The organism is Megalodesulfovibrio gigas DSM 1382 = ATCC 19364 (assembly GCF_000468495.1).
In the GTDB taxonomy this organism is placed as follows: Bacteria; Desulfobacterota; Desulfovibrionia; order Desulfovibrionales; family Desulfovibrionaceae; genus Megalodesulfovibrio; species Megalodesulfovibrio gigas.
Genome location: NC_022444.1, coordinates 2275271 through 2390613, shown reverse-complemented (window position 1 = coordinate 2390613; position 115343 = coordinate 2275271). Strand labels below are relative to the sequence as shown.

General features: G+C 63.4%; 102 protein-coding genes and 1 tRNA gene. 69 read left to right on the top strand and 34 right to left on the bottom strand.

Features of this window, described 5'->3' with window-relative positions; all coding sequences use genetic code 11:
- Window positions 1-489: 489 nt before the first annotated feature.
- A complete protein-coding gene (locus DGI_RS10480; RefSeq protein ID WP_021760986.1) occupies window positions 490-1470 on the top strand; it encodes a Tim44 domain-containing protein in 981 nt (326 codons plus the stop codon).
- 73 nt (window positions 1471-1543) lie between these two features.
- Here DGI_RS10480 and DGI_RS10475 read toward each other — a convergent pair whose 3' ends face one another.
- Both DGI_RS10475 and xerD read right to left on the bottom strand, forming a co-directional pair.
- Complete coding sequence (locus tag DGI_RS10475) at window positions 1544-4273, bottom strand: CBS domain-containing protein (RefSeq protein ID WP_021760984.1); 2730 nt, start codon at window positions 4271-4273, stop codon at window positions 1544-1546.
- A complete protein-coding gene (xerD, locus tag DGI_RS10470) occupies window positions 4270-5193 on the bottom strand; it encodes a site-specific tyrosine recombinase XerD (RefSeq protein ID WP_021760982.1) in 924 nt (307 codons plus the stop codon). The genes DGI_RS10475 and xerD overlap by 4 nt, the downstream gene beginning before the upstream one ends.
- 162 nt (window positions 5194-5355) lie before the next feature.
- Between xerD and DGI_RS10465 the strand changes: the two genes are divergently transcribed.
- The 8 genes from DGI_RS10465 to yedF all read left to right on the top strand — a co-directional run bounded on the left by DGI_RS10465 (window position 5356) and on the right by yedF (window position 10723).
- Window positions 5356-5772 carry a hypothetical protein gene (locus tag DGI_RS10465; RefSeq protein ID WP_021760981.1) on the top strand — a complete coding sequence of 139 codons (417 nt, stop codon included), beginning with the start codon at window positions 5356-5358 and terminating at the stop codon, window positions 5770-5772.
- A gap of 145 nt (window positions 5773-5917) precedes the next feature.
- Window positions 5918-7090: an LL-diaminopimelate aminotransferase gene (locus DGI_RS10460; RefSeq protein ID WP_021760980.1), complete on the top strand. Its 1173-nt coding sequence runs from the start codon at window positions 5918-5920 to the stop codon at window positions 7088-7090.
- An 80-nt stretch (window positions 7091-7170) separates the two neighbouring features.
- Window positions 7171-7737: a 2-amino-4-hydroxy-6-hydroxymethyldihydropteridine diphosphokinase gene (gene folK, locus DGI_RS10455; RefSeq protein WP_021760979.1), complete on the top strand. Its 567-nt coding sequence runs from the start codon at window positions 7171-7173 to the stop codon at window positions 7735-7737.
- Between the two features lie 20 nt (window positions 7738-7757).
- Window positions 7758-8069 (top strand): eL24 family ribosomal protein, encoded by a 312-nt coding sequence (locus DGI_RS10450; RefSeq protein ID WP_021760978.1) that lies wholly within the window; start codon window positions 7758-7760, stop codon window positions 8067-8069.
- 86 nt (window positions 8070-8155) lie between these two features.
- Complete coding sequence (gene fsa / locus DGI_RS10445; protein ID WP_021760977.1) at window positions 8156-8818, top strand: fructose-6-phosphate aldolase; 663 nt, start codon at window positions 8156-8158, stop codon at window positions 8816-8818.
- On the top strand, window positions 8818-9390 hold the full coding sequence (locus tag DGI_RS10440; protein ID WP_021760976.1) for an RNA methyltransferase: 573 nt from the start codon (window positions 8818-8820) through the stop codon (window positions 9388-9390). Before fsa ends, DGI_RS10440 begins: the two co-directional genes overlap by 1 nt.
- Window positions 9380-9865 (top strand): GNAT family N-acetyltransferase, encoded by a 486-nt coding sequence (locus DGI_RS17260; RefSeq protein WP_021760975.1) that lies wholly within the window; start codon window positions 9380-9382, stop codon window positions 9863-9865. The genes DGI_RS10440 and DGI_RS17260 overlap by 11 nt, the downstream gene beginning before the upstream one ends.
- Before the next feature lie 210 nt (window positions 9866-10075).
- On the top strand, window positions 10076-10723 hold the full coding sequence (gene yedF / locus DGI_RS10430; RefSeq protein WP_021760974.1) for a sulfurtransferase-like selenium metabolism protein YedF: 648 nt from the start codon (window positions 10076-10078) through the stop codon (window positions 10721-10723).
- On the opposite strand, the gene DGI_RS10425 is transcribed toward yedF, so the two are convergent.
- Window positions 10713-11282: a D-glycero-alpha-D-manno-heptose-1,7-bisphosphate 7-phosphatase gene (locus tag DGI_RS10425; protein WP_021760973.1), complete on the bottom strand. Its 570-nt coding sequence runs from the start codon at window positions 11280-11282 to the stop codon at window positions 10713-10715. The genes yedF and DGI_RS10425 overlap by 11 nt on opposite strands.
- A 260-nt stretch (window positions 11283-11542) precedes the next feature.
- Here DGI_RS10425 and DGI_RS10420 point away from each other — a divergent pair, with 260 nt between their 5' ends.
- The 4 genes from DGI_RS10420 (at window position 11543) to DGI_RS17255 (ending at window position 16616) form a co-directional block, all read left to right on the top strand.
- Window positions 11543-12406, top strand: a complete 864-nt coding sequence (locus DGI_RS10420; protein ID WP_021760972.1) for a substrate-binding domain-containing protein — start codon at window positions 11543-11545, stop codon at window positions 12404-12406.
- 91 nt (window positions 12407-12497) lie between these two features.
- Complete coding sequence (locus DGI_RS10415) at window positions 12498-13193, top strand: 4Fe-4S binding protein (RefSeq protein WP_235619928.1); 696 nt, start codon at window positions 12498-12500, stop codon at window positions 13191-13193.
- 199 nt (window positions 13194-13392) lie between these two features.
- The gene (locus DGI_RS10410) at window positions 13393-14412 is read left to right on the top strand and encodes an ABC transporter substrate-binding protein (RefSeq protein ID WP_027193028.1); all 1020 of its coding nucleotides are present in this window, start codon (window positions 13393-13395) and stop codon (window positions 14410-14412) included.
- A 56-nt stretch (window positions 14413-14468) separates the two neighbouring features.
- Entirely contained in the window at window positions 14469-16616 is a 2148-nt protein-coding gene (locus tag DGI_RS17255) for a cache domain-containing sensor histidine kinase (protein WP_051349741.1), read from the top strand.
- Between the two features lie 130 nt (window positions 16617-16746).
- Here the strand turns inward: DGI_RS17255 and DGI_RS10400 are convergent.
- Window positions 16747-16822: transfer RNA gene (locus DGI_RS10400), tRNA-Lys, on the bottom strand.
- 135 nt (window positions 16823-16957) lie between these two features.
- Here DGI_RS10400 and DGI_RS10395 point away from each other — a divergent pair.
- From DGI_RS10395 to DGI_RS10365, 7 genes are all read left to right on the top strand, one after another.
- A complete protein-coding gene (locus DGI_RS10395; RefSeq protein ID WP_158407320.1) occupies window positions 16958-18766 on the top strand; it encodes a protein-disulfide reductase DsbD family protein in 1809 nt (602 codons plus the stop codon).
- A gap of 15 nt (window positions 18767-18781) precedes the next feature.
- Window positions 18782-19996, top strand: coding sequence for a bifunctional nucleoside/nucleotide kinase/histidine phosphatase family protein (locus tag DGI_RS10390; RefSeq protein ID WP_021760967.1), 1215 nt, complete (start codon window positions 18782-18784; stop codon window positions 19994-19996).
- A gap of 256 nt (window positions 19997-20252) precedes the next feature.
- Complete coding sequence (locus tag DGI_RS19535) at window positions 20253-21971, top strand: methyl-accepting chemotaxis protein (protein ID WP_021760966.1); 1719 nt, start codon at window positions 20253-20255, stop codon at window positions 21969-21971.
- A gap of 460 nt (window positions 21972-22431) precedes the next feature.
- Window positions 22432-23376: a hydrogenase small subunit gene (locus DGI_RS10380; protein ID WP_027193030.1), complete on the top strand. Its 945-nt coding sequence runs from the start codon at window positions 22432-22434 to the stop codon at window positions 23374-23376.
- 64 nt (window positions 23377-23440) lie between these two features.
- Window positions 23441-25096 (top strand): nickel-dependent hydrogenase large subunit, encoded by a 1656-nt coding sequence (locus DGI_RS10375; protein ID WP_021760964.1) that lies wholly within the window; start codon window positions 23441-23443, stop codon window positions 25094-25096.
- A gap of 77 nt (window positions 25097-25173) precedes the next feature.
- The gene (locus tag DGI_RS10370; RefSeq protein ID WP_021760963.1) at window positions 25174-25671 is read left to right on the top strand and encodes a HyaD/HybD family hydrogenase maturation endopeptidase; all 498 of its coding nucleotides are present in this window, start codon (window positions 25174-25176) and stop codon (window positions 25669-25671) included.
- Window positions 25672-25686: 15 nt separating this feature from the next.
- Window positions 25687-25935 carry a HypC/HybG/HupF family hydrogenase formation chaperone gene (locus DGI_RS10365; protein WP_021760962.1) on the top strand — a complete coding sequence of 83 codons (249 nt, stop codon included), beginning with the start codon at window positions 25687-25689 and terminating at the stop codon, window positions 25933-25935.
- A 69-nt stretch (window positions 25936-26004) separates the two neighbouring features.
- Here the strand turns inward: DGI_RS10365 and DGI_RS10360 are convergent, their stop codons facing one another.
- The 3 genes from DGI_RS10360 to DGI_RS10350 form a co-directional block, all read right to left on the bottom strand.
- The gene (locus DGI_RS10360) at window positions 26005-26670 is read right to left on the bottom strand and encodes a response regulator (protein ID WP_021760961.1); all 666 of its coding nucleotides are present in this window, start codon (window positions 26668-26670) and stop codon (window positions 26005-26007) included.
- 10 nt (window positions 26671-26680) lie between these two features.
- Window positions 26681-27796 carry a sensor histidine kinase gene (locus tag DGI_RS10355; RefSeq protein WP_021760960.1) on the bottom strand — a complete coding sequence of 372 codons (1116 nt, stop codon included), beginning with the start codon at window positions 27794-27796 and terminating at the stop codon, window positions 26681-26683.
- A gap of 166 nt (window positions 27797-27962) precedes the next feature.
- Window positions 27963-29606 carry a glutamate synthase-related protein gene (locus DGI_RS10350; RefSeq protein WP_021760959.1) on the bottom strand — a complete coding sequence of 548 codons (1644 nt, stop codon included), beginning with the start codon at window positions 29604-29606 and terminating at the stop codon, window positions 27963-27965.
- A gap of 286 nt (window positions 29607-29892) precedes the next feature.
- Here DGI_RS10350 and DGI_RS10345 point away from each other — a divergent pair, with 286 nt between their 5' ends.
- Both DGI_RS10345 and DGI_RS10340 read left to right on the top strand, forming a co-directional pair.
- Window positions 29893-30378, top strand: a complete 486-nt coding sequence (locus tag DGI_RS10345; RefSeq protein WP_144284170.1) for an STAS domain-containing protein — start codon at window positions 29893-29895, stop codon at window positions 30376-30378.
- On the top strand, window positions 30369-31379 hold the full coding sequence (locus DGI_RS10340) for a rod shape-determining protein (protein WP_021760957.1): 1011 nt from the start codon (window positions 30369-30371) through the stop codon (window positions 31377-31379). The genes DGI_RS10345 and DGI_RS10340 overlap by 10 nt, the downstream gene beginning before the upstream one ends.
- A gap of 152 nt (window positions 31380-31531) precedes the next feature.
- Here the strand turns inward: DGI_RS10340 and nadA are convergent, their stop codons facing one another.
- Together nadA and nadC are read right to left on the bottom strand one after the other, a co-directional pair.
- On the bottom strand, window positions 31532-32584 hold the full coding sequence (gene nadA / locus DGI_RS10335) for a quinolinate synthase NadA (RefSeq protein WP_021760956.1): 1053 nt from the start codon (window positions 32582-32584) through the stop codon (window positions 31532-31534).
- Window positions 32585-32593: 9 nt separating this feature from the next.
- Window positions 32594-33466: a carboxylating nicotinate-nucleotide diphosphorylase gene (nadC, locus tag DGI_RS10330; RefSeq protein ID WP_021760955.1), complete on the bottom strand. Its 873-nt coding sequence runs from the start codon at window positions 33464-33466 to the stop codon at window positions 32594-32596.
- A gap of 146 nt (window positions 33467-33612) precedes the next feature.
- On the opposite strand from nadC, the gene mgtE reads away from it, so the two are divergent.
- The 3 genes from mgtE (at window position 33613) to DGI_RS10315 (ending at window position 39641) form a co-directional block, all read left to right on the top strand.
- Entirely contained in the window at window positions 33613-34977 is a 1365-nt protein-coding gene (gene mgtE / locus DGI_RS10325; protein ID WP_021760954.1) for a magnesium transporter, read from the top strand.
- A 218-nt stretch (window positions 34978-35195) separates the two neighbouring features.
- Window positions 35196-38822 carry a PEP/pyruvate-binding domain-containing protein gene (locus tag DGI_RS10320; protein ID WP_021760953.1) on the top strand — a complete coding sequence of 1209 codons (3627 nt, stop codon included), beginning with the start codon at window positions 35196-35198 and terminating at the stop codon, window positions 38820-38822.
- A 123-nt stretch (window positions 38823-38945) separates the two neighbouring features.
- Window positions 38946-39641 carry a PHP domain-containing protein gene (locus DGI_RS10315; protein ID WP_021760952.1) on the top strand — a complete coding sequence of 232 codons (696 nt, stop codon included), beginning with the start codon at window positions 38946-38948 and terminating at the stop codon, window positions 39639-39641.
- Between the two features lie 65 nt (window positions 39642-39706).
- On the opposite strand, the gene DGI_RS17250 is transcribed toward DGI_RS10315, so the two are convergent.
- From DGI_RS17250 to DGI_RS10270, 9 genes are all read right to left on the bottom strand, one after another.
- On the bottom strand, window positions 39707-40183 hold the full coding sequence (locus DGI_RS17250) for a hypothetical protein (RefSeq protein ID WP_021760951.1): 477 nt from the start codon (window positions 40181-40183) through the stop codon (window positions 39707-39709).
- 15 nt (window positions 40184-40198) lie between these two features.
- A complete protein-coding gene (locus DGI_RS17245) occupies window positions 40199-41083 on the bottom strand; it encodes a tetratricopeptide repeat protein (protein WP_021760950.1) in 885 nt (294 codons plus the stop codon).
- A 252-nt stretch (window positions 41084-41335) separates the two neighbouring features.
- Window positions 41336-42127, bottom strand: coding sequence for an ABC transporter ATP-binding protein (locus DGI_RS10300; protein ID WP_027193140.1), 792 nt, complete (start codon window positions 42125-42127; stop codon window positions 41336-41338).
- Between the two features lie 41 nt (window positions 42128-42168).
- Window positions 42169-43332 carry an ABC transporter substrate-binding protein gene (locus tag DGI_RS10295; protein ID WP_021760948.1) on the bottom strand — a complete coding sequence of 388 codons (1164 nt, stop codon included), beginning with the start codon at window positions 43330-43332 and terminating at the stop codon, window positions 42169-42171.
- 17 nt (window positions 43333-43349) lie between these two features.
- A complete protein-coding gene (locus DGI_RS10290) occupies window positions 43350-44396 on the bottom strand; it encodes a branched-chain amino acid ABC transporter permease (protein ID WP_021760947.1) in 1047 nt (348 codons plus the stop codon).
- Window positions 44397-44399: 3 nt separating this feature from the next.
- Window positions 44400-45287: a branched-chain amino acid ABC transporter permease gene (locus DGI_RS10285; protein ID WP_021760946.1), complete on the bottom strand. Its 888-nt coding sequence runs from the start codon at window positions 45285-45287 to the stop codon at window positions 44400-44402.
- Window positions 45288-45302: 15 nt separating this feature from the next.
- Window positions 45303-47186, bottom strand: coding sequence for an AMP-binding protein (locus DGI_RS10280; protein ID WP_021760945.1), 1884 nt, complete (start codon window positions 47184-47186; stop codon window positions 45303-45305).
- Between the two features lie 12 nt (window positions 47187-47198).
- Window positions 47199-47981: an ABC transporter ATP-binding protein gene (locus DGI_RS10275; protein WP_021760944.1), complete on the bottom strand. Its 783-nt coding sequence runs from the start codon at window positions 47979-47981 to the stop codon at window positions 47199-47201.
- Between the two features lie 32 nt (window positions 47982-48013).
- The gene (locus DGI_RS10270; RefSeq protein ID WP_021760942.1) at window positions 48014-48679 is read right to left on the bottom strand and encodes a CBS domain-containing protein; all 666 of its coding nucleotides are present in this window, start codon (window positions 48677-48679) and stop codon (window positions 48014-48016) included.
- 316 nt (window positions 48680-48995) lie between these two features.
- Here DGI_RS10270 and DGI_RS10265 point away from each other — a divergent pair, with 316 nt between their 5' ends.
- The 3 genes from DGI_RS10265 to DGI_RS10255 are packed head-to-tail and all read left to right on the top strand — an operon-like array spanning window position 48996 to window position 50915.
- The gene (locus DGI_RS10265) at window positions 48996-49352 is read left to right on the top strand and encodes a hydrogenase maturation nickel metallochaperone HypA (protein WP_235619943.1); all 357 of its coding nucleotides are present in this window, start codon (window positions 48996-48998) and stop codon (window positions 49350-49352) included.
- A 24-nt stretch (window positions 49353-49376) separates the two neighbouring features.
- The gene (hypB, locus tag DGI_RS10260; protein ID WP_021760939.1) at window positions 49377-50036 is read left to right on the top strand and encodes a hydrogenase nickel incorporation protein HypB; all 660 of its coding nucleotides are present in this window, start codon (window positions 49377-49379) and stop codon (window positions 50034-50036) included.
- A gap of 6 nt (window positions 50037-50042) precedes the next feature.
- Window positions 50043-50915, top strand: a complete 873-nt coding sequence (locus DGI_RS10255; protein ID WP_021760938.1) for an Mrp/NBP35 family ATP-binding protein — start codon at window positions 50043-50045, stop codon at window positions 50913-50915.
- A 146-nt stretch (window positions 50916-51061) separates the two neighbouring features.
- Here DGI_RS10255 and DGI_RS19620 read toward each other — a convergent pair whose 3' ends face one another.
- From DGI_RS19620 to DGI_RS10240, 3 genes are all read right to left on the bottom strand, one after another.
- Complete coding sequence (locus DGI_RS19620; protein ID WP_456152275.1) at window positions 51062-51628, bottom strand: glycosyltransferase family protein; 567 nt, start codon at window positions 51626-51628, stop codon at window positions 51062-51064.
- Window positions 51629-52044: 416 nt separating this feature from the next.
- A complete protein-coding gene (locus DGI_RS10245) occupies window positions 52045-52608 on the bottom strand; it encodes a CatB-related O-acetyltransferase (protein WP_021760936.1) in 564 nt (187 codons plus the stop codon).
- Between the two features lie 48 nt (window positions 52609-52656).
- Window positions 52657-53433 (bottom strand): methyltransferase domain-containing protein, encoded by a 777-nt coding sequence (locus DGI_RS10240; protein ID WP_158407319.1) that lies wholly within the window; start codon window positions 53431-53433, stop codon window positions 52657-52659.
- Between the two features lie 127 nt (window positions 53434-53560).
- Between DGI_RS10240 and DGI_RS10235 the strand changes: the two genes are divergently transcribed.
- The 13 genes from DGI_RS10235 to DGI_RS10175 all read left to right on the top strand — a co-directional run bounded on the left by DGI_RS10235 (window position 53561) and on the right by DGI_RS10175 (window position 71421).
- A complete protein-coding gene (locus DGI_RS10235; protein WP_021760934.1) occupies window positions 53561-54754 on the top strand; it encodes a glycosyltransferase family protein in 1194 nt (397 codons plus the stop codon).
- Window positions 54751-56109 (top strand): glycosyltransferase family 4 protein, encoded by a 1359-nt coding sequence (locus tag DGI_RS10230; RefSeq protein ID WP_021760933.1) that lies wholly within the window; start codon window positions 54751-54753, stop codon window positions 56107-56109. The genes DGI_RS10235 and DGI_RS10230 overlap by 4 nt, the downstream gene beginning before the upstream one ends.
- Before the next feature lie 12 nt (window positions 56110-56121).
- Entirely contained in the window at window positions 56122-57246 is a 1125-nt protein-coding gene (locus DGI_RS10225; RefSeq protein ID WP_021760932.1) for a glycosyltransferase family 4 protein, read from the top strand.
- Window positions 57243-57863 (top strand): histidine phosphatase family protein, encoded by a 621-nt coding sequence (locus DGI_RS10220; protein WP_021760931.1) that lies wholly within the window; start codon window positions 57243-57245, stop codon window positions 57861-57863. Before DGI_RS10225 ends, DGI_RS10220 begins: the two co-directional genes overlap by 4 nt.
- Window positions 57860-59053: a glycosyltransferase family protein gene (locus tag DGI_RS10215; RefSeq protein WP_021760930.1), complete on the top strand. Its 1194-nt coding sequence runs from the start codon at window positions 57860-57862 to the stop codon at window positions 59051-59053. Before DGI_RS10220 ends, DGI_RS10215 begins: the two co-directional genes overlap by 4 nt.
- Entirely contained in the window at window positions 59053-59892 is an 840-nt protein-coding gene (locus DGI_RS10210) for a polysaccharide deacetylase family protein (protein ID WP_021760929.1), read from the top strand. Before DGI_RS10215 ends, DGI_RS10210 begins: the two co-directional genes overlap by 1 nt.
- Window positions 59893-59978: 86 nt before the next feature.
- Entirely contained in the window at window positions 59979-60656 is a 678-nt protein-coding gene (locus DGI_RS10205; protein WP_021760928.1) for an ABC transporter permease, read from the top strand.
- Window positions 60657-60669: 13 nt separating this feature from the next.
- Window positions 60670-61521 (top strand): ABC transporter ATP-binding protein, encoded by an 852-nt coding sequence (locus DGI_RS10200; RefSeq protein WP_021760927.1) that lies wholly within the window; start codon window positions 60670-60672, stop codon window positions 61519-61521.
- 13 nt (window positions 61522-61534) lie between these two features.
- The gene (locus tag DGI_RS10195; protein ID WP_021760926.1) at window positions 61535-66571 is read left to right on the top strand and encodes an FtsX-like permease family protein; all 5037 of its coding nucleotides are present in this window, start codon (window positions 61535-61537) and stop codon (window positions 66569-66571) included.
- Complete coding sequence (locus DGI_RS10190) at window positions 66568-68634, top strand: DUF6785 family protein (RefSeq protein ID WP_021760925.1); 2067 nt, start codon at window positions 66568-66570, stop codon at window positions 68632-68634. The genes DGI_RS10195 and DGI_RS10190 overlap by 4 nt, the downstream gene beginning before the upstream one ends.
- Window positions 68635-68659: 25 nt before the next feature.
- Window positions 68660-70615: an OPT family oligopeptide transporter gene (locus tag DGI_RS10185; RefSeq protein WP_021760924.1), complete on the top strand. Its 1956-nt coding sequence runs from the start codon at window positions 68660-68662 to the stop codon at window positions 70613-70615.
- A 10-nt stretch (window positions 70616-70625) separates the two neighbouring features.
- On the top strand, window positions 70626-71108 hold the full coding sequence (locus tag DGI_RS10180) for an ATP-binding protein (protein WP_021760923.1): 483 nt from the start codon (window positions 70626-70628) through the stop codon (window positions 71106-71108).
- Window positions 71080-71421 (top strand): STAS domain-containing protein, encoded by a 342-nt coding sequence (locus DGI_RS10175; RefSeq protein ID WP_021760922.1) that lies wholly within the window; start codon window positions 71080-71082, stop codon window positions 71419-71421. Before DGI_RS10180 ends, DGI_RS10175 begins: the two co-directional genes overlap by 29 nt.
- 170 nt (window positions 71422-71591) lie before the next feature.
- Here DGI_RS10175 and DGI_RS10170 read toward each other — a convergent pair whose 3' ends face one another.
- From DGI_RS10170 to DGI_RS10160, 3 genes are all read right to left on the bottom strand, one after another.
- Entirely contained in the window at window positions 71592-73757 is a 2166-nt protein-coding gene (locus tag DGI_RS10170) for a bacteriohemerythrin (protein ID WP_021760921.1), read from the bottom strand.
- Window positions 73758-73932: 175 nt separating this feature from the next.
- Window positions 73933-74547, bottom strand: coding sequence for a MarC family protein (locus DGI_RS10165; protein WP_021760920.1), 615 nt, complete (start codon window positions 74545-74547; stop codon window positions 73933-73935).
- Between the two features lie 81 nt (window positions 74548-74628).
- Window positions 74629-75966: a UDP-glucose dehydrogenase family protein gene (locus tag DGI_RS10160; RefSeq protein ID WP_021760919.1), complete on the bottom strand. Its 1338-nt coding sequence runs from the start codon at window positions 75964-75966 to the stop codon at window positions 74629-74631.
- A gap of 229 nt (window positions 75967-76195) precedes the next feature.
- Between DGI_RS10160 and DGI_RS10155 the strand changes: the two genes are divergently transcribed.
- The 20 genes from DGI_RS10155 to DGI_RS10065 all read left to right on the top strand — a co-directional run bounded on the left by DGI_RS10155 (window position 76196) and on the right by DGI_RS10065 (window position 96793).
- Window positions 76196-77278, top strand: coding sequence for a hemolysin family protein (locus tag DGI_RS10155; RefSeq protein ID WP_021760918.1), 1083 nt, complete (start codon window positions 76196-76198; stop codon window positions 77276-77278).
- Window positions 77279-77297: 19 nt separating this feature from the next.
- Window positions 77298-77720 carry a cytochrome c maturation protein CcmE gene (locus DGI_RS10150; protein ID WP_021760917.1) on the top strand — a complete coding sequence of 141 codons (423 nt, stop codon included), beginning with the start codon at window positions 77298-77300 and terminating at the stop codon, window positions 77718-77720.
- 258 nt (window positions 77721-77978) lie between these two features.
- Window positions 77979-79355, top strand: a complete 1377-nt coding sequence (locus DGI_RS10145; protein WP_021760915.1) for an SPFH domain-containing protein — start codon at window positions 77979-77981, stop codon at window positions 79353-79355.
- A 213-nt stretch (window positions 79356-79568) separates the two neighbouring features.
- The gene (locus DGI_RS10140; RefSeq protein WP_021760914.1) at window positions 79569-81476 is read left to right on the top strand and encodes a heme lyase CcmF/NrfE family subunit; all 1908 of its coding nucleotides are present in this window, start codon (window positions 79569-79571) and stop codon (window positions 81474-81476) included.
- Complete coding sequence (locus DGI_RS10135) at window positions 81473-82153, top strand: ABC transporter ATP-binding protein (protein ID WP_021760913.1); 681 nt, start codon at window positions 81473-81475, stop codon at window positions 82151-82153. Before DGI_RS10140 ends, DGI_RS10135 begins: the two co-directional genes overlap by 4 nt.
- Window positions 82147-82821 carry a heme exporter protein CcmB gene (locus DGI_RS10130; RefSeq protein WP_021760912.1) on the top strand — a complete coding sequence of 225 codons (675 nt, stop codon included), beginning with the start codon at window positions 82147-82149 and terminating at the stop codon, window positions 82819-82821. Before DGI_RS10135 ends, DGI_RS10130 begins: the two co-directional genes overlap by 7 nt.
- Window positions 82818-83495 (top strand): cytochrome c biogenesis protein, encoded by a 678-nt coding sequence (locus DGI_RS10125; protein WP_021760911.1) that lies wholly within the window; start codon window positions 82818-82820, stop codon window positions 83493-83495. The genes DGI_RS10130 and DGI_RS10125 overlap by 4 nt, the downstream gene beginning before the upstream one ends.
- A gap of 12 nt (window positions 83496-83507) precedes the next feature.
- Window positions 83508-83651 (top strand): CcmD family protein, encoded by a 144-nt coding sequence (locus DGI_RS18425; protein ID WP_021760910.1) that lies wholly within the window; start codon window positions 83508-83510, stop codon window positions 83649-83651.
- Window positions 83635-84495, top strand: coding sequence for a tetratricopeptide repeat protein (locus tag DGI_RS18790; protein ID WP_158407318.1), 861 nt, complete (start codon window positions 83635-83637; stop codon window positions 84493-84495). Before DGI_RS18425 ends, DGI_RS18790 begins: the two co-directional genes overlap by 17 nt.
- 160 nt (window positions 84496-84655) lie before the next feature.
- Entirely contained in the window at window positions 84656-85816 is a 1161-nt protein-coding gene (locus DGI_RS10115; protein ID WP_021760908.1) for an ABC transporter substrate-binding protein, read from the top strand.
- A 125-nt stretch (window positions 85817-85941) separates the two neighbouring features.
- Window positions 85942-86829: a branched-chain amino acid ABC transporter permease gene (locus DGI_RS10110; protein ID WP_021760907.1), complete on the top strand. Its 888-nt coding sequence runs from the start codon at window positions 85942-85944 to the stop codon at window positions 86827-86829.
- A 4-nt stretch (window positions 86830-86833) separates the two neighbouring features.
- Window positions 86834-87862 (top strand): branched-chain amino acid ABC transporter permease, encoded by a 1029-nt coding sequence (locus DGI_RS10105; RefSeq protein WP_021760906.1) that lies wholly within the window; start codon window positions 86834-86836, stop codon window positions 87860-87862.
- Entirely contained in the window at window positions 87859-88671 is an 813-nt protein-coding gene (locus DGI_RS10100; protein WP_021760905.1) for an ABC transporter ATP-binding protein, read from the top strand. Before DGI_RS10105 ends, DGI_RS10100 begins: the two co-directional genes overlap by 4 nt.
- 10 nt (window positions 88672-88681) lie before the next feature.
- A complete protein-coding gene (locus tag DGI_RS10095) occupies window positions 88682-89389 on the top strand; it encodes an ABC transporter ATP-binding protein (RefSeq protein ID WP_021760904.1) in 708 nt (235 codons plus the stop codon).
- A 25-nt stretch (window positions 89390-89414) separates the two neighbouring features.
- Window positions 89415-90878, top strand: a complete 1464-nt coding sequence (gene guaB / locus DGI_RS10090; protein WP_021760903.1) for an IMP dehydrogenase — start codon at window positions 89415-89417, stop codon at window positions 90876-90878.
- A gap of 157 nt (window positions 90879-91035) precedes the next feature.
- On the top strand, window positions 91036-92586 hold the full coding sequence (gene guaA, locus DGI_RS10085) for a glutamine-hydrolyzing GMP synthase (protein ID WP_021760902.1): 1551 nt from the start codon (window positions 91036-91038) through the stop codon (window positions 92584-92586).
- A 32-nt stretch (window positions 92587-92618) separates the two neighbouring features.
- Window positions 92619-92984 carry a TatA/E family twin arginine-targeting protein translocase gene (locus DGI_RS10080; protein WP_021760901.1) on the top strand — a complete coding sequence of 122 codons (366 nt, stop codon included), beginning with the start codon at window positions 92619-92621 and terminating at the stop codon, window positions 92982-92984.
- Between the two features lie 338 nt (window positions 92985-93322).
- Window positions 93323-94132 (top strand): twin-arginine translocase subunit TatC, encoded by an 810-nt coding sequence (tatC, locus tag DGI_RS10075; RefSeq protein ID WP_021760900.1) that lies wholly within the window; start codon window positions 93323-93325, stop codon window positions 94130-94132.
- Between the two features lie 242 nt (window positions 94133-94374).
- Window positions 94375-95745 carry an ATP-dependent 6-phosphofructokinase gene (locus DGI_RS10070; RefSeq protein WP_021760899.1) on the top strand — a complete coding sequence of 457 codons (1371 nt, stop codon included), beginning with the start codon at window positions 94375-94377 and terminating at the stop codon, window positions 95743-95745.
- A 46-nt stretch (window positions 95746-95791) separates the two neighbouring features.
- Entirely contained in the window at window positions 95792-96793 is a 1002-nt protein-coding gene (locus DGI_RS10065; RefSeq protein WP_021760898.1) for a C1 family peptidase, read from the top strand.
- Between the two features lie 24 nt (window positions 96794-96817).
- On the opposite strand, the gene DGI_RS10060 is transcribed toward DGI_RS10065, so the two are convergent.
- From DGI_RS10060 to DGI_RS10045, 4 genes are read right to left on the bottom strand one after another with little or no spacing between them, the layout of a single operon-like run.
- Window positions 96818-98005, bottom strand: a complete 1188-nt coding sequence (locus DGI_RS10060) for a BaiN/RdsA family NAD(P)/FAD-dependent oxidoreductase (protein WP_021760896.1) — start codon at window positions 98003-98005, stop codon at window positions 96818-96820.
- The gene (locus DGI_RS10055) at window positions 98005-98685 is read right to left on the bottom strand and encodes a putative glycosyl transferase, group 2 family protein (protein ID WP_021760894.1); all 681 of its coding nucleotides are present in this window, start codon (window positions 98683-98685) and stop codon (window positions 98005-98007) included. The genes DGI_RS10060 and DGI_RS10055 overlap by 1 nt, the downstream gene beginning before the upstream one ends.
- Before the next feature lie 42 nt (window positions 98686-98727).
- Entirely contained in the window at window positions 98728-99366 is a 639-nt protein-coding gene (gene tmk / locus DGI_RS10050) for a dTMP kinase (protein WP_021760892.1), read from the bottom strand.
- Window positions 99342-100484, bottom strand: a complete 1143-nt coding sequence (locus DGI_RS10045) for a 3'-5' exoribonuclease YhaM family protein (RefSeq protein WP_051286537.1) — start codon at window positions 100482-100484, stop codon at window positions 99342-99344. Before DGI_RS10045 ends, tmk begins: the two co-directional genes overlap by 25 nt.
- A 90-nt stretch (window positions 100485-100574) precedes the next feature.
- Between DGI_RS10045 and surE the strand changes: the two genes are divergently transcribed.
- From surE to DGI_RS17240, 4 genes are all read left to right on the top strand, one after another.
- Window positions 100575-101360 (top strand): 5'/3'-nucleotidase SurE, encoded by a 786-nt coding sequence (surE, locus tag DGI_RS10040; RefSeq protein ID WP_021760888.1) that lies wholly within the window; start codon window positions 100575-100577, stop codon window positions 101358-101360.
- Window positions 101361-101451: 91 nt separating this feature from the next.
- The gene (gene gap / locus DGI_RS10035; protein WP_021760886.1) at window positions 101452-102453 is read left to right on the top strand and encodes a type I glyceraldehyde-3-phosphate dehydrogenase; all 1002 of its coding nucleotides are present in this window, start codon (window positions 101452-101454) and stop codon (window positions 102451-102453) included.
- 79 nt (window positions 102454-102532) lie between these two features.
- Window positions 102533-103447, top strand: coding sequence for a restriction endonuclease (locus DGI_RS10030; RefSeq protein WP_021760884.1), 915 nt, complete (start codon window positions 102533-102535; stop codon window positions 103445-103447).
- Window positions 103448-103566: 119 nt separating this feature from the next.
- Window positions 103567-105180: a sensor histidine kinase gene (locus tag DGI_RS17240; protein ID WP_021760882.1), complete on the top strand. Its 1614-nt coding sequence runs from the start codon at window positions 103567-103569 to the stop codon at window positions 105178-105180.
- On the opposite strand, the gene DGI_RS10020 is transcribed toward DGI_RS17240, so the two are convergent.
- The 5 genes from DGI_RS10020 to DGI_RS10000 form a co-directional block, all read right to left on the bottom strand.
- Window positions 105143-105991, bottom strand: a complete 849-nt coding sequence (locus DGI_RS10020) for a J domain-containing protein (RefSeq protein ID WP_021760880.1) — start codon at window positions 105989-105991, stop codon at window positions 105143-105145. The two genes, DGI_RS17240 and DGI_RS10020, sit on opposite strands and share 38 nt — an antisense overlap.
- Window positions 105992-105996: 5 nt before the next feature.
- Window positions 105997-106467: a YkgJ family cysteine cluster protein gene (locus DGI_RS10015; protein ID WP_021760879.1), complete on the bottom strand. Its 471-nt coding sequence runs from the start codon at window positions 106465-106467 to the stop codon at window positions 105997-105999.
- Complete coding sequence (locus DGI_RS10010; protein ID WP_021760877.1) at window positions 106464-106895, bottom strand: CoA-binding protein; 432 nt, start codon at window positions 106893-106895, stop codon at window positions 106464-106466. Before DGI_RS10010 ends, DGI_RS10015 begins: the two co-directional genes overlap by 4 nt.
- 376 nt (window positions 106896-107271) lie before the next feature.
- Entirely contained in the window at window positions 107272-108417 is a 1146-nt protein-coding gene (locus tag DGI_RS10005; protein WP_144284168.1) for a hypothetical protein, read from the bottom strand.
- A 239-nt stretch (window positions 108418-108656) separates the two neighbouring features.
- Window positions 108657-109064 carry a hypothetical protein gene (locus tag DGI_RS10000; RefSeq protein ID WP_027193125.1) on the bottom strand — a complete coding sequence of 136 codons (408 nt, stop codon included), beginning with the start codon at window positions 109062-109064 and terminating at the stop codon, window positions 108657-108659.
- Window positions 109065-109508: 444 nt separating this feature from the next.
- Between DGI_RS10000 and DGI_RS09995 the strand changes: the two genes are divergently transcribed.
- Window positions 109509-111416, top strand: coding sequence for a sensor domain-containing diguanylate cyclase (locus DGI_RS09995; RefSeq protein ID WP_021760871.1), 1908 nt, complete (start codon window positions 109509-109511; stop codon window positions 111414-111416).
- A gap of 37 nt (window positions 111417-111453) precedes the next feature.
- A complete protein-coding gene (locus tag DGI_RS09990; RefSeq protein WP_021760869.1) occupies window positions 111454-111930 on the top strand; it encodes a DinB family protein in 477 nt (158 codons plus the stop codon).
- A gap of 123 nt (window positions 111931-112053) precedes the next feature.
- Here DGI_RS09990 and DGI_RS09985 read toward each other — a convergent pair whose 3' ends face one another.
- Window positions 112054-112608, bottom strand: a complete 555-nt coding sequence (locus DGI_RS09985; RefSeq protein WP_021760868.1) for an outer membrane beta-barrel protein — start codon at window positions 112606-112608, stop codon at window positions 112054-112056.
- A gap of 411 nt (window positions 112609-113019) precedes the next feature.
- Between DGI_RS09985 and DGI_RS09980 the strand changes: the two genes are divergently transcribed.
- A complete protein-coding gene (locus DGI_RS09980) occupies window positions 113020-113619 on the top strand; it encodes a hypothetical protein (protein ID WP_144284166.1) in 600 nt (199 codons plus the stop codon).
- Between the two features lie 136 nt (window positions 113620-113755).
- On the top strand, window positions 113756-115129 hold the full coding sequence (locus tag DGI_RS09975; RefSeq protein ID WP_051286531.1) for a hybrid sensor histidine kinase/response regulator: 1374 nt from the start codon (window positions 113756-113758) through the stop codon (window positions 115127-115129).
- Window positions 115130-115343 lie beyond the last annotated feature (214 nt).

Genomic DNA, 115343 nt, shown 5'->3' with positions numbered 1-115343 from the left:
AGTCCGTTGCGGTCATGATTTGTTTCACGTGAAATAAGACGCTAGAATTATTATAGAAAAAAATGTCAGCAAGATTGAGTCTGGTTGTGCTGGGTGTGGTGCAGTGGAGCAGGGTTGCCTTTGGTGGACGATGGCGAGGTGTCCAGCCGGAGATGATTACATAACTGTAATGGGACATTGAAAAGGCGCAAAATCTCAATGCTGACGGTGTTACAACGGTCAGGACAGGCGGGCTGAAGGAATGCAAGACGCTTGACAAGCATGGAATGTAGACATAATTAATCCGAAACTGAAGGGGAGTAGCTCGTTCAGCCAGGGTCAACAATACTGGCGCTGCATTGTGGCGCTTGGTCCTGGCGTCGGGAGATCCCGATGAGCCAGACCTTCAGCATGATGATTCATCATGCTGGAGGTGCGCCCCGCAAGCCTCCAGCCCACCCGGGACTCCGGCCTTGCCGATCCGGAACCCCCGATTGCACTGGAGGTCCAATGCTTCGCTCTGTTTTCGTTCCCCTCTCCCGCAGCGCCGCCACTCTGGCGCGTATTCCCTTGATGGCCCTCTGTCTGATGCTGACCACAGCGGAGTTCTCCGACGCCAAGCGCATGGGCGGCGGCAAATCCTTTGGCAGCAAGCCCTCGTACAGCAACAGCCAGCCGGCGGCTCCGCAATCGCCGTCTGCCCAGCGCCAGGCAGCCGGCACCCAGGGGCAGCAGCAGAACCAGCCCGGTCAGGCGGCGCAGCCGGCGGCCAAGCCCGGTCTGCTTTCCGGTGGCCTTGGCGGCATGCTGGGCGGGCTGCTCATGGGCGGGCTGCTGGGCAGCATGCTCTTTGGCGGCGGCCTTGGGGGCGGGTTCGGCGGCATACTGGAACTGCTGCTGCTGGGGCTGGTCGCGTTCATGGCCTTCCGCTTCTTCCGCAACCGTCGGGCCGCCCAGGCCAACAACATGGAACCGGCCATGGCCACGGCCGGGACCTCGGCCCGCAGTACGGCGCACGAGCCTGCCGGCCAGCAGTCCCATCATCAGAACAGCGGCTGGGGCAACCTGCGCGAGCAGGAGGAGCAGCCCCAGACTCCGGCCGGCCCGACCATGCCTCCTGGCCTGGACGAAGCCTCCTTCCTGGAAGGCGCCCGCCTGCTCTATGGTCGGCTGCAGGCCTCCTGGGACAAGCGCGATCTGGCCGACATTCGCAGCTTCACCAGCGATGAAGTCTATGCCGAGATTGCCCGTCAGGCCCAGGACGATCCCACCCCCGGCACCACCGAGATCCTGTACCTGGACGCCAAGGTGCTGGAAGTGCGTCGCAATGGCGCGGAAACCGTCATCGCCGTGCTGTACGACGCCATGCTGCGCGAGGAGCGCGAGGCCGACCGTCCTTCCCAGGTGCGCGAAGTCTGGCACTTCAGCCGGGACGAATCCCAGACCAACCCGGAATGGACGCTGGAGGGCATCCAGCAGATGCAGGGCTGATTCCTGCCACCGCATGCCACATTGCAACGGGACGCCAGGACGGCGTCCCGTTTTTTTTGCGATTGAAAACCGGTCAGGAGCCGGGCTGCTGCTGCGCATCCCAATACTGGCGCACCAGGATTTCGGCCAGGGCCAGTTCTGCGGCCAGGGTGGAGGCGCGGCCGTCCAGCTTGGCGGCGCGGATGGAATCCAGGATGCGGGTGTAGATGGGGCCGGGGGGCAGGCCCATGTCCATCAGGTGCTCGCCGCTCATCTGCAGCTGGATGCCGCGCAGGGTGGTCAGGTACAGGGAAAGGTGCTTCTTGATGCAGTCGTCATCAAATTTGGCCATGAGCAGCAGGGCGCCTTCCAGGGGCGTCTGGTGCATGATGCCGTAAAGCTCGGAGAGGCTCTTGTCCCCGGCGCACCAGCGTTTGAGCAGATCCATGGCCTTGTGCACGCTGCGGCGCAGGGTCACCAGTTCCCGTTCCTCCTTTTTGGAAAGACCCAGGCGGACGGTGAGCGCCAGCAGTTCTTCTTCCTTCCAGGTGGCGGCCATGGCCAGCAGGCAGAGCAGCCAGCGCCGCGGGGTGGGGCTCTGATACAACAGGCCGTACCAGGTGAGAATTTTGTCCAGCTCTTCCAGCAGCGCCTTGCGGTGGGGCGTCATCTCCAGTTTGGGATGGATGGCCTTGAGAATGCCGAGGTCCTGCATCATTTCGAGATCCTGCAGGAATTCTTCCTCATTAAGAATTAATTTCAATTCATTGAAAATGCGGTGCCCGCTCAGACGGTCCAGCAGGTTGAGCTGCAGGGCGTTCTTGATGAGCCGCAGGGTCTGCTTGCCGATGCGGAAGTCGTAGCGCTGGGAGAAGCGCACAGCCCGCAGCATGCGTGTGGGGTCTTCCACGAAGCTCAGGGAGTGCAGCACGCGGATGACGCGATCCTTGATGTCGCGCTGGCTGCCGAAGAAGTCCACCAGCCGGCCGAAGCTGGCCGGGTTCAGCTCCACGGCCAGGGCATTGATGGTGAAATCGCGGCGGTAGAGGTCCATCTTGATGGAGGAAAGCTCGACCGTGGGCAGGGCGGCAGGGTATTCGTAGTATTCAAGGCGGGCGGTGGCCACATCCACCTTCTGCTCGCGGGGGGGCTGGTTGGCGTTGATGGTGAAATGCGGCAGCACCACCACGGCGGTCTTGAATTTGGAATGCTCGCGCACGCGGCCCTGGTGCCGGGCAGCAAAGGCGCGGGCAAAGGCCTGGCCGTCGCCTTCCACCACCAGATCCAGATCCAGCGTGGGGCTTTTCAGGAGCAGATCCCGCACAAAGCCGCCCACGGCATACACGGGCACGCCCAGTTCATCGCCCAGGCGGCCGGCGTCTTCCAAAAGCGCCAGCACGGGCCTGGGCAACTGGTCGTGGAACAGGGCGGAGACGTTGCGCTCCCGGGACTTTTCCGGCAGCAGCATTTCCGGGATGCGGGCCGGCTCCTCGATGAGGGTGTTGATCAGGTCCGTGCGGGTGATCACGCCCACCATTTCGCCGTCTTCCACCACCGGGGCCAGCCGCTGCCGCTGGCCGACGATGATCTCCATCACCGGGTACAAATCCGCATGAGGCGTGACCACGGCGCAATCCCGCTGCATGTACTCCGAAACCGGGATGTGCCCCAGCCCGTGGGACTGGGCCTTGTCTGCCGTGGAGTGGTCCAGCACGCCTTCGCACATCAGGGTTCCCGGCGCGGCCACGGGCAGGGCCTTGAAGCCGTAGCGGGTCATGATTTCCACGGCGTCGTTGATGGGCTGCGTGGCTTCCACGGTCACGGGCGGCTTGGACATGATGCGCATGGCCAGGATGTGCGGATTGATGTGCGAGAAGAGCAGGGCGAAAAGTTCATCCTTCACTTGAACTATGGTCTTGTCCTTCACCGTGGCGGAGGCGGCGTAGGCGTGCCCGCCGCCGCCCAGGGAACTGCAGATGAGCCCCACATCCACATCCGGCGTGCGGCTGCGGGCCACCACGTGCACGCGATCCTGCATGCGGCCCAGGGCGAAGAGGACGCGGATGTTTTCCATGTCCAGGAGCTTGTGGGCCAGGATGGCGAAGTCGCCCAGGTAGCTTTCCAGGCTCACCTCGGCCATGACCACAGGCACGCCGTTGATTTCGTGCGTCACCGCGCTTTCCAGCAGGGTGCCCAGCACCTTCACCTGCTCCACGGTCAGTTCGCGCTGCAGCAGTTCGCCCACCACGGAAAGGTCCATGCCCTGACGCTTGAGCCAGGCCGCAATCTCCAGATCCTCGGGCGTGGTGGACGGGAAGGTGAAGGAGCCCGTGTCTTCATAGATGCCCAGCCCCAGCAGCGTGGCTTCGTCCTGGTTCAGGCTGATGCCGCGGTCCTGCAGGATGCGGCAGATGATGGTGGTGGTGGCCCCCATGGCTTCCACGTGGCCGGTGGAGAAGGAGAGATCGTCGTCCGGGTCCATGGCGTCGGGATGATGGTCGTAGATGTGGATATCCACGGCCTCGCCGGCGTCGCGGCGATCCAGCACCGCCTTCACATGGGGAAAGCGGCTGCGCTGGCGCGAATCCACCAGGACCAGCGTCTGCACCGAAACCGGGTCGATATCCTTTGGATTCTTGAAGTTGAAGAGATACACCGCGCTTTGGATGAAAAAGTTGCGCAGGGTGCGTTCCTGGCTGCCGGGAAAGACGAGCACAGCGCCGGGGTACAGTTTGCTGGCGGCCACCATGGCGGCCAGGGCGTCGAAGTCGGCGTTGGTGTGGCCGGTGATCACCAGCGGGGCGTGAAGTTTGGTCTGGGTCATGCGTGAAACAGCCTGGAGCGGGGGTGATGGGTGCGGTGCAGCTCGGCCAGACGGCGCGTCTGCACATGGGTGTAAATTTCCGTGGCCGTGATGTCCGCATGGCCCAGGAGCAACTGCACGCTGCGCAGGTCGGCTCCGCCTTCCAGCAGATGCGTGGCGAAGCTGTGTCGGAAGGTGTGGGGCGAGACGGTCTTGACGATGCCGGCCGCCAGGGCGTGACGTTGCACCAGCTTCCACACTGCCACCCGCGTGAGGCCCGTGCCCGAGCGATTCAGGAACAGGTGCCTGGTTTTGGGGGCAAACAGGGGCCGCCAGGCCTGCAGGTAGGCATCCAGCACCTGCTGGGCCAGGTCGTGCACGGGGATCAGCCGCTCTTTGGAGCCCTTGCCGAACACCGTGAGCAGGCCGGCCTGGGCATCGTAATCCAGCAGGGTCAGGCCCACCAGCTCGGAGACGCGCAATCCTGCGGCATACAGCAGCTCCAGCATGGCTCGGTCCCGTGCGCCCAGTCTGGTGTCGGCGGCGGGCTGCTCCAGCAGCAAGGCCACTTCCTCGGGCTCCAGCACATCGGGCAGCCGCCGGGGCACGGCGGGCTGCTCCAGCAGGGCGGCCGGATTGTCCGGCAGCAGGCGCTCCTCTGCCAGATGCCCGTACAGGCTGCGCAGGTAGGCGCAGCGACGGGCCACGGTCTTGTCGTCCAGTTCCCGGCCGCGGCAGTGGGCCAGGTACAGCAGCAGGTCCACCTCCTCCACGGTCTCCACACGCTTGCCCAGGGCCAGGAGAAAGGCCTGGAAGTCCCGGGCGTCGTGGGCGTAACTGGCAATGGTGTTCTCGGCCAGGCCCCGGACCACCAGCAGGTATTCCAGATGGCGATCCATGAGCGGATGCAGGGAGACGGCGGCAAGGGGTGGGGCAGACATGCCTGCAACCTATCGGGAGGCCTGCTGCGAAGCAAGGACCGTGTGGGAACTTTCGACGATTGGTCATGGATTGCTTGTCCCGGTCGCAGGACAGGCGTATGCTCGGCAGCAATTCCCGACGCGGCATGTTCGCGCAATCAACCATCATCTGGAGGGGGATTCATGATCAGAGCATTGTTCACGGCCGTGGTGTTGTCCTGCCTGCTTGCCACTGCCGCCATGGCCCAGGATGCGCCGGCACTTCCGAATCTTGTTGGTACCTGGGAAGGAGACGCTGCCATGCACTTCCGGAACCACGGGTACATCACGGCCGGGCACAAATCGTCCAGCCTGGTGGTGGAACGGCAGGAAGGCCCCGTGTTTCACGGGCATGTGGCCTGGAACCATCAGTCGAGCGGCAAGGACGCCTTTTCCGGCGTCATCGAGCAGGACGGCCGCACCTTCTATCTGGTGGGTCACACCGAGGGCATACGCATTGGCAAGATAAACGGATCGGATACCTTTGTCCTGTACGTGCTGCAGCCGGGCGGCACCAATCCCCGGGCCGGCATGGCCACCTTCACCCGGGCAAAACAATAGGGCGGCCGGACGACTCGTCCGGGTCGTCCGGGCCAGATGCCCAGGGCGGGCAGGGCGGCCATGCATTGACAACCCCTGCCCGCGCCAGTACATCGCAATTTTCCGTCATCATTCTGCAACAACACCTCTCAGGAGTCTTGCGCGCATGCCTTCCTTCCAGCTTGCCGACCGCATCAAAGCCCTGCCGCCGTACCTCTTCGCCCAGATCGACAAGGTCAAGGAAGAGGTGAGATCCCGTGGAGTGGACATCATCAGCCTGGGTATCGGCGACCCCGACATGCCCACCCCGGACTTCATCATCGACGCCCTGGCCCAAAGCGCCCGCAACCCGGCCAACCACCAGTATCCTTCTTACATCGGCATGCTGGCGTTCCGGCAGGCCGTGGCGGACTGGTACAAGACCCGGTTCGGCGTGGAGCTGGATCCCAAGTCCGAGGTCATCACCCTTATCGGCTCCAAGGAAGGCATTGCCCATTTCCCCCTGGCCTTCACCAACCCCGGGGATCTGGCCATCGTCTGCACGCCCAATTATCCCGTGTACACCGTCACCACGGAGTTCCTGGGCGGCGTGGTCAAGTACCTGCCTTTGACCGATGACAACGACTACCTGCCCGATCTGGACAGCGTGACGTCCGACGAATGGCGTCGCGCCAAGATGATCTACGTCAACTACCCCAACAACCCCACCGCGGCCACGGCGCCTGATGCGTTCTATGAAAAGCTCATCGCCATCGCCAAGGAATTTGACGTCATCGTTGTCCACGATGCGGCCTATACCGAAATCTACTTCGATCCGGCCAACAAGCCGCGCTCCATCCTGGAGTTCCCCGGCGGCAAGGATGTGGCCATCGAGTTCCATTCCCTGTCCAAGACCTACAACATGACCGGCTGGCGCATCGGCATGGCCGTGGGCAATCCCACCCTGGTGGCTGGCCTGGGCAAGGTGAAGGAAAACATGGACTCCGGGGCCTTCCAGGCCGTGCAGGAAGCCAGCATCGCCGCCCTGCAGCAGGGCGAGCCGTATGCCGAGCAGTTCCGGGCCATCTACAAGGAACGGCGCGATGTGGTGGTGAAGGCCCTGCGGGAAGCTGGCGTGCAGTGCCGCAACCCTGAGGCATCCTTCTACATCTGGTCCAAGACGCCGGCCGGCTTTGCCTCCTCGGCGGAATTCGTCACCAAAATCATTCAGGAAACCGGGGTGGTGCTCACCCCTGGCAACGGGTTCGGCGCGCCCGGCGAGGGGTATTTCCGCATCTCCCTCACCGTGGACAGCGAACGCCTGAAGGAAGCCGTGGCCCGCATCAGCAGCAAGCTGTAATCTTGCGTTCCGGCGCGGGAGCCTGGAGTACGGGCTCCCGCGTTGGGCGTGTGTGTTCATCGTCAACCTTGGCGCAGTGCATGGATGCGATCACGGCATATGTGGGCCTGGGGGCCAATCTGGCCGGCCCGGCCGGGGCGCCGTTGGCCCAGCTGGCCGCCGCCCGTGCGCATGTGCTGGCCCTGCCCATGGTGCAGGGCGGCACTTTTTCCGCCGTGTACTGGACAGAACCCTTCGGCGTGCCGGATCCGGAAACCCAGCCCTGGTATGCCAATCAGGTGGCCCGGCTGGAAGTGGCGGCAGACACCACACCTCAAGTGCTGCTTGAAGTTTTGCTGCAGATCGAACTGACCCTGGGCCGCGAGCGCGGGGCAGGGCGGCCGGCCCTGAGCGCCAGACCCCTGGACCTGGATCTGCTGCTGTTTGGAAAAACCTTCCTGGACGATCCTGCCTGCACCGTGCCGCACCCCCGCATGCAGGATCGCGCCTTTGTGCTTGTGCCCCTGGCGGAGCTGGCCCCGGACCTGATCCTGCCCATCCGTGGCCGGACAGGCGAGCCGGGCGGGCTCCCTCTGCGCGATGCGCTTGCCCGGCTCGCCTTCGAGTTGCAGGGCGACCGCATCCGGCAGGTGTCCCCAGAATCCTGAACCGTCAGGAGTGTTGCATCATGTGGAAACTTCTCATCCTCGCCCTTGCGGGCTATCTTCTTTTCAAAATGTTCACCGGGGACAAGCGCCAGAGCGCAAAACGCAAAAAGCAGGAACTCAAGGAACGCGTGGCCGCAGGTGAGCTGGTCAAGGATCCCGTCTGTGGCACCTACGTGGATGTGGATACCGATATCCGTGTCCGCCAGGGCGACACCGTGCACCGGTTCTGCAGCTATGAATGCCGCGATACCTTTGTCCGTCGCCTGGAAGCCAGGGAAGTGACACCCGAATCGGTGGTGCAGGACAAGGACAAGGAAGAAGAAGAGGCCTAAGGGAGCAGGATTGTTTTCGGGGGGAACCGAGCCGCTCGGGCCTCCGCTGGTTTTCATCACCTCCGGTCATCCCAAGGGAGCGTGCCATGGAATTTTTTCTGGATACGGCCAGCCTGGACGAAATCAGAAAGTGTAAGGCCTACGGGCTCATCGACGGCGTCACCACCAATCCGACCCTGCTGCGCAAGGAAGGTCAGGACTGGCGCAGGCAGATGCAGGCCATCTGCAAGGAAGTGGACGGCCCCGTGAGCCTGGAAGTGGTGGGCACCACGGCCAAAGAGATGCTGGCCGAAGCCCGCGAGCTTATCAAGTTCGGTCCCAACGTGGTCATCAAGATTCCCATGCTCCTGGAAGGGCTCATCGCCGTGCGGGAGCTGCACGCCATGGACATTCCCACCAACGTCACGCTGGTGTTCTCGCCCATGCAAGCCCTGTTGGCGGCCAAGGCCGGGGCGACGTATGTTTCGCCCTTCATCGGCCGGCTGGATGCCCTGGGCCAGGAGGGCATGGAGTGCATCCGGCAGATCGTCACCATTTACGACAATTACGACATCGCCACCAAGGTGCTGGTGGCTTCCATCCGCCATCCCATGCATGTGGTGGAATCGGCCCTCACCGGGGCGGATGTGGCCACGCTGCCGTTCGCCGTCATCGAGCAACTGGCCAGGCATCCACTCACGGACAAAGGATTGCAAACCTTCCTGGACGACTGGAAGGCGCTGGCCGGCGATGGGGCAGGGCAGGGATAATGACGTTCCAGACGGAGTTGCTTGCTCCCACGCCCACACGCCAACTGCGCACGGGCAAGCCGTCCCGGCTGGAGTTCCCGAACCTGCCGCGCACGCCGCTGGCCCTGGTGTGCGACAGCCTGCGCCATGCCTCCAGCGCGGGCAACGTGTTGCGACTGGCCGATGCCTTCATGCTGGAAAAAGTCTGGCTCTGCGGGGATGCGGCCTTGCCGGGATCGCCCAAGATGCGCCGCAGCACCAAGGGCGTGGAACGCTGGGTGCCCTGGGAGCTGGCCGAAGATCCTTTGCCCGTGGTGCAGCAATACCGTGAGCGCGGCTATACGATCATCTGTCTGGAGCTGGCCGAAACCAGCGTGTCGCCGTATGACGCACGGCTGCCCATGCCGGCATGCCTGGTGCTGGGCAACGAGCGCCGCGGCGTGGATCCACGCATCCTTGCCCTGGCCCATGTGGTGCTCGAACTGCCCAGCCAGGGCATGGGCAACTCCATGAATGTGGGTTCGGCCGCGGCCATCAGCATTTTCGAGATTTGCCGTCAGGCGCGGCGGCAAGGCGGTGCCGATGCACGCTGACGCCGCCTTCGTCATTCGCCGGGCTGGCCCGGCGAATGACGCCGACATCCTTCCTTTGCTGCAAGAAGCCGTGACGGCCATCCCGGACGTTTGGTACACGGCCTGTCAGCGCGAGGCCTGGAAGGCCTTGTTCACGCCGGAGCTGCTGGCCGAATGCCTGCGCCCGGAAGCGCATGCCGTGGTGGCGCATGCTGGTGCGCATCTGGTGGGATTTGCCTGCCTGGCCGGGGCCGAAGTGAAGATGCTGTACGTGCATCCCACGGTCCAAGGCACAGGCCTGGGTGCTCGTTTGTTGGGGATGCTGGAGCTCGAGGCCCGACGGCGCGGCGTGAACAGATTGCACCTGCGGGCTTCGGCCAACGCCCGGGCGTTCTACGAGCGACGGGGATTCTTACAAGACACCACAGCACAGGCTCCGACGAGTTGCGACTGCGCCGGCAACGTGTTGTGCACGTGGCTGGCTAAATCGCTGTAGCGATCGACCGGTTGTCCTTCTCACACGACACCTTTGACCACACTGGTTATCATCACATAATGTAAATTATGTTAACTTTCATATTATCACCATAAGGGCCCTTCCTGAGCGCCGATCCGCAATCCTGATCCATCTTCCCTTGAGATCATGAATTTGTCGATTTGACACCCAGGCATCCCCCGCGGCATTCCGTCCTCTGGAGGATGTCCCATGAACCAACCCGATTTCGTCTCCGTGGACTGTCGCGGCCTGGCCTGCCCGCAACCCGTGCTGCAGTGCAAGACGCTGCTGAAGTCCCAGCAGCCGGCCAGGCTGGAGGTGCTCGTGGACAACGACGCCGCCCGGGAAAATGTCATCCGGTTTCTGCAGCACCAGGGGTATGCCGTGAAACAGACCCTTGCGGATGGCATCTGGACCTTGCACGGCGCGCGAGCGGACGCCCAGGCCGCTGCAGGCGACGCCACAACGGCCGACTGCCCCGAATGCAGGATCATGTCCGATCAGGAACTGGCCGCCCTCTCCCAGCGCATCCTGGTGTTCATCCCGGCGGCCACCATGGGGCACGGGGATGACGAACTCGGCGGCCGGCTGCTCCTGAATTTCCTCAAGACCCTGCCCGAGCTCGGCGGCGACCTGTGGCGCATCATCCTGGTGAATGCCGGTGTGCAACTGGCCACGGCCGAACATCCGGCCCTGGAGCCTCTGCAGGCCCTGGAACGCGCCGGCGTGAGCATCCTGGTGTGCGGCACCTGTCTGGAGCATTTCGGACTCATGGCGGCCAAGGCCGTGGGCCAGACCACGAACATGCTGGATGTGGTCACCAGCATGCAGCTTGCCACCAAGATCATCAGGACCTGATGCGGGCCTTCTCCCTGGCGACGATCCAGCGCGCTGCAGCGTCCAGATCCGCTGCCACATGATCCGGCGTCGGGCCCGGACGCTGCAGCTCCGTCGCGCCATGGCCGGTGGTCACCAGAATGGCCGGGATGCCCACGGCCCGGCCCAGGCCCACATCCGAGCGCTTGTCTCCAATCATATACGAGTCTGACAGGCAAATGCCCAACTCGGACACCGCGGCGAGGATCAGCCCTGGCGCCGGCTTGCGGCAGGCGCAGCCGGGCTCGTCCGGCGTTTTTGCAGGGGCATGGGGGCAATAATAGAAATGCGCCAGGGGGATGCCCCGGGCGGCCAGCAGGGCCTGCAGCCGGGCATGCACCGCGTCCACCTCCGCCTCTGTGAAATAGCCGCGCCCTACCCCGGACTGATTGCTGACCACCACAGGCAAAAATCCCGCCTGCAGCAGCCGCTCCAGCCCTGCCGGCACGCCGGGCAACAGCGCCACCTGATCCGGATGGCGCAGGTAGTGTTTGTCTTCGATAAGCACGCCATCGCGGTCCAGAAAGACGGCTCGCGGCATGGACCCTCCCGTCAGTTTGAGGTGGCTGCTGCAGCATCGGCGCAGCTTGGCGCTCGCACATTTTCCCCCGGCAGGCAAGGCGCTTGCCTGTTGAACCCATTGATTACTGCTGTCTTTTCATACATGAAAAATCAAGATTATCGATTGTACTCCCCGGGGCAGGATCCGTATGGTCCCTGTCGATGCCACCATGCAGGATCCTCCGGGCTCGCACGAATCCGGCTGCATGGCTTGGTTGCAACCCGGGAGGAGCTGCCCATATGTCCGAGACCACGCGCAGGGGCTTTCTGAAACTGGCCGCCACCGGCATGAGCGGCGCTGTGGCCAGCGCAGCCTTTGCCCTGCCTGCATCCGCGAGCGGATCTGCCACGGGACAAGGCAAGCATTTGCAGGTCTGGTCCTGCGGGGGCCTGGCCGAAGCCATGCTGCCGGCCCATCAGGAATTCACCGCATCCACCGGGGTGGACATCGCCTATACCGGCGCCTTTGCGGCGGCCTTGGGCAAGTCCCTGCTGGCCAGCGGCTCCACCGAGGTGTTTGCCGGGCGGGTGCTGGATCTGGCCAAAAAACTCCGTGCCGCCGGCAGGATGCAATATTTCGTCCCCCTCTGCTTCACCAGTTACGTGATGGTGACGCCCAAGGGCAACCCGGCGGGCATCACCACCGTGCAGGACATGGCCCGCCCCGGCGTGCGCGTGGCCATGGCCCCGGAGGCATCTCCCCCTGGTGGACAGGCCGTCACTGGATTGCTGAAGAAGGCGGCATTGCTGGAAGCAGTCATGGGCAATGTGGCGCATCCGGGCACGTGCGTGCAGACGGCTGTGACCGATGTGGTGGATGGCAAAGCAGATGTGATGATTGTGGAACTGCGCGTTGCACGGCTGCCCGAAACCGCCGGCAAGCTGGACGTGTTTTCCATCCCTGATTCCCTGTTTCCTCCCGGACCGCTCACGTTCACCCTGGGCCTGATGCAGGAAGCGAAGGATCGCGCCCTGGCCGAGACCTACATGGCCTTCATGACCTCCGATGCCGGTCAGGCTCACTTTGCCCGCAGTGGCTTCATACCGGCCAAGTCAGACAAGGGCCGGGAACTGGTGGAAAAACTGGGGGTCAAGGATGTCTGAGACGCTGGCTGCACCTTCATGCCCTTCAGCTTGCCGGGCGGGTTCCCGGGGACATCGCCTGACCCTGTGGCGCAGACTCTCGCAGGTGGTCATGCTGGGGATCATCGGGCAATGGTCGTTTTACGGCATTTTCCGCTGTCCCTTTGTGGTGCCGTATCTGTCCTGCCAAAGCTGCCCGGTGGTCACCTGCCACGGGCGCATCCTGAGCATGTTCTGGGGATTCTGGCTGCTGCTGCCGCTTTCCGCCGTCCTGTTCGGGCGGGCATTTTGCGGCTGGGCCTGCCCGGGAGGGCTGGTCAGCCAGCTGATGAGCCTGGCAGCGCCCTTCAGGCTGCAGCGCCGGTCCCTGGTGTCGCGTCTGGCGCCGTACGGCAAATATCTCGGCCTGGCCACGGCGCTGTACGTGTATTTTCTCCTGGGCCAGCCGCGCACCAACGTCCCCATCCGCGTGGGCGATTTTTTTGGAGCCGTGGCCCTCACCTTCGAGCATGCGTTCCCTTTGTGGTTGTGGCGTACCGGTGTGGTGCTGGGTCTCCTGGCCCTGGGGTTGGTACTGGGCAACGCATGGTGTCGCTTTGCCTGCCCCACGGGCAGCCTGCTGGATATTTTTCGTAAGCTTTCGATATTTCGAGTCTATAAAACGTCAGCGTGCAACGATTGCAACAAATGCCTGCGCCTGTGCCCCATGGGGACACGGCCCGAAGAGCCCAACTGCACCAACTGCGGCGATTGTCTGGATGCCTGCGCTGTCGGCGCTATCGGCATCGGGCGCAAACCGCAGGCCTGACATCACTCCCCCGGCTTCCGAGGTGAGGACTGCCCCCAGCCGCAGCCCTCACCTCGGCGCTCCATCGCCCTGATGGACCACGTCCCCCCGCCAACCCGTTGGACTTTGCGCCCCCTTCGGGTATACTGCGCGTCTATTCCGTCAACTTCGTCCGTCATGGACGACAAGGGCGACACGGATGCATGGGAACGGGGGGATCATGCAAAGACGCGCGTTCATGGGTTGGCTGCTGCATCTGGGCGTGGGATTGGGATTGGACGTGGCCACCGGGCACGCCATGCCCGAGACCGCGCGCCGGGTATTTGTGCTGCAGAGCTACAACCCGGAATACGTCTGGTGCCGGGCCGTCAATCTGGGCCTGGAAGAAGCCCTGCACGGCATTGCGCTGGAGATTGAGACCGTCTATCTGGACGCCAAGCGCATCCCGGATCCTGTTCTCCTGCAGCAGGCCGCGGACGAGGCCTTTGCCCGTATGGAAGCCTTTGAACCCCATGTGGTGGTGAGCGTGGACGACGCCGCCCAGGCCCTGCTGGTGGCGCCCCGACTCAAGGGACGGGACAGGCCGCAGGTGATCTTCTGCGGCGTCAACGCGCCGCTCTCCAAATACGGCTTTCCCATGGCCAACATCTCCGGCGTACGCGAGCGTTGGCATTATCGCGAAGGCTTCGCCCTGCTCAAGCGCATCGCTCCCCAGGCCAGCCGCGTGGCGTTTCTGCTGGAAGCCTCCGATGCCGGCGGCTATGTCGTCGATGAGCTGCTGCGGGACCTGGCTGAGCACGGCCCCTACGATCTGGAGCTTGCCGGCGTGGAACAGCTGCGCACCTTCCAGGACTGGAAGGAACGCATTCTGCACTACCAGACCCATGCCGACGCCCTGGCCCTGGGTCTGTACAACGCCCTGCTGGACGACGACGGCACTGTGGTGCACCCCGATGCAGTGATGGCCTGGACAAACAGCGTCAACACCCTGCCCACCCTTGGCTTTTCCGACGTGGCCATGGAGCACGACCTGCTGTGCGGGATTCTGGAGTCCGGACACGAGCAGGGCTATCTGGCCGGGCTCATGGTCCGGGAGGTGCTCACCGGCGTCATCGCCGGGCGACTGCCCCCGCGCATCAACGAACGGGGAGTGGTGATGGTCAATCTCAAGACAGCGGAAATACTGCAGTTGTCCATCCCGTACGAAATCATCGAGGCTGCCGGGGTGGTGCTGCGATGAGAGCAGGCCGGCTGCCACATGCCCTCCCGCCCGGGGGACGGGGCAAGCTCGCGCCGGTGCTCTCCCTTTTGCTGACCGGTTTTGTCCTCATCACCATTGTTTCCTACATCCACACCAAACGCGCCGCCGAGGAGCTGGCCATGGGCCACGCCGTGCAGGCCCTGCGCTTCCTCAATCTCGAACTGGACAACCAGTTTCAGGAACTGCGCCGAAATCTGGTCCAATGGAGCAAGGAGGACATCTTTTCCCTGGCCCTGGCCGATACCTATCTGGGGCGCTCTGCCCGGGCCGCGGCCAACACCCGGCTGGCGGACCGCATCCGGGACAGGGACATCGCCCGCATCATGCTGGCAAATGCCACCGGGGACATCATTGCCGCGTCCGATCCCGGCATCATCGGCGTCATTTCCATTGCAGACCGCGGCTTCTTCCAGCGCTCCCTGACTGGCGAGACCGTGGTGGAGAGCCTCTCGAAAGGCCGGTATGTGGAATATCCCATCACCATCATTTCCACCATGGTGGCGCCCAAGGAGATGGACAAGCCCGGGGTGCTCTATCTGGTGCTGGACACGTCACGCTTTGCCCAGCGCCTGCTGGACGAGTTGCGCGTGGGCCAAAGCGGCGGCGCCGTGGTGCTGGATCCGCAAACTGGCATCATTATCACACCGTCCTGGGCCACGCCGGGCCAGTTTAATCCAGGCCCGCACCTGGCCGCCCTGGACGCCATTGCCAACACCGGGGAGGTGCTGCGATACCGCACCGGCGCTGCAGGCATGGAAACCGAACGCATGGCCGTGGCGGGCCGCAATGCGCATACCGGCTGGCTGCTGGTGGTGGAGGCGGACGCCCACGAGATTCTGGCCCCGGCCGCCTGGCTGGCCACCATCAACGGGCTCATCTCCCTGTGCATTCTGGTGCTGGCGGCGTTCTCCCTGGCGGCGCTCAACCAGGCCCTGGGCGGCCTGCGGGCCTCGGAGGCGCGGTATCGCTCCCTCATCGAAACCAGCCCCCTGGGCATCGCCACCTTCGACGGGCACGGCCGGGCCACCTATCTCAACGAACGGGCCAAGCGCATACTGGGACTGGAGACGGCCGCGTCCCTGCCCGAGGACTGGCGTCTGGAGCTGGAAGACGAGTCCGGCACCCTGCTCCCTCCCGAAACCCTGCCCATGGCCCGCGCCCTGGCCGAGGCTGCCCCCATGCACGGCTGGACAGCCTGGCATCGCCGGCCGGACGGGCAGCGTCGTGTCCTTTCCCTCAATGCCGCGCCGCTAATGGTGTCGGGGCAAGGCTCGGATGTGGTGGCCGTGATGGAGGATGTGACGGACCTGTACAACGCCCGTCAGGTGTTGCAGCATTCCAAGAAAGAGCTGGAAACCCTGGTGGAACAACGAACCCTGGAACTCACCGAAGCCAACCGCCGCCTGCTGGAGCTGGACGAACTCAAAAGCGCCTTCCTCAGCACCGTGTCCCACGACCTGCGCACCCCCCTCACCTCGGTGCTGGGATTCGCCAAGCTCATTCATCGGGAGTTCGCCAAACGCTTTGCGCCACAGGCCACGGACCCCAGGCTGGCCAAGAGCGCAACCACCATCCTGGCCAATCTGGACATCATCGTGCAGGAAGGCGAACGGCTCACCCGGCTGATTACCGATCTGTTGGACTTCTCCCGCCTGGATTCAGGATATTATCATTGGAAGGATGGTCCTGTGGATCTGGCTGCCCTGGCCAGGGACGCCGCCCGCGCCCTGGCTGCTGCCTTTGGCGAAAACAAGGGCGTGCGCCTGCGACTGGATATTCCCGAACAGCTGCCCCCCATGCAGCTGGACCCGGACCGCATTATGCAGGTGCTCATCAACCTGCTCTCCAACGCCTTGAAGTTCACGGCACAGGGAGAGGTGCTGCTTTTCGTGCGCGAAATCCACGACACCGGCCAGACCGTGGTGCAGCTGGGGGTAACGGACACTGGCGCGGGCATTGCCGCCGGGGAGATCGGCCGCATCTTCGACCGATTTTATCAGGTCGGACAGGCCGGGGGCAGCATGGAGACGAACAAGCCCCTGGGTGCGGGGCTGGGGCTGGCCATCTGCAAGCAGATTGTGGAGCACTACCACGGCCGCATTCGCGTCCAGTCGGAACCAGGGCGGGGGAGCACGTTTGTGGTGGAATTGCCGCGGGAGCATTCGCAGGCTCTGCCGGCATGACGCCCCTGCGCAGCGCGCGGCATCCGCGCTGCAACAGCAGGCACAGTGAACTGCACAAGGCGTGCAAAAACACATCGGACACTGCAACGAAAGAAGGGGACCAGCTTTCGCCAGTCCCCGTTACTTTCAGTGGTGGGCCATCAAGGAGTCGAACCTTGAACCAATGGATTAAGAGTCCACTGCTCTGCCAATTGAGCTAATGGCCCGCGCCGTCCGTGAGAAAGAGCTTCTAGCCAAGGCGGCCGGAGAAGTCAATCCTTGTGCCCACATTTTTTTTCGGGCACACAAAAAAAATGATCGCACCACGCTGTACCCCCCCGTTGGCCAGGGTTGCCATGCTTGTGGCATGGCTCGTCCTTTTCCTTGCCGGCAGCCCCGGTACCGGCCCGGGGGCGGCGGCATTCGCCCAGGATTCCACCCATGTGCTGGAATGGGAACTCGCCGCCCATCCCGACGGCCGCCTGACGGCCGTGCTGTGGATCACCCCCGGGGCGGGCCTGTACACCTACAGCCATTCTCCGGGGCTGCTGGGGCAGCCCACCACCTTTACCCCGGCGGACGGCGCAGTGCAGGCCGTGCGGTACATGCCCGGCGTGGAAAAGCCCGACACCTTCGATCCCGGCACCATCATCCGGGCCTATCTGGATCGCACCCCCCTGTTTCTTGACCTGACCGGAAGCGCCTTCCCGTTGGAGATCCGCGGCGAATTGCAGATGCTTTTCTGCTCGGACACAAGCTGCTGGCCAGTGCGCGAGGCTGTGTCCCACCGCTGGGAGAGCCGCCCCCAGACGCTGGCCTCCATGGCGTCCCCGCCGTTGCAGGCGCTCTATACCGCCTCGGCCCCGGGCAAGGCGCCCTCCCCGCCCGTGCCCGAAACTGCGACGGCAGCGGATGCCATTGTCACGGACGACTACGCCTTTGCGCCACAATTCTTCCGGCCCGGCCTGGAGGTGGGCGGCCTGGGCAAGGCCCTGCTGCTGGCGTTTCTGGCCGGCATGCTGCTCAACGCCATGCCCTGCGTGCTGCCGGTGCTCAGCCTCAAGTGTTCCGCCATCCTCGCCGTGAGCGGGCAGGAGAGCCGGCGCGAGCAGGAGCGGCAGTTCCGGGAGCATTCCATCTGGTTCGCCGTGGGCATTCTGTGTTATTTCTTCATCCTGGGCGGGGTGCTGGGTCTGGCCGGCCTGGCCTGGGGGCAACTGTTCCAGCAGCCGGCCCTGCTGCTGGGTCTGGCGGTGGTGCTGTTCATGCTGGGGCTCTCCCTCTTCGGGGTCTTCGACCTGCCCATGATCGACCTCAAGGGCAACAGCGGCCCTTCGGACCGGCCGCGGCTGCAGGCCTTCAGCACCGGCGTGCTGGCCACCCTGCTGGCCACCCCCTGCAGCGGCCCGCTGCTGGGCGGCGTGCTGGGCTGGACCCTGAGCCGCTCCCCCTCCACCATCCTGCCGGTGTTCATGACCATTGGCGCAGGCATGACCGTGCCGTACCTGGGCATGGCCATCTGGCCGAGTCTGGTACGCGTGCTGCCGCGGCCAGGGGTCTGGAACATTCACCTGGAACGCGGCCTGGGTTTCCTGCTGGTGGGAACGACGATTTATCTTGTCCAGATTCTTCCCCAATCCCTCTTCACGCCTGCCCTGGTCTGCCTGTGGGCAGCGGGCTTCTCCGCCTGGATGTGGGGTCAGTGGACCACCCTTTCCCAACCCCGGATATTGCGCTGGGGCATTCGCGCCGCCGCCGCCTGCCTGATTGCCGTCGCCGTGGCCTGGGCCTTGACCCCCGGCACCCAGGGCGTGGTCTGGGAACCCTTCGACCCCGTCCGCTTCGGGCAACATCTTGGCAATCAGCCTGTGTTGATGGACTTTACCGCGGACTGGTGCCCCAACTGCAAGGTGCTGGAAAGCACCACCCTGCGCGACAGCGTCATCAAGCCCCTGCAGGAGCGCTACGGCCTGACGCTCATCAAGGTGGATATGACCCAGGAAGACGCCCGCAAGATGGCCCTGCTCAAGGCGCTGGGCAGCCAGTCCATCCCGGTGGTGGCCATATTCCCCACCGGTGATGCCGCCAGGAGCCCCATGATCCTGCGAGACCTCTTCACCTCCGGACAGTTGGCTGACATTCTTGAAGAAACCTTTACGAACTCGCCCTGAGCGCAGGGAGCATGGATGGCCACCGCAGGAAAACTGTACATCGTGCTCATGGGCTTGCCGGCCACCGGCAAATCCGTGCTGGCGCGCAAGCTGCAAGAGACCCTGGCCGGAGACGGCCGCGCCGTACGCACCTTCAATAATGGTGACGTGCGCCGCCGCCTGTTCCCTCGCAACACGTCCTTTGCGGAATTCTACAATCCGGACAACGCGCAGTATTCGGCCCTGCGGGATGAAATCGCCCTCATCAACCTGTATGAGGCCAAGAACTGGCTGCAGGATGGCGGGGAGATCGCCATCCTGGACGCCACCAACGTCAGCCGGGCGCGCCGTGCCAAGATCGAATCCCACCTCCACGAACATCCTATTCTCTACATCGAGACCGTCAACAACGATCCTGAGCTGTATGCCTATTCCATCGACCGCAAAACCCGGCTGCCGGAGTTCTCGCATCTTTCCTATGAAGAGGCCCGGCAAAGCTTCGAGGACCGCATCAACTTTTACCGCAAATTATACACGCCCCTCAACGACGAACGAAACCATCTGGTGCTGGATACGCTGAACAACCGTGTCCTCAAGGAACACATCCAGGACCGTTTTCCGCATTACTTCCAGATTCGTGACCTGCTGGTGGCGGACTGGGTGAAGGGGCTATACTTGGTGCGCCACGGCGAGACCACCTGGAACGCCGAGCAGCGCATCGGCGGCGATCCTCTGCTCAACGATCACGGCAACTGCCAAGCCCGGGCCATGGCCGAACACCTCAAATCGCTGCCGCTGGGCTTCATCTTCACCAGTTCCAAACAGCGCAGCCGGCAAATGGCCGAACCGCTGCTATGCGCACGCCCCGAGGCCCGGCACATGGTCATCAAGGAATTCGACGAGATTCACGCCGGAATCTGCGAAGGGATGACCTATGAGGAGATGCGCCGCACCCTGCCCCAGGAATTCGCCGCCCGCAGCGCCGACAAGTATCAATACACCTATCCTGGCGGCGAGAGCTACGCCACGTTGCAGTCGCGCGTGGATCGTGGCCTCAAAAAGGCGCTCTGGATTGCAGGCGTCTCGCAAAACATCTGCATCGTGGGGCATCAGGCGGTGAACCGGGCCATCCTGGCCCAGTTCTTGTTCCGCCGGCAGCAGGACGTGCCCTACATTAACATTCCGCAGGAAAAGTATTATCATATTGTCAGTGTACAGGAAAAAAAGGTGGTGGAGCTGCTGGGATACTAGAGCATTTTAATTTTGAAAAAGGACATTGCGAGAGGGGAAACCTTTTTGCAAAANAAAGTCTTTGGGGAGGGGGGTCTGGGGGAACTCTTCTCAAAGATAAAATGCCCTAAGCAGCGAAGTGGCTGTTTGACTTGACAATAACGTCACAGATCTCTGGGAGAGGCGCAATCCAGTTGACCTGACGGGCAGGAAAATTGCACGATGCCCACGCTCGGCGTGTCGAGGACAACCTCCTCATTTTTCTTGGGATGGAATAATGAAGCCTACGTTGCGAATTGTCGTCGCCTGTGTGGCAGTGGTCTGTCTGCTGGTTGTCGAGGGGGTGGTGCTGGCTGCCTTCTCCCTGGCACTGGAAGGCGTGGAGGGGGTGTCACCTGCCGCCGTGGCCAAGGCACGCACTGCCGCCCTGCTGGGCGGTCTGGTCGCCGTGGCCCTTGCCGCCGGTGCGCTGGATGTATTCGTCCGCCGCCACCTGCTCACCCCCTTGCGGGCCCTGGCTGCCTATGCCGATGCCGTGGCCCACGGCGAGCGTCCGCCCTGCGTCTCCGGTCCGTTCATCGGCCGGCTGGCCAGCCTGCGCACGTCCTTGTGCACCATGGTGGATGCCCTGCATGACGCCCTGGACAAGGCGGCCGCCCTGACCCGTGACGCCAATGAACACGCCCTGGAAGCCGACGCCTCCCGTCGCCAGGCCCAACGGCTGATCATCAAGGACGAGACCCGCCGCACCGGCATGCTCGCTGCCGGGGAAACCCTGGAAACCGTGGCAGATTCCATCGCCACCATGGCCAAGGAACTCAGACACGTGGCCGCCGAGGTAAGCGACGGCGCAGCAGGCCAGCAGGTGGAGGTGGACCGCACGGCCGAAGCCGTCTCCAGCATGACAGCCGCCTTTGATCACGCCGCCACCCGTGCCCGCCAGGCAGCAGACAGCGCCGACGCCGCCCGCAGGCAGGCCGCACAAGGCGCCAGCGTGGTGGATTTGTCCGTAGATGCCATCACGTCCGTGCGAGAACAGGCCGCCGCCCTCTCCCAGAACATGACCCACCTGGGCCACCAGGCCGAAAGCATCGGCGCGGTGATGACCGTGATTTCCGACATCGCCGATCAAACCAATCTCCTGGCCCTGAACGCCGCCATCGAGGCTGCCAGAGCAGGCGATGCCGGCCGGGGCTTTGCCGTGGTGGCGGACGAGGTACGCAAACTGGCGGAAAAAACCATGCAGGCCACCCGGGAAGTGGGTGCCGCCATTGAAGGCATCCAGCAAGGCACGCGCACCAGCCTCTCCCACGTGGAACACGCCTCCAGCGCAGTGGAAGACGCAGCCTCCCGGGCGGCCGAATCCCGCACGGCGCTGACGGAAATCGTCTCCCTGGCCCAGGGCACGGCCAGCGAGGTGCAGGAGCTGGCCATCGTCATCGAACAGCAGGCCGGCAGCAGCGCAGACATCAGCAAGGCCGTGACCCGCATCCATGAAATTTCCGCCCGCACCACCGACGGCATGCTCGCCGCCAGCCGGACCATCGCCGCCTTGAGCCGTCAGGCGGAAGAATTGGTGACCTGCAACGGCGTGCTGCAACTCATCGGCAAGGGCGAAGTGCAGGCCCAGTTGGAGCGCATGGCCGCCGGCATGCAGGCCATGGACCCCGCCCGCATGGAGACGGACATGCGCCAGGCCGCGGCGAAATCCCCCTACTTCGAACTGCTCTACGCCACGGACGCCAGGGGCGTGCAGACCACTGCCAACATCGGCGGCGCCGGCCTGCCGCACCTGAACGACCCCGCCGCCAAAGGCCGCAACTGGAGCAACAGGCCCTGGTTCGCCGGGCCGCTCAAGCTGCAGGATACGTACATCTCGCCGGTGTATGTCTCCACAGCCACCAACTCGCCGTGCCTCACCATCTCCACCCCCATCTGGCGCGAGGACATCGTGGTGGGCGTGCTGGCGGCAGACATCCGGGTCACCGTGTCATAGAAAAACCACACCGCCCCTCCTTGCTGTGAACGCGCCCGGCACCCGCCCGGCGCGTTTTTTATTTGAGCTGAGCCAGAATGCTTGCGGCCATGAATAGCATAAAAATTTAATACGTAGCACAAAAAAGGCATGACTATTGAAACAAAGCACAACACTCACTATGCGCAAGATTTCACAAGCAAAGTAGCAGATACAACCGGAAAAAGCATTGACACGGCATGCCTCCACGCGTAGATACGAATTCTAACATCTTACGAAGACATGCATTATCAATGCCTTCAATGCACTTCAAGCTGCCTGGACCTGCCCGATGACGACGCGCAGCGCTTGGTATAGAGTGTGGAACTCCAGCCGTTACTGTCGCATGTTCCAATGCGCGCAAGCAGGCCCTGTTTGATCCTAACACTGGGTGTGTGTGTCCGAACGGACCTTAGAACTAGAGAGGACGGAGGGTACGTAAATGAAGTGTTACATTGGACGTGGCAAGGACCAGGTCGAGGAACGCCTGGAGCGCCGGGGCGTCTCGCGCCGCGACTTCATGAAGTTCTGCACGGCCGTGGCCGTCGCCATGGGTATGGGTCCCGCCTTTGCCCCCAAGGTTGCCGAGGCGTTGACCGCCAAGAAGCGCCCCAGCGTGGTGTATCTGCACAATGCAGAATGCACCGGCTGCAGCGAATCTGTGCTGCGGACCGTTGACCCGTACGTTGACGAACTCATTCTTGATGTGATTTCCATGGATTATCACGAAACCCTCATGGCTGGCGCCGGTCATGCCGTGGAAGAAGCCCTGCACGAAGCCATCAAGGGCGATTTCGTCTGCGTCATTGAAGGCGGCATTCCCATGGGCGACGGCGGCTACTGGGGCAAGGTCGGCGGCCGCAACATGTACGACATCTGCGCCGAAGTGGCTCCCAAGGCCAAGGCTGTCATCGCCATCGGCACCTGCGCCACCTACGGTGGCGTGCAGGCTGCCAAGCCCAACCCCACGGGCACCGTGGGTGTGAACGAAGCCCTGGGCAAACTGGGCGTGAAGGCTATCAACATCGCCGGCTGCCCGCCGAACCCCATGAACTTTGTGGGCACCGTGGTGCATCTGCTCACCAAGGGCATGCCCGAGCTGGACAAGCAAGGCCGCCCGGTGATGTTCTTCGGCGAAACCGTGCACGACAACTGCCCCCGTCTGAAGCACTTCGAAGCGGGCGAGTTTGCCACCTCCTTCGGCTCCCCTGAAGCCAAGAAGGGCTACTGCCTCTATGAGCTGGGTTGCAAGGGTCCTGATACGTACAACAACTGCCCCAAGCAGCTCTTCAACCAGGTCAACTGGCCGGTCCAGGCCGGGCACCCCTGCATCGCCTGCAGCGAGCCCAATTTCTGGGATCTCTATTCGCCGTTCTACAGCGCCTAGACGACCTGCGGCCAAGCTCATCGAGCACTAGCCAGGAACTTCGTTTCGCACAGGAGAAGACCCGATGTCTGAAATGCAAGGCAACAAGATCGTCGTCGATCCCATCACCCGGATCGAGGGCCATCTTCGCATTGAAGTGGAAGTGGAAGGCGGCAAGATCAAGAACGCCTGGAGCATGTCCACGCTGTTCCGCGGCCTGGAAATGATCCTCAAGGGCCGCGACCCGCGCGACGCCCAGCACTTCACCCAGCGCGCCTGCGGCGTGTGCACCTATGTGCATGCCCTGGCCTCCGTCCGCGCCGTGGACAACTGCGTGGGCGTGAAGATTCCCGAAAACGCCACTCTCATGCGCAACCTCACCATGGGCGCGCAATACATGCACGACCACTTGGTGCACTTCTACCACCTGCATGCCCTTGACTGGGTGAACGTGGCCAACGCCCTGAACGCCGATCCGGCCAAGGCTGCCCGCCTGGCCAACGATCTCTCCCCCCGCAAAACCACCACGGAAAGCCTCAAGGCCGTGCAGGCCAAGGTCAAGGCCCTGGTGGAAAGCGGCCAGCTGGGCATCTTCACCAACGCCTACTTCCTGGGCGGCCACCCCGCCTATGTGCTGCCGGCGGAAGTGGACCTCATCGCCACCGCCCACTACCTGGAAGCCCTGCGCGTGCAGGTGAAGGCCGCCCGGGCCATGGCCATCTTCGGCGCCAAGAACCCCCACACCCAGTTCACCGTGGTGGGTGGTTGCACCAACTACGACTCCCTGCGTCCCGAACGCATCGCCGAATTCCGCAAGCTGTACAAGGAAGTCCGCGAGTTCATCGAGCAGGTGTACATCACGGACCTGCTGGCCGTGGCCGGGTTCTACAAGAACTGGGCCGGCATCGGCAAAACGTCCAACTTCCTCACCTGCGGCGAATTCCCCACCGACGAATACGATCTGAACTCCCGCTACACCCCGCAGGGCGTGATCTGGGGCAACGACCTCAGCAAGGTGGACGACTTCAACCCCGACCTCATCGAGGAGCACGTCAAGTACTCCTGGTACGAAGGCGCGGACGCCCACCATCCGTACAAGGGCGTCACCAAGCCCAAGTGGACCGAATTCCACGGCGAAGATCGCTACTCCTGGATGAAGGCCCCCCGGTACAAGGGCGAAGCCTTCGAAGTGGGGCCGTTGGCCTCCGTGCTCGTGGCTTACGCCAAGAAGCACGAACCCACCGTCAAGGCTGTGGATCTTGTCCTCAAGACCCTGGGCGTGGGCCCCGAAGCCCTGTTCTCCACCCTGGGCCGCACCGCCGCCCGCGGCATTCAGTGCCTCACCGCCGCTCAGGAAGTGGAAGTGTGGCTGGACAAGCTGGAAGCCAACGTCAAGGCTGGCAAGGACGATCTCTACACCGATTGGCAGTACCCCACCGAGTCCCAGGGCGTGGGCTTTGTTAACGCGCCCCGCGGCATGCTCTCCCACTGGATTGTCCAGCGTGGCGGCAAGATCGAGAACTTCCAGCTCGTGGTGCCCTCCACCTGGAACCTCGGCCCCCGCTGCGCCGAAGGCAAACTCTCCGCTGTGGAACAGGCCCTCATCGGTACGCCCATCGCCGATCCCAAGCGTCCTGTGGAAATCCTGCGCACCGTGCACTCCTACGACCCCTGCATCGCCTGCGGCGTGCACGTGATCGATCCGGAGTCCAACCAGGTGCACAAGTTCCGCATCCTGTAGTTCCGGACGCCAGACCCAACGCAACAACCAGGAGCCCGGCCTTGCCGCCGGGCTCCTGACGTCTTATCAAGGTGTTCATGTCCAACGACTCTCCCCGCATCCTCGTCATGGGCGTCGGCAACATCCTGTACACCGACGAAGGCCTGGGCGTGCGCCTGGTGGAGCACCTGGAAGCGCGCTACGACTTTTCGGAACAAGTCACCCTGTTTGATGGCGGTACCCTGGGCATGCGCCTCATGGGACCCATCATGGAATGCGATCTGCTCATCGTGCTGGATGCCGTGCTCGGCGGCGACGAACCCGGCGCCATTTACCGCCTCACAGGGGACGACCTGCGCAAGAGCCTGGCCTTCAAGAACTCCATGCATCAGACCGATCTGGTGGATACCCTCATCTTCTGCCAACTGGCCGGGCACTGCCCCGAGGCCGTGATCATCGGCATGGAGCCCTTCGATTACGAGACCATGCACCCGGAAATCTCCCCCCTGGCCCAGGAACGCCTGCCCCTCATGGCCGAGGTGGCCCTCAAGGAAATCGCCGCCCACGGCGGCAGCTTTACTCCCAAATCGGCGTAACCAAGGAGCGCGCGCATGTGCCTTGCCATTCCCGCCCGTATTGAAACCATTGAAAATGGCGTGGCCACCTGCCGCGTGGGAGCCAGCGACACCTTTGTCAAAGCCTCCCTGCTGCTGCTGGAAGGCCAGGCTGGCCCCGGGGACTACCTGGTGGTGCATGCCGGCTTTGCCCTGCGCAAGATGGACGTCAAGGAAGCCGAAGAATCTCTGCAAGTCATGCGGGACATGGCCGCGGTGATGAACGGCGGCGACGTGCGATTCTAGAGAGAATTATCTTTGCAAAGAGTACTCGGGGGAAGAACCTTTCTAAAGAAAGGTTCTTCCCCCGAACGCTCACGACTCCAGATCCACCACGCCCAACCGCGCGGCGTAGCGCACCAGCTCAATGGTGCTGGCCAACCCCAGCTTGCTCATGATGTTGGCGCGGTGGTTGTCCACGGTCTTGCGAGAGATGAACAGCGAGGCCGCGATATCTGCCGGGTGCACGCCCTCGGCCAGCAGGCGGAAAATCTGCTGTTCGCGTCTGGTGAGCTTGGCATAGGGCGAATCTGAGATCATCGCCCGGCGATTGGAGAACTCCATCAATTTTTGCAGCACCTTGGGCGAGACAGCGCTGTCCAGGTACTGCTCGTTGCGGCTCACGGCTTCCAGGGCCCGGGCCAGGCTCTCGGCACTGGACTCCTTGAGCACATATGCGCCGGCGCCGGCGCGGAAGCTCTCGGACACAAACTCGATCTTGCAATGCATGCTCACCACCACCACGCGCAGGCCCGGCACCTCCTGCTGCAGCTCCCGCAGCAGTTCGACGCCGCTGCCGTCGGGCAGGGAAAGGTCCACGATGGCGATATCCGGCCGCACCTGCCGGGCCAGGGCCAGGGCCTCGGCGCAGCTGCCGGCTTCGGCCGTCACCTCGTACTGCCCGGTCTGCTGCACCAGGGCCTTGAGCCCCTCGCGAAACAGAGGGTGATCGTCCACAAGCAGGACCCGCCGGCAGCTCATTCGGTATTCCTTATTCCTGAATTTCTGTTGTTTCCAAGGGGAGTTCCACCACAATCCCGGCACCCTTTCCCGGTGCGGCGCGGATGCGCAGCGTGCCGCCCAGCAGGCGGGCCCGCTCGCCCATGTTCCACAGGCCCATGTGCCGATCCCGCTGCTGCCCCCCGGGCACAAAGCCCCGGCCGTTGTCCTCCACCCGCAGCAGGATGGACGGGTGCGAAGCCACCAGCTTCACCGCCACCCGCGAGGCGCCGGCGTGCTGCAGCACGTTGGACAAGGCCTCCTGCACGATGCGGTAGATGTTGATCTGCCGATCGAAGTCCAGCTTCACCGCATCCATGCCATCGGCTCGAAACTCCACCGGCAGGCCGCAGCGGGCAGAGACATCCTCGCACAGTTTGAAAATGGTGCTCACCAGCCCCAGCTGCGCCAGGCCCGGGGGCTGCAGGTCATAGGCGATGTTGCGCACGGCGCCGATGATTGCCCCTGCTGCTGCCGCCAGTTCCTGCGCCTGCACCCGTGGCTGGTCGTGCGCCAGGGATTCCAGGCCGATTTTGAGCATGGACAGGGACTGGGCCACGTCGTCATGCAGTTCCCGGGCAATGCGCTGGCGCTCGGTCTCCTGGGCGCGGATGAGTTCGCGGGACAGGGCCTGCAACCGTTCCTCGGCCCGTCTGGATTCCAGGATGCGTCCCAGATTTTCGGCCACCGCCTGCAGCAGTTTGGCTTCTTCTTCCAAAAAGGGGGGGTCCGACGCCCCCTGCAACCCGGGCATGCCCGGAGAGGGTGGCGGCCAGTGCAGATAGCACAGTTCGATACGGCCGGCCGGGGCGGCCTCGGCCACAATGCGTCGCGTCTGCCGCCAGGGGGTGCGCACAAAGCCCGGCGTGGCGAAGGCCTGTCCTTCCAGCTCCACCCGGGCCGCGGCCAGCTCCGGATACCGCCACGCCTGGCAGAGCAGCCCGGCCACCTCCCGGGCCAGCACAGCCAGAGGCAGTTCCCGGCGCTGCGCCAGACGCGAGACAGCATACAGGCACTCCAGCTCCTTCACACGCTCCCGCAGTTCCAGTTCCGTGACGCGCACGGGTGCCGGAGTTTCGGTGCTCGGATGTTTGGATGTGCTGGACATGGCGTGCTCGCCGCGGTGCAGGGTTGAAGCGTTGCCGCCTATGCATCAAGTGTAGCACCGGCCACGATGGATCGCCACAAGGGCCTCGGGGGGGCCGGGGATTCGGGGGAAAGCCTTTCTTTCGAAAAGGGTTTCCCCCGAGAACTCCTTTCAATGATAACGTACCCTACCCCAGCAGAATGCGGCGGGCGAACTCGTCGCCGGCCTGGGAGAAGGTGGGAATGCCGGTTTCGCGGGCCGTCTCCTCGTTGGCCGAGAAGAGATCCTGCCGGCTGATGCCGCTGAGGCGGAACTTCCGGGCACCGGCCATGAGCTGCTGCAGGCCTGCGCCCAGCTTGTCCGCCAGACACCACATGGCCACTGCACCCAGGGGCAGTTCCTTCATGGCCTTGGGGCCCACCTTGGCCTGCACTTCGTGGAAGCAGGCAAAGAGCTTTTCCGGGGTCTCGCCCATGGCCTGGACGGTTTTGGGCAGGCTATCCCAATTGCCGTGCACGGCGGCCTTGCGATCGGGGTACAACGCGCCTTCGATGTTCGCGCCCAGGAATCCGGGAATCATCATCGCCCGGCCCATGCACACCAGCTTGGTGTAGGGTGCGCCCAGGGCCAGGGCCTTGAAGAGGTGGTCTTCACGGACCAGACCGCCGGCAAAGGCCATGTCTGCCGGACGCTGGCCCTGGGCGGCAACCAGGGCGGCATATTCCGCGGCCTTGGCATGCAGGGGCAGGGAGGGCACGCCCCAGGTTTCCATCATGTTCCAGGGGCTCATGCCGGTGCCGCCGCCGGCGCCGTCGATGGTCAGCAGATCAAGCCGGGCGTCCGCAGCCAGGCGGATGGCCATGGCCAGGGCTTCCAGGCCGTAGCAGCCGGTCTTGAGGGAAATGCGCTTGAAGCCGCAGCGGCGCAGTTCGGCCACGGCATCCATGAAGTTGGCGCGCACGCCATCCCAGCCGGGCTGCTCCGTGAAGCCCAGGCGGCTGTGCCGGGCAAAGCAGGTGACGGCGCCGTCGGCAAAGGCCTGCTGCACTTCGGGCAGATCGGGATCAGGATCCACCAGGTAGCCGCGTTCCTTGAGGAACTGGGCATAGGCCAGGCTGGAGACCTTGATTTCCCCGCCAATGCTCTTGGCCCCCTGGCCCCATTTGAGTTCAATCATCACGTCGTCGCCGTGGGTGTCCACGATGTACTGGGCCACGCCGTTGCGGGCGTCCTCCACATTGAGCTGGACAATGATGGCCCCGTAGCCGCCATCCATGTAGCGCCGGTACACGGCAATGCGGCGGTCCAGCTCCGGCGCTTCGGCAATGCGGCCGTTGTCCAGACGGGCTTCGCGGTCCACACCCACCACATTCTCCCCCACCACGATGGGCACGCCCACCAGGGCGCAGCCCGAGGCAAAGGCGTCCCAGTAACGGGCGGCGATGATGGTGGATCCCAGGGCGCCGGTCATGATAGGCAGGCGGGCCTTCATCTGACTGTCTGCGCCGAAGGTGGTTTCCAGGCTGACGTTGGTGAACAGACAATTGTCCGCATTGGCGGACACGCCGGGGGGCAGGCCCTGTGCGCCGAACAGATTGCCCTGAATGCGCAAGGAGTTGTAGGAAACACCCACATGGGTGGTATTGTCGCTGCCGGCGGTCACCATGCCGAAGTCCCTGGGGTACAGCACGGCCCTGCCGCGCAGGCTGGAAAGCCACGTCTCGCATTTGCCGGCGCAGTCCGCCCGACACAGGGTACACAGGCTGGATTCGCACGCTGCGCCGCGGTTGGCGCTTCCGATCACGTCGTTCTGTCTGGGCCGAGTCTGCATCCGCATCTTCCTTGCGTGAAGGGTTGAACAGGTATCTCTGGGCATGGGAGGCATGGGGGCCCTACCCGCCCCTTGCTGAAAAATTGCCTTGAAATACCGGCAGATGCAGGTATGGTCGATAGGTAATCCACTCGTTTGTGCGGGATACCATCCCGGATTCTCCCGGGAAAAACTCCCGGGAACTTGAGGGCCGGGGACTATTCACCCACTCTTGACACAGGTGTATGCAATGGTCATGCATCACCACCACCGCACAACATCCATATTCATACCCACGCCATTCATCATGCCCTATTGCCCTCCTCCCGCGGATGTCGTCCTCCTCGCCCTGGCCCGCCGTCTGGCGCAGGCCACGGACGACCGCGCCGTGCCGGGGGACTGGACCTGGCTGGACGGCTCGCGCATTCGGGCGCAGCTGCACGCCAACAAGGCTGCGGCGGCCCTGCCCTGGAATCTGGCGTATTTCGATCTCAAGGAAGGCAACCTGCTGCTGGCCTGGCTGGATGCCGACACCCTTGTCCTGCAGTTGTCCGGCGAGATGCGCGGCCTTGCAGCCTTGAATTTCGGGGATGCCCTGCTGGAAGGGCTGGAGCTCGGCTGCTCCCGGTTCGTGCTGGATTTTGCGCAGGTGGCGTATCTTGGCCAGGATGCCCTGCATCTGGTGGCCATGCTGTGGCGGGAGCTGGGGCAGGAAGGCCGCCAGCAGCAGCTGTTGTTGCAGCATGCAGCGGGCTTCCCCGAACTGCGCAGGGCGGCGCCCTCATGTTTCTGATCTCCGACGCCGCCCAGGCGCGCAAAGCCGCCCGCCAGGCCCCCGGGGCAGACGTGGGCGTGGATTTCGGCACCGGCCATGTGGTGATCTGGAAACGCGGCCAGGGCCTGGTGCTGCATGCGCCAAGCATCATTGCGCTGAACTGCAAGGCACAGCACCGGGTGCTGGCGGTAGGGGATCAGGCCAAGCGCTATGCGGGCAGAACGCCCAGGGGCATCCGTGTCATCAGCCCCATGCAGGGTGGCATGGTGGCGGATCTGGACATGGCCGAAACCCTGCTCAAGACCTTGCTGCAGTCCTGCCATGGCCCCGGCCGGCGACGGCGGCTGGCCATCGCCATTCCCCTGGACGCCACGGACGTGGAACGCAATGCCCTGCTGGGGCTGGCCGGCGAGCTGGGCTATGCCGCGGTGCAGGGGCTGCCCTCGCCCCTGGCGGCAGCCCTGGGGGCCGGCCTGCCCGTTCTGGAACCCCGGGCAAGCATGGTGCTGGATCTCGGCAGCGGCTGCTGCGAAGCTGCCATCGTGGCCATGGGCGGCATCGTGACCAGCCGCACCCTGCGCAGTGGCGGGAATGAGTTGGACGCCGCCGTGCAGCAGCAGATCCGCCTGCAGCATCACCTGCATGCCGGGCAGGAGGCCTGCGAAGCCCTGCGCCAGGATCTGGGCTCCCTGGATCCGGCACACGACACGCGGCGGCTGCCCATCAAAGGCCTGGATACCCGCAAGGGCCTGCCATGCGCCATGGAGATTGAGGCTGCAGAACTGCGGCCAATCCTGACACGCTTTGCCCTGGCCGTGGCAGACACGGCCCGCAGCGTGCTGGAACGCTGCCCGCCGGAACTGTCCGGCGATCTGCTGGAAAGCGGCATCACCCTGTGCGGCGGGCTGGCCCTACAACACGGGCTGGCGGCCTTCCTGCAACAGGAGCTGCGCCTGCCCGTGTTCCAGGATGCCGCCCCCCTGACCACCGTGGCCCGGGGGCTGGGCGCGGCGTTCTGATCGTGTCCTCTTGAAAAGAGTGCTCGGGGGAAAACCTTTCTGGAGAAAGGTTCTTCCCCCGAACCCCCTTTNTTTCCCCTCTCGCAATATCCTTTTTCAAGGTTAAAATACTCTAACGAAAGGTTCGTCCCCCGCATGGCGTTTTCATCCGGCTACGAACACGCCTCCAGCATGCGCGTGAGGCTCGCCCTGGCCGGGGCCGTGTCTGCCTCGTCCACGGTGGTGGCTGCGGTGCGCCCTTCCAGCATGGCTTCCAGGGCGTCGGCCAGGCGGGCTTCGGTGGTCTTGTTCATGTTGCTGCAGCCGGAACGCCACAGGGGCAGGATAGTCTTTTCCGCGGCATGACGTCTGGTCAACCGGTCCACCAGATTGCATTCCGTGCCGATATACACCCGGCTGCCGGCCGGGGCCTCGGCGGCATACTTGATGAGGAAGGACGTGGACCCGGCGCCGTCCACGGCGTTGACCACTTCCTGCGCGCATTCGGGATGCACGGCAATCTTCGCCTCGGGATACTGATCGCGGACCTGCTGAATCTGCGACAGCTTGAACCGGACGGCGTGCACCGGGCAGTTGCCCGGCCACAACAGCAGCCGGGCCTGCAGGGCAGCCTGCGCGTCAATGCGTTCGCCGCGGCCGCGAATATCCAGCCTGAGGCGCTTTTCTGCGGGAATGCCCAGCTTGTTCGCCGTGTTGTGGCCAAGGTGCTGGTCCGGCAAAAAGAGCACCCTGCCCTGTTGCCCGGCTTTGTCTGCCTGTGCCAGGGCCCATTGCAGCATGGTGGCGGCATTGGCCGAGGTGCACACCGCCCCGCCAAAGCGCCCCACCACGGCCTTGGTGGCCACGGAAGTATTGACGTAGGCCAACGGGATTACCGGACTTTCAGGATGCTGCAACCGCTGGAGCACGGCTTCCACATACGTTGCCGGAGACATTTCCGCCATCACGCAGGCGGCCTCGGGCACGGGGTTGAACACCTGCACCCCGGCCGGAGCCAGCAGCGCGGCGGATTCGGCCATGAAGGCCACGCCGCAGAACACCACGTATTTCGCGGCCGTGCCAGGGATGGCCCGGGCCAGCTCCAGGGAATCCCCGGTCTGGTCCGCGTGCTGCACCACGGCGTCTTCCTGATAATGATGCGCCAGGATGACGAGATCCCGGCCCAGCTTGGCCTTGATGGCAAGAATGCGTTCGGTGGGCGTCATGCGGCGTCCTTATTGGTCCGTTGGGGCGATGCACAGGCTGAGATCGGCCACGGGGGCGGAATGGGTCAGCCGCCCCACGCTGACGAAGTCCGGTCCCAGGCTGGCAATGGCGGCCAGAGTGTCGAGGGTGACGCCGCCGCTTACCTCGCTCTGCACCGTGGGAGGGATGCAGGCCAGGGCCGCGCGCAGCGTGTCCAGGTCCATGTTGTCCAGCAGGCACCGGTCCACCCCCAGGGCCACGGCCTCCTGCACGTCGGCCACGGTCCGGCATTCCACCACCATGGGCGGGCACGGATCGTAGGCGCGGCGCAGGGCCGTGACCGCGGCGGTGATGGAGCCTGCGCGGTCGATATGATTATCCTTGGCCATGAGCATGGAATGCAGATCCATACGATGATTGCAGGCCCCGCCCACGCGCACGGCGTATTTTTCCAGGGCCCGCAGGCCGGGCAGGGTCTTGCGAGTGTCCAGCAGGGTGGTGTTCGTCCCCTGCAGCTGGGCCACGTATGTCCGGGTCAGGGTGGCAATGCCGCTGGCGTGGCACATGCAGTTCAGAATCACCCGCTCCGCAGCCAGGATGGTCCAGGCGCTGCCACGCAACAGGGCCAGCCGCGTGCCGGGGAGCACATCCGCCCCCTCTTCCACCAGATATTCCGCCACCACGCCGCCGCCGGCCAGTTCCAGGACCAGGGGAATGAGCGGCAGCCCGGCCACGCGGCAGTCGTCCTTGGCCAGCAAGGTGGCCGTCAAGGATTCCTGGGCCGAAAAGATGCCGCGGGAGGTCAGGTCTGGCCCGTCCTCGTCCAGGGCGGTCTGGAGCATGCAACGGATCTGGCGCTGCTGGGTGGCGTCAGGGACTACAACATCCAGGGAGGGAACCATAGGCAGCCTTTTTCCAGGCGGGCGCAATGGGGAATGTGAAGGATTGTGCTCGCCGCAAGGTGTTGGTAGAAGGAGGCGCGCATCTTGTTAGGCCGTCGCCTTGGGTTTCGTCAAGGTGGCTTTCCGGTGGAGAGGATCAAAAAGGTATGGAAATGGACAAACAGGAAATGGACATCCGCCACCCTTCGCAAGCCCCCCGCGACGCCGAGTCCCTGGCCGGTCTGGTGCACGACCAGCAGGAATCCTTCGAGAACGTGCACCCTGCCGACGCCGCAGACCACCTGGAGGCCATGCCCCTTGAGGAACAGGTGGAAACCGTCGGCAATCTGGATCCCGAGGACGCAGCCAACGCCATCTCCGAGATGGACACCCACCGCCGCGCCCAGCTCATCGCCACGCTGGACCCGGACCAGGCCGCGCACATCTTCTCCCAAATGCCCTACGACGACGCTGCCGACGTGCTTGACGAGCTGCCCCGCCCCCTGCGCGAGACCATGCTCAAACGCATGCACAAGGAAGACGCCGCCCAGATAGCCCACCTGATGCGCTACGACCCCGACACCGCCGGCGGGGTCATGAACACGGAAAACGTCATCCTGGATCACGGCCTCACGGCAGACCAGGCCATCGCCATCCTGCGCCGGGACATCGAAGACAAGGAAATCCCGTACTACGCCTATATCGTGGACGAAGACGAACGGCTCAAGGGCGTGGCCTCCTTGCGGGAGCTGCTGGTGGCCCGGCCGGGCGTGCTGCTGCGCGATCTCATCAAGGATCAAACCCTCATCACCGTGCATTCACGCACGGACAAGGAAGAGGTGGCGCGCAGCCTTTCGCATTACAACTTCCTGGCCCTGCCCGTGGTGGACGACGCCGGCAAATTTCTGGGCGTGGTGACGCACGACGACGTCATTGACATCATTCACGAAGAAGCCAGCGAAGACATGCTGGGGATGGTGGGCGCCGGCGTGGATGAAACCGTGGACACGCCCTGGCGCCAGTCCGTGCTCAAACGGCTGCCCTGGCTGTGCGTGAACATGTTCACCTCCCTCATGGCGGCCATCGTGGTTGGTTTTTTTGAGGAATCCATCGAAAAAATGGCCATCCTGGCGGTGCTCATGGGCATTGTCTGCAACCAGGGGGGCAACACCGGGCAGCAATCCCTGGCGGTGGTCATCCGGCAGTTGGTGCTGGAAGCCATGGACCGTAAAAAATCTTCCCACGCCATCCGACGCGAATTGCGCATCGGCCTGCTCAATGGGCTGGTCATCGGCGTCTTGGTGTCTGCTGCAGTGACGCTCGTCACCAAAAATCTGGTACTGGGCATGGTCATGGGCGGGGCGCTACTGATGAACATGACACTGGGGGCCACAGTGGGAGCGTCCATCCCCCTGGTGTTGCGGCGTCTTGGGCGCGATCCTGCCCAGGCGTCCAGCATTTTCCTCACCGCCTGCACAGATACTGGCGGCTTTCTGATTTTCCTTGGATTGGCCACCCTGTTTCTGCTATAACCCCAATCGGCGGCGTGACAGACTGTCGCGCAACCGTGACATTGACGAACGCCTGCGCGCAGGCTATAAATTCGGATGCGCCGGCGCTGCGAGAAGGCTGCGCCGGACATTTATTCTGGATCATCCGCAAGCTGCCGCGTGCATCCGGTGCACCAGGCGCGTCCTTGCTGCACACACTCAGCTTCTTGAGCAGAAAGAGCCCCCAAGGAGGCGTGACGATGGCGAAAGCGAAGGCCGAAGCACAGATGGCCACCCAGACTTCTGCCGAACAGGGAACCGAGACCGCAAGCCCGGGGCAGGAGCAGGCGGGCGCGCCGGACCTGGCCAAGCTGAAGGAAAAACTGGTGCTCACCGGGGCGGACATTGTCGCCATCGGCGAAGAGGCCGAACTTTTGGTCGGCGGCAAGAACTACAACACCGCCATCATCAGCCAGGTATCGGGCATCCGCGCCCCGCAATTCCGCGCCATTTCCTCCATCGCCTTCCACAGAGTGCTCGACGAAACCAAGGTGAACGCCACCCTGGTGCGCCAGCTGGTGGACCGCGAGTACAACCGGACGGACTGGAACGATGCGGAAATCAACAAGGATCCCGAATACCTCAAACACTTTGTGCGCCGTTTGGCCAAGGACGTCAAAAGCGAGACCCGGGCCCATCCCGGCGCCAACCAGCTCAAGCTGCGCACCTTCATCAACAACGTGGTGGAAGGTTTCGCCACCTCGCCCGAAGGCATAGACCAGCTTCGCAAGCGTTCCATGCTGGTGCAGGTGGGCATCCTCTCCGTGGAAATGCCCAAGGACATCGAAAACGCCGTCCGCGAGGCCTACAACGAGATCTGCAAGGAAGCCGGCATCGAAGATGAACCCGTGGCCGTGCGTTCCTCCGCCGCAGGGGAAGACAGCCGCAAAAAAGCCTTTGCCGGCCTGCAGGATACCTACCTGAACATCGTGGGCGACACCCAGTGCGTGGAAGCCTACCAGTGGGACTGCGCCTCTGCCTACAACCTGCGCTCCATGACGTATCGCCGCGAGGCCATCCTGGACGCCCTCATCAAGGCGGAAGACTCGGGCGACGATGAAATCGCCACCAAAGCCAAGATCGAGTGGTCCATCGAGAACACCTCCCTCTCGGTCTGCATCATGCGCATGATCAACCCCGTCATCTCCGGCACGGCCTTCAGTGCAGATACGGCCACCGGCTGCCGCGGCACCATGCGCAAGGATCTCGTCTCCATCGACGCCAGCTACGGCCTGGGCGAAGCTGTGGTGGGCGGCATGGTCACCCCGGACAAGTTCTACGTCTTCAAGCGTGGCGACGGGTCCGAAGTGGTCATCCGCTTCATGGGCGCCAAAGACAAAAAAATTGTCTACGACGACGTCATGGGCGGCACCAAAATTGTGGATGTGCCCGAACACGAAGTCTACCGGTGGGCCCTCTCCCTGGCTCAGGCCGAGGAAGTGGCCAAGGGCGTGCGCGCCGTGAGCGCCGCCTATGACGGCATGATCATGGACACCGAGTTCTGCTTCGACGCCGCAGACCGCCTCTGGTTCGTCCAGGCCCGGCCGGAAACCCGCTGGAACGAAGAATTCGAGCACCACCCGCACACCATTTACATGCGCCGTCTGGAAGTGGAGCCCAAGGCCCGCCAGAACGCCGAGTTGGTGCTTGAAGGCAATGGCGCCTCCCGCGGCGCCGGACAGGGCACCGTAAAGTTCCTGCGCAGCGCCCTGGAGCTGAACAAGATCAACAAGGGCGACATCCTGGCCGCCGAACGCACCGACCCGGACATGGTGCCCGGCATGCGCATTGCTGCCGCCATTCTGGCCGATGTGGGCGGGGATACCTCCCACGCCGCCATCACCTCCCGGGAACTGGGCATCCCTGCCGTCATCGGCATCGGCCGGCTGGAAATGCTCAAGAGCCTGGAAGGCCAGGAAATCACCGTGGATGGCTCCACCGGCAAGGTGTACCGCGGCACCCTGCCCCTGGTGGAAGTGGGTGGGGAAATCGACGTCTCCTCCTTCCCTGCCACCAAAACCAAGGTGGGCCTCATCCTGGCGGATGTCGGCCAGGCCATGTTCCTTTCCCGCCTGCGCGAATCCTCTGATTTCGAAGTCGGTCTGCTGCGCGCCGAATTCATGCTCGGCAACATCGCCATCCATCCCCTGGCCCTGGAAGCCTACGACAACGGCGTGCTGGAACAGGTGGTGGAAAAACACATCGAAGAACTGGACAACGAACTCACCAAGATCATCCGCGACCAGATGGCCGCCGGCGTGGTCTCCGTGGACATGAAGCTGCGCCAGTACGTGGGCGTGGTGACGGGTATCGCCAAGGAGCTGGACGCCCTGACCGAACGCGAATCCACCCGCTCCACCGAAGAAGTGCTCTCCATCCATCGCCAGATTCGCGAACTGGACAAGAAGCTTGATGAATACGTGAACCTGGCCTCCCAGCGTATCGACGTGCTCAAAACCAGCACCGATCTGGAAGAGCATGTGGCCGTGATCATGGGCTACAAGGACAAGATCCTCGCCCACGCCGGCAAGGACCCCGACTCCCGCAAGCTGCGCCAGGAGTACGAGGCCGCCATCAAGGCCCAGGTCGAAATGGTGAAGGACGATCCCCAGATCAAGACCATGCTCGAAAAAATCGAGAACATGCGCCGCGATGTGGCCCTCAAGGTGGGCCTGCTGGGAGCCATGGAAAGCGTGACCGGCGTGCCCCGCCGCATCAAGGAAATCCTCAAGGCCCGCGGCTACCGCACCGGCCGCGAGCATTACGTGCAGACCCTGGCCCAGGGCCTGGCCCTGTTCGCCATGGCCTTCTCCGGCCGGCCCATCATCTACCGCACCACGGACTTCAAATCGAACGAATACCGCAACCTCATCGGCGGCATTCTCTTTGAAGAATTTGAAGACAACCCCATGCTGGGCTACCGCGGCGTATCCCGCAACATCCACGACTGGGAGCTGGAAGCCTTCAAGCTCGCACGCGGCATCTTCGGCGGCTCCAACCTCCAGCTCATGCTGCCCTTCGTGCGCACCCTGGAAGAAGCCCGCTCCATGAAGCGCTACCTCGAACAGGTGCACCACTTGCGCAGCGGCAAGGACGGCCTCAAGCTGCACCTGATGAGCGAAATCCCCTCCAACGCCATCCTGGCCAAGCAGTTCATCGAGGAGTTCGACGGCTTCTCCATCGGCTCCAACGACATGACCCAGATGGTGCTGGCCACGGACCGCGACAACGCCCGCCTGCGCCATATCTACGACGAAGAAGACCCTGCCGTCATCTGGGCCATTCTGGTCACCATCTTCACCGGCCAAAAGATGGGCAAGAAGGTGGGCTTCTGCGGCCAGGGCGTGTCCAACTCCCTCATCCTGCGCGGTCTGGTGAGCATTGCCGGCATTGTCTCGGCCTCCGTCGTGCCGGACACCTATGCCCAGACCAAGTTCGATGTGGCCGAAGTGGAAAAGGAAAACCTCAGCGCAGACAAACTGGGCGACTGGCTCTGCCAGCAGTTCCTGGAACGCCTCAAGAAGGCCATCAAGGTCAACAACTACGAACACATTCTCAAGAAGTACACCACCGCGGCGGACTTCATGGAATGGTACGAAGGCGAGTTGGCCCGCCTGCACGAACAGTTGCGCGACAACATGGACGCGGCCAAGGAAAGCTTCTACCGTCAGGAGATGGAGAACTTCCGCGCCACATTCCACAAGGCCGCCATCTATGCCAACTGGAACTGGAACGAAACCGTGACCGACGCCCTGCACCACGCCGGCTTCGCCACCTTCGGCGAGCAGGCCGCGGCCCTGGCCGAGCAGCGCAAGAAGCACTGGTAGTAGCTGCTCAGCGCACCGCCATCATCACGGCGCCCTCCTGCTCGGCAAGGGGGCGCCGTTTTTATTGCTGCAACAGACTGACCGCACACTTGCCCCGCGCGCGGATCGTGGTATGCTCCGGCAATGCGACTGGATTGCCACGCCCACACCCGGCGGTTTTCCGCCTGTTCGTCCCTGGCCCCGGAGGAACTCTGCCGCCTGGCCCTGGCCCGCGGGCTGGATGCAGTGGTGTTCACCGAACATCATCATCAATGGAGCCGGGAGGATCTGATCTTTCTGGAAGCGGCCCACCCGCCCCTGCGGCTGTATGCCGGCATGGAACTGACTCTGGCCGAGCACTATGACGTGGTGCTCATCGCCCCGCCGGCATTGCTGACGGAGCACTGCCCGGGCCGTCCGGGCCTGTCCCTGGCCGAGGTGGCCCGCGGGCTGGCCCCGGTGCGCAGCCAGGTATTCGCCTTTGTGGCGCACCCGTTCCGCTATTCGTGCGATATTCCGAACGAACTCATGGATATTCTGCACTGGGTGGACGGCGTGGAAGTGAATTCCGTCAACCTGCTCAAGTACAATCACACCCTGCACCAGGGGTTTGTGGCGCCCACAAACTGGGCTTGCTACACGCATGCCCTGCGGCTCGTGCCGCGGATAGCCTTGTATAATACCGATTGCCATCATCCACCCGGGGTGGGCGTGCTGGCCAACGAGCTGCCCGCTCCGCCTCCGGAAGACGAAGCCGCCCTGGTGCAACTGCTGCGCACCACCCCCATTGCCCAATGGCAACACGCCACGGCCCTGCGCGCCATGCTGGACCCGGACTAGAGCATTGTAATTTTGAAAAAGGACNAAGGTTTTCCCCCGAGAACTCCTTTCAAAGATAACTTGCTCTATTGAAACGCCGCGTCGGAAAGCATGGTTTTGCCGCGCAGAAATGCCGCCAGCATGGGACGGCTCTCGGGATGCACACGCATGGGAGAGATCGCAGGGCGTTTGTGCCCCTGCAGCAGCAGGGCCCGATCCATGGCATCGGCCTGGAACAGCTGCACCGGCACAAGCAGGCTCCGGGCCTGGCTGATGCCGCCGGACCACACCAGCCGGACCGGCAACACCGTCTTGCGGCCGGACGGCAGCTTTCTGGAAACCATCACCCCTGTGCGAAGCAGCACCTCTGCCGCCACGCCGGGACGCATGGCCCCCCAGACAGCCCAATGCGCCAGAAACTGCGGGGCCAGGGCCACGTAATACCAGGGGTCCACCTTCCAGGCCAGGGACCGGGGGGAGAGGTTCAACAGCTGCGGCCGCGCCTGCATCTGGCGGGCAAGGGCATGCTGCAGCCGGGTCAGCTCGCTGGAATAATCGAGCATGGCTGCCACTCCTGGCTACAGCGAAAACCTCGGGAACTTCTTTCTGTTTTTCTCGATGAAATCCAAAAACTTGCGGGACATTTCCAGACCCGGGTTGAGCTCCAGGCTCTTTTGCAGCAGCTCCGTGGCCTTGGCGACCTCGCCACGCTCGTAATGGATGCGGGCCATGTTGTGATAGATGTGGTCGTCGTTGGGTGAGAGTTCCAAGGTGCGGCGGTACATCTTCAAGGCCATGTCCGGCAGATTGTTTTTGCGCAGGCCAATGCCGAACTCGTTGAACATGTGCTTGTGTCGCGGGGCGAACTCGCCGTCCATGGTGGCGACTTTTTCAAACAACTGCAGGGCCTTGATTCTATCTCCCCGCTTGAGATGGGCCACCCCCAGCACAAATTCCGCCCTGGCGCGCTGTTCGGCCTGGTCTTCGGCTGCCTGACGTTTTTTGTCCTGAACATCCTTGCGCCGCTGCAGCAGGGCGGCCATTTCGTCTTCCCCGTCGCCAAGGGGGGTGCGGTCCAGGCTTACTTTGCCTGCCTGCCCTGGCGGGGACAGGTCGGGAATGTCTTTGAGCTGCAGCGGGAGCAGGGACGTGTCTGCCGGGTCTGCAGCGGGTGCGGAGGGCTGCCCTTCCGGGCCAGGACGCCACAGGGCTTTGGTGCCCTGCTCCACAAAATAATCCGGCTCGAACGTGAAGCGGGCGCTCAGCTCCGTCGTGGTGATCGGACGCTTTTGCCCGGTGGGAATGAGGTTCTGGTTCAACGGCTGGATGCTGAAGCTGCCGTCATCTTCCGTTTGCACGGCCCAGAACCGCTTGACCTTGGCGGCACGACGCGTCATCCCCGCAATGAGCGGGGTGCTGTGGGTGCTGGAGTAGATGCCTTTTTTGACAGACGAATCAGCCATACGATCTCCGCGCAAAAGTCGAGAATCCGACGCTGCGCCGCAGTGGCTGCCAGGACACGCCGGAAGACAACACGGTGATGCCAGCCTGCGGGCGCGCGGTCAAGTCGTTACGAAGGGGGTGCCATGACGATTCGGGAACTTGACGAGGAAAAGCCTAGAGCATGTTGTGTTTGAAAAGAACTCTCGGGGGAAACCCTTTCTGGAGAAAGGTTCTTCCCCTCTCGCAATGTCCTTTTCCAAAATTAAAATGCCCTAGCCCAGCCAGCGCTTGCGGCGGCGGTAATGCTTGACGTCCTTGTAGCGCTTCTTCTCGCCGCCATGGCTCATGCCCAGGTAAAATTCCTGCACGTCCGGATTTTGCAGCAGGGCCTGGGCCTCGCCTTCCAGCACGATGCGGCCATTTTCCATGATGTAGCCATGGGAGGCGATATTCAGGGCAGCGCGGGCATTTTGCTCCACAAGCAGAATGCTCACACCCTCGTCGGCGTTGAGTCGTTTAATGATGGTGAAGATGTCTTCCACCAGCAGCGGGGCCAGGCCCAGGGAGGGTTCATCCAGCAACAGCAGCTTGGGCCGGGCCATCATGGCGCGGCCGATGGCCAGCATCTGCTGTTCGCCGCCGCTCATGAAGCCGGCCAACTGCTTCTTGCGCTCGGCCAGGCGGGGAAAATAGTCATAGACCCGTTCCAGGGAGGGAGCCAGCTCCGCCCGCGGCCGGGTGAAGGCCCCGCAGCGCAGGTTCTCCTCCACGGTCAGGTCCTCGAACACCCGCCGTCCTTCCATGACCTGAAAAATGCCCGAACGGACGATCTTGTCCGGCGGCAGGCCATGCACGGGGCGATCCTCCAGCAGGACCGCCCCTTCCGTAATCTCGCCGTTTTCGCCGGCCAGCAGGCCGGAAATGGCCTTCAGGGTGGTGGACTTGCCGGCACCGTTGGCCCCCAGCAGGGCGGTGATCTTCCCGGCGGCAGCCGTGAGGGAGAGGCCCTTGAGCACGAGGACCACCTCGTTGTAGACCACCTCCAGGTTTTCCACGCGCAGCATGTCCACAATCCGACTCCTTCTGCAATCCTGCAAAGCAGTTACTACTTGCCCAGCCATTCGGCTTTGCGTTCCAGCACTTCGGTGCCCACCTTCACCAGCTTGCCGCCTTCGACCTTGTAGATGAAGGAGGTCATGGTGGGACGATGATCGTCCGGGAAGAAGGACACGGGCGGGGTCAGCCCCAGGGGATCAAAGTCGCGCAGGGCCTCGGTCTCGTTTTTCACGGCCTCCCCGGTCAGCGTCCCCTTTTCCAGGGCGCGGCGGATGGCCTCGGCCATGACGTAGGTGGAGGCGAAGCCACGGTAATAGTGCGTCATAGGGATCTGGCCGCCGGTGAGTTCCAGGATGATCTTGTTGCCGGCGGTGTCGTCATAGCCGGTGGACGCACCCTGCACGGTGTAGGCGCCTTCGGCGGCATCACCAGCGAGTTTGAAGAGGTCTTCGTCGATGCCCCAGATGTTGGTGAAGAAGATGGTGTCCATCTTCAGCTTCTGGGCGTCCTTGAGCACCACGGAGGTGGAGGGGGTGGTGCCGCCAATCCAGCAGAAGTCCGGAGCCTTGGACTTCAGGGCCAGCAACTGGGAGGTGGCGTCCATGGCTTTGAGGTCCACGTGTTCATCGCCCACCACCTCATAGCCCAGTTCCTTGGCGTAGGCCTTGCCGCCTTCCAGGGGGGTGAGGCCGTAAGGATGATCAGGGTAGATGAAGGCCAGCTTGGGAGCGCGCTCTTCCTTCCAGTTGTCCTTGAAGAATTTGAGGATGCCGCGCAGGTTGGAGGTATAGTCGGCCACCACAAAGAAATTGTACGGGGCGTTTTTGGGATCCGTGAGGTGGGCGGAATAGGAGGCCGAGAAGCAGGGGATTTTGTCCTGGGCCACGAACCGGGTCAGGGCCTCGGTGTCTGCGGTGCCCCAGCCCTGCAGGGCCACGATGCCCTCGGTCTTGAACTTTTTGTAGGCGGAGAGGGCCTGCTGGACGTTGTAGGCATAGTCCACCTGCAGGGGCTGCAGGGTGTGCTCGCCCAGGAACTTGCTTTCGTTCAGGTACCTGACGCAATCCTGCACGCCCTTGGCGTACGGCACGCCCACGCTGGACGTGGGACCGGACAAGTCTGACAGCACGCCGATCTTGATGGTCTCGGCCATGGCCGGGCTGGCCACGAGCAACATCAACGCCATTGCCGCCGCGAAAATCTGTGTCCGCATACGTCGTTCTCCCTGGATCAATACGCAAATGGAAAAAGTTTGCACCACGCCTTGAACAATCTCCAGCGCCGCTGCAAGCCTTCGGGCTCGAAAATCAGGAACAGCACCAGCACCAGACCGAAGACCCCTTCCTTGGCCGCCACCAGATACAGCGAGGCCGCCGGAAACACGCTGCTGCCCACATCCGACAGCCAGGTGAGCACCTCCGGCAGCAGAGTAAGGAACACAGCGCCAAACACAGCGCCCTGGATGCTCCCCAGCCCGCCGATGATGCACATGGCCAGATAACTGATGGACAGGCCCAGCCCGAAAGGCTCCGGCGTGACAAACTGCAGGTAGTGCCCCCACAGCCCCCCGGCCACGCCGGCCATGAAGCTGCTGACGGCAAAGGCCATCAGCTTGTAGGCAAACAGGTTCACCCCCACGATTTCCGCGGAAAGGTAGAAGTCCCGGATGGCCACAAAGGCACGACCATGACGGGAACGCATCAGGTTTGTCGCCACCACCAGCATGAGAATCGCCACCCCAAGGGAGAGGTAGAACATCTTTTCGTCCGTGTCGAACGTCAGGCCGGCAATGTTGGGCGGGTCCACGGCCAGACCGGTGGAGCCGCCGGTCACGGCGTCCCAGTGCAGGAAAATGTATTGCAGGATCAGTTGCGCTGCCAGGGTGGCGATAGCCAGATAAATGCCCTTGAGCCGCAGGGACGGGATGCCGAAGAGCATGCCCGTGGCCGCGGTAATGCATCCCGCCGCCGGCAGAGCCACCAGGAACGGCACTCCCTGCAGGGTGAGCGCCCCGCAGGCGTATGCCCCCACCCCGATGAACGCGCCATGGCCCAGGGAAATCTGCCCGCACATCCCCGTGAGCAGGTTGAGCGACACTGCCCCCACCACGGCGATGTTGATGAGGATCAGAATGGACAGATGATAGCTGTTCAGCACAAAGGGGCAGGCGCACAGCACCGCCAGCAGCGCCGCAAACCGCGCCTTCTGGAACCCGCCCACCAGGAGCGCATTTTCCTCCCGGTAGGATTCAAAAAACAGTCCGCACTTGCCTTGCATGGCTTACACCCGCTCGATCTGCTTGGTGCCGAAAAAGCCGTACGGCTTGACCATCAGAATGATCACCAGCACGATGAAGGCCGCCACTTCCTTGAAGCCGCCCAGGCCCAGGAACTGCTTGGCCGCGCCGTCGCACACGTTTTCCAGCACGCCGATGACGATGCCGCCCAGGGCCGCGCCGAGCAGGCTGTCCAGCCCGCCAAGGATCACCGCCGGAAACACCTTGAGCCCCAGATGCCCCAGTTGGGAATTGATGCCGTTGATGTTCCCCAGAATCACCCCGCCCACGCTGGACACCACCGCGGCGATGCACCAGGACAGCGCAAAAATGCTCTTGATGCCAATGCCCATGCTGGCTGCGGCGCACTGGTCCAGGGCCGTGGCCCGCATGGCCACCCCCAGCCGGGAATACTTGAAGAACGCCGAAAACACCGCGAACAGCAGCGCGGAGAGCACAAACGCCGCAATATACACCGGCGCCACAGGCACGCCCATGATGAAATACGGCTCCTGCGGCAGCACCTGGGGGTATACCTGAATCTGCGTGCCCCAGAAAACCTGCACCAGACTCTTAAGGATGGATGACAGACCAATGGTGACCATGATCACCGAGATGATGGGCTCGCCGATCATCGGCCTGAGCACCAGCCGTTCAATAGCCAGCCCCAGCACCACGGAAAACCCCAACGTCAGCAGGAACGAGAGCAGAAACGGCAGCTGCATCTCCACCGTGAGGGAGAAACACGCATACGCCCCCACCATCACCAGCTCGCCCTGGGCAAAGTTGACGACCTTGGTGGCCTTGTAAATCACCACGAACCCCAGCGCCACCAGGGCGTAAATGGAGCCGACCACCAGGCCGTTGATGACGAGCTGCAGATAGTATTCCATGATCCTTCCAGATAATTACACGGACTCGATGCGGACCATGCCGCGCATCTCACGCACGCGGCCGTCCTGGTAGGTGATGCGCGCCATCAGGTCCAGGCTGTCGGCGTCGGAGTACAGGCCATCAATGAGCGCGGCATAGCGCTCGCCCACGGCCTGGCGGCGGACCTTGCGGGTGCGGGTCAGCTCGCCGTCGTCGGCATCCAGCTCCTTGTACAGCAGGGCAAAACGCCGGATGCGCTGGGCCGCGGGCAGAGAGCCGTTCACCTGCTCCACTTCCCGTTTGATGAGGGCGTACACCTCATCCTTGGCAGCCAGGTCCTGATAGGTGGTGTAGGTGATCATCCTGGATTCCGCCCAGCGGCCGGCAATGCCCATGTCGATGCAGATGATGGCCGCGGGATGGTCGCGGTCCTGCCCCAGCACCACGGCTTCCTTGATGAAGGGCGAAAACTTGAGCTTGTTTTCCAGAAACTGCGGGGAGAACCGCTCGCCGTCGCACAGCTGCATCACGTCCTTGAGCCGGTCGATGACCACCAGCTGCCCGGCCTCGTTGAAGTAGCCGGCATCGCCGGAGCGCAGCCAGCCGTCGGCCAGGGTCTCGGCCGTGGCAGCCTCGTTCTTGTAGTAGCCCAGGAACACGGCGGGGCTCTTGGAGAGAATTTCGCCTTCCTCGGAAATGATGATCTCGGTTTCGGCGATGGGCCGGCCCACGGAATCGAAATCAATTTCACCATCGCGGTGAATGCAGCTGATGCCGGCAATTTCCGTCTGCCCGTAGAGCTGCTTCAAATTCACGCCCAGGGCATGGAAAAAGCGGAAGGTGTCCGGCCCCAGAGCCGCGCCGCCGGTGGAGGCGGAGCGGATGTTGGAAAAGCCCAGGTTGTCCTTGAGGGGATTGAACAGCACCACCCTGGCCAGCAGATAGGCCAGACGCAGGCCCAGGGAGGGCGCGCGCTTCTGGAATTTGCAATCCGCCCAGGCCAGGCCCACGGGCTGCAGCCGGTTGTACACCCAGCGCTTGAGGGGCGTGGTTTCCATGATCTTCACCTGCACCCCGGCGGCCATGTTCTCCCACACGCGCGGCGGGGAGAAAATGAGATGCGGGCCAATCTCGCGGATGTCCGCCTGCACTGTATCCGGCTCTTCGGGAAAATTTACGGTGAAGCCATGCAGCAGCGCCGAGGCCAGGGCCATCATCTGTTCGCCGATCCAGGCCAGGGGCAGGAAGCTGACAAATTCGTCGCTGGCGAATTTGGGATCGGCCTCGTTCAGGTTGCCGGCCATGGCCAGCATGTTGGCATGGGAGAGCATGGCCAGCTTGGGCCGGCCGGTGGTGCCGGACGTGGTGACGATGACGCACGGATCGTCCGGCAAAAGGGCCTTGACCCACTCCGCATACTGCCCGGCCTGGGCCTTGCCCAGTTCGCACACCGCCTCAAAGGACATGAGGCCCAGGGCCTCATCCGGAGCCAGGCCCTTGGGATCATGATAAACGATGTACTGGAGATGCTTGGATTTCTCCTTGATCTCCAGCATCTTGTCCACCTGTTCCTGGTCCTCGGCCACCACCAGGCGCACCTCGGCCAGATCGAAGATGTAAGCCACTTCGTCGGCCGGCGCGTCCTGGTACAGCCCGAGGCTGATGCCGCCCAGGCCCTGGATGGCCAGCTCGGCCCACAGCCATTCCGGCCGGTTGTCGCCGATGCAGACCACCACATCGTCCTTGCCCAGGCCCAGACTCTTGAGCCCGGCGGCAAATTCGGACACCAGACGCGCGTACTGCGCCCAGGTGGTGGGCTGCCACACGCCCCACTGCTTTTCGCGCAGGGCGGTGCGGCTGCCGTGGCGGGCCGCTTTTTCCAGCAGCAGGGCCGGAAGCGTTGTTCTGTAAGATGCCATGATATTCGCGGTTTAACGTCCCAGAAAAACGGCGTCCTCGCTGCCCAGGTAGGCGGCGATAACGTCCTTGTTGGCCTGCACCGCTTCAGGCGTGCCGGAGGCCAGCACCTGGCCGAAATCCAGCACCACCACCTGATGGCTGATGTCCATGACCACGCCCATGTCGTGCTCCACCAGCAGCACGGACACGCCCCATTCCTCGTTGATGTCGAGAATGTAGCGGGCCATGTCCTCGGTTTCTTCCAGGTTCATGCCGGCCATGGGCTCGTCGAGCAGGATCAGTTCCGGCTCCGCAGCCAGGGCCCGGCCCAGCTCCACGCGCTTTTGCACCCCGTACGGCAGCATGCCGGCATGCTGGTGCCGCCAGGGCGAAAGGCCCAGGAAATCGATGATTTCCTCCACCCTGCGCCGGTGCGCGTCCTCATGCCTGCGGGCCGGCCCCCAGTACAGCAGGGACTGCAGGATGCCGTACTGCATGCGGGAGTGGCGGCCCACCATCATGTTGTCCAAGACAGAAAGGCCCTTGAACAGCGCGATGTTCTGGAATGTGCGCGAAAGCCCCAGCCGGGTGCGGGCATGGGCCGGCACGCCCAGCAGCTGCCTGCCGCCCAGGGTGATGGAGCCTGAATCCGGCGTGTAACGGCCGGAAATGCAGTTGAGCATGCTTGTCTTGCCGGCGCCATTGGGACCGATGAGCGAACAGATCTCGCCCTTGGTCACCGTGAAGGAAACATTCATGAGCGCAGCAATACCGCGGAAAGTGAGGGTCACGCCCTGGACGTCGAGAAGTGTCATGGAAGGATGGGAACAGAAAAAATCTGTATTCGCTACAGGTTGCACCAGTCTGACTCAAAGGTGTGCGGCCCCACCATGATGTAGCCCGCGGCTTCGATGTCCTTGGCGATGGCGGCCGGGTCCTCGGCGTGCACCCGCAGCACCACCATGCGCCGGCCGTTGTGATAAAAGGTGGAGGTGGAAATGATGGACCCGCCGTAGCCCTTGATGATGCCGGCCACCTCGTAGATGACGCCGCTGCGGTCTTCCACCTCGAAGGCGATGCGCGCGCCGCCCTGCTCCAGGCCCATCTCCTCCACCAGCACGCCAAGCATGAGGTTGCGGTTGATGTAGCCCAGGAGGCGGTTCTTGCAGCCCACCACGGCCAGGCCGGGCAGGTCCTCGTCGAACATCTTTTGGGCCGCCACCTCGATTTCCGCTTCCGGCTCGATGGTGGGGGTGTCCGTGCGCATGATCTGCGCCACGTCCAGCTTGGCCAGCAGATAGTTCAACTCGTGACGGGAAAGCGAGGTGGCGCGGGAAGGCAGCGCCTCCTTCACATCCTCCTTGCGCACATGGCCCACGAGCTTGCCATCATCCACCACCAGCAGCATCCACAGCCGGTTGGCGAGCATGAGCTTTTCCGCATCATGCACCAGTGTCTTCGGCGTAATGGTGACGAACTGATCGCGCGTGAGCATTTTCAGGCCAACGTACATTCTCGCCTCCTTGCCACTGGCTGGGCAACCCAAAGATGTGTGCTGCTGCACCCTGCTGCGTATTGGCCATACCGACAGTATGGGAGCTTTGCCTTGCCACAGTTTTCACACGCTGTCAGCATTGAATGGGGAATCAATCCATGAACGGCGCAAAAAGAGCGTGTGAACGGTAAATCCCGCCAAGAGGTGGGTGTTCTGAATCATTTTCCCCGTGCCGGTCAAGGACTGGATTTGGATATTTTTTATGCGGGAAATATGCCGGCCTGCTCTTTACGGCGCAGCAGCTTTGGCGTATCCATGTCGCCCTATGCATGAAATGTCCATCGCCCAAAGCCTGCTCACCCTGGTGGAGCAGGAGCTGCAACAGCGTCCCGGCAGCCGCTGCACGGTCATCCGTGTGGCCCACGGCACCCTGGCCAATCTGGTCCCCGAGGCCTTCGAGCTGGCCGTGGAAGCCCTGACCATCGGCGGCCCCATGCAGGGCGTGCGCCTGGAGCTCAGGCTGGTGCCCCTGCGCATCAAGTGCCGAAGCTGCGGCCACGAATTCGAGCCCGAGCAAAAGCGCCTGGGCCCGCCGCTGTACCCCTGCCCCCAATGCGATGAGGAGCTGGGCCATACATTGGTGCAAGGCAAGGAACTGTATCTGGAAAGCCTGGAAATCGAGACGGACTGACCTTACCCACCCGGACGCGACCTCATGGAAATCCCCGTCATCCGCAATCTGTTGGAAGCCAACGAGCGCGAGGCAGACACCCTGCGCGCCCGCTTTGCCCAGGCCGGCGTCCTGGTGCTCAACCTCATCAGCTCCCCGGGCTCGGGCAAAACCAGCCTGCTGGAGCGCACCCTCACGGACCTCAAGACCCGCTACCGCATGGCCGTGATCGAGGGTGACTGCATGACCGACAACGACGCCCGCCGCGTGGCTGCCACCGGCGCGGCCGCCGTACAGATCAACACTGATGGCGGCTGCCATCTGAACAGCGCCATGGTCAAGCAGGCCCTGGAGCATCTGGATCTGGACGCCCTGGACATCCTCTTCGTTGAAAATGTGGGCAACATGGTCTGCCCCGTGGAGTTCGATGTGGGCGAAGATGCCAAGGTGGCCATCCTTTCCGTCACCGAAGGGGACGACAAGCCCGAGAAGTACCCCCGCCTGTTCGAGGAGGCCAAAGCGGCCATCCTCAACAAGATAGACCTGCTGCCCTATGTGGATTTCGACGTGGCCAAGGCCTCGGCCCAGGCCCGGGCTCTGAACGCCCAGGCGGCCATTCTGCAGGTCTCCTGCCGTTCCGGCGAGGGCCTGGAGACCTGGTACGCCTGGCTGGATGCGGCCTTGGCCGCCAAGCGCAAAGGATGATGGAACATGAGTGAGCAATGCGGCGGCTGCCCTTCGCAGTCGCAAGGATGTTCCCCGGATTCCTGCGGCTCCAAACCCCTGGAAGCCCTGGACCCCCGGGAAGAAAAACTGGCCAAGACCCTTTCCCGCATCAAGCGGCTGATCGTCGTGCTGTCGGGCAAGGGCGGGGTGGGCAAATCCACCGTGGCGGCCAACCTGGCCGTGGCCCTTTCCCTGGCGGAAAAGAATGTGGGTCTGCTGGATGTGGACATCCACGGCCCCAGCGTGCCCCGGCTGTTTTCCCTGCAGGGCACGCAGCCCCACGCCGAAACCACCCACATGGAGCCGGTGCCCTGGAGCAAGCGGCTGTCCCTCATGTCCCTGGGCTTCATGCTGCCGGACGCCTACCAGGCTGTCATCTGGCGCGGCCCGGTGAAGATGGGCGCCATCCGTCAGTTCATTGAGGACGTCTCCTGGGGCGAGCTGGATTATCTGGTGGTGGACTGCCCCCCCGGCACCGGCGACGAGCCGCTTTCCGTCATGCAGCTGCTGGGCCAGCGGGCCGAGGCGGTCATCGTCACCACGCCCCAGGCCGTGGCCGTGGACGACGTGCGCCGCTCCGTGAGCTTCGTGCATGAGATGGGCAATCGCGTCCTGGGCGTGGTGGAGAACATGAGCGGCTTTGTCTGCAGCCACTGCGAGCAGGTGACCAACATCTTCTCCACCGGCGGCGGCGAGCGTCTGGCCGCGGAAATGGGCGTGCCCTTCCTGGGCCGCATCCCCCTGGACCCCGAACTGGCCCGCGCCGGCGACGAAGGCTATGCCTTCATGAAGGTCCATCCCGAGCATCCCACCGCCAAGGCCGTGCAGACCGTGGCCGACGCCGTCTTGCGCGGCTAGAGCATTTTAATTTTGAAAAAAACGTTGCGAGAGGGGAAACCNCCTTTTGAAAAAGGTTCTCCCCTCTCGCGCTCTCCCCTTCCAAAATTTTAATAGTTCTTTGTAATTACATCATAACAAGTCTTTTTTGGGGGGGTTCCGGTTCATCAGGGAAAGACGGGATCGCGCAGCCGCTCCCAGCGCACCCGGCGGTACAGCCGCCGTCGCCGCGCGTAGCCCGGATGACGCAGCAAGGCCGCCTCGATGAGAAACTGCCGCAGGATGCGTCCGGCGGTGGCCGCCATGGGATGCGCCGTGGCTGTGGCCCGACCCTGGGCGGCGATGGCCGCGCGGGCCTCGGGATGCGCCAAATAGTGCGCCACGGCATCGGGCAGTTGGTGGGCGAAGGCTGCGGCATAGTCCTGCCCGGCCCGAAAGGGGCTGGCGTCGGCCATGGGTTCGGAGAGCAGAAACGCCCCCATGGACACTGCCTCCCAGACGCGGGGGGCCTTGAAGGCCGCGCCGTGGTCGTAATGCAGATTGCAGACGATGGCCGCCGAGGCCATGGCCCGTTGCTTCTTCTCTCCCCACAGCCCGCTGTGCTCCGGGAACAGGCGGAACCGCCGGCCCAGGATCTCCAACAGCCGGGCGCGGCGGCTGTCCACGCCATCGGGCGCGCCAATGAACACCACGTCGTATTCGGGCGCTGCAGCGGGCGGCCCGACGTCGGGCATGCAGCCGTGATCCAAATGAAAGACCCGTGGAAACCGCCGGCCCAGCATGGCTGCGGTGACGGGGCTCCAGTCGAACAGAAAATCATAGTCCGCATGATCGCGCAGGAAGACGCGATACCGGTCATGCCCGAACTGCAGGGAGCCGGCCGCCACCGTGGGCAGTTGTTCAGTGTGGATGCCGGCCAGGATCACGGATTCTGGAATGCAGCGGCGCGGGTGCGCAAAGGAATGGATGCCCAGCACCAGCACGCCTTGGGCATCCCCGGCCTCCTCCAGCCGGTCCACGCCCCGGGCCTCCACCCCCAGTTCCCCAAAGGCCTGAACCAGGGCTTCCCGATAGGGCAAAAAATATNAAAAATATTTTTTAGCCGCCACCACGGCCAGGGAGCACGGGCAACCGGCCTCGCTCTGCGCCATCACGGCTGCAGGCTCCGGGCCGCATCCAGCAGGGCGGCCACGTCCCCGGCGACGAGATAGGGCACAACAGACCGGATTCGCTCCAGATCCCAATCCCACCACGCCAGTTCCAGCAGGGCGTCTGTCTCCGCATCCGTAAAGCGGCGGCGGATCTCCCGGGCCGGGTTGCCGGCCACGATGGCATACGGCCGCACGTCCTTGGTGACCATGGCATTGGCGCCGATGACCGCACCGGAGCCGATGGTCACCCCGGCCAGCAGGGTGGCGCCGTGGCCGATCCACACGTCATGCCCGATGTGCAGATCGCCCAGGGCGGCGGGATGGCCGTGGATGCCGGCCAGCTCCTCCCAGTCGGCATGCAGCACGGTGAAGGGATACGTGCTCACCCAGTCCACCCGATGACCGACCATGAGCGCCGTGACCTCGGCAGCGATGGAACAGAACCGGCCGATGATCACCCGGCCGAGGGGTCCTTCCACCTGGAGCTTGCCATAGGTGTGCTCGCCGATATCAAAACGCGGCCCCTTGAGGAGGTCGCGGGTCCAGGGCGGAATTTTGCTCATGGTCGGCCTTGCGGAAACAGCGAAAACAGGGGAACCCGGCGCAGCGGGCTACACCTTGCGCAGCCGGAAGAGCTGCTTCTGGGTGGAGGTGTCCAGGGGATCGGTGAAGGTCGGGTCCAGCAGATCCAGGGACCAGCCTTCCAGCAGGCCACGGCGGACAAGCAGTTCCAGGTAATGGAAGCGGCCGTCCTCAATGCGCCCGTCGGGATAGACGGCCTGCAGTTCCTCAGCGCTCACCTTCAGGTGTTCCTTGAGCTTGTACACCGGGCGGAACACCAGCAGGATGGCTTCATCCACCATCTGCTGCACCCCGGCCAGCAGGCCCGGGCCGCGGCCCTCGCGCACGCAGGTGTCGCCCATGACGTCAATGAGCACCGCCACGTCAAAGCGGCCGAAGTCCTGGGTGAATTCCGGAGCCAGGAAGTTTGCTGAGTGAAAGGAGACATTTTCCGGACCAAAGCGGGCCTGGAAAAAGGACCCCACCTCGATGGCTCTGGGGGAACGGTCGAAGGCCAGCACTTCCCGCGCGCCCATGACAATGGAGGCCAGGAAGGAATAATAGCCGATGTTGGATCCCAGGTCCGCCACGCGGCGGCCGCGCAAATCCGCGCGCAGAAAGCTGGGGGTCACGCGGTCGCCGGTGCCGTCGTGGGTGTGGTGGCGGCAGAGCTGCTCCACTTCTTCGGGCGTGCGCCAGATGGCTTCCGGGTCCTCAATGTCGCACAAGGCGTCCAGGCGGTTGCGGAACTCCTGTTCGGAAAGGGCGCGCACGGCATTGGAGTCCGGAAAGTCGCGGCGCCAGGAAGACGGATGCAATGTGGACATATCCACCCCGTTCGTCATATTGTGATTGCACGGCGGCTTGCGCAGCCGACTCAGGTGTTATACCCATTGCGGCGGTTGTTTCAAGCCGCCAAGGAACCTCCAGCCGATTGCGAGCCTGCCGCCCTCCATGTCTGCCCCTTCCACGTACAATATTTTGATGTACTCCCACGACACGTACGGTCTGGGGCACATCCGTCGTTCGTTGGCCATCGCCTCCCAGCTGGTGGGGGAAGGCGTGAACATCCTCATCCTCACCGGCTCACCCATTGTGGGCCGCTTCAATGTGCCGGAAGGCATAGACTTCGTGCGGATTCCGGGGATGATCAAAAAATCAAACACGGTGTACCTGCCGCACTCCATCAAGGTCAATGCCCGGCACGCCCTGCACATCCGGCGCAACATCATCACCGCCACGGCCCGGGCCTTCGACCCTGCCCTGTTCATCGTGGACAAGGTGCCCCTGGGACTCAAGCGGGAGGTGGCCCCCACCCTGAAGTGGTTCCGCAAGACCCGGCCCCAGACCAAGGTGATCCTCGGCCTGCGCGATATCCTGGACGACGCCGAGTCCACCCGCCAGGAATGGGAGGAACGCGGGGACCTGGAAGCCATGGACAAGCTGTACTCGGAAATCTGGGTCTACGGCATCCAGGATTTGTACGATCCCATCAAGGAATACGGCATTCCCGAGTCCATCAGCAAAAAAATGTTGTTCACCGGCTACATCCCGCGATTTTCCTTCAAGAAGGCCGCCACCTGTCCGCCCAGCAATTTTTCCAGGAACTCGGACAAGCCCCGCGTCCTGGTGACCATCGGCGGCGGCGGCGACGGCTTTCCCGTGCTGGACACCTACCTGCGCATGGTGGAGCAGAATCCCGGCTTCCCCTTCCGCAGTTCCATGGTCTGCGGGCCCTTTCTGCAGCCGCAGTTGCGCGATGAACTGGCCCTGCGCGCCAAGGCCGTGGGAGTGCACTTCACGAATTTTGTCAAGAAAATGGAAAAGCAGTTGCTCCAGGCGGATCTGGTGGTGGGTATGGGCGGCTACAACACCATTTGCGAGATCCTGTCCCAGCGCAAGCCCTGCCTGATTATCCCGCGGGACAATCCCCGCCGCGAACAGCTCATCCGGGCGCAGATTTTCAAGGAGCATGGATTGGCCGACTATCTTCCCTGGGGCGAGCTGACCCCGGACAACCTGCGCGACAAGATCATCTCCCTGGCGGCCGACCTGACCCCCTACCACGAAGCCATGGCCAGATTCCCCATGACCGGCCTGGAAGTGATGCGCCAGCGTCTGCAGACCTTCCGGGGAGGCGAGGCATGAGCGCCGCAACATCCGCACATTCCACAACGTCCGCACCCTCCGCCGCGCAACCCGCCCCGCGCCTGGCGCTGCTGCTCAAGGGCTACCCGCGCATCTCCGAGACGTTCATCATCAACGAGATTCGGTTGTTGGAACAGATGGGATTCCGGCTGGCCATCATTTCCATGCGTCCGCCGCGCGAACTCATCCGCCATGCCTGCGTGGACGAGATCAAGGCCCCGGTCTATTATCTGCCGGAGCATTTTTTCCGCAATCTGCCCATGTTTCTTTTTCATGCCCTGTGCTTTGCCCTGCGCCGGCCCCGGGAGTTTGCCCGGGCCTTTGGCTACATGCTCACGCGCATTCCCGGTTCCAGCAGCAAGGTGGCCTGCGTCAAGCACCTGTTCCAGGCTGCCATGCTGGCCCAGACCTTTCTGCGGGATGAGCCCATCCTGCACGTGCACGCGCACTTTGCCCATTCGCCCACGTCCGTGGCCCAGTACGTAAGCATGCTCACGGGGCTGCCCTTCAGCTTCACCGCCCACGCCAAGGACATCTACACCCAATTGCCCGACCGCCTGCGCGACAAGCTGGAACGCGCCGCCTTCGTGGTCACCTGTACCCAGCACAACAAGGCCGCCCTGGAAACCATCGCGCCCACGGTGCAGGTGCAGTGCGTCTACCACGGCATCGAGCTGGCCCGGTTCTCCGCCCCGCAGCGGCCGGCCAAGGCCGAGCCGCCGTATTGCATCCTCACCGTGGCCCGGTTTGTGGAAAAAAAAGGCCTGCCCACGGTGCTGCAGGCCCTGGCCATGCTCAAGGCGCGGGGCCTTGCCTTCCGCTATGTGCTGGTGGGGGACGGGCCGAAAAAGGCCGAGCTGGTGCGGGAAATCGCCCGGCTGGAGCTGGAGGACGTGGTGGAACTGGCCGGCACCTGCGCGCACGAGGAAGTCATCGGCCTGTACCGCCAGGCCCACTGCTTCGTGCTGGGGTGCAAGATCGCCAAGGATGGAGACCGGGACGGCATCCCCAACGTCATTGCCGAGGCCATGGCCATGGGCGTGCCCGTGGCGGCCACGCGCGTTTCCGCCATTCCCGAACTGGCCCTGCACGACCAGACCGCCCTGCTCTGCGCCAGCGACGACCCCGCCGACCTGGCCGAAGCCATCCGGCGGCTGCTCACGGACACGGCCCTGCGCGAACGGCTCATCCCCGCTGCCCGGCAGCGCGTGCAGGACGTGTTCGACAACCAGGCCTGCATCCGCGAACTGGCCACCATCTACGCCCGGGCCGGCAATGTGCAGGGAGGCCCCGAGGCGGCCCCGCTCCGGGCATGCTCTCCTGCCGCGCTGGTGGCGGACGGCACCGCGGCCTGACGGGCTGCCCTCATGCGGCTGGCCTTTGTCACGCCCATGCGCCCCCTGGCGCATCCCCGCCTCTCCGGGGACGTGACCATCGCGCAGGATCTGGCAGATTTTTTTGCGCAACGCGGCCACACGGTCATCCCCGCGGGGCAGATCTCCACGGACCGCATCTGGGAACGGCCGTGGCGCTGGCCAGCCCTGGCCCGCGAGGCCCTCAGGCTCGTGCGCCTGCGGCCGCGGGTGGATGCCGTTTTCACCTACCACGCCTACTATCGCGCGCCGGATCTGCTGGGAGCCCTGGCGGCCCGCTGCGGCGCGCCGTACATCGTCTTTGCCCCGGCCTACGCCACCAACCGCCGCCGCCATTGGCGCAGCCGGCCGGGCTACGAGCTGAACAGGTACGGCCTGCGGCAGGCGGATCTGCTCGTCAGCAACAAGCAGCCGGAGGTGCGGAACCTGCTCCGCATCGTTCCCGAAGAAAAGCTGCTGTACGTGCCGCCCGGCATCCGCACGGAATGTTTCAGCTTCGATGCCCAGGCCCGGGCCGGGCTGCGCGCTGCCTGGAACACCGGCGACGATCCCGTGCTGGCCGTGGCGGCCATGTTGCGGGAGGACGTGAAGGCCGAGGGTCTGGAGTGGGTCATCCGCACCGCAGGCCGCCTGCTGCGGGAAGGAACGCCCCTGCGCCTGGCCGTGGCCGGAGACGGCCCTGCCCGCGCCCGGCTGGAGGCCCTGGCCGCGGCGGAGCTGCCGGGCCGGGCGGTCTTTGTCGGCAGGATGGACCGCTTCCGGCTGCAGGAATTCTATTCTGCCGGCGATCTCTTCGTCTTCCCCGGCATCCGCGAGGGGCTGGGCATGGTCTATCTGGAGGCGCAGTGCTGCGGCCTGCCCTGCGTGGCCTGGGATCATGACGGCGCGCCCGAGGTGGTGCGCCACGGTGTGTCCGGCTTCGTCACGCCCTCCTATGATGCCGAAGCCTTTGCCGAAGCAATTCGAAGTCTGCTGACGGACCCTGCCCGGCGCGTGGCCCTGGGCCGGTCCGCCCGCGAATACGTGCTTGCAAACCACGACGTGACGCGCAACTATGGGCGCATGGAAACACGCATCCTCGAACTGCTTGCCGCCCGTCGGCAGGAGGCCCGATCATGATCTACGGCATGCTCCGCCATGGCGAAACCCAATGGAACGTGGACAAACGCATCCAGGGACAGACGGAACATCCTCTTTCGGATCTCGGACGGCAGCAGGCCCGCGCCTGGGGCCGCGCCCTGGCCGGCCAGGGCTGGCGGCGCATCCTGGTCAGCGATCTGGACCGCGCCGTGGAGACGGCGGCGCTCATCAACGAGTCCCTGCGGCTGCCCGTCACCCCGGACCCCCGCCTGCGCGAACAGGACTGGGGCCAGTGGGTGGGACGCACGGTGAAGGAGCTCTGCGAGGAGATCCCCGACCTCGTCCAGGAGCAGGAGCAGCACGGCTGGGAATTCCGCCCCCCTGGCGGGGAAAGCCGTACCGAGGTGCTGGCCCGCGTGCTGGCCTCCCTGGCCGATCATGCCCTGAATGACGGCGGTTCGCCCTGTCTGGTGGTGGCCCACAAGGGCGCGCTCAAGTGCCTGGCCTATCACTGCCTGGGCTGGACCTTCCTGCCCCACGAGCCGGATCCCCTCAAGCCGCAACGGCTGCATCGCTTCGCCTGGACGTCTGTCAACGGCGAAGGCCGGCTGGCCATTCTCAATCTCAACGAACATCTGGAGCCGGCCAGGGCATGAGCGTCCTGTTCTACACGCAGCATGTCCTGGGCATGGGGCACCTCTTCCGCAGTCTGGCCGTGGCCGAGGCCCTGGGGCCGGAGCCCGTGCATCTGATCACCGGCGGGGCCGAGGCGCCGGCCGCCCTGCCCGCCCATGTGCACCACCTGCCCCTGCCGCCTCTGATGATGGACGCGGACTTTTCCCGGCTGCATCTGGGAGACGCAGACAGCGCCGCCGAGATCGACCCGGCCCGGCGCGAAGCACTGGTGACGGCCCGATTCACGGAACGCACGGATCGCCTGCGCCGCGCCCTGGCCGAGATCCGGCCCGACCTGTTGCTGGTGGAGCTGTATCCCTTCGGCCGCAAGCGCTTCGGCCGGGAGATCCTGCCCCTGCTGGAGGACGCCCGCGCCGCCGGCGTGCCCGTGGTCTGCAGCCTGCGGGATATTCTGGTGGAGAAAAAGGATCAGGACGCCTTCGAACGCCGCGTGCTGGAAACGCTGCACCGTCACTTCTCCGCGCTCCTCATCCACAGCGATCCTGCCCTGTTCCCCCTGGAGGCCACCTTCCAGCGCGCCGGCGAAATCGCCGTGCCCCTGGCCTACAGCGGCTATGTGGCCCCGCCCGCCGTGGACGGCACCGCCCTGCGCCAATCCTTGCATCTGGCCCCCGGCGAAGCCTTGTTGCTGGCCAGCATCGGCGGCGGCGCCGTGGGACTGGAACTCATGCGGGCCGTGCTGCAGGCCTCCCGGCTGCTGCATCCCGCCCGTCCGCATCGGCTGCTGGCCTTTGCCGGGCCGTTCATGGCCGAAGCCGACTTCCGCAGCCTGCAACGCCTGACCGAAAACGCCCCGTGGATCGTCCTGGAACGCTTTTCCGCCAGATTCCAGGAGCTGCTGGCCGCGGCGGACGGCTCCGTGAGTCTGGCCGGGTACAACACCGTCATGGGACTGTTGGTCCAGGGCGTCCCGGGGCTGGTGCTGCCCTTCGACCAGAACCGCGAGCAGCGCCTGCGGGCCGAGGCCCTGGCCCGGCGCGGACTGCTGGAACTGCTGACGCCGCAGGAGCTGGAACCCGCGCTGCTGGCGGCGCGTCTGGACTCCCTGTTGCACACGGGCCGCCGGTCGCGGTCGAAGGATATCGACCTGGACGGCGCGGCCGCCTCGGCCCGCATCCTGCGCCAATGGCGCGAGCGTTGGAGGCGTTGATGGCCGTGCGCACCACCCCCTGCGCCCTGTGGCGCACCGTGCCCCACGATGCCCTGCGGCAGGCCCGTCAGGCGTTGGATCGTGGGCTGGATCGATTGGACGCCCCTGCCTGCCCGGTGTTCTTCCGGGCGGACGATTGCGGCGTGCCCGGCAATGTCTGGCAGGAATTCGTCCACCTGTTTCTCCTGCGCCGGCTGCCCCTGGCGCCCTCCCTGGTGCCGGCCTGGCTCACCGCCGCGCGCTGGAAGATCCTCGCCGCCCAGGTCGCGGCCGCGCCGACGCTCTTCGCCTGGCATCAGCATGGCCGTCAGCACGTCAATCACGAAACAGCGGGCAAGAAAATGGAATTCGGCCCTGCCAGGACCAGGGAGGAAAAACACCTGGATCTGACTGCAGGCCGGCTCCGGCTGGAAACCCTCCTGGGGCCGGCCTTCCTGCCCCTCTTTACCCCGCCCTGGAACCGCGTGGATGAAGACACCCTGGAGCTGCTGGCAGAGCTGGGATATGCCGCCATCTCCCGTTCCCGCAACGCCCGGCCGCCTGCGCTCCCCAGCCTGCCGGATGTGTACATCAATGTGGACCTGCATACCCGCAAGGAACCGACTCCGGACGCAGCCTGGACGGGCCTGCTGCAGGAACTGGAAGACGGCGCGGCGGCCGGACGCATCGGCATCATGTGCCATCATCAGCGCATGAACCGGGCGGCCCTGGACTGGCTGGCCGGTTTCCTGTCCCTGCTGGCGGGGCATCAACGCCTGGAGCCGGCAGCCATGATCGGACGGGGGCACGGCGCGGAGGGCGCGAGTCCGGCTCATCCAACACTTGTCACCATTGCTTAACCTCGGCTATGGTAAACGACAGCCCGAACCAACCCTCGCCGCACCGGCTCCCTCGCCGTGCGCATGCGTTTTTGCAAGGATAGGCCATGTCTGCTGCGAACGGCCACCGCCGCGTCCAACGCCTCATCGTGCTGCCCTGGGCGGCCTCGGTGGAAATCGCCTGGCGCAACCTGCGGGTGCGGTTTCTGCGCAATGTCATCACGGTCATCAGCCTGGTGCTGGCCGTGGCCTTTCTGAGCTTCACCATGGTCAACGTGGATTTGGCCCGGGGCTACCTGCAGTCCGGGGGAGAGACCGCCATGGCCCATCTGCTGCGCGCCGGCTACGATGTGGACGCCGCCAGCGGCGCCGTGGGCTCCAGCGCCAAGGAGCGCTGGATTGCCGTGCTTTCATTGCTGGTGTGCGCCGTGGGCATCGTCAATGCCCAGCTCATGGCGGTGACGGAGCGGTTCCGGGAAATCGGGATCATGAAATGCCTGGGCGCGCTGGATTCCATGGTCCTCCGGCTGTTTCTGCTGGAAGCGAGCATGCAGGGTCTGGCCGGCGCAGCCGTGGGCAGCCTGCTGGGCGGCCTGGGGGCGGCGCTGCTGGCGCTGCTGCGCTTCGGGCCCAGCGCTTTTGCCGGGCTGTCGTTTGCCGCGCTGCTGGGTTCCCTGGGTCTGGCGCTGCTGGCCGGGGTGGGGCTGTGCTTCGTCGGCGTGAGCTACCCCGCCTATGTGGCCGCCCGCATGCAACCTGTGGTGGCCATGAAGGCCGAGCTCTAAGGATGGAACGCTGATGCAGCACGCTGAAACCACCGCACCTGCCGTTTCCCCTGCCCCGGGCGAGGCCGCCCCGGGCACGCATGCCGCCAGGCGTGCCAATGGGCGCACCATCGTGCGGGTAATCAACGTCAAAAAAGAATTCCAGCTCGGCAAGCACCGGGTGCAGGCCCTCAAGGGCGTGGACCTGGAGATCATGGCCGGGGAATATCTGTCCATCATGGGGCCTTCCGGGTCCGGCAAGTCCACCCTGTTCAACATGATCGGCGGATTGGACAAGCCCTCGGAAGGCAAGGTCTTTATTGATGAGGTGGACGTCTCCCAGCTGGACGCCTACGAGCTGGCCTGGCTGCGCAACCGCAAGATCGGCTACATCTTCCAGACCTTCAACCTCATTCCGGTGATGACGGCCCTGGAAAATGTCACCCTGCCCATGACCTTTGCCGGTGTGCACGCCGACGAGGCCGCCCGCAAGGGCATTGAGCTGCTCAAGCTGGTGGGGCTGGGAGAACGCTACCAACACAAGCCCCTGGAGCTTTCCGGCGGGCAGCAACAGCGCGTGGCCATCGCCCGCAGTCTGGCCAACGATCCGGCCATCGTCCTGGCCGACGAGCCCACCGGCAACCTGGATCTGACCACGGGCGAAGAAATCATCGACCTGCTGAAGACGCTTTCTGTGGAACGCGGCGTGACCATCATTTCCGCAACGCACGACCACAAAATGCTCAATGTGTCCGACCGGGTGGTCTTCATCCGCGACGGCCGCGTGGACCGCATCCAGGCCCGGGAAGAGATGTCCATCGTCATTGGCGCAGTGGGACTTTCCGAAGAAAAACGCCCCTTTGACGGCGCATGCCCCATTGAATAAAGGGAGCAACGGCTTGAACCGCACTCGCCTGCTTTTGGTTGCGCTCCTGTGCCTGTGCTGGAGTATGCCGGTCCTGGCCCAGGCGCAGCCTTCCGCCCTCCCCGCCGGCCTGCAGGAGCGTGTGGCCGAGCGCATCCGCGCCCTGAGCGCCTCTGGCGATCGCAGCCTGGGCTCGCCGGGACTGCAGGAGGCAGCCGGATACATCGAAGCCTATTTCCATGGCGTCTTCGCCGACTGGGATGCCGGCGCCAACGCCGCGACAAACGACAGCGACGACGAAGACACCCAGGGCCTGCGCATCGGCCGTCTGCGCTTCAGCGTGCCCACGCCGGGCCTGCAGCCGGGCAAGCAGTGCTGGCTGGCCAGGACCGATACCGGCCAGGGCCTGCCCGTGCACCCGTTGCAGATGAACGCCATCGCCCCCGGCACCATCCCGGCCCCCGGCGTCGAGGGTCAGGCCATCTACGTGGGCAAAGGCGAACTGGCCGACTTCAACGGCATGGACGTCAATGGCAGCATTGTGTTCATGGATCTGGACTCGTCCAAGCACTGGGCCAACGCCGCCACCCTGGGCGCCCTGGCCGTGATCTATGTGGACGACCCCGCCGCCACAGGCGCGCCGCGCTGGCTTTTTGAAGACAAGCTGGAACTGACCCCCGTGGATTTCCCCCGCTTCTGGATGCCCCGTGCGGCGCTGGAAGCCTGGCTGGACAGGCCGCTGCCCGCCACCCCCGGGCCGCTGGCCGGAAGCACCCTGCAGGTGCAGTTGGTGGCCCCCACCACATGGCGGAACATCCAGACAGACAATCTCTTTGCCTTCCTTCCCGGCAGCGATCCGGCCCTGGCCGATGAGCTGTTGGTGTTCGAGGCCTTTTACGATTCCACGGCCTACGTGCCCGGCAAGTCCCCCGGGGCGGACGAGGCCTCCTCCCTGACGGCCCTGCTGGAACTGGCCGCGCACTTCGCCAAACACCCCCCCAGCCGCAGCGTGCTGCTGCTGGCCAGCTCCGGCCACGCCCAGGCCCATGCCGGCCTGCGTCAGCTCTACGGCGCCCTGGAGATGCCCAGCCGGCAGTTGCGCCAGGATCGCCGCGAACTGACCCAGCGCATCAACCAGACCGAAGCCGCCCGCCAGGCCCTGGAAGCCCTTGTCCAGGGCGATCCCACGGCCATGGATCCAGGCGACCCGCGCGAAAAGCTGGCCCTGGAGGCCATCCAGTCCGTGGTCAAGACCGAGGTGGATCAGCTCTCCACCCGGCTCATGCGCCTCAGGCTCGAAGCGGCGGATACCCTGGCCCTCACCGCCACCCAGACCATGGAGGCGCGCTCCGAGGAAATCCGTCGCCTGGCCGAAGAGCGCATGGGCTACCGCAGGCTGCTGTTTCTGCAGCACTTCAACCAGGCTTCCACCCAGGATATCACACGCCTGCAGGTCATGCTGCCCCTGGCCATGGCCGAACTGGCCGTGCGCGAACGCGACGTCAAGGCCCGGCAGCGGGCCATGCGAGCCAATGAATCCATCAAGAAGCTGCTGCAGGACAAGGCGCTCAAGGCCCACATCTCCCTGCATCTTTCCAGCCAGGGGGACGGGATTGGCGCGTTTGATCGCGGTTTCTTGTACGACATCCGCGAGGACGTGAACCGTTCCCGCTATTTTACGGACATCGACGAACTGCTGCGCGCCCAGAACGAGCAGCTCGCTGCCGAAGGCGTGGACCCGCTGCTGCGCGACACCCTGCGCCCCAGCCGTCTGCGCACCTGGGAAAGCTGGCTTCCGGACCAGCCCGATCTGGCCGGCGAGGTCCCGGCCCTGGCCGGCCGCATCGGCCTGACCCTGGCCACGGTGCACGACGCCCGCCACTGCTGGGGCACCCCCTACGACCTGCCCGAAAAGGTGGACACGGCCTTCCTGGCCCGGCAGATCAACTACGTCACCCGTCTGGCCGGCAAGCTGGCCGGGGCCCCCATGCCCTGGGAGGCCGCCGAGGCGCCCAACGGCTTCTCCTTCCTCTCCGGCCGGGCCAATCTGTTGCGCCAGGGCGAGGTGTTCCCGGACCGGCCCGCCGAAGGGTCCATCGTCTGCTGCTTCCAGGGCATGTCCCGCTTTTACGCCACCGTGGACTCCCTGGGCGAGTTCTCCATCCCCGGCCTGGCCGACTCCAAGCGCACCCAGCACAAAGCCGTGCTGGAAGTCTTCCGCTTCGAGCCCGAAACCGGCCGCGTGCTCTGGACCGTGGACAAGGCCGCCACCGGGCTGAACAACTATCGCGTCAAGATGGCCCGCCGGGCCATGGAAACCACCCTGACCCTGTTCACCTGCGGGCAGATCGATTTCTACGATACCCTGGAGCCCCGCTCCTTCCGGTTCATGACCATCCCCGCCTTGTTCGACGGCCGCACCGAAACCCTGCCCATGCGCTACTGGTACAGCCGGTTGGACACCCGATCCTCCACGGCCAATGCTCTTTTCCTGGAGCCGGGCACGCCCCTGAAGCTGACCCTCTCCGACACCGTGCTGGGCCGCAAGCTGCTGCTCCTGAACGCCACGGCGGACAAACCCACGGGCCGGGGGTTCATCGTCGGCGAAACCGCGCGCATCGACGCCGCTCCCTGGCAGGCCGCCAACGACATGTGGACCCTGCTGGAACCGCGGGTGAAGAATCTGGAAGAACGCGGCATCGTCAACGAACGGTTGCGTGAACTCATGGACGCCGGCAAGCAGGCCCTGGAAGAGGCCCGTCTGTCCCTGCTGGAACGGCGCTACGACCGCTTCATGGAATCAGCCCGCTCGTCCTGGGCGCTGGCCTCCCGGGTGTACAACGATGTGGAAAAAACCACGCGGGACGTGCTCATCGGCGTGCTGTTCTACGTGGCCCTGTTCGCCCCCTTTGCCTACTGCTTCGAGCGGCTGGTGTTCGGATTTGCTCATATCCACCAGCGAATTCTGGGCTTCCTGGGCGCCCTGACCGGCACCATCGGCATCATTTATCTGGCCCACCCGGCCTTCGAGCTGACCTACTCGCCCCTGGTGGTCATTCTGGCGTTCTTCATCCTGGGCCTGTCCCTGCTGGTGGCGGCCATCATTTTCCTGCGATTCGAGCGGGAAATGGCAGACCTGCAACGCCAGGCCCGGCACCTGAAATCCACGGAAATAAGCGCGGCGTCTGCCTTCAGTGCAGCCTTTGTGCTGGGGGTGAGCAACCTGCGGCGTCGGCCGGTGCGCACGGCCCTCACGTGCGTCACCCTCATCATCCTCACCTTCACCATCATGAACTTCACGGCCGTGAAGAGCGTGCGCCAGCACACGGCCAGTCGCTTTGGGGATCAGACGCCCTATCACGGCATCCTGCTCAAACATTTCGGCTGGCAGGACCTGCCGCAGGAAGCCTGGGACGCCGTGCGCGACACCCTGTCTCCCCTGGGGACCACCACCCCCCGGGCCTGGTACGTGACCCAGGACCGCGGCCGGCCGCCCCTGGTGCCGGTGCATCGGCATGGGCTGCTGGCCGACGCCCAGGGCGCGGTGGGGCTCTCGCATCTGGAGCCCGCCGTGACCGGGCTGGACAGCATTCTCGTGGCTGGCCGCTGGCTGGCCGAAGGTCAGCGCGGCGAGGTGCTGCTGCCGGATCGCATGGCCGCCCTGCTGGACGTCTCCCCGGAGGATCCCTCCCGCAACACGGTGAAGATCTGGGGCATGGACTTCACGGTGGTGGGGGTCTTCGATCATGTCCGCCTGCGCGAGGCTGCGGATCTGGACGGCGAGCCCCTGACGCCGGTGTTCTACCCGCGCGAGACAGTGTTCGAGCTGTCGGACCAGGAATCCGAGGCCCTGGAGGGCGATCCTGGCGCCATGCGCCTGCAGTCCCGGTATGAGCATGTGGATACGGATCAGATCGTCATCCTGCCGTATGCCGTGCTCATGTCCATGAGCAAGGGCGGCGGCGGCCTGGGCGGCGGCGGCCGGCTCAAGAGCCTGGCCTTTGCCCCGGCCCCGGGTGTCGGCCTGCGGGATCTGGCGGCCGATCTGGCGGACCGCTTCAACATGATGCTGTTCTATGCGGAACCAGAGACGCATGCCACCGGCGGGGCGCAGCCGGGCAGTTATCTGTATTACGCCGGGGAGGCGCTCTCGTACAGCGGCGCGCCCAACATCGTCATTCCACTTATCATTTCCGCCTGCATCGTGCTCAACACCATGATTGGCAGCGTGTTCGAGCGCAAGCGGGAGATCGCCGTATACACCTCCGTGGGTCTGGCGCCCTCCCACGTGGCCTTCCTGTTTGTGGCCGAGGCCCTGGCCTTTGCCGTGCTCTCGGTGGTGGCCGGGTACATCCTGGCCCAGGGCGCGGCGGCGGTGCTGGCCGGCACGCCGTTGTGGGCCGGCATGACGGCGAACTATTCCTCCCTGGCCGGGGTGGCAGCCATGGTGCTGGTGATTCTGGTGGTGCTCGTCTCGGTGCTGTATCCCTCGCGCATGGCGGCCAACATCGCCATCCCGGACGTCAACCGCTCCTGGACCATGCCGCGCACCGAAGGGGACGTGCTCATGCTCACCCTGCCCTTCCTGGTAAAAGTGCAGGAGATGGGCACGGCCGGCGGGTTTCTGGTAAACTGGTTCCAGGCCCATGAAGACGTGACGCACGGCCAGTTCGCCGCCGCGGAAATGCAGTATGCCTTCCTGCGCGGCAAGGATGTGCCGAGCTTTGTGCCCGAAGAGCTGTTCCGGGAGGACATCTGCTTCAGCCTGGAGATGCGGGTGTGGCTGGCGCCCTTCGACTTTGGCGTCCGACAGCGGGCGCGGCTGGTGTTCTGCCCGTCCGAACAGTATCCCGGCTTTCGGGAAATCAAGGTCCGTCTGCAGCGGGAGGCGGGCGAACATGGCGTGTGGATCAATCTGAACAAGGGATTCCTGAACAGCCTGCGCAAGCAGTTGCTGGTGTGGCGCTCCCTGGAAGACGACGCACGTCAGGCCTTTGAAAAGGATCTCAAACGTTGCCTGGTGACGGACCGTTCGGACGCCTGGCAGCCGCAGGAGTGCTTCAACTCGTGAGTACCACCACCGGCACGTCCACACCGGCCGCCCCTGATTCCAAGGCAGCACCGGCATCCCGCGGCCTGCGCTGGCCAGCCCTGGGGGTTGGGCTGCTGCTGGGGCTGGGGCTGTGCGCCGTGACCCCCTGGCACAACGCCTACCTGCAAGGCACATCGCTGGCGGGTGGGCATTTTCCGCTGGCGCCGTTCTGCATCAGTTTTGTCCTGGTGCTGCTCACGGCGCTCGCCGCCCGGCTCACCCACACGCGGCCGCTGCTCTCCGGGGCCGAACATCTGGCCATTTGGGCGCTGATGACCGTGGTTTCCGGCTTCGGCTGGACCGGCCTGGCCCGAACCTTCCTGGTGAACATCACCACCCCCACGTACTTTGCCAGCGCCGGAAACCGCTGGGAGGAAGTATTCGGCGGCGTGCTGCCGGATGCCTGGCACGTGACCAACGCCACCAGCGTCAAGACCATGTACAACGGGCTGGAGGGCGGCCGCGGCCTTTCCACCCTTGAGATTCTCGGACGCATCCCCTGGGAGTCCTGGGTCATGCCTCTTGTCACCTGGGGCGTGTTCCTGGCGCTGGCCTTCTGGGTCATGCTCTGCCTGACGAGCATCCTTGGCAAGCAGTGGGTGGTGAACGAGCGGGTGAACTTCCCCCTCATGCGCGCCCCGCAACTGCTGGATGAGCACCTGGAAGCCGGCACCCTGGGCACATTTCTGGCCGACAAGCACCTGCTGCTGGGATTGTCCATCCCGATGCTGTTGCACACCTGGAACGGGCTCTCGGCGGTGCTGCCGTCCATCCCGCTCATCCCCACCGTTCTGATGATGGGCGATTATTTTCCCAAGCACGGCGTGCTCGCGGGATTCCACAAGCTCAAGCTCTCCATCTATCCTGCCTTCATCGGCTTCGCCTTCCTGACCACCCGGCAGATTTCCCTCAGCTTCTGGGTGTTCTTCCTGGCAGCGGGGCTGCTGGGCGGCATGCTGGCCTCCATGGGGCTGCAGCCACCGCCGGCGGCCCTGGGGCTGACCTTCGGGCCGTCCATCGCCAGCCCGGAAGAGGCGCAGACCATTGGCGCGTTTTTGGTGTTCTTCCTGTTCCTGATTTGGCTGGGCCGACGGCAGTTGCGACTCTCGCTGCGTTGCGCCGTGCGTGGCCGGGCTGCCGTATTCGGGGAGCTGTGTTCGGAATCCCTGGACGCCAGGGACAATGTGAGCTGGATGCATCCCGGCGTGGCCGTGTGGGGCTCGGTGCTGGGGCTGGCGTTCCTGACGGGCTGGGCCGGCTGGTACGGCCTGCCCCTGGCGCCGACGCTGACCTTTCTGCTGGTGGGCTTCATGACGCTGGTTGTCACCAGCCGGCTGGTCTGCCAGGGCGGGGTGCCGTATTACGCCTTTGCCGCCGCGCCCATGGATGGACTGCTCGGGCTCTTCGGCGCGTCCTTTTTCGGGCCGGCGGGTATCCTGGGTCTGGCCGTGATGCAGAAAGTGCTGTTTCTGGACGTGCGGGAATCCCTCATGCCCTCGCTGTTCCATGCCGCCAAGGCCGGGGAGAACGTGCGCGGCCGGGGCCGGCTGTTTGTCGCACTGTGTCTGGCCCTGGGCCTGGGCGCAGCCGTGGCCCTGGGGGCCATGCTGGTGCTGGCGCACAAGTACGGCATGCGTGACCTCTCCGTGGATTGGGCGCAGCGGACCAGCATTTCCATGTACGAAACCGCCCAGCAGCTGATGGAAGTGGGCCAGTCCCCGCGGCCATGGGTCATCACGTATGCCGGCGTGGGCGCGGCCGTCATGCTCCTGCTGGTGGCCTGCTATTACAAACTGCCGTGGTGGCCCATCCATCCCCTGGGGTACCTGGCGGCCTACGGCACTGGCATGACACACCTGTGGTTCTGTTTTCTGGCCGGCTGGCTGTGCAACCACGTGACCCTGCGCTATGGCGGCGCAGCACTCTTCCGCCAGGTGCGCAACGTGTTCATCGGCATGATCCTCGGCGACTTCCTCATGGGCGGGGCCTGGGCAATCGTGGGCCTGTTCACGGACATCCGCTACCACGTCTTCCCTCTGTAGAGGACCCAAGGACGGGACGCTCGGCATGTACGACGACAAGGAACTCAAAGAATATCGCGACCTCCTCCCCACGCCCACGCGGTTCGAGGAAGGCTTTGACTGGAAGACCATTGTCGGCGCCGTGTTCATCGGCTTTCTGATGATGCCCGGATCCATGTATCTGCAGCTGGTCATCGGCTCGGGCATCGGGCCGGCCGCCAGATGGGTCACCATCATTCTCTTCGCCGAAATCGCCAAACGCTCTTACACCGAACTCAAGCAGCAGGAAATTTTCCTGCTCTATTACATGGCCGGCGCAGCCCTGGCCTCGCCCTTTTCCGGCCTGCTCTGGAACCAGTATCTCGTGCAGTCGGACGCCGCCAAGATGCTCGGCCTGGTGGAGTACATCCCCACCTGGGTCACGCCGCAGCCGGGATCCGGCTCGCTGCTGGAGCGGACGTTCTTTCATCGCGACTGGCTGGTTCCCATCCTGCTGCTGATAGGATCCCAGCTCATCCAGCGCATCGACCATTTCGGCCTTGGCTATGCCCTGTACCGGCTGACCTCGGACGTGGAAAAGCTGCCCTTCCCCATGGCCCCCGTGGGCGCCCTGGGGACCATGGCCCTGGCCGAAAGCACCGAGGACCGCAAAACCGGCTGGAAGTGGCGGGTGTTCTCCATCGGCGGGGTCATCGGCCTGGCTTTTGGCGGCATCTACGTGCTCTTTCCGGCATTGACGGGATTGTTTTTCACCGAACCCGTCCGGCTGATCCCCATCCCCTGGATCGAGCTGACCCGCTACACCGAGGAAGCTTTGCCCGCCGTGGCCACGGGCCTGCAGCTGGATCTGGGGCTCTTCTTTGTGGGCATGGTGCTGCCGTTCTGGGCAGTCATTGGCGGGCTCATCGGGCTCATCATCACCATCGTGGCCAACCCCATGCTGTATGCCCACGGCATCCTGCACCGCTGGCATCCGGGCATGGCCACGGTGGAAACCGTGTTCGCCAACAACTTTGACTTTTACATGAGCTTCGGCATCGGGCTGGGGCTGGCCATCGCCTGCATCGGCTTCTGGCAGGTGTTCAGGAGCCTGCGCGGCCGGGGTCACGGGCTGGATTTCTCCATCCTGCTCAGGAAGAACAAGGAGCGCGGGGATATCGGCATCTGGACGTCCCTGGGCATCTACGTGGTTTCCACCCTGGCCTATGTGGCCATGTGTGCCTGGCTGGTGCCGGAATTCCCCTGGGTGTTCTTCCTGGGGTACGGCTTTTTGTACACGCCCATCATCTCGTATGTTTCCGCACGAATGGAAGGCGTGGCCGGGCAGTTCATCAGCCTGCCCATGGTGCGGGAGGCCAGCTTTATTGCCGGGGCGCGCTACTTCGGCTACAGTGGCATCGACATCTGGTACGCCCCCATCCCCTTCCACAACTATGGCGAGGCCACGGTGGGCTTCCGGCAAATCGAGCTCACCGGCACCTCCCTGCGCGGCATCATCAAGGCCGAGGTGGTGGTGTTCCCTGTGGTGATGATCGCCTCCCTGGTCTTCTCGCAATTTCTGTGGCAGCTTGCCCCCATCCCCTCCGCGAGTTATCCGTATGCGCAGGAGATGTGGCATCTGCAGGCCCTGAACGGCTTTTTGCTGCAAACCTCCACCCTGGAGGGCGATTCGCTCTTCTTCGAGGCGTTGCGCGCGGAATATCTGGGATCCGGGCTGGTGTTCGGCGTCATCACCTATGCGCTGCTGCAGATCTTCGGCCTGCCGGTGCTGCTGATTTACGGCGTGGTGCGCGGCCTGGGCCAGAGCACGCCCCACGGCATGGTTCTGGAAGTGCTGGGCGCGCTCTTCGGACGGTTTTTGTTCGAAAAGAAATACGGCGCCAAGTGGCGGCAGTATGCCCCGGTGCTGCTGGCCGGCTTCTCCTGCGGCATGGGGCTCATGGGGATGTTCGCCATGGGTTGCTCGCTGATTCTCAAATCCCTGGGGCGGCTGGCCTATTGACGAGGACGCTGTGGACGCAACAAAGAATATTGCCGTCGAATGCGCCATGGGGCGCTGCCTGTTTTCCCACCATGCCCATGTGGTGGAGGATTTCGGCAAACATTGCGATCTGCCTCCGCGCAGCCTGTATCATGTATCTCTGGTGCTGGACGAGCTGCTGACCAACATCGCCGCCTACGGCTACCTGGATCAGGACAGGCACCATGTGTGCGTGAGCCTGAGCCAGGAGGGTGACGACATCATCATGACCGTGGAAGACGATGCCCTGCCCTTCAACATCCTGGAAGCGCCCCTGCCGGATGTGACCCTGCCTCCGGAAGATCGAGCCAAACCCGTAGGCGGCCTGGGCATTCTGCTTGTCCGCCGCCTCACGGACAGCATTACCTATGAACGACGCGACAACAAAAACATCCTCACGCTGCGCAAACGCATGCCGCACTGCCGCGTGAAGGGAGAGAACAGCCATGAGCGTGACAACGCGCCTGCACGGTGACGCCGCCATCCTCACCGTTACCGGTCGCCTGGACACCGAAGATACCCAGGGACTGGAGCAGTACGTCCTTCAGGCCCTGGAGGAAGGCAAGACCAAAGTGGTGTTTGATTTCACGGAGCTGGACTACATCAACAGCTCCGGCCTGCGCGTACTGGTGATGGCCTACCAGCGCCTCAAAAAATCCCAGGGCATGGTGGCCGTGTGCGGCCTGAAGGATTACATCCTGGAAGTGTTCGAAATCTCCGGCTACGACAAACTCTTCACCCTCTGCCGCCACACCGGCGACCTGCTGCAGGAAGCCCCGCCGGCATAGAGCACATTGTTTTTGAAAAGAACTCTCGGGGGAAAACCTTTCTAAAGAAAGNATGGTGATTCAAGGTCACTATGAAAGTTTTGGAAGGGGAGAGCGCGAGAGGGGAGAACCTCTTTCAGAAAGATTCTCCCCCGACTCCGCGTAACAACCCGCATCCTCCCTCTTCGCGTCTACCGCACGCCCTTATCCTTGAGGAAGGGGCCGTATTTCTTGTCCACGCCCATGATGTGCCCTTGCAGCCAGTCCTTGAGGAAGCGCATGAGGTCCAGCGTCACCGTGGCGCGGCCGCTCTGGAATTCGCGATAAAAATCCATCACCGCGCCCAGGAATTTCTGGTGCTGGGCGATGTGCGCCGCGGCATCCGGATAGTTGTAGCGCGCGAAGTGCCGCTCTTCATGCTCGAAGTGCGTCACGGCATAGTCCTTGAGCCGGTCCAGGATGCCGCCCAGAATGTGGCGGTCCTTGTTGTCCCGCATGGCGTCATGCAGCTCGTTGATGAGGCGGACCAGCACCTTGTGCTCTTCGTCAAGACTGTCGATGCTGGTGGAGAGGGTCGGTGTCCAGTTGAACAATTGCCGATTATCCACGGCCACCCGTGCCGCGCTGGTCCGGTCGGCGGCGGCATGGCGGGAGAGATCCTGAATGGCGCCGTTGAGATCTTCAATCAGGCTGATGATCCGTGTCAGCGCCTGGGCCGAACGGTGCATGTTCTCGGCGGTGTCCGTGGCCACGAGCGTCACTTCCGAGACGGCGCGGTTGATTTCCTCACTGGCGGCGCTCTGTTCCTCGGCGGCGGCGGCGATGCTCTCCACCTGACCGGCCGTATCCTCCACGATGCGGACAATGTCCCCCATGGAGGAACCGGCCGCAGCCGCTTCTTCCGTTGCGGAGACGATGTTGGTGGCAGCGGTTTCCACGGCGGCCACGTTCTCGCGGGCGGTTTCCTGGATGGCGCCGATGGCCGTGCCCACTTCCCGGGTGGCCTGCATGGTCTTTTCCCGGTCGAACGCGTGAAGCAGCCGGTGGACGGCAAAGCCGCGGCCGGCATCTCCTGCCCTGGCCGCCTCGATGGCCGCGTTCAGAGCCAGCAGATTGGTTTGGTCTGCGATGTCGGAAATGACGTTCATGATCCGCCCGATGTTCTCCGCATCCACCCCCAGGCGCGCCATGGATTCCTTGAGGCCCAGGATGCGCTGCTGCATCTGGCGAATACTTTCCACGGCGCGGGTCACGCCCTGGGCGCCGTCGGCGGCGAGCTTCTTGGAGGCGGCGGCGTTGCTGGCGGCCTGGCTGGCGTTGCGGGCCACCTCCATCACCGTGGCGTTCATTTCCTCCACGGCGGTGGCGGTTTCGGTCATGCGATCGCGCTGTACCAGTACGCCGTTGTCCACGGTGTCAATCTCACGGCCCAGTTCCTCCACCGCCCCGCCGACCTTGGCGGAAAGATCCGAGGCACTGCGGGAGACGGCGGTGATGGTGCCCAGCAATTCCTGCAGTCTGGCTTCCTTTGCCTTGGTGTCCTGCAGGGCGGCGTCGGTTTCGGCGTGGGCGTCCTTGGCGGCAAGTTCCTGTTCCGTGCACACGCTCATGGCGTTGTTCAGGGAGGCCACCATGGCCGTGATACTTTGGGCCAGAATCTGCAATTCGTGCGTAAAGTGGCCGTCCAGCCTGGCCTGCAGCGAGCCGCCGGCCACCTGATCGGCGTAGTGCACCAAGCGGTTCAGGGGCGCGAGCATCCTGGTGCGCAGCATCAGCAGCAGCCAACCCAGCAGGCCCACCACCAGCGTGATGCCGGTGATCTGGATGATGATAAGCCGCCGGACCTTGGCCTCGCTCTCCCGCTCAATCTGCTGCACCGCCTTGGAAAGGGCGACCACGGTGTCTTCGCTGAGGCTTCCGACCACCTTGGCATCCGTGAGGGTTCCGGCAAGGGCAGCCTGGGCGGCCGTGCGCAGTGGTTGCCAACGGCCATCCGCCGCATGCAGCAAGGCAGCGGTCTCCGTCGTGGGAGAGGGCAGCTCGGCTGTGGGACCAGCGGGATCCGGAGTGTTGGGGGCAGCTCCGCCTTTTTCCAGGGCGCGCTGCGTGGCCTCGAACAGCCGGATTCCCTTTTCCAGGCTGGCCCGGACCGAAGCGGCCTCAGCCGTTCCCGAGAGGGTCAGCAGCAGGGAGTCCTTGGCTACACGTTGGGCCAGCATGCGCTGCCGGCCGGCGAGATTGATGGTCAGGGCGTCCGTCTTCTGACTGGAAGAATCCACCAGCGTGGCGACGAACATGACAGCCACAACGAGGGACAGCAGCACAATGACACCGATGAGACGTTGCGAAAGGGACATTGCAGCTCCTTGCAGAAGCTTCTGCCGGATGTATTCCCACAAAAAAAGGGAGGGAAAGGCCCCTCCCCATACCTACATCACTCTTTGGAATGCATTGTACCCTTTCGGCAGACGAAAGACAAGCGGGTCGGAATCAATCGCAATGCAACTTTACGATTCAATACAAATAAATCATCTATTGTTTATCGAGGAACAGTCGAACACCATCTTCCACCATCTGGATGGCCAATAATATCAGAATAAGGCCCATCAGACGTTCCACTGCCCGCAGGCCTCGCGCGCCCAGCCGTCGGGAGAGCCAGGGGGCCAGCAGCAGGATGATGGTGGTGGGTATCCAGGCCAGGGTGAAGGCCAGGGCCGTGACCACGGGGCCGGAATCCAGGGTGGCGTACAGCATCACTGCGGCCAGCAGGGAGGGGCCGGCCAGCATGGGCACGGCAATGGGCACGATGAAGGGCTCTTCCGCTGCGAGGGCAGAAGGGTCCTCGGGATCGGCCGTCTCTTTGCTTTCGTCCGGAAACACCATCCGCATGGAGATGACGAACAGCACCACCCCCCCGGCCAGACGCAGGGTGGATGGTCCAAGCCCCAGGAATTTCAGCAGCCAATCCCCAAAAAAGCAGAACAGGATGGAGATGGCCAGGGCAAAGCACAGCTCACGAAAAATGATGCGCTGCTGACGCCGCGGCGGGAACCGTCGCAACATGCTCATGCACACGGGCACGTTGCCCAAACCGTCCATGATCAAGAACAAGGGCACCGCCAGTTCAAACAGGGTCCGCAGCTCCATGAATCCTCTATGGCATGGTCAAAAAAAGCGCGGGAAGATGCCTCTCCCCGCGCCTCAGTCAGACGTTTCAGGCCACCATGGCTACTCTGCCGCCGCACGGCGGCCGATGCAGAAGTAGGCGAAGCCTTCTTCCGCCACCAGGGTGGGCGAGTACAGGTTGCGACCGTCGAAAAGCACGGGCGCGCGCAGCAGTTTCTTGACGCGACGGAAGTCCGGGGTGCGGAACTGGTTCCATTCCGTGACCACGGCCAGGGCATGCGCGCCGTCCAGGGCGGCGTACTGCTCGTCCACCACGTCCAGGCCACCGGCAGTCCACAGCTTACTGACGTTGTCGCCAGCCACGGGATCGAACGCGCGGACGGTCATGCCCTTGCCCACCAGATACTCGACGATTTTCAGGGCCGCGGCCTCGCGGATGTCGTCGGTATTGGCTTTGAAGGCCAGGCCCCAGAGGGCCAGCGTCTTGCCGGCCACGCCGCCCTGGGCCTCGAAGTAGGCTTCTATCTTCCTGGCCAGCACGAGCTTCTGGCGGTCGTTCACGTCATCCACGGACGCCAGCAGCTGCGGCTCGTAGTCGTACTGCCGGGCAGTGTTGATGAGGGCCTTGACGTCCTTGGGAAAACAGGACCCGCCGTAGCCCACGCCAGGGTAGATGAAGGAGTAGCCGATGCGGCTGTCGGAGCCAATGCCCATGCGCACGTCGCGCACGTCTGCGCCCACCTGCTCGCAGATGTTAGCCACTTCGTTGATAAAGCTGATCTTGGTGGCCAGCATGCAGTTGGCGGCGTATTTGGTCATCTCCGCGCTGCGCACACCCATGACGATGCATTTTTCCCGGCTGCGGGCAAAGGGGGCGTACAGGGCCTTCATGAGCTCGGCGGTGCGCACGTTGTCCGTGCCCAGCACCACGCGATCCGGCTTCATGAAGTCGCTCACCGCATCCCCTTCCTTGAGGAATTCGGGATTGGAGACCACGTCGAACTCCAGGGCTGCGCCACGTTTGGCAAGCTCTTCCTGGATCAGCTCGCGCACCTTGTCTGCCGTGCCCACGGGCACCGTGGATTTGTCCACCACGATGGTGTAATCTTCCATATTCTGGCCGATGTCCCGGGCCACCTGATGCACGAAGGAGAGGTCGCAGGAGCCGTCCGGCCGGGAAGGAGTGCCCACGGTGATGAAGGCGAAGAGGGCGTTCTTGAGTCCTTCCTTGATATTGGTCGTGAAGGTCAGCCGCCCTTGCGCGGTGTTGCGCTTCACGAGCTCTTCGAGACCAGGTTCGTAAATGTGGACGTGCCCGGCCTCAAGCATTTTCACCACATCGGGATTCACGTCCACGCAGCAGACATTGTTCCCGGTTTCGGCAAAACAGGCTGCAGAGACAAGCCCCACATAGCCGGTGCCGACGATGCACAGATTCATAGCGTTTCCGCCTTGCACAAAGTAGAAGGAAAAAATGAGGGGTATGACAGGTTGGAGACGCTTTACTACAAATCTCGCCTTCCATCGTCAAGCGACGATTGCATGAAAAATTGGTGCGCACCACTTTCCACATTGCCTTTTCCCCGCCATCCACGTAGAAGGATGCTCGCCATGGACGAAGACCCTCCCCCCTCTCCCCACTCGGACAGTCCCGCTTGTGTGAGCGACCATGCTTGAACTGATTTTGTGTTCGCTGGCCGCCATCTGCATTTCCGCTTGGTGTTCCATGCTGGAGGCCGCGTTCTATTCCGTACCGGCCAGCTACATTGAGCATCTGCGGGCCACTGGCAAGCGCTCCGGCGAACGACTGCACCGGCTGCGGGCTGACATCGACAAGCCCATTTCCGCCATCCTCATCCTGAACACCATTGCCAACACCGCCGGCGCCACCCTGTCCGGGGCCATCGCCAGCCGGGAACTCGGTTCGGAAATGGCCGGCTACTTTGCCGCGCTGTTCACTCTGGTGGTGCTGTTCTTTTCGGAAATCGTCCCCAAGACCATCGGCGTGGCCTATGCCCGCAAGCTGGCCCCACTCATGGCCCGGCCCCTGCAAGGCATCGTGTTCATGCTGTGGCCCTTCATCTGGATCACCAGCACGCTTACACGGGTGGTCAAGCCCAAAAAGTCGCGCTCGGAAATGACCGAAGACGACATCCGGGCCATCGTGGCCCTGACCCGCCGGGCGGGGGTGCTCAAGCCGTATGAAGAGCAGACCATCATGAACCTGCTGCTCATGGATCTGAAGATCGTGAGCGACATCATGACCCCGCGCACCGTGGTGTTCTCCCTCTCCTCCAGCGCCACCGTGGCCGAAGCCAAGCTTTCCCCGGGATTCTGGAACCACTCCCGGGTGCCCGTGTACGCCGGGGAGAACTCGGAAAACGTGGTGGGCATCTGCTACCGGCGCGATGTGCTGACGCTGCTGGCCGAAGACCACTTTGCCGCCACCATCGGCGAAATCATGCGGCCGGCCCGGTTCGTCCTCTCCACCCTCACCCTGGACCGGCTGCTGGCGGAATTCCTGGAATCCCGCGTCCATCTTTTCGTGGTGCTTGATGAATACGGCGGCATGGAAGGCGTGGTGAGCCTGGAAGACGTGGTGGAAGAAATGCTGGGCAAGGAAATCGTGGACGAAACGGACCGCGTGGAAGACCTGCAGGCCCTGGCTCGGACCCGCAAAGAACAGTTGACGAAAGCTCGGGAGAAACTACACAATAAAAATCTCCCTGCGCTGCCGAGCGATCACGGCTAACACACACAGGAAGACGCAGATGACCGCAAAAAAATCCAATGCCAAGGTGTATCTCCTGGCCCTGCTGCTGTTCGTGGGCGGCCTGGGTGCGCTGGTTGCTTCGGGCCTTTCCGAAAACAGCGTCTACTTTTTGAATGTTTCCGAAGCCCTGGCCATGCCTTCAGAAAAGCTGGGCGCCATGCGCATGTTCGGTCAGGTGGATGAGCGGGATCTGAGCGCGCACCAGGGCATGCCCGGCGTGACCTTCCGGCTCATCGACAAGGACGACCCATCCAAGACCCTGATGGTGGACTACAAGGGCGCCGTGCCGGACACCTTCAAGCCCGGTGTGGAAGTGATTGTGGAAGGCGCACTGGACAAGGCCGGCGGGCAGTTCACCGCCTCCACCCTCATCACCAAGTGCCCGTCCAAATACGAAAAAGAGAATCGCCAGGAAGGCTAGGGCACGTTGTTTTTGAAAAGAACTCTCGGGGGAAAACCTTTTGCAANTTTTTCAAAATTAAAATGCTCTAGTCTCTGGCAGATGGCCGCCTCCCGCGCTTCACGCCGCTCCCGCATTCGTGCCGGAGCGGCTTTTTTTTTGCGGCGACGGACGGGCTGTCACCGTACTGTCACTTTCCCTGACTTCCAAGACATGCTATTTTTCGGGTGACAAACTATTGCCCTGGCCATTTTGTGAGCACTTTCACGGAGAACCGCCATGTCCGACGAACTTCCGCCACCCCGTGTGCCCTCCCCGGCGAATCTGCCCAGACTGCCCTACCCTCAAGGCATGCGGCGCATGGGCGCGCTTATTGTGGCCGGGGTCTGCGCCCTGCTGCTCTTTATGGCCTTCGACAACATTATTGAGAATGTGAATGCTGAAAAAATTGTTGTCAATCAACGGTTTTATGTAGGCACTTTGGACTGGTGGACAGACCCGGGCGTGCACTGGCAGCTCTTTGGCAAGGTCACCACGTACCGCCGCTCCACCCAGTTCTGGTTCAGTTCCAGTGCGGACCAAGGCAGTCGGATGGACATGTCCATGCGCACCCGGTTCAACGACGGTGGCCACGCCAATATTTCCGGCTCCGTGCGCTTCGACATGCCTTTGGAACTCGACAAACTCACCAATCTGCACATCAAATACGGGTCGCAAGAAGCCATCGAACAGCAGCTCATCCGCACGGTGATGGAACGCGCAGTGTACATGACCGGCCCCCTCATGAGCAGCCGGGAATCGTACAGCGAAAAGCGCCCGATGTTGCTGACGTACATTGAAGACCAAGCCAAGCACGGCGTGTACAAGACGACGACCACCACCAGATATGTGGAAGATCCAGTCACCGGTGACAAGCGCCAGATCACCGTCTCCGAACCCGTGCTCAACCCCGCGGCTCCCAACGGCATTGCCCGCATGGAAAGCTCGCCCATCGAGGAATACGGCATCAAGCTCTACAATCTGTCCATGAACATGATCGCCTACGACCAGAAGGTGGAGCAGCAGATTACGCAGCAGCAGCAGATCACCATGGACATTCAGACCAAAAAGGCCGAGGCGACCAAGGCAGAGCAGGATGCCATCACCGCCGAGCAGAAAGGCCGGGCCACGGCGGCCGAAGCCCGCTGGAAGCAGGAGGCGGAAAAGGCCATGGCGGTGGTCAAGGGCGAACAGGAAAAGCAGGTGGCCGAGCTGGCTGCGCAAAAAGAATACAATGTCGCCAAGCTGGGTGCCGAACGGGAACTGCAGGTGGCCACCTTGCAAAAGCAGGCCGCGGCGCAGCTGAAGGAAAAGCTCATCATGGAAGGCCAGGGCGAATCCGAAAAGCGCAGACTGATCATGCAGGCGGACAATGCCCTGGAAACGCGTCTCTCGGCCTGGAAAGAAGTGAACCGCCACTATGCCGACGCCATCGCCCGGTACAGCGGCAACTGGGTGCCCCAGGTGCAACTGGGTGCGCAGGCCGGCGGCGGAGCCGCAACCCCGGGGGCGCATCAGCTCATCGACCTGCTCACGGCAAAAACCGCGCGGGATCTGGCCTTGGATCTGGGCATGAGCGCCATGCCGGCCTCGGGCAGTCCGCCCCAGCAACAGTAAGGCAGACTGTTACCATATTTTCATATTCTTCGGGGCGCGAGCATGCCGCCGCGCCCCGACAATCCATCCCCCCGCGGCATGCTTTGCTTCCTCCCCAATTTGCCTTCTGCGCTGTATCCCGCGGTGCAACCCTGTTGCCCGCCGGGGGCTCTTCCCCTTCCGACCGTTTCAGTTTAGGGTGCCGCCTTCCGAAGACACGCAAGGTGGTGATACATGCATCTGCTCGGCTACTGGACGCAGCTGGCTTGCCTGCTGCTGACTCTTGGGCTTTCCGCCTACGCCCTCATCCTGTGCTGGAACAACGACCAGCGCTGCCCGGCATGGCTGGAACGCGGGCACCTCGTCGCGTCTGCCCTGCTCACCCTGGGCGCAGGCGTCATCCTGAACGCCCTGGTGAACAGGGACTATTCTTTCCTGCTGGTGGCGGACTACACAGACAGTGTGCTGCCCCTGTTCTATCGCATCACGGCCTTCTGGGCCGGGCAGGCCGGGTCGCTCTATTTCTGGGCCTGGATGGTGGCCTTGTGCTGCGTGGTGTTTCAGGCCACCACCGCCTACTCGCGGCTCACCCCGTCCACCAAGCTGCATTTCTGGCTGTTCCACCACGGAGTGATGGCCTTCTTCCTGCTGCTGCTCACCAGCTACAGCAACCCCTTCACGGAAGTCATCCCCCCGCCTGCCGACGGCAACGGCCTGAACCCGCTGCTGCAGCATCCGGGGATGATCTTTCATCCGCCCCTGCTGTTCCTGGGCTATGCCGGATTCACCATTCCGGCCTGTCTGGCCCTGGGGCAGACCATGGCCGGCGAGTTCGGCCGTGCCGGTCACTGGACCGTGGTGGGCCGGCCCTATGCCGTGAGCGCCTGGGTCTTCCTGACGGCCGGCATCATCCTGGGCGGCTGGTGGAGCTACATGGAACTGGGCTGGGGCGGCTACTGGGCCTGGGATCCGGTGGAAAACGCCTCCCTGATCCCCTGGTTCGCCGGCACGGCCTTTCTGCATACCGCCATGCTGCAGAGCCGGCGCGGCGTGCTGCCCCGGGCCAATGTATTCCTGGTGGGCCTGACCCTGGTGACCTGCTTTTTCGCCACGTATCTGGTTCGCTCCGGCGTGGTGGAGAGCCTGCACGCCTTCGGCCGGGCACCCATTGGCATCCCGCTGATGTTGTTCATGCTCGCCACCCTGCTGTACCTGCCCGTGGGCATTGCCGCCGGGTATGGCAAGGGCGACGCCCACAGCAAGGAGCTGGCCGGGCTGGGCAGCCGGGAAGGCTTGCTCATCATCGCCGTATGGGCCCTGCTGGCCCTGGGGCTGGTGGTGCTCATGGGCACCATGTGGCCGGTGATCTCCCAGTTGTGGAGCGCCAACACCGTGGGGCTGGACCAGTCCTTCTACAACAAGGTCTGCATGCCGTTTTTCGTGGTCCTGGCGTTGCTGCTGTGCGCCTGCCCCTGGATGTCCTGGCAGGGGGGCGTGAGCAAGATGAAGCATCTGTCCCTGGTGGTGGCCGTGTTCGCAGGGCTGCTGGTGGGCTTGTATCTGGCCGGGTACACCATGCCCGTGCCCCTGGTGGGCGCGGCTGCGGGCGGAGCCTGTCTGCTCTCCCTGCCGCTGTTGCTGATCACGGACAAGGCGGCGCGCGGGCTGCCGGCCTCCCTGGCTGCGCATCTGGTGCACATCGGCCTGGCGCTGATGGTGGTGGGCGTGGCCATCTCCGGCCCCTACCAGCAGGAACGTCAGGTGGTGCTCAAGCCTGGGGAGGCAACAGAAGTGGCCGGCTTCTCCTTCCAGTATGAGGGATTGCGCGAATACCGCACCTCTCGTCTGGCCGGCCTGGAGGCCACCATCCATGTGACCAAAAACGGTGCCCCCGTGGGCACGTTGCACCCGGAACGCCGTATCTACCAGAAGTTCTCCAACGCCTTTGCCGAGGCCAGCACCATCTTCTCCCTGGGCACGGAAGTGTACGCCACCCTGCTGGGTGCGCAGGAGGATCATACGGCATCCTTCACCCTGAGCACGCACCCCCTGGTGAACTGGCTGTGGGTGGGTGGAACCATTATGTGCATTGCGCCGTTCTGGGGCATCTTCCGCAGAAAACGCGGCGGAGAACAGGCGTGACGCAGGCCCCGCGCCACTCGGGCCAGCTTGCCGCCGCCAAGGGGCTGGGCAAGTTCTACGGGCCGCGCCTCGTCTTCAAGGACGTGCAGTTCACCCTGCACGCCGGCGAATGCCTGTTGCTTGCCGGCCCCAATGGCGCCGGCAAGTCCACCCTGCTCAAGATCCTGGCCGGCCTGACCCCGGCGGATGCCGGCGTCTGCGACCTGACCGTGGGGCATGACCGCCTGGGATTTCTGGGCCATGTCACCTGCATTTATCCGCAGATGAGTGGCCTGGAGAACCTGCGCTTCTGGGCCAGGGTGCACGGGCTTTCCCTGGATGACGAGGTCCTGCGCGCCCGGCTGGCAGCGGTGAACCTTGCGGATGCAGCCGACGACCGCGCCGGCGCATATTCCCGCGGCATGGCCCAGCGGCTGAATCTGGCCCGGGTGTTCCTGAACGAGCCGGATCTCCTGCTGCTGGACGAGCCCGGCACCGGGCTGGATGTGGCCTCTTCCGCAATGCTGACCCGGTCCATCCGGCAGGCCCGGGAACGCGGGGCCGGGGTCATCTGGATCAGTCATCATCTGGAACGGGATCTGCCCGAGGCCAATGCCGTGCTGGCCCTTTCCGGCCGGGGCGCGCCGGCCTATCACGGCCCTGCGGCCGGCTACACTCCGGAGGCCTGCACGTGCTGAGGGCGGCGCTCGTCATCGCGCACAAGGATCTGCGGCTGCTGGCCGGCCGGTCCAGCGGGCTGGTGCAGGCCATCCTGCTGGGATTGGTGTTGCTGTTCCTGTTCAGCCTCTCGCAAGCGCCAGGGCAGCGGCTGCCGGCCCAGAGCGCGGCGGCGGTGTTCTGGATGGCGTCCTTGTTCTGCGAAATCCTGGTGGTCAACGCCTTGTTTTTTGTGGAGGAAGTCCAGGGCGCACGGCTGGCGCTGGCCCTTTCTCCCATGCCGTTGCAGGCGGTCTGGCTGGGCAAGGTCCTGGCCAGTCTGGTGCTGCTGCTGCTGGCGCAGTGCCTGTTCCTGCCGGCCAGCGTGGCGTTTCTGGGGCAATCCTTCAGCGGCGATGTACTGCCGGCCCTGGCCATGGTGCTCCTGGCGGATTGGGGTCTGGTCGCCCTGGGCGCGCTGCTGGGGGCGCTTTCCCAGGGGCAGGCGGCGCGGGAGTCGTTGCTGTCTGTGGTGCTGTTTCCCCTGCTGCTGCCTCTGCTGCTGGCGGCGGTGCGCGGGATGACCCAGGCCCTGGGTGGCCCGCCCGAATCGCTGGACAACTGGTTTTTGACTGCCGGCGCTTTTGATCTCATGTTCACGGCGGCGGCACTTTTTCTTTTTCCTTTTGTCTATGGAGGGGATGCATGACCCTGCCCATTCCCTTGCTGGCGACGCTGGCCGGCCTGGCCATGGCCGCCTCGCAGTGGCTCATCTGGGTGTACGCGCCCGTGGAGGCCACGCTAGGCCCGGTGCAGAAGATCTTCTATCTGCACCTGCCCCTGGCATGGTGGTCCCTGCTGAGCTTCGGGGTCACCTTTGTGGCCAGCGCCTTGTATCTGCTAAAGAAAAACCTCCGCTTCGACCTGCTGGCCGGGGCGGCGGCAGAAATTGGCGTGCTCTTTAGCAGTCTGGCGCTCATCACCGGCTCCATCTGGGGTCGGGTGTCGTGGAATGTCTGGTGGACGTGGGATCCGCGGCTGACCACCACCCTGGTGATGTGGTTCATCTACGCCGCCTATCTGCTGGTCCGCGGTCTGGAAATGCCGCGCGAACGCAAGGCCACGGTGGCGGCCGTGCTGGGGGTGGTGGCGTTTCTGGATGTGCCGCTGGTGTTCTGGTCCGCCCGGTTGTGGCGTTCCGTACACCCGGCCGTCTTCGCCTCCAAGGGGGGTGGGCTCACGGGCGAGATGGCCACCACGGTCATCGCCTGCGTGGGGGCGTGGTTTTTTGTCTGGATCTGCCTGCTGCTCATCCGGCGGCGGCAGCTTCTGCAGCAGGAACGGCTGCTCGGCCTGCAGCAAACCTTGAGCGCAAGCAATTAAGGAAATACTCGTATGGATGTCCAAACCGCCCTCATGGCCGCCAATGCCCTGGTCTGGCTTGGCGTGGCCGGGTACATCGTCTTTCTGGCCGGCCGGCAGCGCCTGTTGTCCCAACGTATTGATCGCCTGGAGCATCTGCATGGCCCGGAAAAATAAGTCCAAAAAACACGCTGTTCCGCACCAGGCTGCCCCGGTCGCACCGGCGGCGTCCACCACTCCCGGGGCTCCCGCGTCGCCCGTGGTCGTTTCGCCCATGCGGGTGCTGGCCCTGGGGGGCATGGGCCTGTTCATCATCGCCGTGTTTCTGTGGTCCTTCATTTCCCGCATGTCCAGCGACACCCGTTTCGAGGACCGGCGGCCCAAAATGGGCCAGATGGGTGGCCAGGCAGGCGGCATGCCCATGCCCGAGGGGATAAGCGAATCCATGCCCCCGGCCATGGCCGAAGCCATGCAAAAACAGCGGGCCAGCCAGGAGGGACAGCAAACGCCTCAGGGCATGCCCGGCCAGGCCATGGCCGGCATGGACGCCGACGGCATGAACCGCGTGGGCGCCATGATGCGCCAGATGCAGGGCGATCCCAACAACGCCACCGTGCTGGCCATGCTGGCAGACGAGTTCATGCATATGCAGGACTGGGAAGCCGCCGTGAGCTTCCTGAACAGGGCCCTGGTGGCAGAGCCGGCCAATGCTCGCGTGATGGGTCTGTTGGGCATCAGCCACTTCAACATGAAAGAATACGACGCCGCGGTGCAATACTTCGAAAGCCTGCTGGCCGTGGAGCCGGACAACGCCGGGGCGCATTACAACCTGGGCATGATTTATACGCGGTTCCTGAACCGGCCCGAAGAAGGCCGCCGCAGGCTGGAAGCCATGCTGCTGTTGCCCACGGTCACCGACCCCCTGCGCCGCGAAGCCACGGCCCTGCTGGAAGCAGCACCACCGGCCGCCGCCTCCCCGGCAGACAACGCCAGCGGCACGGGCAACGCCAGCAGCTCGTGAAAAATCCCACCCGCAGGCTTCGTATTGACGAGAACAAGGGCGCGTGGCATGAAAAAATCTTCACGCCACAGGGCACGCTTGAAACAACTTGTCCACGGGCCGCATGGTGCGGATTCGTGAGTTGAGGTTCAGCCATTCACCCCTTTGCTGAGGAGGACGTATGCGTTCGTTGAAACTGGCACGTCTTGCCGTGCTTGCGTCGTTCCTGATTTTGGGCGCCGCCGGCGCCGCCGCTGCGGCGGACACCATCAAAATCGCCGTACCTTCCCCCTTCACCGGCGCTGCTGCCGGCTACGGCGACAACGTGAAAGCCGGCGTGGAACTGAAGCTGGCCGAAATCAACGCCGCTGGCGGGATCAACGGCAAGCAGGTGGTGGCCGAATTCCTCGACGAGCAGTGCGATCCCAAGGAAGCCGCCACCGTGGCCGCCAAGATCGTGCAGGACGACGCCATTGTCGGCGTCGTGGGCCATCTGTGCTCCTCCGCCCATCTGGCCGCCCTGCCCAACTACGTGAAGAAGGGCATCGTCGCCGTCTCCCCCACTGCCACCAACGTGACCATTTCTGAAAAGAACAAGGACAAAGCCGGCAAGGCCTGGAGCTACCGCGTGGTATACCGCGACGACTTCCAGGGCGCGTTCCTCGCTCGCTATGCCTCCCAGGTGCTGGGCCTGAAGGCCATTGCCGTGTTCTATGAGAACAACGACTACGGCATCGGTCTCAAGGAAGCCTTTGTGAAGGAAGCCAAGAAGATCGGTCTCGCCGTGGTGGGCGAGGAAGGCTACATGAAGGGCGCGTCCGACTTCACGCCCCAGCTCACCTCCCTCAAGAGCAAGAATCCCGACGGTCTGTTCATCTCCGGCTACTACAACGAAGGCGCCCTCATCGCCACTCAGGCCAAAAAGCTGGGCATGAACGTGGCCAAGTTCGGCGCGGACGGGCTGGACAACGCCGACTACATCAAGCTCGCCGCCGACGCCGCTGAAAACACCTACATGACCGTGCCCTTCCTGGCCGAAGCCGCCAGCGCCGACGCCCAGGCCTTCCTCAAGAAGTTCGCCGACACCTACAAGCGTGAATCCGACTGGATGAGCGCCAATGCCTTCGACGCCACCGGCGTGGTGCTGGAAGCCGTGAAGGCGGCCGGCATGGATCGCGCCAAGGTGCGCGACGCCATTGCCGCCATGAACAGCCCCGAAACCGGTTTCAAGGGCATCACCGGCAACACCTACTTCGACGCCAACGGCGACTGCCTGAAGAACGCCTTCGTCAAGGTGGTCAAGGGTGGCACCTTCGTGCCTGCAGACAAGCAAATGGAATAACGGGGCCCGGCTTCCACAAGCAAGAGCCTCACGGAGACAGGCTGGGCCGACGCATCGGGTCCAGCCTGTTTCCATTCAAGGCTGCAGCGCTGCGTTCATCACCCTCAACCTCCCAGGCGGTCGCCGTGCTAGAGCAACAACTCGTCAACGGGCTGACTCTCGGGGTCATCTACGCCCTCATCGCCGTCGGCTACACCATGGTGTACGGCGTCATCGAACTCATCAACTTCGCACACGGCGAAGTGTACATGATCGGGGCGTTCTTGTGCGTGACCTTCATCACGGCTGTGGGCCTTCCGTTCTACGTGTCCATGCTGCTGGCCATGATCTGCGCCGCAGCCATCGGAGTCTCCATTGATCGCATCGCCTACCGGCCCTTGCGAAGTTCGCCCAGGCTGGCGGTGCTCATCACCGCCATCGGGATGTCCATTTTTCTGCAGAACCTGGCCATGATCATCTGGGGGAGCCGGCCGGTGCCCTTCCCGCAGGATGCCGTGCCCGCGTACCTGAAGCTCACGGCCATTGAATTCAGCGGCGTGCACCTTTCCTGGCTGCAATTGTTCATCTTTGCGGTGACCTTCAGCATGATGCTGCTGTTGTACGTGATCATCAACCACACCCGCATGGGCACGGCCATGCGCGCCCTGGCCCAGAACCGGACCTGCAGCCAGCTCATGGGCGTGAACGTGAACCGCGTCATTGCGTTCACCTTTGCCCTGGGGTCTTCCATGGGCGCAGTGGCCGGGGTGCTGGTTGCCGTGTATTACAACACCCTCTCCCCCACCATGGGCTACGTGGCCGGGGTGAAGGCCTTTGCCGCGGCCGTGCTGGGCGGCATTGGCTCCGTGCCGGGAGCCATGCTGGGAGGCATCGTGCTGGGCATTGCCGAGGCCCTGGGGGCGGGCTACGTCTCGTCCCTGTATCGCGACGGCGTGGCCTATGCCGTGCTCATCGCGGTCATCATCTTCCGCCCTTCCGGCTTGCTGGGCAAAGCCCTGGTGGAGAAGGCGTAAGACCATGCCCAAAAAATTCATCCTCCCTCTCTTTCTGGCAGTGGCCCTGGCCTTTCCCCTGCTGCCCATGTCCAACGATTACGTGCTCCATGTCGTCACGCTGGTGGTGGTGTACATGGTGCTGGCCATGGGCCTGAACGTGCTGCCCGGGTTCTGCGGCCTGCTGGATCTGGGCTTCGTGGGCTTTTACGGCGTGGGCGCATACACCGCCGGTCTGCTCACGGTGCACTATGGTGTGAGCCTGTGGATCATGGTCCCGGCGGCGGTGCTCAACGGCGCGCTGTGGGGCGTGGTGCTGGGCGTGCCAACCCTCAGGCTTTCAGGCGATTATTTCGCCATCGTCACCTTCGGGTTCGCCGAGCTGGTGGTGCTGTTCCTGACCAACGAAATCTGGCTCACCCGCGGTCCCCTGGGGCTGCCGGGCATCGATCCCGTGAGCGTGGACCTCTCCTTCCTCAATCCGGCCTGGATCTACGAGTTCGAGGGCGAGCGGCCGTACTTCTATCTGGGGCTGGCCATGCTGGTCCTGGTGTACCTGACCATGCGCCGGCTGGAGGACTCCCGCCTGGGCCGGGCTTGGCTGGCCATCCGGGAAGATCAGCTCGCGGCGGCCAGCTGCGGGGTGAACATCTACGCGTACAAGATCATCGCCTTCGGCATTTCCGCCGGGGTGGGCGCGCTGGCCGGCTGCTTCTTTGCCCGCTGGACGCTCTTCCTTTCGCCAGATATGTTCAAGTTCTGGGAATCCTTCCTCATCCTGTGCATGGTGGTCCTGGGAGGCCTGGGGAACATCCACGGCGCCATGGTGGGCGCGGCCATCCTCATCGCCCTGGGCGAGGTGCTGCGCGTGGTGCTGCCGGAACTGGGCCTGCCCAACGAAGCCCGCTTTCTGGTGTACGGATTGATCATGATCTGTATCATGCGTTTCAAACCCAAAGGCTTTTTCCCGAAAATCGCCGCCGCCGGCGAGTCCAATCCCCTGATCAAGCGCCTGCGCGCCCAGCTCGAACAGCACGGAGGAACCGCCCGATGACCGCCCCCGCTCCGCTTCTGAAAGTAGATCAGGTCTACAAGCGCTTCGGCGGTCTGATGGCCCTGACCGACGTCAGCTTCGATATCATGCCCGGCAAGATCCAAGGGCTCATCGGTCCCAACGGCGCAGGCAAGACCACCCTCTTCAACTGCATCACCGGCGTGTACAAACCCACGCAGGGCGACATCACCCTCATGCCGCCGGCGAAAAATGGCGCACCCGCCGAGTCCCTGCACATCAACGGCAAAAAACCGGACAAGGTGGTGGCCCTGGGCATTGCCCGGACCTTCCAGAACATCCGCCTGTTCTCCTCCCTCACCGTACTGGACAACGTGCGCATCGGCCGCCATTGCCGCACGGCCTCCAATCTGGTGGGCGCGGTGCTGCGCCTGGGCGGGCAGCGGTGTGAGGAAGCAGCCATCATCGACGCCAGCATGAAATGGCTGAAATTCGTAGGCCTGGAGCGCCACGCCCTGGCCCCGGCCTCTTCCCTCTCCTACGGCGACCAGCGCCGCCTGGAAATCGCCCGGGCCCTGGCCACGGAGCCGGCCCTGCTGCTCCTGGACGAGCCCGCCGCCGGCATGAACCCACGCGAAACCGCGGACCTGGATCATTTGATCCACGCCATCCTCGACGAAGGCGTCACCGTGCTGCTCATTGAACACGACATGAAACTGGTGATGAAAATCTGCGAGCAACTCATCGTGCTGGACCACGGCGAACGCATCGCCTACGGCCCGCCCGCCGTCATCAAGGACGACCCCAAGGTCGTGGAGGCCTACCTGGGCCGGGGGGCCGCCCATGCCTAACGCCGCACCCATGCTCAAACTCGACGGCATCCATACCTTCTACGGCAGCATCCATGCCCTGAAAGGCGTCTCCCTGGAGGTGAACCAGGGGGAAATCGTCACCCTCATCGGGGCCAACGGCGCCGGCAAGTCCACCACCCTGATGACCCTGTGCGGCGTCATCCGGCCCAAGCAAGGCACGGTGACCTTCAACGGGCAGGATATCACCCGGGTCTCCACCGAAAAAATCGTCAAACTCGGCGTCACCCAGGTCCCCGAAGGACGCATGATCTTCCCCCGCCTCACGGTCATCGAGAACCTGCGCATGGGGGCCTACCTGCGCCGCGACCCGGACGGCGTGAAGGCCGACGAAGAAAAAGTCTTTGGCCTCTTTCCCCGGCTGAAGGAACGCCGCGGCCAGTACGGCGGCACCCTTTCCGGCGGCGAGCAGCAGATGCTGGCCATCGGCCGGGCCATTATGGCCCGCCCTTCCCTGCTTCTGCTGGACGAACCCTCCCTGGGCCTGGCGCCCATTGTGGTGGAAAATATCTTCGACGTCATCGTCAACATCAACAAGGCCGGCACCACGGTGCTGCTGGTGGAGCAGAACGCCCAGATGGCCCTGCATATTGCCCACCGCGGCTACGTGCTGACCACCGGCGAGGTGCACCTCACGGGCACCTCCAAAGAATTGCTGGAAAATCCCCAGGTCCGCGCCGCCTACCTGGGGCTGGAATAACCTTGCGCTACAGGATTTGATTATTATGGAAAAATCCATCGGACGCGGACTTACGTTCGACGACGTGCTCATGCTCCCGGCCTATTCCGAGGTCACCCCCGATCTGGTGGACGTCTCCACCCGGCTCACCCCTTCCCTGACCCTGAATATCCCCCTCATCGCTGCGGCCATGGACACGGTCACCGAGTCTGCCATGGCCATCTCCATGGCCCGTCAGGGCGGCGTGGGCGTGATCCACAAGAACCTGCCCCTGGACCGCCAGCGCCTGGAAGTGGAAAAGGTCAAGAAGTCCGAGTCCGGCATGATCGTGGACCCCGTGACCATCCACCCCGAGGACACCGTGGGCTCGGCCCTGCGCACCATGAGCGAATATCGCATCTCCGGCCTGCCCGTGGTGGAGAACGATCACTTGGTGGGCATCCTCACCAACCGCGATGTGCGCTTCGTCACCGACAACGACCTCAGAGTGCGCGAAGTGATGACCAGCCGCCGGCTCGTCACCGTGCCCGTGGGCACCACGCTGGAGCAGGCCAAGGCGCATCTGCACGAAAACCGTATCGAAAAGCTCCTGGTGGTGGACGATCAGGGCCGCCTCAAGGGCCTGCTGACCATCAAGGACATCGAAAAAATCAAGAAGTACCCCCATTCCTGCAAGGACGACCAAGGCCGCCTGCGCGTGGGCGCAGCCGTGGGCGTGGGCAAGGAATCCCTGGAACGCGGCGACGTGCTGCTCAAGGCCGGGGCGGATTTCCTGGTGGTGGATTCGGCCCACGGGCATTCCAAGAACGTGCTGGAAACCGTGCGCAACCTGCGCGCCGCCTATCCCGACGCCCAGATCATCGCCGGCAACGTGGGGACGTACGAAGGCGCCCGCGCCGTGCTGGAAGCCGGGGCAGACACCGTGAAGGTGGGCATCGGACCCGGCTCCATCTGCACCACGCGCATCGTGGCCGGCGTGGGCGTGCCCCAGGTGACGGCCGTGATGGAAGCCACCCGCGCCGCCAAGGAGCTGGGACGCTGCGTGATTGCCGATGGCGGCATCAAATTCTCGGGCGATGTGGTCAAGGCCCTGGCCGTGGGTGCGGATTCGGTGATGATCGGCTCGCTGTTCGCCGGCACGGACGAATCCCCCGGCGAAACCATCCTGTACCAGGGCCGGCGCTACAAGATCTATCGTGGCATGGGCTCCATCGACGCCATGGCCGAAGGCAGCAAGGACCGCTATTTCCAGGAAAAGAGCGAAGCCTCCAAGCTGGTGCCCGAAGGCATTGTGGGCCGCGTGCCGTACAAGGGCCCCGTGGGCGAGGCGCTCTTCCAGCTGGTGGGCGGCCTGCGCTCCGGCATGGGCTATACCGGCTGCGCCACCATCCAGGAGCTGCGGGAAAAATCCCGCATGGTGGAAATCTCGCCTGCCGGCCTGCGCGAAAGCCACGTGCACGACGTCATCATCACCAAGGAAGCCCCCAACTACCGCGTGGAGCAGTACTAGGCCCGCTGCGTTTGGGGGACCCACCACCCCAAAGACGTTTGCCGGCATTCCGTTACAACAACGTTCTGGAAGGGGGAGCGCGAGGGGGAGCATCCGTTTTTTCTAAGGAGTTCCCGCTCGCCTCTTCCACCACTTCTCTTCCTCACAGGGGAGCGCCATGCAGCTCGCGGAAAAAGTCGTCATTATCGATTACGGATCCCAGGTCACCCAGCTCATCGCCCGCCGTGTGCGCGAGGCCGGGGTCTATTCGGAAATTCATCCCTGCACCACCCCCCTGGAGCAGTTGCGGGCCCTCAAGCCCAACGCCCTCATTCTCTCCGGCGGGCCGTGCAGCGTTTCGGAAGACGGCGCGCCCCAGCTGGATCCCGGCCTGGTGGAACTGGGCCTGCCCATCCTTGGCATCTGCTACGGCATGCAGCTGCTGGCCAAGGAGCTGGGCGGCCAGGTGGAACGCGCCAAGGAACGCGAGTACGGCCGCGCGCATCTGGCCATCGCCACGGCCTGCCCCCTGTGGGAAGGCCTGCCGGAAGCCCCCACGCAGACGGTGTGGATGAGCCACGGCGACCACGTGCTTGCCCCGCCGCCAGGATTCGAAGTCATCGCCAGCACGGAAAAAGTCCATGTGGCTGCCATGGCAGACCTGGGCCGCAGCATCTATGCCGTGCAGTTCCACCCCGAGGTGGCGCACACCGAGCATGGCGAGCAGATCCTGCACAACTTCCTCTTCAAGGTAGCAAAGTTGAAGGGAAAGTGGACCATGGGATCCTTCATCGAAACCTGCGTGGCCGAGATGCAGGCCAAGATTGGCGAGACGGGCCAGGTGGTCTGCGGCCTGTCCGGCGGCATCGACTCCACCGTGGCCGCCCTGCTGCTGCATCGGGCCATCGGCAAGCGGCTGCACTGCATTTTCGTGGACAACGGGCTGTTGCGGGCCGGGGAACGCGAGGAAGTGATCGGCTTTCTGACCGCCCACTTCGACCTGAACCTGCACACCGTGGACGCGCAGGATCTCTTCCTGGGCAAGCTGGCTGGCGTGACTGATCCTGAGCAGAAGCGCAAGATCATCGGGTACACCTTCATCGAAGTCTTCGAGCGCGAGGCCAAGGCCATCTCCAACGTGGAGTTCCTGGCCCAGGGCACGCTGTATCCGGACGTCATCGAATCCGTCTCCTTCCGCGGGCCGTCTGCAGTCATCAAGAGCCACCACAACGTGGGCGGGCTGCCGGACCGCATGCAGCTCAAGCTGGTGGAACCCCTGCGCGAGCTGTTCAAGGACGAGGTCCGCAAGGTGGCTGCCCAGCTTGGCCTGCCGGACTTCATCATCTGGCGGCATCCCTTCCCCGGCCCTGGGCTGGCCATCCGGGTCATCGGCGAGATTACGGCCGAGCGGCTGGAAATCCTGCGGCAGGCCGATGCCATCGTCCAGCAGGAGCTGCACGCCTCGGACTGGTACCGGAAAATGTGGCAGGGCTTCGCTGTCCTCTTGCCGGTCAAGAGCGTGGGTGTTATGGGCGACGACCGGACGTATGAACACGTCTGCGCCCTGCGGCTGGTGGAGAGCGTGGACGCCATGACAGCGGACTGGGCCCGGGTGCCGCCGGAGATCCTGGCGCGCATGTCCAACAGAATAATCAATGAAGTCAAAGGGGTAAACCGCGTGGTATTGGATATCTCCTCCAAGCCGCCGGCCACCATCGAGTGGGAATAAGCCTGCTTTGACACGCTGACGGAGGAACCATCATGTTCGGAATCGGCTCTACGGAACTCATCGTCATTCTTGTTGTGGCCCTGCTGGTGCTTGGGCCGCGCAAGTTGCCGGAAATCGCCAAAACCCTGGGCAAGGCCATGGGGGAATTCCGTCGCATGTCCTCCGACTTCCAGCGCACCATCGATACCGAGCTTGACCGCGAGGAAAAACAGAAGCGCCGCGAAGAAGAAGCCAAGCGTCAGGCCCTGAAGAAACAGCAGGAGGAAGAGGCGCTGGCCAAGGCCGCCTCCAAACCCACCGCCGCAGACCCGGCCGCAACCCTCTCGGTGTCGGCCGGGTCCACCGTGGATGTTTCCGCCTCCAGCCCGGCTCCCGCCGCCAAGGACACCCAGGCATGAGCGACGAGACGAAACGCCCCCAAGACGGCGCACCGGAGCAAGACGGCGCACCGGAGCAGGCCAGCGCGCCGGAGGATGCTGCCCCCCCAGGCCAGCCAGCAGATCCGCCCCCAGCCGATGCCGCCGGCGAGTCCGGCACAGGCGCGGAGACTGCCGGCACTCCAGACGGCGAATCCTCGCCGCCTGATGCTTCCGCCCTGCCTCCGGCCGCATCTGTTCCCCCAGGGACGCCCGCGACAGGGGATGCTGCCGGATCAGACGCAGACCCAGACGCAGACCCAGACGCGGATCCGGATGCGGAAGAGCCCGAGGAAGAAGCGGCGCAGGAACACGGCGCCATGGGCTTTTTCGACCATCTGACCGAACTGCGCGTGCGGCTGGTGCGCTGTCTTATTGCCGCGTTCATCGGCTTCATGCTCTGCTACAGCGTGGCCGAGGATCTGTTCGGCCTGCTCATGGAGCCGCTGGTCAGGGTGTTTCCGCCGGATACCCATCTCATCTTCACCACCCTGCCCGAGGCCTTCTTCACGTACATGACCGTGGCCGCCGTGGCCGGGATATTCGTGGCCTCGCCGTACATCTTCTATCAAGTCTGGTGCTTCGTGGCGCCAGGGCTGTATGAGGAAGAACGCAAGACACTGTTTCCCATCGCCTTTTTCTCGGCATTCTTTTTCGTGGCTGGGGCGATGTTCGGATACCATGTGGTGTTTCCCCATGCCTTTGAATTCTTCATGAGCTACACCACAGAACTCATTCGGCCCATGCCGGCGCTCAAGGAATACCTGAACTTCTCCTTGAAAATGCTGTTCGCCTTCGGGCTGATTTTCGAGATGCCCCTGTTTGTGTACTTCCTGGCGCGGCTGGGGCTCGTGACGCCAGGATTCATGCGCAAAAACCGCAAGTACGCGATTCTGATCATCTTCATCGTCGCTGCCGTGCTTACGCCGCCGGACGTCATCTCCCAGACCTTCATGGCCGCTCCCATGCTGGTGCTGTATGAGCTCTCCGTGTTTGTTGCGGCGCTTTTTGGGCGGAAGAAAGAGCTGCCCGAAGAAGAAGCCAAGGACGAGCGCGAGGATTTGGCTGAAGAGGCGGCCGACGCTGCCCCCGCCAGCGCCACAGAGGAGCCGGCCGCGGAAAAACGCTGACGATGCCTGCGATACGTTGCGCGGCGCCCCATCCGCGGCGCGAATATTCCACGCCTGGACCGGCATGCTGCAGCACGCCGGTCCAGGCGTGTTGCGTTGCGCTGTGCAGCCTCATCCTTGCCAGGCTGGCGTGGGTTGTGACCGCATCGTCACTGGTTTTTCCGGCCTGTCCATGATAGCTCATGGTACGCGTGCGATATCAGAATCCGGATTCTCCATCACCATCAGCCCACGTGAGCGTCATGCCAAGCAAGAAGCAAAACACCAACGGCCAAGTCCTTGTCAGCAACGCCCACTTCGACACAGCGGTGCAAACCCTGGGGCCTGCCAAGATTCCTTCGCATCTCACCCTGTGCCACTATACAGACGATGCTGCCAAAACCCTGCTGCAGATCACCCGCGAACAGGTCGGGCATCTGGGCGACAAGCCCGCCTACAGCGAATTCGAGCTGGCCGGCCCGCGCCGGCACCTGTATTTTGATCCCTCCAAGACCAAATGCGCCATCGTCACTTGCGGCGGGTTGTGCCCGGGCATCAACGATGTCATCCGCGCCATCGTCATGGAAGCCCATCACCATTACAATATGGCCGCCACCCTGGGCATTCGCTACGGGCTGGAGGGCTTCATCCCCAAATACGGGCATGACGTTGTGGAGCTGACACCGGACAAGGTGGCCAGCTGCCACCGCTTCGGCGGCACCATCCTCGGCTCCTCCCGCGGCCCGCAAAGCCCGGAAGAGATTGTGGACGCCCTGGAACGCATGAACATCTCCGCCCTGTTCCTCATCGGCGGCGACGGCACCATGAAGGCCGCCAAACGCATCAGCGACGAAGTGACCAAGCGCCGGGTGAAGATCAGCATCATCGGCATCCCCAAGACCATCGACAACGACATCAACTTCATCACCCACTCCTTCGGCTTCGACACGGCCGTGGAAAAGGCGACGGAGGCCATCGCCTGCGCCCACACCGAAGCCTCCTGCGCCATGAACGGCATCGGCATGGTCAAGCTCATGGGCCGGGAGTCCGGATTCATCGCCGCCCAGGCCACCCTGGCCCTGAAGGAAGTGAATTTTGTACTCATCCCGGAAACACCGTTTGAGCTGGAAGGCGAGGCCGGGCTGCTCAAGGAGCTGGAAAACCGCCTGCGCCGCCGCAGAAACGCCGTCATCGTCTGCGCCGAAGGCGCGGGGCAGCATCTGCTCAAGAACACCGGGCAGGTGGACGCATCCGGCAACCCCGTGCTGGGAGACATCTGCACCCTGCTCATCCAGGAAATCAAGGCCTACTTCAAGGCCAAAAACATGCCCATCACCTTGAAGTTCATCGACCCCAGCTACATCATCCGCTCCGTGCCAGCCAACGCCAACGACCGGGTGTACTGCGGCTTCCTGGGGCAGCACGCCGTGCATGCGGCCATGGCCGGCAAGACCGGCATGGTGGTTTCCAAACTGCAGGACCGCTATGTGCACCTGCCCCTGGAACTGGTGACCATCGAACGCCGCCGGCTGAACATCACCTCGGATTACTGGCGCGCCGTGCTTGAATCCACAGGTCAGAACCCCACCCCGGGCATCTTCGCGCCGGAGCAGGAAATCTGCGAGCGCGAATAACCACGCAACTCGCACGAAAATCGTCACGCGAGGAAGGAGAGACGCCATGATGCACCGCGCAGTGCGCACCGCATTCTTTTTGTTGTGCGCGATGGTCTTGCTGGCCACTGTTGCAGGCGGACAAGAGCCCGCCAAGCAGCCGCTCACCGCCGATGCAATCAATGCTGCCATACAGCAGGCGGGCGGCAACTGGTCTGCTGGCGAGACAAGCATCAGCGTGCTTCCAGAGGCGCAACGCAGGCAACGGCTGGGTGGCTTGCCGGAAAATGCCACCCAGGCCGATGTACCGGTGGTTCCCCTTGCCACGGATCCCCTGCCCCAGGCCTTTGACTGGCGCAACAAAGACGGCGTCAATTATGTCACGCCGGTCAGGGATCAGGGCAATTGCGGGAGCTGCTTCATTTTTGCGCCGGTGGCCGCCCTGGAGGCCAAGCTGCGCATCGCCGCCGGCAGGGCTGCGAATCTGGATCTGTCAGAACAGATCCCCTTGTCCTGCTCGGGAGCCGGCGATTGTGCCGCGGGCGGCTATGCCAGCACAGCCTCCACGTTTTTGCTGAACAATGGCACCGCAGCGGAAGCTTGCTATCCCTATACGGTTACGGATGGGAATTGCAACGACGGGTGCAGCACCTGGCAAAACAATCCGTATAAATTCACCAGCAACTGGTTTTATGCCAATGCCAACACCTATCCATCTGTTGAAACCATAAAAAGTGCCATCTACACCTATGGTCCTGTGGTGCTGTGGATGGCCGTGTACAGCGATCTCTACAACTACACGTCCGGCGTGTATGCGCAAACCACCGGCACCTATGAAGGCGGCCATTTTGTATTGGCAGTAGGCTGGGATGACAGTCAGAGCGCGCTGATCATCAAGAACAGCTGGGGCACCAACTGGGGAGAGGCGGGCTATGTGCGGATGAATTATTCCCAGTTGAGCGCAAGCACCACCCAGCTTGGATACTGGACCTATGCATATGGCCCGGCCACTGGCCCTGGCGTTGGATCCGGTTTTGTCCCGGCCATGCACTTTATGCTCATGCAATAACGCCTCGGCACGCCTCAGTCCGCCTCAGTCCGCGCCACAGGCCATGCCTGCGGCGCGGCCCGAGGCCCAGGCCCAATGCAGGTTGAAGCCGCCCAGGCGGCCGGTCACATCCAGCACCTCGCCGGCAAAAAACAGCCCCGGCACATCCTTGCATTGCATGGTCTTTGAGTCGATGCGGGCGACGTCCACCCCGCCCAGGGTCACTTCCGCCTTGTCGTGCCCGGCGGCCGCAGCCGGGGCAAAGGGCGCGCGGTGGATGGATTCTTCCAGGGACGCCAGCATCCTGTTGGAGCACTGCCCGGCCTGGCCGCTCCAGCCATGCTTTGCACAGAGAGCGGCAGCCAGACGGGCCGGCAATGCCCGGGCCAGGGCGTTGCGCAATTCCTGACGGGGAGCGCTCCGCACCAGGGAGGCAAGGTCCGCATCGGGCAAGAGATCAATGGCCAGCGTCTGGCCTTCCTTCCAGAACAGGGACGCGTCCAGGATGGCCGGGCCGGACAGCCCCTGGTGCGTGAAGAGCATGTCGCCCTGGATGCTGCTGTGCGGCCCGGCGATGCGCACCGGCAAGGCCAAGCCTGCCAGTTCCCGGCACAGGGGCAGCCATGGAGGCGGCGCAAACAGCGGCGTGAGACCGGGCCGGCGCGGCGTCACCTTCAGGCCGAACTGCCGCGCAAGGTCGTGCCCCAGGCCCGTGGCGCCCAGCTGGGGCCAGGCCAGCCCGCCCGTGGCCACCAGCAGGCGCGGGGCGCGCAGGCTGTACGTTTCCGTGGCCACGGCAAAGCCGTCTCCCTCGCGCGTGACGCCGCGGACGGGGGATTGCAGCATCAGGCGCACATCCAGGCGCCGCACCTCGTCCCGCAGCGCCTGCACCACAGCGGCAGCGCCGTGGCGGGAGAAGAGCTTGCCGCCGGGCTCCTCGTCCAGGGGCGCGCCGCGATCCTGCAGCCATTGGCGCATGTCCTGCGGGGTCCAGCGGGCCAGGGCGGACTTGACGAAGTGCGGGTTGCCGCACACGTAATCCGCAGCCGCAATCGCAGTATTGGTGACGTTGCACCGTCCGCCGCCCGAGATTGCGATCTTGCGCCCCGGCTTGCGGGCGTGATCGAGGATCGCAACATGCAGCCCGTTCGACGCTGCCGCAATGGCCGCAAACAGGCCCGCCGCGCCCGCGCCGAGGATGACGAGATCCGCCGTGTTCGATCCCGAGTCCATCACGACTGCTCCTGGCGGTCTCGCTGACGCTGGTTCATGCCGTCGGGATCCAGCCCCCGGCCGGCGTCGTAGATGCCGATCACCTCGTCCAGCAACAGCACCGAGGCGGCCCGGTGGTAATACCGGCGGATGTTCCGTAAATCCGATTCGTATCCCCCCTCCTCATTCCAGCCCCGGCCGCGGACCTTCACCAGATCGCGGGAGAGGCACAGGCAGAGGGGATCGATATTGCCCTGACGGACGACCTCTTCCACAGGACCGGGCCGCGGCAGCAGCGGGATATCAAAGGCCCGGCGCACGTCGATGCGGCCGATGATCATGTCCGTCTCCAGATGCGGCAGCACGCAGGCCAGGGCCTGGGGGGTCAGGGCGTTGTCGTCGTCCAGGAACATGAGATGCGATCCTGCGGCCAGCCTGAGCAGGCTGTTGCGAATGCGGTTGCCGAAATTGCCGGATCGGGGAAAATCGATGAACCGGGCCGGGGTGTGCACCTCGGGGCGCTGGCCCTTGACGCCATCGAATCCCACCAGCCACTGCACCTGATGGGGATCAAGCAGCCCGGCCGCCACGGCATGGGCCACGGCGGCGTCCAGACTCTGCCCGGCCTGGGCCAGCGCCCGGGGCCTGTCGCCCCGGCTGGGGGTGATGACGCTGATGCGCACGTCGGAACGGCTTGTCACACGGCCTCCGCCTTCTCTGGTCCGTGCATCTGCCGGGCAGCATCACTGCGGCGACAGCAAGGATTCCACCACGGTCAGGCAGTCCGCCACCACCCGTTCCAGGGGCTGGCTGGCGTCGATGATGCGAAAGCGTTCCCGGTGCAGGGCGGCCAGGGTGAGGTAGCCTTCGCGGATGCGGCGGTGGAAGTCCAGACTTTCGGCCTCGAAACGGCCTTCCCGTGCAGCCTGAGCCTGGGCAACATTGCGGGCCAGGGCGCGGGTGAGGCCGACGTGGGGCTCCAGGTCCAGCAGCAAGGTGCAATCCGGCCACAGGCCGCCCACGGCCATGTGGTTGCACTGGTGCAGCAGGGTGCGGTCCAGGCTGCGGCCATAGCCCTGGTACACCACGGTGGAGTCTGCATAGCGGTCGCATAACACCACGATGTCCTCGGCCAGGGCCGGGCGGATCACCTGCCGCACGTGCTGGGCGCGATCCGCCAGATACAGAAACAGTTCCGCCTCGGGCGCCAGATCTGTGGTGGCCACGTCCAGGAGGATCCGCCGCAGCACGCCGCCCAGTTCGCTGCCGCCGGGTTCGCGGGTAAGCAACACCCCGTGCCCGCGCTGCTGCAACGTCTCGGCCACGGCCCGCATGGCAGTGCTTTTGCCAGAGCCCTCTATCCCTTCAAAAGTAATGAACATTGGTCTTCCTTGGCAGATGCGGTGGGGCGGCAATCCTCCCCGGCCTGGCCGGGAGTGGGACGAGGCCGGCACAAAAACCGATCCAGCCCGCGCTGATATTCGGACCAGACCGGCCAGCCCGGCTCTTCCTCGGTCTCGGTGCTGGTGGCGCGCTCCACCTGGTTCATCTTGGCATCGAGGTTGTCTGCAAAATGCAGGGCAAAGGCCTCTGCCGTCTTGGGACGCTTGGGAGAACCGTATTCGTATTCGCCGTGGTGGCTGATGACGATGTGCTTGAAATGCAACACCAAATCCGCATCCACCTTCATTTTTTGCAGGTAGGGCTCCAGCATCTGCAGGCCAAGCTGGATGTGGCCCAGCAGCCTGCCTTCGGTGGTGTAGTCGCAGGCTGGCAGGGAGACGAGCTCCCAGGCCTTGCCGATATCGTGGAAGGCTGCGGCAGCCAGGAGCACATCCTTGTCCAGCCGGGGATACTGCCGGCAGAAGTGCGCGCACAGCTGCACCACGCCCAGGGTGTGTTCCAACAGTCCGCCCACATAGGCATGATGCATGCTTTTGGCCCCGGTGGCCACCAGCAGGCGGCCGCGGATCTCCGGATCGCCCAGCACCTTGAAGACAAAGCGCCGCCATGGCGGGTACAGGATGTGCTCGCGCAGCAGATCTTCCAGCCGCGCCAGCAGGGTTTCCGGCGGCACGGCGCTGATGGGGACGAGATCGGCCAACTCCACACGCGTGTACAACGGTTGCGGCCAGGGAGTCTCCTCGGCTTCGGGCTCCTGGGGCCGGGTTTCCGGAGAGAGCACCGGCCGCAGGGCCTCCACCGAAAGCTGGACCTTGTCCTGATACATCTGGGTGCGGCCGGTCACATGCATGATTTGCCCGGCGCGCAGATCGTGATAGTCCTGGGCCTGGGGGCTCCACAGCTTGGCTTCCAGCTGGCCGGTGGCGTCCTGCAGGGTCAGACTCCAGAAGGGACCGTTGCGGGCCTGGCGGCGGGAGGCCTGGGCCAGGACAAACACGTCCGCCACCTGCTGACCGCCAACCAGTTCCGCCACGAACTGATCCTTGCGGTGAGAGGCCGGGACCGCGGACTTGACGAGGGCTTGTTCCTTGATCATTTCCATTCCGCTGTCTATGTATCGCGTGGTTCCTCAAGTCAACAGGCACTCGCCCGTCGGCCTGCCAACGGGCACAGGAGCAATCATCCCATGCGTATTCTGCTGACCAATGACGACGGCATCCAGGCCGTGGGCCTGCGCGCCCTGTATCACGCCTTCCGGGAGGCCGGGCATGAGGTGCGAGTGGTGGCGCCCGTGACCGAACAATCTGCCGTGGGCCATGCCATCACCATCAGCCTGCCCCTGCGGGTGAAGGAGTTCAAGGAAGACGGCTTCGAGGGGCTTGGCGTGTACGGCACGCCCACCGACTGCGTCAAGCTGGCCCTGACGGCCCTGCTGGACCCGCCGCCTGATGTGGTGGTTTCCGGCATCAACGCCGGGGCCAACGTGGGCGTGGATCTGCTGTACTCCGGCACCGTCTCCGCGGCCACGGAAGGGGCCTTCATGGGCTACCCGGCCATCGCCTTTTCCCACGACTGCTTCAATCCCGTGGACCTGACCGAGCAGGGCCGCTATGCCGCGCGGCTGCTGCCCACCCTGCCCTGGGGAGACCTGCCGGCAAAGTGCGTGCTGAACCTGAACTTCCCCGATCTGCCCGTGGCGGAGTGCAAGCCGCTGATCCTGTGCCGGCACACCCGCGTGATGTGGGAAGACTCCTACATGCACCGCCTGGACCCGCGCGGCCGCCCCTACTACTGGCTGACCGGCGAAATTCCACCGGAAAAACTCTCTCCGGATACGGACCGCGCCCTGCTCACCGCCGGCCACATCACCCTGACGCCCTTGAAATTCGACTTCACAGACCGCGACACCCTGGCCCTGCTGGAACGCCGAATGATCGTCGCCGCACCCGAAACGGACGCCAGCCCACGTTGACACAACTGCTTAGTCCTACTATACAATTAGCCTGTTTTCGACTGACGAGCCCGAACGAACGGGACCTTCCATACAGAAAGGGGAATTTCGCATGGCCACCAAGATCGCCCTGAACGGCTTTGGCCGCATCGGCCGCTACCTCGTCCGCCTGCTGGCCGACTCGACTGACATCGACGTTGTTGCGGTCAATGCCCGCTCGGACAACGCCTCCCTGGCGCATCTCTTCAAGTACGATTCCGTCCACGGGATCTTCAAGGGCGAGGTGGGCCACAACGACACCGGCATCGTCGTCAATGGCAAAACCATCCGCATCACCCGCGACAAGCTCGACGAATACTCCTGGGCCGACCTGAACATCGACATCGCCATCGAGACCACCGGCAAAGTCAAGGACCGCGCCAGCGCCCAGAAGCACCTGGAACGCGGCGCGCGCAAGGTCATCGTTTCGGCTCCCTGCAAGGGCGTGGACCTCACCGTGGTCATGGGCGTCAACGATTCCCTGTACGATCCCATCGCCCACCACATCCTCTCCAATGCCTCCTGCACCACCAACTGTCTGGCGCCGGTGGCCAAAGTGCTCAACGACAACTTCGGCATCAAGCACGGCCTGATGACCACCGTGCACTCCTACACCATGAGCCAGCGCATCCTGGACGGTTCCCATGCGGATCTGCGCCGGGCCCGCGCCGCCTGCATGAGCCTCATCCCCACCACCACCGGCGCGGCCAAGGCCGTGGGGCTGGTGCTGCCCGAGCTGGACGGCAAGCTGGACGGCATGGCCATCCGCGTGCCCACGGCAGACGGCTCCCTGGTGGATCTGGTGGTGGAAGTGGAAAAGCCCACCACCCGGGACGAGGTGAATGCCCTGATCAAGGCCGCCTCCGAAGGCCCCATGCAGGGCAACCTGGGCTACTGCACCGAACCCCTGGTGAGCGTGGACTTTATCGGCTCCATCTACGGCGGCGTGGTGGATGCGGAACTGACCGCGGTGAAAGGCGGCACGCAGATCAAAACCATCATCTGGTACGACAACGAAGCCGGCTTCACCAACCAGCTGTTGCGACTCATCAAAAAAGTCGCGGCGTCTTTGTAGAAGACGTTTTTGCGAAAACATCATCAAGCCGGGGCGAAAATTTTCGTCCCGGCTTTTCCAACTTGCCTAGGATGTTGCAATGCCAATTCCGGATTTTCAAGCCACCATGCTCCCACTGCTGCAACACCTTGCGGACGGCAATGAGCATGACAATGCCGAAACGCACCAAGCGCTTTCCCGCATGTTTGGGCTCACGGAGGAAGAGCAGCAACAACTGTTGCCCAGTGGCAAAGCAAAAATTTTTACCAATCGCCTCGCCTGGGCAAAATCTTACCTCAAGCGGTTTGGGTTGATCGCCAACCCTTCGCGCGGCGCATACGCCATCACCGCGAAAGGGCTCTCCCTGCTGCAGGCATCACCGCCACGCGTTGACCTCAAGCTGCTGCAATCACTTGATGCAGATGCCGGAAACCAAACCGACGCCTATACGGGACCTTTGCTCGAAGAGTCTCCATGCGGCAATGGTCCTATGGACGACCCGTTTTCGCAAATCGAACAATGTCATGCCACCCTGGAACAGGCCCTGCAGGGAGAGCTTCTTTCCCTGGTGCGACGAGCCTCCCCGGCGTTTTTTGAGCGATTGGTCATCGATCTGCTGCTGAAAATGGGGTATGGCGGTTCCTATACAGACGCTGCCCGCACCTTGGGCGCCACTGGAGACGGAGGTGTGGATGGAGTGATAAACGAAGACCGGCTTGGCCTTGATACAGTCTATATCCAAGCCAAACGCTGGCAGGATTCCACCGTAGGCCGCCCAGAGATTCAAAAGTTTGTGGGGGCTCTCATGGGTCGGCATTCCAGCAAAGGAATTTTCCTCACCACCTCTTCCTTCACAAAAGATGCACGTGAATATGTCGCAGCCATCCCCTATCGCATCATTCTCATTGATGGGCAGACGCTCACACGGTATATGATTCAATACGATGTAGGCGTGGCGGTGCATACTACGTACGCCATCAAACGCATTGCCATGGACTATTTTGACCAGGAATAGCCCGCTCGCCGCCACCCTTTCCATTCCTTCATCTGCCTTCCCTTGCGATTGCGCCGCCAATGGCGTATGAAGACCTGTCGGACACACCATATTGATTTCATCAAGCATCTGAGAATGTCATGACCCAATCTCTCCAGCCGGACAGCCTTGACGCCTGCCGGCGGGAACTCGACGCGCTTGCCTGCCGCCTGCAGGAAGAGACGGCCGCTCGTCGCGTCCTGGAACAACTGGTTGATGGCCAGGAAGAACTGTACCACAGCATTCTGGACAATCTGCAAGGCGTGGCGCTGGAGTGCATCGGCAGCGACCACCGCCTGCTCTGGGTCAGCAAGAACATCGAAGAGATGGTCGGCCAGCCGCGCAAGAATCTGGCCGGGCACCCGTGCTTCCGCGTCATTCAGGGGGAGGAAGCCCCCTGCCCCGTCTGCAGTGTCAAGGAGGCCCTGACCACCGGCGAAGTCCAGCAGTGCGAACGCCTGGGCCCCAACGGCAAGGCCTGGGCCGTGCGCAGCGTGCCCATCAAGAACGCGCAGGGCCAGGTGGAAAAGGTGCTCCACTTCGGCTACGACATCACGGCCCTCAAGACCCACGCCCTCGCCCTGGAGCGCTCGGAGCAGGCATATCGCGCCCTCTTTGAACAAGCGCCCATCGGCATCTACTCCGTGAATCTCGCCGGCAACTACCTGAGCATCAACCCCCGCCATGCCCTGATGTATGGCTATGACTGTCCGGAAGACATGCTGGCCGCCACCAACAATTCGTCCAACGAACGCTTCGCAGATCCTGCCCAGCGCGAGGAACTGCTGGATCTGGTCCGCCGGCTGGGCCGGGTGGCCGGCTTCGAGTGCCTGATGAAGCGCAAGGACGGCAGCCAGTTCTGGACCTCGCGCACCGTGCGCGCCATGCACGACGAACGCGGCGAATTCGCGGGGTACATGGGCTATGTGGAAGACATCCAGGAGCGCAAACGGGCCGAGGGGCTGCGCCAGGATGTGGACCTCATCATGCGCCATGACCTCAAAAGCCCCCTCACCAGCATCATCGCCCTGCCGGAATTCCTGCTGCAATCGCCGCGGCTGGAGGCCCAGGAACGCGAAATGCTGCAGGCCATCCGGGCCGCGGGCCGGCGCATGCTGGAAATGATCAACACCTCCCTGGTGCTCTTCCAGCTGGAACGCGGGGAATTTCTGCTCAACCATGAGCCCGTGGCCCTGGTGGAACTGGTGCGTCAGGTGGAGCGAGACCTGCTGGATTTGTTCACGTTAAAAGATGTCACCCTGGTGCAGGCCTATGACCCCTCGCCTGGGGCCATGATTGTTTCGGGAAACCCGACGCTGCTGTATTCCTGCCTGGCGAATCTCATCAAGAACGCCCTGGAGGCCTCGCCAGAGGGAGAACGCATTGCCGTGACCGGCCAGCGCAACACCGCGCTCGAGCCTCCGGGCGTGACGCTGCGCATCCACAATCGCGGTCGGGTCCCGGAAAGCGTGGCGGATCGGTTCTTCGAGAAATACGTCACCGCCGGCAAGTCCGGCGGCACCGGCCTGGGTACGTATTCGGCGGCCCTGGCCGTCCAGGCCCATGGCGGAACCATTGAGATGAAAACCTCGGACGAAACCGGCACCACCATCACCCTGCAGTTGCCCGGGCATGCCGACCTGGACTTCTCCCCAGGCACGCCAGGGGAGGTGACGCCTATTTTGCCAGGATGCGCAGGTACAGGTCGCCCTTGAGGGGACCGAACTTGCGGCCCAGCCCCTTGAGACGAATGGGCCGGCCAAGCACGAAATCCGACGGCAACACCACTTCCACGGCGCGCGCCGTTTCCGTGACCCCCTGCTGTACCGTGAGCCGCACCTTGGTGCCGGGCCGCAGATGCACCGCAGGCAGGTGCATGGTCTGCTCATCGTCCAGCCAGCCGCGCACCCAGTGCTTTGCCGCGTTCCACAGCCCGCCGCTGAGGTCCAGATCCAGCTTTTTATCTCCCCATTCCACGCGCATGGTCCGGGGCGCTTTTTTGACCCGGGCCGAGGCCGCGGCCGGGCCTGCCTTCGCAGCGCTTGCGCCGGGTCTGGCGCTCGTCGTGGCGGAGGGCTTCGGCGCCTTTGGCGGGGGAGGCGCAGCGGTGGACGGGCCGGCCCGGCTGCCCTGCCTGGCCTCGCGATAAATGTCTTCAAACACCTGACGCGCAAACGGATCCTTAAGAATATCCTGCAACACCTCTTCTTTTGAGGGAGGCGTGGTGCGCTGGCGGGGTTCTTCCCAGGGGCGGCCGTGCTCGGCACTCCGGGCACCCGGCGGCGGGGTGCTTGGCTTTTCCCAGGGCGGGGCCTTGCGTTTTGCGGCGGCCTCGTCCTGCTCCAGGTACTGCTTGAGCAGCACATAGGCTTCGTTGAGCCGCTGAAACTGGCGGGCAGCATGCGGATTGCCTGGATTCAGGTCCGGGTGCAAGGCAAAGGCAAGTTTGCGATAGGCCGCCTTGACCTCTTCCAGACTGGCACCATCGGGCAGGCGCAACAGGCGGTAGCCTTCGGCGCGTTGCATGCGGCTCAGGACCTTTCCGAGCGAGAGGCCAACAGGTGTGCCACACGCAGGGCATTGGGTGCATCATCCTGATCCGCCGCCAGATTGTGCGCGGTCAGATAGTCCAGGCCAGCCTCGCGGAACCGGGCATGGTGCCCATCGGCAATGCCGGGGCAATCCTCCCGGGCCATCTGAAAGCTGGCGGCGTCCTCCAGATTGCCCCGAAAAAACGGCCAGGCACGGCAGACATCCGGCCGGGCCGGATGCACGGAGCAACCCAGGCCGGCAGTGAAGAACACGCAATAGCCATCCGCTCCGGCCCGCAGGGAGGGCAGCCGGCCGCGGTGCTCGGTCCATTCCTGCAAAAAGGCGTCGCGTGGCATGGCCAGATGCTCGGCCAGGCGGGCAAGATCTTTTTCCGACAGGACGATTCCCCCCACCCCCTGGCAGCAGATGCCGCACCGGGTGCAATCGAACACGGCGTCCCAGGGGGTCATGCTGCCGCCCCTGCATTGGCCAGGAGCTGCTGATGATCCACCATCAGACAGCGATCCTCCACCACCAGCATGCCCGTGGGCTCCAACAACGTGCGGGCCTCTGCATTGGCAATGCCGCTCTGCATCCAGAAGCACCTGGGCGGCTGGGCCAAGGCCAGCACTTCGCGCGCGTGCTCGGGGCAGTACTGCGGGGCACGAAAAAGATTTACGATATCAATTGACTGCGTTATGTCCGCCAAGGTGGCGTATGTGGGCAATCCCCAGACGTCCTTGCGTTTGGGGTGCACGGGAATGACCGTGTACCCGGCATCAATGAGATACCGGCCCACACGGTCCACGGGAGCGCCGGGCTTGTCCTTGGCGCCAAGGACGGCAATGGTGCGGGCGGCCTGCATCGCCGCGGTCAAGGCACGCAAATCCTGCAGCATGATCACCTCGTATGACTGGTTGATGCGATGCTCCATACACCGCGCACGGCATGGATGCAACGCGCATGGCAGCCATGAGTCGATTTGATCACCGCCCGCGCAAAATCTGCGTATTCACCTGCAATAAAACAAGATTAGTGACTTCAGCAGCAAGTTTCCGCCGCCGGATGGCAGGACGCGCCGACGCCGGTGCGAAACATTGCGCCCCACGCCCTCACCCGGGACTGGCCGGGACTGGCCGGGATTGGCCCAGGACTGGCCCAGGACTGGCCCAGGCGCCCCGGGAGCACGCGGCTCCAGGGACGCCCGACATCATGCGCCTTTTGTATGGGTGCTGCTGCGCATAGTGTGCACAGGGCACGCTGGTGGTATCAGATCATTTCGGGCACGTTGTGCACAGCACATCGGTGGCGTTATTCTGCGCATCAATCAGTCCTTCCAACTGTGAGAACGTGCCGATGGGCACGCCAAGGCTGCCGTCCTTGCACAGGGGGACATCAAATCCAAGATACCCGATAGCAAGCGGGCGGTCGAACTTCTGGTGCAAGCTGACCAGGCCGTTCGAGGCGAAGAGAAATTTGACATTCCCCCCCAGCTTCGGGGTTGTGGTGCCGGCCCCGGCCGACTCCTCAGTGGCGGTACCGGCCCCGGCCAGTTCCTCATTGAGGGAATTGGCCGCTTCTGCTGCCGCCTTGCCTGCGTTTTTTCCTGAATAGTCACTGGTGGTTGTCAGCGCGGGCAAGCCGGTGCCCGCCGCAAGGCCACCGCCGGATTCCCCGGTATTGACCAGATCCACCTGCACGCTGCGGGCCAGATACACACGGCTGATGACACGCAGGAAGAGCGGCTTTTTCGAAGAATTGGCCATCCTGCAGAACATGTCTTTGATTATTGGATTGCTGTCGTACCAATTGCGCAGCAAGACCAGCAAATCCTGGCCCTGCACAAAATAGGTGAACGCATCGTCGATGGTGATTGTCCCTGTGGCGTTGTCGGACCCCATGAGGCCAAACGCCAGGGGAACACTCTGGATGGGCAAGGCCAGATCGAGCCCACTACCGCGGTCAACGCTGAAGCTGAACATGGGGAAGGCGGCACGTGGGGCAGCGAGCGTTTTTTCCTCGCTCCCTTCAGCGGCAGCGCCTGCGGGGTTATGTGGAGCTTTGCCGAAATCGCAGGTGAAGTAATGGTCACGATACATATCCGGATAGATCGTGGCATTCATGGCCAGCCGGACGACATGCTGATCCAGCGGCAGGAAGGAGAGCTTCCCGCTGCGGTAGTCCTCCTGCACATGCTGTGCGGTGGTCTCCACGAGGAAGACATCGCCGGGGCGGAGGTCTTCTGTTAATGGATATACGGGAATGAGCTGACAGGCCCGAAGGGTCTCGCTCCAGCCCTTGGCCACTCCGTGCAAGGCTGCTGGGCGGCTTTGCGCGCAGCCCGAAGCCAACCCAAGCGCCACCCCGAGCAGCAGAACCGCCCGCACCACTCGCACACTCACACCCATGCCAGTTCGCATGATGCCCCCAAGGGAATACGTTGACAGATATAATTTATATATATCAAGGTGCTATCGTTCGCGGCACAAGCCCTTTCACCGGTGGGTTCCAGGCTTTTCCAGACGGCAGATCTGGCGCAGGCCAGGCCTTGAGGCTGCCGTACTTGTCCTGCTTGCCCGTGAAGTGCAGCGCAAGCAGCCGGTGCACCAAATCCATGCACGGCAGCACAATGCGCAATTCGCTGGCCCTGGCCAGGGCTTCATCGCGCAGTTCGTAGTCGCTGCAACACCGTGGCTGCCAGGGGCATGCGCCAATCGTATGCAAACGGGTAAACCGGCACGGGCTGGTCTTCGTCAGGACTCAGCTCCTTGCGCAACTCGGCGACGAGCTCGCCATAGATCAGGTTGAACAGCTCGGTCGGCAGCAGCCGGGCCGGCTCGGCGCGCTCGAACCGCAGATTGTCGGGATGCAGGACGGCTCCCTCAATGGAGGGAGCATGCTGCATCCATGGCGCGCTGGAGCGCCACAATGTCCACACCGGCTCAGGATCGACAGGATAAAAATCCACCAGTTCCGTGCCCTGAATGCCGGGCAAGACGATGACGGGATATGGCAACACGGCGGCAGCCTCCTTGCCCTTGCGCGGATCGGCGCGTTTTACGAACACGTGACATGCAACGCCGAGCAAATCGTATAAGCTATTCACATACGCCAAACCCGAAACAGTAACAAGCGGAGAAAACCCCTATCCTATTATAACCATGCGTATGTATTATTGTTCTTCACAGCAATGGCCCGAAATATCGCCATTGTGCAAGTCGCCATCGCATCATGCTGCGATGAAACGATTTTTCATGATGCCTCCCTGCCCTCAGGTACGCGGCACTCGGGTTTCCGGCTCCCCTCTCCCGCTCCTGGTATTTTCAGCCGCGTTTGTGACACCGCCGCCGGGAGGAACGGCGGGGGGGCTCTGCGTAAATTTGCTGATATGATTTGTAAAATTTCATCACTGGATGTTGAATTCAGACCATGCTACACAGTAAATGCCGGCCGGCCTTGCACAGTGGCCTGGCATCGAATTTCACCGACTCGATAACATGGCACGCATTTCATGAATTCCAGCACCGCCCCAGCACCGCAACGCCTCAGCCGGCAGATGCTCATGAAGGTTCTCCTGTTGGGAATCCTCATCGTGAGCGTCGCCACCATCACGTGCTATGTATTTGTCTACATGAACAGCAAAACAAGAACGCTCTCCTACTTGCGCCTTTACATGCTGGAACGCAGGCTGCAAGAGAGCCAGGCATTTATTGATGCATCCGACAGGCTCGCGTTCTTTCGCGACGAATACATCAAGCTCTACCTGTCAGATATCCATTTCACCGATGCAGATTTCTGGCGGGTGTATTTTGTCGATAAAGACGGCGCCACCCGCATGAAGGAAGAATTCTTCCACGAACGTTTCGATCCACAGCTGGGAAAAGTCTGGGGGATGTCCAGCTTCATCGGCAACAACCAGCCTGTGGATTCCATGGACTTCAGACGGCGCCTGCTGCTGGCGAACATCCTTGTCAATCGATACGGGCCGGCCTGGCGCTCGGTCGGAGTGCTGCATGCCTCGTTTCCCGAAAATGCACTGACGATATTTTCCCCCGCGGACCCCTGGGGATTGATGGCCAGGCCGGATCTGCCCATGAACGAGCTGGGGACGATCAGGGCCACGCTGCAAGCCGTCAATCCGGAGCGCAAGCCCGTCTGGACCGGGCTCTACTACGACGAAACTGCCGGGAAATGGACCATCACCTTCGAACTGCCGGTGGATCATGAAGGGCGGCACCTCATCAACCCGAGTCTTGATGTCCCCCTGGAAGCGATCATGCACCGGCTCGAAAGCAACCATCCCGAGGGTGCCTACAACTTTATCGTCAGCAAGGACGGCTACCTGATTGCGCATCCGGGCGAGCTCAACAACGCCCTGAAGAAAAAGGGCCAGCTCTCGATGGACAAGCTCGACAATCCCGACATTGTCCGCATGTTCCACACCATCGCAGGCACCCCCGGAGCCCGGGACCAGGACGTGTCCATCATTGAGGACGTACAAGGCGACAACTACCTGCTCGTGACCCCGCTCGTCGGGCCTGACTGGTGGTTCGTGACGGTGTATCCGAAAGCGCTCATTTCCAGGGAGGCGAACAAAACCTCGCAACTGGTGCTGCTGCTCGGCCTGTCATTATTCATCCTGTACTATCTGGCGGTGTACTTCGTTGTCGCACGCCATGTGAAAATGCCCTTGCGGCGGCTGCAGCGTGCCGTGTCGTTGGTGGCGCAGGGGCAATACGAGACTGTCCTGCATTCGCCGCAACTGCTTCCCCTGGAGCAGCAAAACGAAATCGGCCAGTTTGCCGACATGTTCCTCGGCATGTGCAAAGACGTGCGGGAGGTGCAGTCAAACCTGCAACACATTGTGGAGCGTCGCACCAAAGAACTTGAAGCCGCCGTCGCCAAGCTCCAGGCGCTCAGCCTGCTGGACGGATTGACCGGGATTCACAACCGCCGCTCCTTCGACAGGGACATTGCCACGGTGTTTGAGGAGGCGAAACAAGGCGTCGAATCCTTCTTTCTCATGCTCCTCGATGTTGACAATTTCAAGCACTACAACGACATGTACGGCCATACCGCAGGCGACGACGTGCTGCGCAAGGTGGCAGAGGCGCTTGCCATCAGCATCAGGAAAGAGGACCGCGTGTACCGATACGGTGGGGAGGAGTTCGCCATCCTCTTCAACATCACGGACACCGCCATGGCCAAGGATTTCTGCACCCGCATCGTCAGCGCCGTGCAGGACCTCGGCATCACACACGACGGTAGCCCCCACGGTGTGGTGACAATCAGCGCCGGCCTGGTGGAGTACGATGCCTCGTTCGCCACGGCCACCAGCATGATCAACGCAGCCGACACAAGTCTGTACGATGCCAAGGCGCGCGGAAAAAACCAGGTGTGCATCAGCTGCCACCCCTGACCGGCTGCCCCTGCCCACCGCATGCCAAGGAGCTGCAATGTTCAACATTGATCAGGCGCGCTCAATTGTGGCTGACATGCAGGCCCTGCTGGACGCCACCACCCCGGCAGCGGCAACGGTGCGGGTGTCGCCAGACGCCTGGACCCTCGGCGAGATCGTGGGGCACCTCATCGATTCCGCCAGCAACAACCACCAACGCTTCGCCCGCCTGCGGCTGGGGCACCTGGAAGGCTTCCCCGGGTACGATGCGGAAGTCTGGGTCCAGGCGCAGCACTATGCCGCCTGCGACTTCCACACCCTGGCTGCCCTGTGGACCCACTACAACGCCCTGCTGCTGCACCTTGCCGCCACCACCCCACCCGAGGTTCTGGACAATCGCTGGATGCGCCCTGCGGCCGCCGGTGGCCCCATGACCCTGGACGCACTGATCACGGACTATTACGCCCACCTGCGACTGCACCTGGAGCAGTATGCCGGCCGCCTGGCCGAGGTGAAGACCTCTTTGTACAAATAAGCGCATTGAACACAACGCAAAAGGCGCTCCCTCACCCAGGGTGCGACCATACCGTTGCCGCCGCAAAAAAAACGCCCCTCCGCAAGGAGGGGCGTTGCTGCATGGGTCCGCGTCGGAGTTCGGTTAAAACACGATGTTCAGGCCCAGGTTGCCGCCGTAGGCGTCCAGGCCATGACGCGTGAAGCCGATGCGCTGATACCGGCCGCCCACGTCCAGGGAGAACTGGTCGGTGATGTCGATGGTCACGCCCAGGTCCACAGGCACGGTCATGGTGCTGTAGTAGCCATCGTAATTGATGCGCTCATCGGTAAACAGACCGCCCAGGCCCGTGCCGATGTACATGGACGCCTGCTCCGCCGTGAACGGATAGTACCGGACAAGGCCGTTGAAGCCGAAGCCGTTGGCAGCATCGTACCGGGCGTCCAATCTGTAGTCCCTGGGGCTCATGGACATGTAATAGCCCAGGAGTTCCCCACCCACAGCAAGGCCGTCTGCCACGAAGACACCAGCGGAAAGCCCGTAGGTGAAGATGGTGGACACGTCATTGGAGCTGGTTCCATACAGGCCGACTTCCGGCTGAATGAAGAACCGCTCGGCATCAGTCGAAGCGGCCTGCGCAGTCGCTGTGCCCATGGCGAGGGCCAGCGCCAAACAGGCAAACAGGATGAGCTTTTTCATGGCTGATCTCCTTCCAACTGGTATTCGAGTGAAACCCTCCGCGACTTTCGCGTAGCATGCTGCAACAATTCTTGGGCTAAATACTGCAAGGAAAGTCGGGTTGGCAACAGTTTTCTTGAAATTCTCTAGATGATGCAGCATGCCTTTGTTCAAGGAAATTTATCATACAATAACACGCGCTCTTGCATTGAGCAAGTAGGGGTTTCCATGAAGCCGGCTCCTCTTCGCAGAATAAAATCCCCATTGTGCACGGCAGGATCAATGTGATATGCAGCGAAAGAAACTGGGGATGTCTGAATCATATTTCATCCGTGGCGGTACGGGCCGCGTCCTGCGGGCCATGCCGCACCAAGGGAGGAGACCATGGGCAACATGTCGCGGAGTATTGCAGTGCTGGTGCTTGCATGTTCCTTGCTGGGCAGCGCCTCGCTGGCGGGGGCTCAATTCAGCCTGCCGCTGCCGGATCTTGGCGGCATCGTCAAACAAAAGACGGGGATCCCCACGGGAACACCAACGCAGACTCCCGCCCCAGGCACCAAAACGTTCGCAGCCCCGACCACCTTTCGCAATGCGGACAGACGGTTCGAATTCGTCATTCCCGCAGGGTGGCTGCAGGAATCCGGCGACGTGCAGTCGGAGCAAGGCGCAGTCTTTCAAAAATCGGACCGTTCCATCTCGTTCACTTTTCACATGACGCAGATGGTGCCGAGCTTCCCTGCTCCCGCCAGCGTTGCGGCGTCTCTCAGGCAGGCCAATGAGGAAATGCAGATCAAAAAACTGCTTGCCGCCAAGCGGCGTGATGGCGGCGTCAAGGCGCCGGGAACGCCGCGCGTCATCGGATGGGAAGTCACGGAATCCGAAAAAGGATCTGGCGGCTTTCAGCGCATCATCTGGCAATGTTACGATCAGGACAACTACTATTTCAATTTCATGACAGCCACGGAACCGGCGAAATTCCGGGCCGCCAGGGCGGAAATGCAGCAGATCATCAATTCCATCACGTTCAAATAGTCCTGTGCAGCCAGTGCTTTTCCCGGCGCAGGGCTTCATTTTTCCCGCGCAGTGAGATAGCAAGGCAGTAGACCGCTTACCAGCGGTTGGCGGGGGGAACTTTACTGCCTGCATCGGCATGAGCGGGGAGAACGGAATGCCGGGTGTCATCCTGGTTGTTGAAGACGAGGCGCACGTCCGGGAATCTTTCCAGTTGTTATTGGGAAAAGAGGGATTCCGTGCACTTGGCGCAGAAGACGTCGGCGGCGCGCTGGCCGTGCTGCAGCGCGAACCGGTGGATGTTGTGCTCTGCGACATCCTGCTCAAGGAACGATCCGGTCTGGCCTTGCTCATTGAGATCAACACCCGGCAGCTCAATGTGCCGGTCATCCTCATCACTGGCGAGCCGAACCACGAAAGCGCGGCCATGGCCGTGCGTCAGGGCGCCTTCGATTACCTGGCCAAGCCTGTGCGCAAGGAAGTGCTGCTGCTGGTGCTGGAAAAGGCCCTGGGGCACAAGGCCTTGCTGGAGCGCAAGCTGCGCCTGGAGGAAGAGAACCGCCTGTATCGATACAACCTGGAGGAACTCGTCCGCACCCGGACCCTGGCCCTCAAGCAGGCCAATGCGGACCTGCGCCAGGAAGTGGAGGAACGGCGCAAGGCGGAAGGCGCCCTGGCGCGTTTGAACAAGGATCTGGAAACCCTGGTGCAGGCTCGCACCCAGGAGCTGGCGGCCAAGAATCTGGAGCTGGAAGCCAGCAACCGTCGCCTGACCGAGCTGGACGCCATGAAATCTGCCTTTCTGTCCCTGGTGTCCCACGAGCTGCGCACCCCCATGACTTCCGTGCTCGGGTTCGCCAAGCTCATCCGCAAGGACTTCGCCCGCCACTACCTGCCGCTTTCCGCCGGCCTGCCCGAGCTTGCCGCCAAGGGCCGACGCATCCAGGAGAACCTGTGCGTCATTGAGCAGGAAGGCCATCGCCTGACGCGCATCATCAGCGATGTGCTGGACATCACCCGCATCGAGGCCGGCAGAATGGACTGGAGGCAGGAACTGCTGGACCCGGCGGACCTCGTCCGCCAGGCCGCCCAGGCCATGCACGGCCTGTTCCAGGAAAAACCGGCTGTGCAGCTGCTGGTGGAAACGCCGCAAGCCCCCCTGCCCCCCCTGCAGGCAGACCCGGACCGCCTGCAGCAGGTGCTCATCAACCTGCTGTCCAATGCGCACAAGTTCACGGACCAGGGCGAAGTGCGGCTGCGGGTGGAATACATGGACGCGCAGACGCCGCCGATGATCCGCTTCACCGTCACAGACACGGGCCGCGGCGTGCACCCGGAAGACGCCTCCCACATCTTCGAAAAATTCTACCAGGGCCGGCGTGGCACGCACGATCAGGACAAACCCCAGGGGGCGGGCCTGGGGCTGGTCATCTGTCGCACCATTGTGGACCACTACGGCGGCAGGCTGTGGATGGACTCCGCCAGGGGCCAGGGCAGCACGTTTTATGTGGAGCTGCCGGCAGTGGCGTGAAAAGGCCCTCGTGTTGCGTCCTCAAAATAGGTATCCATAAAAACGCAACACGCAGGGCCGCCTGCAAGGCGGCCCCGGAGCCGCAGGCTCCGTGAGTCCGCAAAAATCCACGCATTTTGGCGGACGATCCTCCCCGAAATGCGGTGATGAAAGCATCGCCGTATTTCGGGGACGTCACACTAGAGCAAGTTATCTTTGAAAGGAATTCTCGGGG

What these genes read in the sequence shown, in the direction of transcription:
- DGI_RS10095 (WP_021760904.1), top strand. Translation starts at nt 88,682, where the DNA reads ATGCTCAAACTCGACGGCATCCATACCTTCTACGGCAGCATCCATGCC.
- DGI_RS10350 (WP_021760959.1), bottom strand. Translation starts at nt 29,606, where the DNA reads ATGCAGACTCGGCCCAGACAGAACGACGTGATCGGAAGCGCCAACCGC.
- DGI_RS18425 (WP_021760910.1), top strand. Translation starts at nt 83,508, where the DNA reads ATGGATGTCCAAACCGCCCTCATGGCCGCCAATGCCCTGGTCTGGCTT.
- DGI_RS10285 (WP_021760946.1), bottom strand. Translation starts at nt 45,287, where the DNA reads ATGGAATACTATCTGCAGCTCGTCATCAACGGCCTGGTGGTCGGCTCC.
- DGI_RS10255 (WP_021760938.1), top strand. Translation starts at nt 50,043, where the DNA reads ATGAGTGAGCAATGCGGCGGCTGCCCTTCGCAGTCGCAAGGATGTTCC.
- DGI_RS10370 (WP_021760963.1), top strand. Translation starts at nt 25,174, where the DNA reads ATGTCCAACGACTCTCCCCGCATCCTCGTCATGGGCGTCGGCAACATC.
- DGI_RS10210 (WP_021760929.1), top strand. Translation starts at nt 59,053, where the DNA reads ATGGCCGTGCGCACCACCCCCTGCGCCCTGTGGCGCACCGTGCCCCAC.
- DGI_RS10030 (WP_021760884.1), top strand. Translation starts at nt 102,533, where the DNA reads ATGCCAATTCCGGATTTTCAAGCCACCATGCTCCCACTGCTGCAACAC.
- guaA (WP_021760902.1), top strand. Translation starts at nt 91,036, where the DNA reads ATGCAGCTCGCGGAAAAAGTCGTCATTATCGATTACGGATCCCAGGTC.
- DGI_RS10360 (WP_021760961.1), bottom strand. Translation starts at nt 26,670, where the DNA reads ATGAGCTGCCGGCGGGTCCTGCTTGTGGACGATCACCCTCTGTTTCGC.
- DGI_RS10145 (WP_021760915.1), top strand. Translation starts at nt 77,979, where the DNA reads ATGTCCGACGAACTTCCGCCACCCCGTGTGCCCTCCCCGGCGAATCTG.
- tmk (WP_021760892.1), bottom strand. Translation starts at nt 99,366, where the DNA reads ATGTTCATTACTTTTGAAGGGATAGAGGGCTCTGGCAAAAGCACTGCC.
- DGI_RS10235 (WP_021760934.1), top strand. Translation starts at nt 53,561, where the DNA reads ATGTCTGCCCCTTCCACGTACAATATTTTGATGTACTCCCACGACACG.
- DGI_RS17245 (WP_021760950.1), bottom strand. Translation starts at nt 41,083, where the DNA reads ATGGCTGATTCGTCTGTCAAAAAAGGCATCTACTCCAGCACCCACAGC.
- DGI_RS10340 (WP_021760957.1), top strand. Translation starts at nt 30,369, where the DNA reads ATGTTTCTGATCTCCGACGCCGCCCAGGCGCGCAAAGCCGCCCGCCAG.
- DGI_RS09985 (WP_021760868.1), bottom strand. Translation starts at nt 112,608, where the DNA reads ATGAAAAAGCTCATCCTGTTTGCCTGTTTGGCGCTGGCCCTCGCCATG.
- DGI_RS10320 (WP_021760953.1), top strand. Translation starts at nt 35,196, where the DNA reads ATGGCGAAAGCGAAGGCCGAAGCACAGATGGCCACCCAGACTTCTGCC.
- DGI_RS10215 (WP_021760930.1), top strand. Translation starts at nt 57,860, where the DNA reads ATGAGCGTCCTGTTCTACACGCAGCATGTCCTGGGCATGGGGCACCTC.
- DGI_RS10295 (WP_021760948.1), bottom strand. Translation starts at nt 43,332, where the DNA reads ATGCGGACACAGATTTTCGCGGCGGCAATGGCGTTGATGTTGCTCGTG.
- DGI_RS10125 (WP_021760911.1), top strand. Translation starts at nt 82,818, where the DNA reads ATGACCCTGCCCATTCCCTTGCTGGCGACGCTGGCCGGCCTGGCCATG.
- DGI_RS10355 (WP_021760960.1), bottom strand. Translation starts at nt 27,796, where the DNA reads ATGTCCAGCACATCCAAACATCCGAGCACCGAAACTCCGGCACCCGTG.
- gap (WP_021760886.1), top strand. Translation starts at nt 101,452, where the DNA reads ATGGCCACCAAGATCGCCCTGAACGGCTTTGGCCGCATCGGCCGCTAC.
- DGI_RS10175 (WP_021760922.1), top strand. Translation starts at nt 71,080, where the DNA reads ATGAGCGTGACAACGCGCCTGCACGGTGACGCCGCCATCCTCACCGTT.
- DGI_RS10200 (WP_021760927.1), top strand. Translation starts at nt 60,670, where the DNA reads ATGCAGCACGCTGAAACCACCGCACCTGCCGTTTCCCCTGCCCCGGGC.
- fsa (WP_021760977.1), top strand. Translation starts at nt 8,156, where the DNA reads ATGGAATTTTTTCTGGATACGGCCAGCCTGGACGAAATCAGAAAGTGT.
- DGI_RS09990 (WP_021760869.1), top strand. Translation starts at nt 111,454, where the DNA reads ATGTTCAACATTGATCAGGCGCGCTCAATTGTGGCTGACATGCAGGCC.
- DGI_RS10080 (WP_021760901.1), top strand. Translation starts at nt 92,619, where the DNA reads ATGTTCGGAATCGGCTCTACGGAACTCATCGTCATTCTTGTTGTGGCC.
- DGI_RS10205 (WP_021760928.1), top strand. Translation starts at nt 59,979, where the DNA reads ATGTCTGCTGCGAACGGCCACCGCCGCGTCCAACGCCTCATCGTGCTG.
- DGI_RS10275 (WP_021760944.1), bottom strand. Translation starts at nt 47,981, where the DNA reads ATGACACTTCTCGACGTCCAGGGCGTGACCCTCACTTTCCGCGGTATT.
- DGI_RS10155 (WP_021760918.1), top strand. Translation starts at nt 76,196, where the DNA reads ATGCTTGAACTGATTTTGTGTTCGCTGGCCGCCATCTGCATTTCCGCT.
- DGI_RS10450 (WP_021760978.1), top strand. Translation starts at nt 7,758, where the DNA reads ATGTGGAAACTTCTCATCCTCGCCCTTGCGGGCTATCTTCTTTTCAAA.
- DGI_RS10150 (WP_021760917.1), top strand. Translation starts at nt 77,298, where the DNA reads ATGACCGCAAAAAAATCCAATGCCAAGGTGTATCTCCTGGCCCTGCTG.
- DGI_RS10185 (WP_021760924.1), top strand. Translation starts at nt 68,660, where the DNA reads ATGTACGACGACAAGGAACTCAAAGAATATCGCGACCTCCTCCCCACG.
- DGI_RS10410 (WP_027193028.1), top strand. Translation starts at nt 13,393, where the DNA reads ATGCAAAGACGCGCGTTCATGGGTTGGCTGCTGCATCTGGGCGTGGGA.
- DGI_RS18790 (WP_158407318.1), top strand. Translation starts at nt 83,635, where the DNA reads ATGGCCCGGAAAAATAAGTCCAAAAAACACGCTGTTCCGCACCAGGCT.
- DGI_RS10100 (WP_021760905.1), top strand. Translation starts at nt 87,859, where the DNA reads ATGACCGCCCCCGCTCCGCTTCTGAAAGTAGATCAGGTCTACAAGCGC.
- nadA (WP_021760956.1), bottom strand. Translation starts at nt 32,584, where the DNA reads ATGACGCCCACCGAACGCATTCTTGCCATCAAGGCCAAGCTGGGCCGG.
- DGI_RS10165 (WP_021760920.1), bottom strand. Translation starts at nt 74,547, where the DNA reads ATGGAGCTGCGGACCCTGTTTGAACTGGCGGTGCCCTTGTTCTTGATC.
- DGI_RS10010 (WP_021760877.1), bottom strand. Translation starts at nt 106,895, where the DNA reads ATGCTGCAGGATTTGCGTGCCTTGACCGCGGCGATGCAGGCCGCCCGC.
- DGI_RS10115 (WP_021760908.1), top strand. Translation starts at nt 84,656, where the DNA reads ATGCGTTCGTTGAAACTGGCACGTCTTGCCGTGCTTGCGTCGTTCCTG.
- DGI_RS10070 (WP_021760899.1), top strand. Translation starts at nt 94,375, where the DNA reads ATGCCAAGCAAGAAGCAAAACACCAACGGCCAAGTCCTTGTCAGCAAC.
- DGI_RS10290 (WP_021760947.1), bottom strand. Translation starts at nt 44,396, where the DNA reads ATGCAAGGCAAGTGCGGACTGTTTTTTGAATCCTACCGGGAGGAAAAT.
- DGI_RS10220 (WP_021760931.1), top strand. Translation starts at nt 57,243, where the DNA reads ATGATCTACGGCATGCTCCGCCATGGCGAAACCCAATGGAACGTGGAC.
- DGI_RS10300 (WP_027193140.1), bottom strand. Translation starts at nt 42,127, where the DNA reads ATGCTGCGCGTGGAAAACCTGGAGGTGGTCTACAACGAGGTGGTCCTC.
- DGI_RS10015 (WP_021760879.1), bottom strand. Translation starts at nt 106,467, where the DNA reads ATGACCCCCTGGGACGCCGTGTTCGATTGCACCCGGTGCGGCATCTGC.
- DGI_RS10380 (WP_027193030.1), top strand. Translation starts at nt 22,432, where the DNA reads ATGAAGTGTTACATTGGACGTGGCAAGGACCAGGTCGAGGAACGCCTG.
- DGI_RS09995 (WP_021760871.1), top strand. Translation starts at nt 109,509, where the DNA reads ATGAATTCCAGCACCGCCCCAGCACCGCAACGCCTCAGCCGGCAGATG.
- surE (WP_021760888.1), top strand. Translation starts at nt 100,575, where the DNA reads ATGCGTATTCTGCTGACCAATGACGACGGCATCCAGGCCGTGGGCCTG.
- DGI_RS10005 (WP_144284168.1), bottom strand. Translation starts at nt 108,417, where the DNA reads ATGCGAACTGGCATGGGTGTGAGTGTGCGAGTGGTGCGGGCGGTTCTG.
- DGI_RS10160 (WP_021760919.1), bottom strand. Translation starts at nt 75,966, where the DNA reads ATGAATCTGTGCATCGTCGGCACCGGCTATGTGGGGCTTGTCTCTGCA.
- DGI_RS10420 (WP_021760972.1), top strand. Translation starts at nt 11,543, where the DNA reads ATGTCCGAGACCACGCGCAGGGGCTTTCTGAAACTGGCCGCCACCGGC.
- DGI_RS10065 (WP_021760898.1), top strand. Translation starts at nt 95,792, where the DNA reads ATGATGCACCGCGCAGTGCGCACCGCATTCTTTTTGTTGTGCGCGATG.
- DGI_RS10245 (WP_021760936.1), bottom strand. Translation starts at nt 52,608, where the DNA reads ATGAGCAAAATTCCGCCCTGGACCCGCGACCTCCTCAAGGGGCCGCGT.
- DGI_RS17260 (WP_021760975.1), top strand. Translation starts at nt 9,380, where the DNA reads ATGCACGCTGACGCCGCCTTCGTCATTCGCCGGGCTGGCCCGGCGAAT.
- DGI_RS19620 (WP_456152275.1), bottom strand. Translation starts at nt 51,628, where the DNA reads ATGCCCGACGTCGGGCCGCCCGCTGCAGCGCCCGAATACGACGTGGTG.
- DGI_RS10440 (WP_021760976.1), top strand. Translation starts at nt 8,818, where the DNA reads ATGACGTTCCAGACGGAGTTGCTTGCTCCCACGCCCACACGCCAACTG.
- DGI_RS10270 (WP_021760942.1), bottom strand. Translation starts at nt 48,679, where the DNA reads ATGTACGTTGGCCTGAAAATGCTCACGCGCGATCAGTTCGTCACCATT.
- DGI_RS10230 (WP_021760933.1), top strand. Translation starts at nt 54,751, where the DNA reads ATGAGCGCCGCAACATCCGCACATTCCACAACGTCCGCACCCTCCGCC.
- DGI_RS10460 (WP_021760980.1), top strand. Translation starts at nt 5,918, where the DNA reads ATGCCTTCCTTCCAGCTTGCCGACCGCATCAAAGCCCTGCCGCCGTAC.
- DGI_RS17240 (WP_021760882.1), top strand. Translation starts at nt 103,567, where the DNA reads ATGACCCAATCTCTCCAGCCGGACAGCCTTGACGCCTGCCGGCGGGAA.
- DGI_RS10425 (WP_021760973.1), bottom strand. Translation starts at nt 11,282, where the DNA reads ATGCCGCGAGCCGTCTTTCTGGACCGCGATGGCGTGCTTATCGAAGAC.
- DGI_RS10280 (WP_021760945.1), bottom strand. Translation starts at nt 47,186, where the DNA reads ATGGCATCTTACAGAACAACGCTTCCGGCCCTGCTGCTGGAAAAAGCG.
- DGI_RS09975 (WP_051286531.1), top strand. Translation starts at nt 113,756, where the DNA reads ATGCCGGGTGTCATCCTGGTTGTTGAAGACGAGGCGCACGTCCGGGAA.
- DGI_RS10375 (WP_021760964.1), top strand. Translation starts at nt 23,441, where the DNA reads ATGTCTGAAATGCAAGGCAACAAGATCGTCGTCGATCCCATCACCCGG.
- DGI_RS10060 (WP_021760896.1), bottom strand. Translation starts at nt 98,005, where the DNA reads ATGGACTCGGGATCGAACACGGCGGATCTCGTCATCCTCGGCGCGGGC.
- DGI_RS10225 (WP_021760932.1), top strand. Translation starts at nt 56,122, where the DNA reads ATGCGGCTGGCCTTTGTCACGCCCATGCGCCCCCTGGCGCATCCCCGC.
- DGI_RS10045 (WP_051286537.1), bottom strand. Translation starts at nt 100,484, where the DNA reads ATGATCAAGGAACAAGCCCTCGTCAAGTCCGCGGTCCCGGCCTCTCAC.
- mgtE (WP_021760954.1), top strand. Translation starts at nt 33,613, where the DNA reads ATGGAAATGGACAAACAGGAAATGGACATCCGCCACCCTTCGCAAGCC.
- DGI_RS10020 (WP_021760880.1), bottom strand. Translation starts at nt 105,991, where the DNA reads ATGCAACGCGCCGAAGGCTACCGCCTGTTGCGCCTGCCCGATGGTGCC.
- DGI_RS10465 (WP_021760981.1), top strand. Translation starts at nt 5,356, where the DNA reads ATGATCAGAGCATTGTTCACGGCCGTGGTGTTGTCCTGCCTGCTTGCC.
- DGI_RS10315 (WP_021760952.1), top strand. Translation starts at nt 38,946, where the DNA reads ATGCGACTGGATTGCCACGCCCACACCCGGCGGTTTTCCGCCTGTTCG.
- DGI_RS10170 (WP_021760921.1), bottom strand. Translation starts at nt 73,757, where the DNA reads ATGTCCCTTTCGCAACGTCTCATCGGTGTCATTGTGCTGCTGTCCCTC.
- DGI_RS10140 (WP_021760914.1), top strand. Translation starts at nt 79,569, where the DNA reads ATGCATCTGCTCGGCTACTGGACGCAGCTGGCTTGCCTGCTGCTGACT.
- DGI_RS10345 (WP_144284170.1), top strand. Translation starts at nt 29,893, where the DNA reads ATGCCCTATTGCCCTCCTCCCGCGGATGTCGTCCTCCTCGCCCTGGCC.
- DGI_RS10480 (WP_021760986.1), top strand. Translation starts at nt 490, where the DNA reads ATGCTTCGCTCTGTTTTCGTTCCCCTCTCCCGCAGCGCCGCCACTCTG.
- guaB (WP_021760903.1), top strand. Translation starts at nt 89,415, where the DNA reads ATGGAAAAATCCATCGGACGCGGACTTACGTTCGACGACGTGCTCATG.
- nadC (WP_021760955.1), bottom strand. Translation starts at nt 33,466, where the DNA reads ATGGTTCCCTCCCTGGATGTTGTAGTCCCTGACGCCACCCAGCAGCGC.
- xerD (WP_021760982.1), bottom strand. Translation starts at nt 5,193, where the DNA reads ATGTCTGCCCCACCCCTTGCCGCCGTCTCCCTGCATCCGCTCATGGAT.
- DGI_RS19535 (WP_021760966.1), top strand. Translation starts at nt 20,253, where the DNA reads ATGAAGCCTACGTTGCGAATTGTCGTCGCCTGTGTGGCAGTGGTCTGT.
- DGI_RS10415 (WP_235619928.1), top strand. Translation starts at nt 12,498, where the DNA reads ATGCTGGGGATCATCGGGCAATGGTCGTTTTACGGCATTTTCCGCTGT.
- DGI_RS10265 (WP_235619943.1), top strand. Translation starts at nt 48,996, where the DNA reads ATGTCCATCGCCCAAAGCCTGCTCACCCTGGTGGAGCAGGAGCTGCAA.
- DGI_RS17250 (WP_021760951.1), bottom strand. Translation starts at nt 40,183, where the DNA reads ATGCTCGATTATTCCAGCGAGCTGACCCGGCTGCAGCATGCCCTTGCC.
- DGI_RS10105 (WP_021760906.1), top strand. Translation starts at nt 86,834, where the DNA reads ATGCCCAAAAAATTCATCCTCCCTCTCTTTCTGGCAGTGGCCCTGGCC.
- tatC (WP_021760900.1), top strand. Translation starts at nt 93,323, where the DNA reads ATGGGCTTTTTCGACCATCTGACCGAACTGCGCGTGCGGCTGGTGCGC.
- yedF (WP_021760974.1), top strand. Translation starts at nt 10,076, where the DNA reads ATGAACCAACCCGATTTCGTCTCCGTGGACTGTCGCGGCCTGGCCTGC.
- DGI_RS10240 (WP_158407319.1), bottom strand. Translation starts at nt 53,433, where the DNA reads ATGTCCACATTGCATCCGTCTTCCTGGCGCCGCGACTTTCCGGACTCC.
- DGI_RS10390 (WP_021760967.1), top strand. Translation starts at nt 18,782, where the DNA reads ATGGCCACCGCAGGAAAACTGTACATCGTGCTCATGGGCTTGCCGGCC.
- DGI_RS10365 (WP_021760962.1), top strand. Translation starts at nt 25,687, where the DNA reads ATGTGCCTTGCCATTCCCGCCCGTATTGAAACCATTGAAAATGGCGTG.
- DGI_RS10475 (WP_021760984.1), bottom strand. Translation starts at nt 4,273, where the DNA reads ATGACCCAGACCAAACTTCACGCCCCGCTGGTGATCACCGGCCACACC.
- hypB (WP_021760939.1), top strand. Translation starts at nt 49,377, where the DNA reads ATGGAAATCCCCGTCATCCGCAATCTGTTGGAAGCCAACGAGCGCGAG.
- folK (WP_021760979.1), top strand. Translation starts at nt 7,171, where the DNA reads ATGGATGCGATCACGGCATATGTGGGCCTGGGGGCCAATCTGGCCGGC.